General features: G+C 50.5%; 98 protein-coding genes and 2 tRNA genes (2 of these 100 running past the window's edge). 58 read left to right on the top strand and 42 right to left on the bottom strand.

Annotation, left to right across the window (positions count from 1 at the left end):
- The 3 genes from pflB to ycaO all read right to left on the bottom strand — a co-directional run.
- A protein-coding gene (gene pflB / locus EVX52_RS10000) for a formate C-acetyltransferase (protein WP_129952485.1) crosses the window boundary here: on the bottom strand, positions 1-231 show its beginning. 2,052 nt of this gene lie to the left of the window's left edge; 231 of the gene's 2,283 nt are visible here — the first part of the coding sequence; it begins with the start codon at positions 229-231; the stop codon falls past the left edge of the window.
- Positions 232-306: 75 nt separating this feature from the next.
- Entirely contained in the window at positions 307-1,164 is an 858-nt protein-coding gene (gene focA, locus EVX52_RS09995) for a formate transporter FocA (protein WP_129952486.1), read from the bottom strand.
- Positions 1,165-1,662: 498 nt separating this feature from the next.
- On the bottom strand, positions 1,663-3,426 hold the full coding sequence (gene ycaO / locus EVX52_RS09990; RefSeq protein ID WP_129991195.1) for a 30S ribosomal protein S12 methylthiotransferase accessory factor YcaO: 1,764 nt from the start codon (positions 3,424-3,426) through the stop codon (positions 1,663-1,665).
- Between the two features lie 497 nt (positions 3,427-3,923).
- Between ycaO and serC the strand changes: the two genes are divergently transcribed.
- The 14 genes from serC to EVX52_RS09920 all read left to right on the top strand — a co-directional run bounded on the left by serC (position 3,924) and on the right by EVX52_RS09920 (position 19,512).
- Positions 3,924-5,009 (top strand): 3-phosphoserine/phosphohydroxythreonine transaminase, encoded by a 1,086-nt coding sequence (gene serC / locus EVX52_RS09985; protein ID WP_129952488.1) that lies wholly within the window; start codon positions 3,924-3,926, stop codon positions 5,007-5,009.
- A gap of 104 nt (positions 5,010-5,113) precedes the next feature.
- On the top strand, positions 5,114-6,397 hold the full coding sequence (aroA, locus tag EVX52_RS09980) for a 3-phosphoshikimate 1-carboxyvinyltransferase (protein WP_129991273.1): 1,284 nt from the start codon (positions 5,114-5,116) through the stop codon (positions 6,395-6,397).
- A 197-nt stretch (positions 6,398-6,594) separates the two neighbouring features.
- Entirely contained in the window at positions 6,595-7,293 is a 699-nt protein-coding gene (cmk, locus tag EVX52_RS09975; protein WP_129952489.1) for a (d)CMP kinase, read from the top strand.
- Between the two features lie 156 nt (positions 7,294-7,449).
- Entirely contained in the window at positions 7,450-9,123 is a 1,674-nt protein-coding gene (gene rpsA, locus EVX52_RS09970; protein ID WP_095925166.1) for a 30S ribosomal protein S1, read from the top strand.
- A 60-nt stretch (positions 9,124-9,183) separates the two neighbouring features.
- Positions 9,184-9,468, top strand: a complete 285-nt coding sequence (ihfB, locus tag EVX52_RS09965; protein WP_013574835.1) for an integration host factor subunit beta — start codon at positions 9,184-9,186, stop codon at positions 9,466-9,468.
- A 239-nt stretch (positions 9,469-9,707) separates the two neighbouring features.
- The gene (locus tag EVX52_RS09960) at positions 9,708-11,987 is read left to right on the top strand and encodes a ComEC family protein (protein WP_269154563.1); all 2,280 of its coding nucleotides are present in this window, start codon (positions 9,708-9,710) and stop codon (positions 11,985-11,987) included.
- 38 nt (positions 11,988-12,025) lie between these two features.
- Complete coding sequence (msbA, locus tag EVX52_RS09955; RefSeq protein ID WP_129952491.1) at positions 12,026-13,774, top strand: lipid A ABC transporter ATP-binding protein/permease MsbA; 1,749 nt, start codon at positions 12,026-12,028, stop codon at positions 13,772-13,774.
- Entirely contained in the window at positions 13,771-14,760 is a 990-nt protein-coding gene (gene lpxK / locus EVX52_RS09950) for a tetraacyldisaccharide 4'-kinase (RefSeq protein ID WP_129991193.1), read from the top strand. Before msbA ends, lpxK begins: the two co-directional genes overlap by 4 nt.
- Positions 14,761-15,111: 351 nt before the next feature.
- Positions 15,112-15,321, top strand: a complete 210-nt coding sequence (locus EVX52_RS09945) for a cold shock domain-containing protein (protein WP_129952493.1) — start codon at positions 15,112-15,114, stop codon at positions 15,319-15,321.
- Between the two features lie 261 nt (positions 15,322-15,582).
- On the top strand, positions 15,583-15,795 hold the full coding sequence (locus EVX52_RS09940; RefSeq protein ID WP_095922608.1) for a cold-shock protein: 213 nt from the start codon (positions 15,583-15,585) through the stop codon (positions 15,793-15,795).
- Between the two features lie 95 nt (positions 15,796-15,890).
- A complete protein-coding gene (locus EVX52_RS09935; RefSeq protein WP_129952494.1) occupies positions 15,891-17,114 on the top strand; it encodes a winged helix-turn-helix domain-containing protein in 1,224 nt (407 codons plus the stop codon).
- Between the two features lie 378 nt (positions 17,115-17,492).
- Entirely contained in the window at positions 17,493-17,675 is a 183-nt protein-coding gene (locus tag EVX52_RS09930) for a Trm112 family protein (protein ID WP_013574842.1), read from the top strand.
- Positions 17,672-18,430 (top strand): 3-deoxy-manno-octulosonate cytidylyltransferase, encoded by a 759-nt coding sequence (gene kdsB, locus EVX52_RS09925; protein WP_129952495.1) that lies wholly within the window; start codon positions 17,672-17,674, stop codon positions 18,428-18,430. Before EVX52_RS09930 ends, kdsB begins: the two co-directional genes overlap by 4 nt.
- A gap of 188 nt (positions 18,431-18,618) precedes the next feature.
- Positions 18,619-19,512, top strand: coding sequence for a YcbJ family phosphotransferase (locus EVX52_RS09920; RefSeq protein WP_129952496.1), 894 nt, complete (start codon positions 18,619-18,621; stop codon positions 19,510-19,512).
- On the opposite strand, the gene elyC is transcribed toward EVX52_RS09920, so the two are convergent.
- Positions 19,505-20,293 (bottom strand): envelope biogenesis factor ElyC, encoded by a 789-nt coding sequence (gene elyC, locus EVX52_RS09915; RefSeq protein WP_129991192.1) that lies wholly within the window; start codon positions 20,291-20,293, stop codon positions 19,505-19,507. The genes EVX52_RS09920 and elyC overlap by 8 nt on opposite strands.
- A gap of 156 nt (positions 20,294-20,449) precedes the next feature.
- On the opposite strand from elyC, the gene cmoM reads away from it, so the two are divergent.
- The 7 genes from cmoM to EVX52_RS09880 all read left to right on the top strand — a co-directional run bounded on the left by cmoM (position 20,450) and on the right by EVX52_RS09880 (position 31,354).
- Positions 20,450-21,235 (top strand): tRNA uridine 5-oxyacetic acid(34) methyltransferase CmoM, encoded by a 786-nt coding sequence (gene cmoM, locus EVX52_RS09910; RefSeq protein ID WP_129952498.1) that lies wholly within the window; start codon positions 20,450-20,452, stop codon positions 21,233-21,235.
- Positions 21,232-22,554, top strand: a complete 1,323-nt coding sequence (gene mukF / locus EVX52_RS09905; protein ID WP_129952499.1) for a chromosome partition protein MukF — start codon at positions 21,232-21,234, stop codon at positions 22,552-22,554. Before cmoM ends, mukF begins: the two co-directional genes overlap by 4 nt.
- Positions 22,535-23,266 carry a chromosome partition protein MukE gene (gene mukE, locus EVX52_RS09900; RefSeq protein WP_129952500.1) on the top strand — a complete coding sequence of 244 codons (732 nt, stop codon included), beginning with the start codon at positions 22,535-22,537 and terminating at the stop codon, positions 23,264-23,266. Before mukF ends, mukE begins: the two co-directional genes overlap by 20 nt.
- Positions 23,263-27,711: a chromosome partition protein MukB gene (gene mukB, locus EVX52_RS09895; RefSeq protein ID WP_129991191.1), complete on the top strand. Its 4,449-nt coding sequence runs from the start codon at positions 23,263-23,265 to the stop codon at positions 27,709-27,711. The genes mukE and mukB overlap by 4 nt, the downstream gene beginning before the upstream one ends.
- A 362-nt stretch (positions 27,712-28,073) precedes the next feature.
- Complete coding sequence (gene ldtD / locus EVX52_RS09890; RefSeq protein ID WP_129991190.1) at positions 28,074-29,924, top strand: L,D-transpeptidase; 1,851 nt, start codon at positions 28,074-28,076, stop codon at positions 29,922-29,924.
- A gap of 179 nt (positions 29,925-30,103) precedes the next feature.
- Positions 30,104-30,655 (top strand): YcbK family protein, encoded by a 552-nt coding sequence (locus EVX52_RS09885; protein WP_129952503.1) that lies wholly within the window; start codon positions 30,104-30,106, stop codon positions 30,653-30,655.
- Positions 30,656-30,706: 51 nt separating this feature from the next.
- Positions 30,707-31,354, top strand: a complete 648-nt coding sequence (locus EVX52_RS09880; protein ID WP_129952504.1) for an MBL fold metallo-hydrolase — start codon at positions 30,707-30,709, stop codon at positions 31,352-31,354.
- 84 nt (positions 31,355-31,438) lie between these two features.
- On the opposite strand, the gene EVX52_RS09875 is transcribed toward EVX52_RS09880, so the two are convergent.
- From EVX52_RS09875 to pncB, 4 genes are all read right to left on the bottom strand, one after another.
- A complete protein-coding gene (locus EVX52_RS09875) occupies positions 31,439-32,629 on the bottom strand; it encodes an amino acid aminotransferase (RefSeq protein ID WP_129952505.1) in 1,191 nt (396 codons plus the stop codon).
- A 244-nt stretch (positions 32,630-32,873) separates the two neighbouring features.
- The gene (ompC, locus tag EVX52_RS09870) at positions 32,874-34,022 is read right to left on the bottom strand and encodes a porin OmpC (RefSeq protein ID WP_269154561.1); all 1,149 of its coding nucleotides are present in this window, start codon (positions 34,020-34,022) and stop codon (positions 32,874-32,876) included.
- A 300-nt stretch (positions 34,023-34,322) separates the two neighbouring features.
- Positions 34,323-35,723: an asparagine--tRNA ligase gene (gene asnS / locus EVX52_RS09865; protein WP_129952506.1), complete on the bottom strand. Its 1,401-nt coding sequence runs from the start codon at positions 35,721-35,723 to the stop codon at positions 34,323-34,325.
- Positions 35,724-35,980: 257 nt separating this feature from the next.
- Positions 35,981-37,186, bottom strand: coding sequence for a nicotinate phosphoribosyltransferase (gene pncB, locus EVX52_RS09860; RefSeq protein WP_129991189.1), 1,206 nt, complete (start codon positions 37,184-37,186; stop codon positions 35,981-35,983).
- 696 nt (positions 37,187-37,882) lie between these two features.
- On the opposite strand from pncB, the gene pepN reads away from it, so the two are divergent.
- Positions 37,883-40,498, top strand: coding sequence for an aminopeptidase N (gene pepN / locus EVX52_RS09855; RefSeq protein WP_129991188.1), 2,616 nt, complete (start codon positions 37,883-37,885; stop codon positions 40,496-40,498).
- 99 nt (positions 40,499-40,597) lie between these two features.
- On the opposite strand, the gene ssuB is transcribed toward pepN, so the two are convergent.
- Genes ssuB through ssuE form a run of 5 tightly spaced genes read right to left on the bottom strand, consistent with a single transcriptional unit; the run spans position 40,598 to position 44,968 of the window.
- Positions 40,598-41,380: an aliphatic sulfonates ABC transporter ATP-binding protein gene (gene ssuB, locus EVX52_RS09850; protein WP_129952509.1), complete on the bottom strand. Its 783-nt coding sequence runs from the start codon at positions 41,378-41,380 to the stop codon at positions 40,598-40,600.
- Entirely contained in the window at positions 41,377-42,168 is a 792-nt protein-coding gene (ssuC, locus tag EVX52_RS09845) for an aliphatic sulfonate ABC transporter permease SsuC (RefSeq protein ID WP_129952510.1), read from the bottom strand. Before ssuC ends, ssuB begins: the two co-directional genes overlap by 4 nt.
- 11 nt (positions 42,169-42,179) lie before the next feature.
- The gene (gene ssuD, locus EVX52_RS09840; protein WP_129991187.1) at positions 42,180-43,334 is read right to left on the bottom strand and encodes an FMNH2-dependent alkanesulfonate monooxygenase; all 1,155 of its coding nucleotides are present in this window, start codon (positions 43,332-43,334) and stop codon (positions 42,180-42,182) included.
- Between the two features lie 59 nt (positions 43,335-43,393).
- Complete coding sequence (locus EVX52_RS09835; RefSeq protein ID WP_129952512.1) at positions 43,394-44,368, bottom strand: sulfonate ABC transporter substrate-binding protein; 975 nt, start codon at positions 44,366-44,368, stop codon at positions 43,394-43,396.
- An 18-nt stretch (positions 44,369-44,386) separates the two neighbouring features.
- A complete protein-coding gene (ssuE, locus tag EVX52_RS09830; protein WP_129952513.1) occupies positions 44,387-44,968 on the bottom strand; it encodes an NADPH-dependent FMN reductase in 582 nt (193 codons plus the stop codon).
- Between the two features lie 315 nt (positions 44,969-45,283).
- Between ssuE and pyrD the strand changes: the two genes are divergently transcribed.
- Together pyrD and EVX52_RS09820 are read left to right on the top strand one after the other, a co-directional pair.
- Positions 45,284-46,294, top strand: coding sequence for a quinone-dependent dihydroorotate dehydrogenase (gene pyrD / locus EVX52_RS09825; protein WP_129952514.1), 1,011 nt, complete (start codon positions 45,284-45,286; stop codon positions 46,292-46,294).
- A 184-nt stretch (positions 46,295-46,478) separates the two neighbouring features.
- Positions 46,479-47,024 carry a cell division protein ZapC gene (locus EVX52_RS09820; protein ID WP_129952515.1) on the top strand — a complete coding sequence of 182 codons (546 nt, stop codon included), beginning with the start codon at positions 46,479-46,481 and terminating at the stop codon, positions 47,022-47,024.
- A 139-nt stretch (positions 47,025-47,163) separates the two neighbouring features.
- Here the strand turns inward: EVX52_RS09820 and EVX52_RS09815 are convergent, their stop codons facing one another.
- Positions 47,164-48,267: a YcbX family protein gene (locus EVX52_RS09815; RefSeq protein WP_129991186.1), complete on the bottom strand. Its 1,104-nt coding sequence runs from the start codon at positions 48,265-48,267 to the stop codon at positions 47,164-47,166.
- A gap of 110 nt (positions 48,268-48,377) precedes the next feature.
- Here EVX52_RS09815 and rlmKL point away from each other — a divergent pair, with 110 nt between their 5' ends.
- The 6 genes from rlmKL to rmf all read left to right on the top strand — a co-directional run bounded on the left by rlmKL (position 48,378) and on the right by rmf (position 56,409).
- Entirely contained in the window at positions 48,378-50,498 is a 2,121-nt protein-coding gene (rlmKL, locus tag EVX52_RS09810; protein ID WP_129952517.1) for a bifunctional 23S rRNA (guanine(2069)-N(7))-methyltransferase RlmK/23S rRNA (guanine(2445)-N(2))-methyltransferase RlmL, read from the top strand.
- Between the two features lie 5 nt (positions 50,499-50,503).
- A complete protein-coding gene (locus tag EVX52_RS09805; protein WP_129991185.1) occupies positions 50,504-52,408 on the top strand; it encodes an ABC transporter ATP-binding protein in 1,905 nt (634 codons plus the stop codon).
- 81 nt (positions 52,409-52,489) lie between these two features.
- A complete protein-coding gene (pqiA, locus tag EVX52_RS09800) occupies positions 52,490-53,761 on the top strand; it encodes a membrane integrity-associated transporter subunit PqiA (RefSeq protein WP_129991184.1) in 1,272 nt (423 codons plus the stop codon).
- Positions 53,748-55,400, top strand: a complete 1,653-nt coding sequence (pqiB, locus tag EVX52_RS09795; protein WP_129952520.1) for an intermembrane transport protein PqiB — start codon at positions 53,748-53,750, stop codon at positions 55,398-55,400. The genes pqiA and pqiB overlap by 14 nt, the downstream gene beginning before the upstream one ends.
- On the top strand, positions 55,400-55,966 hold the full coding sequence (gene pqiC / locus EVX52_RS09790; protein WP_129991183.1) for a membrane integrity-associated transporter subunit PqiC: 567 nt from the start codon (positions 55,400-55,402) through the stop codon (positions 55,964-55,966). Before pqiB ends, pqiC begins: the two co-directional genes overlap by 1 nt.
- Before the next feature lie 275 nt (positions 55,967-56,241).
- Positions 56,242-56,409 (top strand): ribosome modulation factor, encoded by a 168-nt coding sequence (gene rmf / locus EVX52_RS09780; protein ID WP_013574871.1) that lies wholly within the window; start codon positions 56,242-56,244, stop codon positions 56,407-56,409.
- A gap of 149 nt (positions 56,410-56,558) precedes the next feature.
- Here rmf and fabA read toward each other — a convergent pair whose 3' ends face one another.
- Positions 56,559-57,077, bottom strand: a complete 519-nt coding sequence (fabA, locus tag EVX52_RS09775; RefSeq protein ID WP_013574872.1) for a bifunctional 3-hydroxydecanoyl-ACP dehydratase/trans-2-decenoyl-ACP isomerase — start codon at positions 57,075-57,077, stop codon at positions 56,559-56,561.
- Positions 57,078-57,145: 68 nt separating this feature from the next.
- A complete protein-coding gene (locus EVX52_RS09770; RefSeq protein ID WP_129952522.1) occupies positions 57,146-58,912 on the bottom strand; it encodes a Lon protease family protein in 1,767 nt (588 codons plus the stop codon).
- A 210-nt stretch (positions 58,913-59,122) separates the two neighbouring features.
- On the opposite strand from EVX52_RS09770, the gene matP reads away from it, so the two are divergent.
- Positions 59,123-59,584 (top strand): macrodomain Ter protein MatP, encoded by a 462-nt coding sequence (gene matP, locus EVX52_RS09765; RefSeq protein WP_129952523.1) that lies wholly within the window; start codon positions 59,123-59,125, stop codon positions 59,582-59,584.
- Between the two features lie 107 nt (positions 59,585-59,691).
- On the opposite strand, the gene ompA is transcribed toward matP, so the two are convergent.
- Positions 59,692-60,768 (bottom strand): porin OmpA, encoded by a 1,077-nt coding sequence (gene ompA / locus EVX52_RS09760; protein ID WP_129952524.1) that lies wholly within the window; start codon positions 60,766-60,768, stop codon positions 59,692-59,694.
- Between the two features lie 357 nt (positions 60,769-61,125).
- A complete protein-coding gene (gene sulA / locus EVX52_RS09755; RefSeq protein ID WP_129952525.1) occupies positions 61,126-61,632 on the bottom strand; it encodes an SOS-induced cell division inhibitor SulA in 507 nt (168 codons plus the stop codon).
- A gap of 307 nt (positions 61,633-61,939) precedes the next feature.
- Here sulA and EVX52_RS09750 point away from each other — a divergent pair, with 307 nt between their 5' ends.
- Positions 61,940-62,482, top strand: coding sequence for a TfoX/Sxy family protein (locus EVX52_RS09750; RefSeq protein WP_238485887.1), 543 nt, complete (start codon positions 61,940-61,942; stop codon positions 62,480-62,482).
- Positions 62,483-62,503: 21 nt separating this feature from the next.
- Here the strand turns inward: EVX52_RS09750 and yccS are convergent, their stop codons facing one another.
- Complete coding sequence (gene yccS, locus EVX52_RS09745; protein WP_129952527.1) at positions 62,504-64,645, bottom strand: YccS family putative transporter; 2,142 nt, start codon at positions 64,643-64,645, stop codon at positions 62,504-62,506.
- A gap of 44 nt (positions 64,646-64,689) precedes the next feature.
- A complete protein-coding gene (locus EVX52_RS09740; protein ID WP_129991182.1) occupies positions 64,690-65,151 on the bottom strand; it encodes a YccF domain-containing protein in 462 nt (153 codons plus the stop codon).
- A 177-nt stretch (positions 65,152-65,328) separates the two neighbouring features.
- Here EVX52_RS09740 and helD point away from each other — a divergent pair, with 177 nt between their 5' ends.
- Complete coding sequence (gene helD, locus EVX52_RS09735) at positions 65,329-67,383, top strand: DNA helicase IV (RefSeq protein ID WP_129952529.1); 2,055 nt, start codon at positions 65,329-65,331, stop codon at positions 67,381-67,383.
- Positions 67,384-67,447: 64 nt separating this feature from the next.
- Here the strand turns inward: helD and EVX52_RS09730 are convergent, their stop codons facing one another.
- Entirely contained in the window at positions 67,448-67,909 is a 462-nt protein-coding gene (locus EVX52_RS09730) for a methylglyoxal synthase (RefSeq protein WP_129952530.1), read from the bottom strand.
- 119 nt (positions 67,910-68,028) lie between these two features.
- A complete protein-coding gene (locus EVX52_RS09725; protein ID WP_129952531.1) occupies positions 68,029-68,688 on the bottom strand; it encodes a DUF2057 family protein in 660 nt (219 codons plus the stop codon).
- 189 nt (positions 68,689-68,877) lie between these two features.
- On the opposite strand from EVX52_RS09725, the gene EVX52_RS09720 reads away from it, so the two are divergent.
- Complete coding sequence (locus EVX52_RS09720; RefSeq protein ID WP_129991181.1) at positions 68,878-69,291, top strand: CoA-binding protein; 414 nt, start codon at positions 68,878-68,880, stop codon at positions 69,289-69,291.
- 82 nt (positions 69,292-69,373) lie between these two features.
- Here the strand turns inward: EVX52_RS09720 and hspQ are convergent, their stop codons facing one another.
- Positions 69,374-69,691 carry a heat shock protein HspQ gene (gene hspQ, locus EVX52_RS09715; protein ID WP_129952533.1) on the bottom strand — a complete coding sequence of 106 codons (318 nt, stop codon included), beginning with the start codon at positions 69,689-69,691 and terminating at the stop codon, positions 69,374-69,376.
- Positions 69,692-69,817: 126 nt separating this feature from the next.
- On the bottom strand, positions 69,818-71,011 hold the full coding sequence (gene rlmI, locus EVX52_RS09710) for a 23S rRNA (cytosine(1962)-C(5))-methyltransferase RlmI (protein WP_129952534.1): 1,194 nt from the start codon (positions 71,009-71,011) through the stop codon (positions 69,818-69,820).
- Positions 71,012-71,109: 98 nt separating this feature from the next.
- On the opposite strand from rlmI, the gene yccX reads away from it, so the two are divergent.
- Complete coding sequence (gene yccX, locus EVX52_RS09705; protein ID WP_013574886.1) at positions 71,110-71,388, top strand: acylphosphatase; 279 nt, start codon at positions 71,110-71,112, stop codon at positions 71,386-71,388.
- 6 nt (positions 71,389-71,394) lie between these two features.
- Here yccX and tusE read toward each other — a convergent pair whose 3' ends face one another.
- The gene (gene tusE, locus EVX52_RS09700) at positions 71,395-71,724 is read right to left on the bottom strand and encodes a sulfurtransferase TusE (protein WP_129952536.1); all 330 of its coding nucleotides are present in this window, start codon (positions 71,722-71,724) and stop codon (positions 71,395-71,397) included.
- 105 nt (positions 71,725-71,829) lie between these two features.
- The gene (yccA, locus tag EVX52_RS09695; RefSeq protein ID WP_129991272.1) at positions 71,830-72,492 is read right to left on the bottom strand and encodes an FtsH protease modulator YccA; all 663 of its coding nucleotides are present in this window, start codon (positions 72,490-72,492) and stop codon (positions 71,830-71,832) included.
- 269 nt (positions 72,493-72,761) lie between these two features.
- Here yccA and EVX52_RS09690 point away from each other — a divergent pair.
- Together EVX52_RS09690 and EVX52_RS09685 are read left to right on the top strand one after the other, a co-directional pair.
- Positions 72,762-72,849 (top strand) — tRNA-Ser (locus tag EVX52_RS09690).
- A 195-nt stretch (positions 72,850-73,044) separates the two neighbouring features.
- A tRNA-Ser gene (locus tag EVX52_RS09685) sits at positions 73,045-73,132 on the top strand.
- Positions 73,133-73,215: 83 nt separating this feature from the next.
- On the opposite strand, the gene EVX52_RS09680 is transcribed toward EVX52_RS09685, so the two are convergent.
- The gene (locus tag EVX52_RS09680) at positions 73,216-74,133 is read right to left on the bottom strand and encodes an AraC family transcriptional regulator (RefSeq protein ID WP_129991180.1); all 918 of its coding nucleotides are present in this window, start codon (positions 74,131-74,133) and stop codon (positions 73,216-73,218) included.
- Positions 74,134-74,269: 136 nt separating this feature from the next.
- Here EVX52_RS09680 and EVX52_RS09675 point away from each other — a divergent pair, with 136 nt between their 5' ends.
- The 5 genes from EVX52_RS09675 to EVX52_RS09655 all read left to right on the top strand — a co-directional run bounded on the left by EVX52_RS09675 (position 74,270) and on the right by EVX52_RS09655 (position 81,207).
- Positions 74,270-75,166, top strand: a complete 897-nt coding sequence (locus EVX52_RS09675; protein WP_129991179.1) for an SDR family oxidoreductase — start codon at positions 74,270-74,272, stop codon at positions 75,164-75,166.
- Between the two features lie 197 nt (positions 75,167-75,363).
- Entirely contained in the window at positions 75,364-76,452 is a 1,089-nt protein-coding gene (locus tag EVX52_RS09670) for an ABC transporter substrate-binding protein (RefSeq protein WP_129952539.1), read from the top strand.
- 87 nt (positions 76,453-76,539) lie between these two features.
- Positions 76,540-78,309 carry an iron ABC transporter permease gene (locus EVX52_RS09665; protein ID WP_129952540.1) on the top strand — a complete coding sequence of 590 codons (1,770 nt, stop codon included), beginning with the start codon at positions 76,540-76,542 and terminating at the stop codon, positions 78,307-78,309.
- Positions 78,302-79,369: an ABC transporter ATP-binding protein gene (locus tag EVX52_RS09660; RefSeq protein ID WP_129952541.1), complete on the top strand. Its 1,068-nt coding sequence runs from the start codon at positions 78,302-78,304 to the stop codon at positions 79,367-79,369. Before EVX52_RS09665 ends, EVX52_RS09660 begins: the two co-directional genes overlap by 8 nt.
- 212 nt (positions 79,370-79,581) lie before the next feature.
- Positions 79,582-81,207 carry a methyl-accepting chemotaxis protein gene (locus EVX52_RS09655; RefSeq protein WP_129991178.1) on the top strand — a complete coding sequence of 542 codons (1,626 nt, stop codon included), beginning with the start codon at positions 79,582-79,584 and terminating at the stop codon, positions 81,205-81,207.
- A 7-nt stretch (positions 81,208-81,214) separates the two neighbouring features.
- On the opposite strand, the gene EVX52_RS09650 is transcribed toward EVX52_RS09655, so the two are convergent.
- Positions 81,215-81,814, bottom strand: coding sequence for a cupin (locus EVX52_RS09650; protein WP_129952543.1), 600 nt, complete (start codon positions 81,812-81,814; stop codon positions 81,215-81,217).
- Positions 81,815-82,055: 241 nt separating this feature from the next.
- Here EVX52_RS09650 and osmE point away from each other — a divergent pair, with 241 nt between their 5' ends.
- Positions 82,056-82,388, top strand: coding sequence for an osmotically-inducible lipoprotein OsmE (gene osmE / locus EVX52_RS09645; protein ID WP_129952544.1), 333 nt, complete (start codon positions 82,056-82,058; stop codon positions 82,386-82,388).
- Positions 82,389-82,442: 54 nt separating this feature from the next.
- On the opposite strand, the gene EVX52_RS09640 is transcribed toward osmE, so the two are convergent.
- On the bottom strand, positions 82,443-82,901 hold the full coding sequence (locus EVX52_RS09640; RefSeq protein ID WP_129991177.1) for a hypothetical protein: 459 nt from the start codon (positions 82,899-82,901) through the stop codon (positions 82,443-82,445).
- 270 nt (positions 82,902-83,171) lie between these two features.
- Between EVX52_RS09640 and EVX52_RS09635 the strand changes: the two genes are divergently transcribed.
- The gene (locus EVX52_RS09635; RefSeq protein ID WP_129952546.1) at positions 83,172-83,843 is read left to right on the top strand and encodes a PTS transporter subunit EIIC; all 672 of its coding nucleotides are present in this window, start codon (positions 83,172-83,174) and stop codon (positions 83,841-83,843) included.
- 15 nt (positions 83,844-83,858) lie between these two features.
- Positions 83,859-84,350 carry a hypothetical protein gene (locus tag EVX52_RS09630; RefSeq protein WP_129991176.1) on the top strand — a complete coding sequence of 164 codons (492 nt, stop codon included), beginning with the start codon at positions 83,859-83,861 and terminating at the stop codon, positions 84,348-84,350.
- 68 nt (positions 84,351-84,418) lie between these two features.
- Here the strand turns inward: EVX52_RS09630 and EVX52_RS09625 are convergent, their stop codons facing one another.
- Positions 84,419-86,146 carry a potassium/proton antiporter gene (locus EVX52_RS09625; protein WP_129952548.1) on the bottom strand — a complete coding sequence of 576 codons (1,728 nt, stop codon included), beginning with the start codon at positions 86,144-86,146 and terminating at the stop codon, positions 84,419-84,421.
- A 193-nt stretch (positions 86,147-86,339) separates the two neighbouring features.
- Between EVX52_RS09625 and EVX52_RS09620 the strand changes: the two genes are divergently transcribed.
- Positions 86,340-86,534: a hypothetical protein gene (locus tag EVX52_RS09620; protein ID WP_165383713.1), complete on the top strand. Its 195-nt coding sequence runs from the start codon at positions 86,340-86,342 to the stop codon at positions 86,532-86,534.
- Between the two features lie 62 nt (positions 86,535-86,596).
- Here EVX52_RS09620 and EVX52_RS09615 read toward each other — a convergent pair whose 3' ends face one another.
- The 3 genes from EVX52_RS09615 to puuD are packed head-to-tail and all read right to left on the bottom strand — an operon-like array spanning position 86,597 to position 89,326.
- Entirely contained in the window at positions 86,597-87,910 is a 1,314-nt protein-coding gene (locus tag EVX52_RS09615; protein WP_129952550.1) for an FAD-binding oxidoreductase, read from the bottom strand.
- 50 nt (positions 87,911-87,960) lie between these two features.
- Entirely contained in the window at positions 87,961-88,518 is a 558-nt protein-coding gene (gene puuR, locus EVX52_RS09610) for an HTH-type transcriptional regulator PuuR (RefSeq protein WP_129952551.1), read from the bottom strand.
- A gap of 4 nt (positions 88,519-88,522) precedes the next feature.
- Positions 88,523-89,326 (bottom strand): gamma-glutamyl-gamma-aminobutyrate hydrolase, encoded by an 804-nt coding sequence (puuD, locus tag EVX52_RS09605; RefSeq protein WP_129952552.1) that lies wholly within the window; start codon positions 89,324-89,326, stop codon positions 88,523-88,525.
- Between the two features lie 359 nt (positions 89,327-89,685).
- Here puuD and EVX52_RS09600 point away from each other — a divergent pair, with 359 nt between their 5' ends.
- Both EVX52_RS09600 and EVX52_RS09590 read left to right on the top strand, forming a co-directional pair.
- Positions 89,686-91,110 (top strand): glutamine synthetase family protein, encoded by a 1,425-nt coding sequence (locus EVX52_RS09600; RefSeq protein WP_129952787.1) that lies wholly within the window; start codon positions 89,686-89,688, stop codon positions 91,108-91,110.
- Between the two features lie 516 nt (positions 91,111-91,626).
- A complete protein-coding gene (locus EVX52_RS09590) occupies positions 91,627-93,003 on the top strand; it encodes an APC family permease (protein WP_129952554.1) in 1,377 nt (458 codons plus the stop codon).
- A 668-nt stretch (positions 93,004-93,671) separates the two neighbouring features.
- On the opposite strand, the gene sbcB is transcribed toward EVX52_RS09590, so the two are convergent.
- From sbcB to EVX52_RS09570, 4 genes are all read right to left on the bottom strand, one after another.
- Positions 93,672-95,099, bottom strand: coding sequence for an exodeoxyribonuclease I (sbcB, locus tag EVX52_RS09585; protein WP_129991175.1), 1,428 nt, complete (start codon positions 95,097-95,099; stop codon positions 93,672-93,674).
- 499 nt (positions 95,100-95,598) lie between these two features.
- Positions 95,599-97,629 (bottom strand): hypothetical protein, encoded by a 2,031-nt coding sequence (locus EVX52_RS09580; protein WP_129991174.1) that lies wholly within the window; start codon positions 97,627-97,629, stop codon positions 95,599-95,601.
- Positions 97,610-98,602 carry a glycosyltransferase family 2 protein gene (locus EVX52_RS09575; RefSeq protein ID WP_129952557.1) on the bottom strand — a complete coding sequence of 331 codons (993 nt, stop codon included), beginning with the start codon at positions 98,600-98,602 and terminating at the stop codon, positions 97,610-97,612. The genes EVX52_RS09580 and EVX52_RS09575 overlap by 20 nt, the downstream gene beginning before the upstream one ends.
- Positions 98,599-98,883 (bottom strand): GtrA family protein, encoded by a 285-nt coding sequence (locus EVX52_RS09570; protein ID WP_235174251.1) that lies wholly within the window; start codon positions 98,881-98,883, stop codon positions 98,599-98,601. Before EVX52_RS09570 ends, EVX52_RS09575 begins: the two co-directional genes overlap by 4 nt.
- Positions 98,884-99,621: 738 nt before the next feature.
- Here EVX52_RS09570 and EVX52_RS09565 point away from each other — a divergent pair.
- Both EVX52_RS09565 and EVX52_RS09560 read left to right on the top strand, forming a co-directional pair.
- Positions 99,622-100,719, top strand: a complete 1,098-nt coding sequence (locus EVX52_RS09565; protein WP_129952558.1) for an FUSC family protein — start codon at positions 99,622-99,624, stop codon at positions 100,717-100,719.
- Between the two features lie 167 nt (positions 100,720-100,886).
- Entirely contained in the window at positions 100,887-101,219 is a 333-nt protein-coding gene (locus EVX52_RS09560) for a DUF496 family protein (RefSeq protein WP_013574907.1), read from the top strand.
- Positions 101,220-101,275: 56 nt separating this feature from the next.
- Here EVX52_RS09560 and EVX52_RS09555 read toward each other — a convergent pair whose 3' ends face one another.
- A complete protein-coding gene (locus EVX52_RS09555) occupies positions 101,276-102,235 on the bottom strand; it encodes a D-2-hydroxyacid dehydrogenase family protein (RefSeq protein ID WP_129952559.1) in 960 nt (319 codons plus the stop codon).
- A 93-nt stretch (positions 102,236-102,328) separates the two neighbouring features.
- Positions 102,329-103,432 carry an ABC transporter ATP-binding protein gene (locus tag EVX52_RS09550; RefSeq protein WP_129952560.1) on the bottom strand — a complete coding sequence of 368 codons (1,104 nt, stop codon included), beginning with the start codon at positions 103,430-103,432 and terminating at the stop codon, positions 102,329-102,331.
- Positions 103,433-103,708: 276 nt separating this feature from the next.
- Between EVX52_RS09550 and EVX52_RS09545 the strand changes: the two genes are divergently transcribed.
- From EVX52_RS09545 to EVX52_RS09520, 6 genes are all read left to right on the top strand, one after another.
- A complete protein-coding gene (locus EVX52_RS09545; protein WP_129991173.1) occupies positions 103,709-104,935 on the top strand; it encodes an extracellular solute-binding protein in 1,227 nt (408 codons plus the stop codon).
- An 85-nt stretch (positions 104,936-105,020) separates the two neighbouring features.
- Positions 105,021-106,322: a carbohydrate ABC transporter permease gene (locus tag EVX52_RS09540; RefSeq protein WP_165385176.1), complete on the top strand. Its 1,302-nt coding sequence runs from the start codon at positions 105,021-105,023 to the stop codon at positions 106,320-106,322.
- 14 nt (positions 106,323-106,336) lie between these two features.
- Entirely contained in the window at positions 106,337-107,188 is an 852-nt protein-coding gene (locus EVX52_RS09535; RefSeq protein WP_129952562.1) for a sugar ABC transporter permease, read from the top strand.
- A 64-nt stretch (positions 107,189-107,252) separates the two neighbouring features.
- A complete protein-coding gene (locus tag EVX52_RS09530) occupies positions 107,253-108,404 on the top strand; it encodes an arabinogalactan endo-beta-1,4-galactanase (protein WP_240783459.1) in 1,152 nt (383 codons plus the stop codon).
- 65 nt (positions 108,405-108,469) lie between these two features.
- Positions 108,470-110,539 carry a beta-galactosidase gene (locus EVX52_RS09525; RefSeq protein ID WP_129991170.1) on the top strand — a complete coding sequence of 690 codons (2,070 nt, stop codon included), beginning with the start codon at positions 108,470-108,472 and terminating at the stop codon, positions 110,537-110,539.
- Between the two features lie 80 nt (positions 110,540-110,619).
- Positions 110,620-110,937, top strand: coding sequence for a glucose PTS transporter subunit EIIB (locus EVX52_RS09520; protein WP_129952565.1), 318 nt, complete (start codon positions 110,620-110,622; stop codon positions 110,935-110,937).
- Between the two features lie 316 nt (positions 110,938-111,253).
- Here the strand turns inward: EVX52_RS09520 and EVX52_RS09515 are convergent, their stop codons facing one another.
- Positions 111,254-112,510 (bottom strand): maltoporin, encoded by a 1,257-nt coding sequence (locus tag EVX52_RS09515; RefSeq protein ID WP_129991169.1) that lies wholly within the window; start codon positions 112,508-112,510, stop codon positions 111,254-111,256.
- A gap of 277 nt (positions 112,511-112,787) precedes the next feature.
- Between EVX52_RS09515 and EVX52_RS09510 the strand changes: the two genes are divergently transcribed.
- Positions 112,788-113,858, top strand: coding sequence for a LacI family DNA-binding transcriptional regulator (locus EVX52_RS09510; protein WP_129952567.1), 1,071 nt, complete (start codon positions 112,788-112,790; stop codon positions 113,856-113,858).
- 74 nt (positions 113,859-113,932) lie between these two features.
- Positions 113,933-114,409, top strand: coding sequence for a DUF805 domain-containing protein (locus tag EVX52_RS09505; protein WP_129952568.1), 477 nt, complete (start codon positions 113,933-113,935; stop codon positions 114,407-114,409).
- 27 nt (positions 114,410-114,436) lie between these two features.
- Here the strand turns inward: EVX52_RS09505 and EVX52_RS09500 are convergent, their stop codons facing one another.
- Positions 114,437-114,985, bottom strand: a complete 549-nt coding sequence (locus tag EVX52_RS09500; RefSeq protein WP_129952569.1) for an alpha/beta hydrolase — start codon at positions 114,983-114,985, stop codon at positions 114,437-114,439.
- Positions 114,982-115,343, bottom strand: partial view of a triphosphoribosyl-dephospho-CoA synthase CitG gene (gene citG, locus EVX52_RS09495; protein WP_129991168.1) — the final stretch only. The gene runs 478 nt beyond the window's last position; 362 of the gene's 840 nt are visible here — the last part of the coding sequence; its start codon lies beyond the right edge, outside the window; it ends in the stop codon at positions 114,982-114,984. Before citG ends, EVX52_RS09500 begins: the two co-directional genes overlap by 4 nt.

The following is a 115,343-nucleotide window of genomic DNA, read 5'->3' as shown; positions in this document are numbered from 1 at the left end:
GTCGGTATCGAAATCTACTGGAGCTTTAGTGCGGTTCTCCAGTTTGATGCCATCCATTACTTTATCCCACAGGGTGGTTGTCGCTTGGGTAGCGCCAGCCAGGAAGGACTCATCACCTTCATACGGTGTGTAGTTCTTCTGAATGAAGTCACGGACGTTTACGCCATTCTGCCATTCACCAGCACTAAAACCCTGCCATGCGTTGGTCAATTTTTCATTGAGCTTGGACATTTTGCACCTACCTTCTAATTTGGATTTTTTTAAAAATCACGTGTAAAACTGTCGTAACAAGACTGCCACATTGGTTCAGTGGTGTTTCTCATCGCGAAGATATATGACCCAGTACGTTAACCCTACCAGCAAACCCCCTCCGAGGATGTTACCGATAGTCACAGGGATGAGGTTGTCGATGATAAAGTTAGTGATATTCAGTTCTGCAAATTGTGCCGGTGTGGTCCCGACAGCCTGCCAGAATTCTGGTGTCGCAAAATTTTTCACTACAATGCCTAAAGGGATCATGAACATGTTAGCAATGCTATGTTCAAAACCGCTGGCGACGAACATGCCGACCGGTAAAATCATTGCGAACATTTTATCCATCAGACTGCGGCCGGAGTAACTCATCCATACCGCCAGGCAAACCATCAGGTTAGCAAGGATCCCCAGACATACGGCTTCGATAAATGTGTGATGCATTTTATGATCAGCAGTTTGCAGAACGTTCAGTCCCCACAAACCGTTATCAACCATGTATTCGCCGGAGAACCAAATCAGCGCGACAAAGAATAAACAGCCGACCAGGTTACCCACATAGACGTTGACCCAGTTACGCGCCAATTGCCCCCAGGTGATACGACCGCTGGCTTTCGCTATGACGATAAGTACAGTGGACGTGAACAGGTCCGCGCCGCATACGACCACCAGCATCAAACCCAGAGAGAAGCAGATGCCCCCGACCAGTTTTGCAAGACCATAAGGAACGGTACCGGTGCCAGTTGTGGCGGTGATATAAAAAGCAAAGGCTATAGAAATAAAGACGCCAGCAGTAATGGCTAAAAAGAATGTTTTTAACGGCTGTTTGGTGGCTTTATAAACGCCAGCATCTTCAGCAACTTTCGCTGTAGCGGCGGGTAAAATGAGATCGAAGGGGTTGTCAGCTTTCACATTAACTCTCTTATTCAGGGCTATGCACTGCGCAACGAGATACTAGCAAAGCAGTATAACGTAAAAATTGATGTGGATCATACGAGGGGGTTTTTGGTGGTTTGTAATGAACGACTAAAGGGGTGGTTTAAGAGGTAACCTTTTGAAAAATAATCGGTAAAAAGATTTTAATTTTTGCAAATAAAGTTGATGCGGCCAGAATTTATTTTCAACTTTGAGTTAATATAATGAATTCAGTGTTAATAAATATCATTATTTTTATTTTATAAATTTTACTTTCCTTTAACTTATAAAAATAAGTGTCCTATTTTTACCGTGAAAAAGACAGGCGGGTATTATTTTGCGCAGAATTACACGTCATTTTAGTGGCCGAGTCAAACTTTTGTGCATAAATAGAACAGCAAAAGTTTAGGGTTTTTAGTGAACGGATACTGGCTCTATAAATAAAAAACCGGCAGTAAATCCTGCCGGTTTTAAAGGATTCATCGTGTCAGTGGATCAGGCTTTCGACCAGTGGCGACGTTTGGCGACTTGCAGCTTTTCATATGCGCCAAGCAGCGCCTGATGGGCAGATAATGCTTTCAACTCAGGGTCGACAGCAAACAAACTGTGGAAACGGACTTCTCCACTGATAGCCGCTGAAGCATCCTCAACCGCTTTCTGACCATACATTTTCACGAAAGCGTTATAGTACTGAGCCGGCTCGCGTTCTGCTTCCAGAGAGAGTTGCAGCAGGGTTTGCAGGCAGCGGTAATAATTGTTGCGCTCATCGCTGTAAACAGAAGAGTTGAACTCATGCGACCATTCAGCCCACGTCAGCGCCTGATCCAAATCACCACCGGCCAGTGCCAACATAGATTTCAGCTCACCGACACGTAAGGTGTACCAGCCGTTGTCTTTGCCGCTGGCGATACCCAGCAGCTCACGAACACGGGTAAAATCATCCAGACCTTCATCATCAAGCTGTGTGATCATCTCAAGATAGGTTTCTTTTGGCAGATCACTGTCTGGTAACGCCAGCAGTTGATCACGCAGATGCGCACCCATGCTGTTATTTGCCAGCAGTAAATCTTCAGCAGGATAAATGTCAGACATGCCCGGAACGATAATACGGCAGGCATAAACATCCAGATGCTCGTAATCGGCGATATACACTTCAGCATCTTCTTTATCGAAGATAGCCATGAGGGTCGCAAATTCTTCTTCAGTGGTACCGCTGAAGCTCCAGTCAGCAAACGGATAGTCGGCGTCCTGCTTGAACATATCCCACGAAATCAGACCGCTTGAATCGATGAAATGGGTTTCAAGGTTGGCATGTTCGGCAACTTCTTCATCGTCGAAAGTCGGTGCGGTGAAGACATCCAGATCTTTCAGGCTGCGGCCCTGCAGCAGCTCAGTCACCGTACGTTCCAGTGCTACGCCAAAATCAGGGTGTGCGCCAAAGGAGGCGAAACAGGTGCCGTTAGCCGGATTGAACAGAACCACACAAATGACCGGATAATTGCCGCCCAGCGAGGCGTCATAAGAAAGGATAGGGAAACCTTCTTCTTCCAGTTTTGCGATGGCTTCAACCACACCAGGATAGCGCGCCAGAACCTCCGAAGGGATTTCAGGCAGACTAATTGATTCAGCAATAATACGGTTTTTCACATAACGCTCGAAGACTTCTGACAGCCCCTGTACCCGAGCTTCATTGGCAGTGTTGCCTGCTGACATGCCGTTGGAAACGTAGAGATTACCGATGATATTCATTGGAATATAAACAGTTTGCAGATCCGACTGACGGGTAAACGGCAGGGCACAAATACCACGATCAGGATTGCCGGATTGCAGGTCGATCAGATCACTGGCCACCAGTTCTTTATCGGCATCATAAAATGCATGCAGGCGCTCATCCAGAATACCCACCGGCAGGCTGTCGTCTTCCGGAAGCGGGAACCACTTCTCGTTCGGATAATGAACGAAATCACCCTTAGCGATTTCTTTGCCCAGATAGAAATCCGCGAAGAAATAGTTAGTCGACAGACGCTCAAAGTATTCACCCAAAGCAGAAGCCAGTGCGGCTTTCTTGCTGGCACCTTTACCGTTGGTGAAGCACAGCGGGCAGTCGCGATCGCGAATGTGCACTGACCAGACGTGGGGAACCGGATTCAGCCACGAAGCTTCTTCGATATTAAAGCCAAGATCGGTGAGTTTTTGTTGGAAGCGGGAAATGGAGTCTTCCAGCGCCGCGTCTTTACCAGGAATAAAAGTTTGGGTCATTGAGTTCACTTTTGAGCGTGCTAAAAACGCGCAATGATACGGGGTTTTGCGCATGAGCTCCATGTATTCGTGTTAAGAATGTAATCGCGTTGTAACGCGCTTAGCTTATCGGCGAATCTGGTAACCACTGGCGGATCTCTGCTTCAGACAGCATGAAGATGTCGGACCGGGGAGGTCGGCAGGTATAATGGTTAGAGGACGCTTATGCTCACGATGCCTGTCATCGATGTAGCCTGATTAAATCCTTCAAAGTCGGGTAAAAGCTGCTTATTCAAGGTGCCAGAATATCACCTGGGTGAGGGCGCTGAGCACGGTGCGGGTGTGAACAGATAATCCTGTAAAATCAGCTTTCCAGGGAGGAATGAACCTTGTGACCAACTTCTCATCGCTGTTTATCAGTTCATGATCAATAACCGTTGCAGACTGCTTGTCCCGGATGATAAAACCGTTAAATTAATGATTACTATGTGGCTGTCTCAGAGAAGTGGTGAGGGGAAATGACTCAGGTTTATAATTTTAGTGCAGGTCCGGCAATGATCCCGGCTGAAGTGTTGCGTCGTGCAGAACAGGAACTTTGTAACTGGCACGGACTGGGTACCTCGGTGATGGAAATCAGTCACCGCAGCAAAGAATTTATCCAGGTGGCTGAAGAATCCGAAAAGGATATCCGTGACCTGCTGAATATTCCCTCGAACTATAAAGTGCTGTTCTGTCATGGTGGCGCACGTGCGCAATTTGCCGCAGTACCTATGAACCTTTTGGGCGATAAATCCTCCGCTGACTATATCGACGGTGGTTACTGGGCACACAGCGCAGTCAAAGAAGCGCAAAAATATTGCACGCCTAACGTGATTGACGTTAACGCCACGATCGATGGCAAACGTGGTATTTTGCCAATGAGCGAATGGAAACTGAGTGCAGATTCTGCCTACGTTCATTACTGTCCGAATGAAACCATTGATGGTATCGCTATCGATGAAATGCCTGATTTTGGTGACAAAATCGTGGTAGCCGATTATTCATCCTGCATCCTCTCCCGCCCGATTGATGTCAGCCGCTTTGGGGTAATTTATGCCGGTGCGCAGAAAAATATCGGTCCTGCGGGGCTGACCCTGGTTATCGTCCGCGAAGATCTGTTGGGTAAAGCGCGCACAGAATTGCCTTCTATCCTCGATTATACCGTTCTGGCTGAGAACGATTCTATGTTCAATACTCCGCCAACGTTCGCGTGGTATTTGTCAGGCATGGTGTTCAAATGGTTGAAAGAACAGGGTGGCCTGCGTGAGATGGAAAAACGCAACCGCGCAAAAGCCGAACTGTTGTATGGCGCCATTGACCATACCGGTTTCTATCGCAACCCTGTCGCCGATGCGAACCGTTCGTGGATGAACGTTCCTTTCCAGATGGCGGACGCCTCTCTGGATAAACTGTTCCTTGATCAGGCACAGGAAGCGGGTCTGCATGCATTAAAAGGCCATCGTGTGGCTGGTGGTATGCGCGCATCTATTTATAATGCGATGCCTGTTGAAGGCGTAAAAGCACTGACCGACTTTATGGCTGAATTCGAAAAACGTCACGGTTAAGTGTGCTGGCTTCCGGGCCCGCAGAATGCTTGAGTAAGAAGCCTTAAAAATGACCCCGGCTCAATGTCCGGGGTCATTTTATGAAAAAAAGAATTGGAGAAAGCGTGGAATCCCTGACATTACAACCTGTTGCGCTGATTAACGGCAGCATCAATTTACCGGGCTCAAAAAGTGTTTCTAATCGCGCACTTTTGCTGGCTGCTTTTGCACAGGGCACTACCCGCCTGACTAACCTGCTCGACAGCGACGATGTGCGCCATATGCTGACAGCACTGACTCAGTTGGGCGTCACGCATCATTTATCTGCGTCCAGGACAGAGTGTGAAATCGAAGGTCTGGGCACGGCTTTTTCCAATGCTAAAGGTCTGGAGCTGTTTCTGGGGAATGCCGGTACCGCTATGCGTCCGCTGGCTGCGGCGTTGTGCCTGGGTGAGCAGGATGTGGTGCTGACCGGTGAGCCGCGCATGAAAGAGCGTCCGATCGGGCATCTGGTCGATGCGCTTCGTCAGGGCGGTGCACAGATTGATTACCTTGAGCAGGAAAACTATCCGCCTCTTCGCCTGCGCGGTGGCTTTAGTGGTGGTGACGTCAGTGTCGACGGCAGCGTTTCAAGCCAGTTCCTGACGGCGCTGTTGATGACAGCCCCGCTGGCAGGTAACGACACTACCATTCAGATTAAAGGTGAACTGGTTTCCAAACCTTATATCGATATCACGCTGAACCTGATGAAAACCTTTGGTATTGACGTCGAAAATCACGGGTACCAGAAATTCAGCATCAAAGGTCGTCAGCAGTATGTGTCTCCGGGGTCCTATCTGGTCGAAGGCGATGCGTCTTCTGCGTCCTATTTTCTGGCCGCTGCGGCGATTAAGGGCGGTACGGTTCGCGTGACCGGAATCGGCAAAAACAGTATGCAGGGCGATATTCGTTTTGCAGATGTACTGGAAAAAATGGGTGCGACTATCCACTGGGCTGAGGATTATATCGAATGTACCCGCGGTGAACTTAAAGGCATTGATATGGATATGAACCATATTCCGGATGCAGCAATGACCATTGCTACTGCGGCGTTGTTTGCCGAAGGTCCGACGACGCTACGTAATATTTATAACTGGCGTGTTAAAGAGACTGATCGACTGACGGCGATGGCGACTGAGTTGCGTAAGGTCGGAGCAACAGTGGAAGAGGGCGAAGATTACATTCGCATTGATCCGCCTCATTCGCTGAGGTCTGCCGACATTGGCACCTATAATGATCACCGGATGGCGATGTGTTTTTCTCTGGTGGCCTTATCCGATACGCCGGTGACCATTCTTGATCCGAAGTGTACCGCGAAAACGTTCCCTGACTATTTTGAACGTCTGGCAGCCATCAGCACACTGGCATAACTTTTCACGAGGTTGCCCTTGTATAAACGGACATCCAGGATGTCCGTTTTTTTATTTTTCAGGCTCAGAACCGTCCGCTTTTTAGGCAACTGAAAAATGTGGGGTAACAGTTGCAGCAAAGGCAGCGTATAATGCCGCTCCTGAATTAGTCCTGTGAGACTAATGAAGCGGGTATCCCCCACCGAAAGGAGACAAAAATGACGGCTTTAGCCCCGGTAATCACCGTTGATGGGCCAAGTGGTGCAGGCAAAGGTACGTTGTGTAAAGCGCTTGCCGAGGCCTTTAACTGGCATCTGCTGGATTCCGGCGCGATTTACCGCGTTTTGGCGCTGGCAGCTTTGCATCATCAGGTTGATATTGTCTCAGAAGAGGCGTTAGTTCCGCTTGCCGCACATCTCGACGTTCGTTTTGTGGCTCAGGACGGGCAATTGCACGTTATTTTAGAAGGTGAGGATGTTACCAATGAAATCCGCACCGAAACGGTAGGCAATACTGCGTCTCAGGCGGCGGCGTTCCCCCGTGTTCGTGAGGCATTATTGCGCAGGCAGCGCGCATTTCGCGATGCGCCGGGTCTGATTGCTGATGGCCGCGATATGGGTACGGTGGTTTTCCCTGATGCACCGGTGAAGATATTTCTGGATGCCAGTTCGGAAGAACGTGCAAACAGAAGAATGCTACAGTTGCAGGAAAAAGGCTTTAGTGTTAACTTTGAACGGCTTTTAGCCGAGATCAAAGAACGCGATGACCGTGATCGTAACAGGCCTATCGCGCCTTTAGTGGCTGCTTCCGATGCACTGTTGCTGGATTCAACCAGTATGTCTATCGACGAAGTCATCGAAAAAGCACTGGCTTATGCCACAGAAATTCTAGGATTACCGCAAAAACAAACCCGGTAATCTGGCCTTAATCTGGTGCTGAAGAATATTCAGTGCCGGTTTTGGCTATAGTTTTTTTTAACCTCGCCGCAAGGATCTGTAGCGGGGCATTTGAAACAACCCCATCCAGCAGGACGCCAGATGGACGTTAAACTTAAGAACCTAAAGATTATCAACATGACTGAATCTTTTGCTCAACTCTTTGAAGAATCCTTAAAAACAATCGAAACCCGTCCTGGTTCCATCGTTCGTGGTGTTGTTGTGTCTATCGACAAAGATATCGTACTGGTTGACGCCGGTCTGAAATCTGAGTCTGCAATCCCGGCAGAACAATTCAAAAACGCACAGGGCGAACTGGAAATCCAGGTTGGCGACGAAGTTGATGTTGCGCTGGACGCTGTTGAAGACGGCTTCGGTGAAACTCTGCTGTCCCGTGAAAAAGCTAAACGTCATGAAGCTTGGATCACGCTGGAAAAAGCTTACGAAGAATCTGCAACTGTTACCGGTGTTATCAACGGTAAAGTTAAAGGCGGTTTCACTGTTGAGCTGAACGGTATCCGTGCGTTCCTGCCAGGTTCACTGGTAGACGTTCGTCCTGTTCGCGACACGCTGCATCTCGAAGGCAAAGATCTTGAGTTCAAAGTCATCAAACTGGACCAGAAACGCAACAACGTTGTTGTTTCCCGTCGTGCAGTAATTGAGTCTGAGAACAGCGCAGAGCGCGATCAACTGCTGGAAAACCTGCAGGAAGGCATGGAAGTTAAAGGTATCGTTAAGAACCTCACTGACTACGGTGCATTCGTTGATCTGGGCGGCGTTGATGGCCTGCTGCACATCACTGACATGGCTTGGAAACGTGTTAAACACCCAAGCGAAATTGTTAATGTTGGCGATGAAATCACTGTTAAAGTTCTTAAATTTGACCGTGAGCGTACCCGTGTATCACTGGGTCTGAAACAACTGGGCGAAGATCCTTGGGTCGCTATCGCTAAACGTTACCCAGAAGGTACTAAACTGACGGGTCGCGTGACTAACCTGACTGATTACGGCTGCTTCGTAGAAATCGAAGAAGGCGTTGAAGGTCTGGTTCACGTTTCTGAAATGGACTGGACTAACAAAAATATCCACCCATCTAAAGTGGTTAACGTGGGCGATGTTGTTGAAGTTATGGTTCTGGATATCGACGAAGAACGTCGTCGTATCTCCCTGGGCCTGAAACAATGCAAAAACAACCCATGGCAGCAATTCGCAGAGACCCACAACAAGAACGACCGTGTTGAAGGTAAAATCAAGTCAATCACTGACTTCGGTATCTTCATTGGTCTGGATGGCGGCATCGACGGCCTGGTTCACCTGTCTGACATCTCCTGGAACGTTGCAGGCGAAGAAGCAGTACGTGAATACAAAAAAGGCGACGAAATCGCAGCTGTGGTTCTTCAAGTTGATGCAGAACGTGAACGTATCTCCCTGGGCGTGAAGCAACTGGCTGAAGATCCATTCAATAACTACCTGTCTGTTAACAAGAAAGGTACTATTGTTACTGGTAAAGTCACAGCAGTTGACGCCAAAGGTGCTACAGTTGAATTAGCTGGCGGCGTAGAAGGTTACCTGCGCGCTTCAGAAGCTTCTCGCGACCGTATTGAAGACGCAACTCTGGTTCTGAGCGTTGGTGATGAAGTTGAAGCTAAATTCACCGGTGTTGATCGTAAGAACCGCGTAGTAAGCCTGTCCGTTCGTGCTAAGGACGAAGCAGACGAGAAAGATGCAATCGCTGTTGTTAACAACAAACCAGACGAAAGCAACTTCTCTAACGCTATGGCTGAAGCGTTCAAAGCGGCAAAAGGCGAGTAATGACGGGGGGCGGCTCAGTCGCCCCGAAACGGTAGTTTAGCTGCAAAGCTTGGAGGTAATATGACCAAGTCTGAACTTATTGAAAGACTTGCTGGCCAGCACTCTCATATCCCGGCGAAAGCTGTTGAGGATGCAGTGAAAGAGATGCTTGAGCATATGGCTGCAACCTTGGCTGATGGTGAACGCATCGAAATCCGTGGGTTTGGCAGTTTTTCTCTTCACTACCGTGCTCCGCGTGTTGGGCGCAACCCTAAAACTGGCGATAAAGTAGAGCTGGACGGCAAGTATGTTCCTCACTTTAAACCAGGTAAAGAGTTGCGCGACCGCGCGAATATTTACGGCTAAGGCTTGCGCCTGGACGTAAATGTCTGCCTATAGCGAACGTAAAACGGTACCTTTCCAGGTGCCGTTTTTTTTGCCTTACGACTAATGAATTGATCTCTCTTTCAATTCTGATCACAAAATATTTGCGTAACGTCTCCCAGCGTTTCGGTCTCCTGCTTGTCTCTTCTTCGCGTGAAAACCATACTCCGGCACGAAAATATGTCTGAACAACGTGAAGGAAGTAAAACATCAAAATCTCACTGGACGAGGCTGCTTTAGCGGTTATTGCCGGCATGATGCCGCTGCTCATTTTTTCTGAACTCCCCAGCGTTATTCAACGGGTTATGCTGTGTCTTTGTGCATTCTGTTGTTTCAGACTACATCACAGAATATTCAGCCTGATAGCGATCGGTCTGCTGAGTCTCAGTTGGGCTTCATTTCAGGGCGATATTCAACTTCATCAGATTTCAGCGCTTCAGGGCACAAAACGGCATGTTATCGCAGCGGTAGAAAGTATTAATCTCGGGAACACCAGCACGTCCTCTGTACTCTTCAAGATTGAAAAAGTTGAAGGTAAAATCCTCTTTCCACCGATCATGTTCCGCACTAACTGGGATGAGGGAGGGCAAGAACTTTTTGCGGGTCAGCGCTGGGATATGACCGTCAGCTTGCGTCCCGTCCATAGCATGCTCAATGAAGGCGGATTTGATGCCCAGCGCTGGGCGCTGGCTCAGCATGCGCCATTGACAGCAACGGTCCGCCACAGTCAGCCAGTTGACGCGAAAAGTTCGCTTCGTCAGCAGTTTATTCAGCGGGTGCAGCAGAAGATGCCGCTGATGGAAAATACGCCTGTGCTGATCGCACTGGCCTTTGGCGAAAAAGGATTAATAGAGAGGGCAGATAAGCTGCTGTTGCAACAGACGGGCATCGCCCATCTGGTGGCGATATCAGGTTTACATATCTCCGTGGCGGCATTATTCGGATGGTGGCTGGCACGTGGCATACAGTTTTTGATGCCGGTAAAGATGATTGACTATCGCTTTCCGTTATTGGTGAGCGTCGCTTTTCTGCTGACCTACACCTGGCTTTCCGGAGGCAACGCACCTGCAGTTCGTGCAGCGTTAGCGGTATCGATGTGGATCCTGCTGCGTCTGTTCCGTGTCCGCTGTCATCCGTGGCAGATATGGCTTTGGGTGGTTGCCATGCTTTTGCTGGCCGATCCTATGAATTTATTATCTGACAGTTTCTGGTTGTCATGCTTTGCCGTGGGGGCACTGGTTTTCTGGTTTCAGTGGGCACCTTTGCCGGCAATGTTTCAGCAGGCATGGTATTGGGCATTTTGCCGTTGGGGACATTTGCAGGTGGGGATGACGCTTCTACTCTGGCCCCTGCAGGTCTGGATTTTCCATGGCATGAACCTCTTTTCGTTTCCCGCCAATATGTGGGCCGTGCCGGTTGTTTCGCTGTTCACCGTCCCGCTGGTATTACTGGCCTTGTTGATGAGCGCCGTGCCCTATACATTAGGAGGTTACGTCCAGGCTGTGCTCTGGCAACTGGCTGACGTTACCCTGAGGCTGGCCCTGTGGGGGGTTAAAGCATTACCTGACGGCTGGACCCCATTGAGTGAATCCTTTCTGGTCGTGAGCCTGATGGGATGGCTGGTGCTATTGTGCTGGCGGATTTGCCCGTTGAGATATTGTTTTTCACTTTTGCTGTCTCTTTTCGCGATTTCTTTCGTCTGGATGAACAGAAATCCACCAGAGCGCTGGCGGATTGATATGCTTGATGTCGGGCACGGCTTGTCTGTTCTTATCAGCAAAAATGGCAAAGGTGTTCTTTATGATACCGGCAACAGGTGGGAAGGCGGATCAGCCGCTGAACAAAATATTATTCCGTTTTTAAACTGGAAGAATATCCAGCTGGAACAGATAATTATCAGTCATGATGACAAAGATCACCGGGGTGGGTTAACCGTATTGCAAAACCGATACCCTGCTGCCAGCGTACGTGAAAGTACCCTTTCTGATCAGCATCATCTGAAATGTATCGCGGGCGAGCAATGGCGGTGGCAGGGGTTGGATTTTGAAGTGTTGTGGCCAGAGAAAATGTCCGGCGATGCCCGGAATAACGACAGCTGTGTTATCCGCATTGATGATGGTTCATTCAGTTTGCTGCTGACCGGCGATATTGAAGCTGAAACGGAAAAAGCGCTGGTCAGGAAGTTGCGAAACACATTACGAGCCACAGCACTTCAGGTCCCTCATCATGGCAGCAATACTTCATCGATACCCCCTTTTCTACGGGCAGTCAAGCCGGTTATCGTACTGGCATCAGCCTCCCGTTTTAATAAATGGCATCTGCCGGCACATAAAGTTGTTAGCAGATACAACAAAGCGCGTTATGACTGGCATTCAACATCTGTATCGGGTCAACTCAGCCTCTTCATTTTTGATGATTATTGGACAATTAAAGGCTTACGCGAGCAATTAATCCCCCGTTGGTACCACCGCCAGTTTGGAGTATCTGCAGATAATGAGTAGAATAGACCGCTATTTCTTTCGATGCTGGTTGATATTGCATGATGAACGATAAAGATCTCTCCACATGGCAGACATTCCGTCGTCTGTGGCCGATGATCACACCTTTTAAAGCCGGGCTGATCGCTGCGGCTATTGCGCTGGTCGCAAACGCCGCCAGTGATACTTTCATGCTGTCTTTGCTGAAGCCGCTACTTGATGACGGTTTTGGTAAAGCTGACCGCTCCATACTACTTTGGATGCCCCTGGTCGTTATCGGTCTGATGATTGTACGCGGTATCAGTGGCTATATTTCGAGTTACTGCATTTCATGGGTTTCGGGCAAAGTCGTGATGCATATGCGTCGCCGTCTGTTTGGTCACATGATGAGAATGCCTGTGGCATTCTTTGACCAGCAATCCACGGGTACCTTACTTTCCCGTATTACTTATGATTCCGAGCAGGTCGCGTCTTCGTCTTCCAGTGCGCTGGTGACTGTTGTACGAGAGGGGGCGTCAATCATTGGTCTGTTTGTGATGATGTTCTATTACAGCTGGCAGCTTTCTGTAATCCTGTTAGTGATTGCGCCGATTGTTTCTGTTGTTATCCGCGTGGTGTCTAAACGATTCCGTAATATCAGTAAGACAATGCAAAACACCATGGGGCAGGTGACGACCAGTGCAGAACAGATGCTGAAAGGGCATAAAGAAGTATTGATCTTCGGTGGTCAGAAAGTTGAAACCGCGCGTTTTGATAAAGTGAGTAACCGTATGCGCCAGCAAGGTATGCGCATGGTTTCCGCCTCTTCAATTTCAGACCCGATTATTCAGTTGATTGCTTCTCTGGCACTGGCATTTGTGTTGTATGCGGCAAGCTTCCCGTCGGTGATGGAAACGCTTAGTGCGGGTACTATCACCGTTGTGTTCTCTTCTATGATTGCCCTGATGCGCCCCTTGAAGTCACTGACTAACGTGAACTCCCAGTTCCAGCGCGGTATGGCAGCTTGTCAGACGCTGTTCTCCATTCTGGATATGGAACAGGAAAAAGATGAGGGCAAACTGGAAGTCAAACGCGTAAAAGGTGATGTCGAGTTTAAAAACGTGACCTTCACTTATCCGGGACGTGATATTCCTGCTTTGCGTAATATTTCCTTCAGCCTGCCGGAAGGCAAAACCGTTGCACTGGTTGGTCGCTCGGGTTCAGGAAAATCGACAATCGCGAATTTGCTGACCCGTTTCTATGACATTCAGGAAGGTGAAATCCTGATGGATGGTCATGATCTTCGGGAATATACGCTGTCGTCATTACGTGATCAGGTGGCCCTCGTTTCTCAGAACGTCCATCTGTTTAATGACACCATTGCCAATAATATCGCTTACGCCCGTACGGATATGTACTCCCGCGAAGAAATCGAAAAAGCGGCGACAATGGCTTACGCAATGGACTTTATCAGCAAAATGGATAAAGGGCTGGATACGGTCATTGGTGAAAATGGCGTTCTGCTCTCTGGTGGTCAGCGTCAGCGTATTGCTATTGCTCGTGCTTTATTGCGTGACTCACCGGTTTTGATACTTGATGAAGCGACATCGGCCCTTGATACCGAATCTGAGCGTGCTATTCAGGCTGCGCTGGATGAGCTGCAGAAAAACCGCACATCACTGGTGATCGCACACCGTTTATCTACTATCGAAAAGGCCGATGAGATTCTGGTAATCGAAGATGGTTGCGTGGTGGAACGTGGTTCTCATGCGAGCCTGCTTGAAGAGCGTGGTGTTTACTCACAACTCTACCGGATGCAATTTGGGCAATGATTGATCGTATCTGGTCAGGCAAATCACCGCTATATCTTGTACTCCTGCCTCTGGCATGGCTTTACGGTCTGATCGCGAATCTGATCCGTTATAGCTATAAAGCCGGGCTGAAAAAAAGCTGGCGGGCCCCGGTGCCCGTTGTGGTGGTCGGTAACCTGACCGCCGGAGGAAACGGTAAAACACCGGTGGTTATCTGGCTGGTTGAAACATTGCAACAGCATGGTTTTCGTGTTGGCGTTGTTTCTCGCGGTTACGGTGGGAAAGCGGAACGCTATCCGCTTCTCCTGAACGAGAGTACGTCAACTGCGCAAGCGGGTGACGAGCCTGTCCTGATCTTTCAAAGAACAGGGGCACCGGTTGCGGTGTCTCCTGTTCGCTCTGATGCCGTGAAGGCATTGCTTGCGGAGCATGAGCTTGACATCGTGATTACCGACGACGGGCTGCAGCATTATGCACTGCAGCGTGATATCGAAATTGTCGTCGTCGACGGTGTCCGCCGTTTTGGTAATGGTCACTGGTTACCTGCAGGCCCGATGCGTGAACGCGAATCGCGTCTGCGTTCAGTCGATGCAGTGATTACAAATGGTGGTACCGCACAGGCTGGTGAACTGGCCATGATCCTTGAGCCAGGTAAGGCGGTAAATTTGGCTACGGGAGAGCAGCGTGATGCCGGTAGCTTAAAAAATGTAGTTGCTATGGCAGGGATTGGACATCCGCCTCGTTTTTTTGCCACGCTTAGACAGCTAGGGGTTGTCCTGCAAAAGGAAATCGCTTTTTCTGATCATCGGACTTATTCCGCCACACTCCTTTCTGCCGTAATACAACCTGGCCAGACTCTCCTTATGACTGAAAAAGATGCGGTGAAATGCCGGGCTTTTGCGCAACCTGACTGGTGGTATTTGCCGGTTGAAGCAAAGATTACAGGGAGGAAAGCCGAGAAATTACTGCAAAAAATATCAGATCTGATTTTAGAAAAAAGGCCTTAAGTGCGCTGAATGACCTTAAAGCTGCACCTTGTATAAAAAAATTAAGCTGATTAAAATCCCCGTCCCCTCTGATTTTAAAGGCTTATATTTTATTATGGCGTTAGAGTTCAGAATAATTACACATCGGGGGTTGCTATTGCTCTGAACTTATGAGTAAATGCATGCAGCCTGTGTTGCAGCGCTATTTATGTATGAGTGTAGAGTAAAGCAGTTCCTCCCAGACGTTATCTGTTTCCCCATGATTCCGCTTCCAAGACGAACCTTCTAAGTCCTCCCCATAAGTAATTGTCTGAACTATTGGCTCACATTGCCGAATGGCAGGATTTTATATTTTGTAAAAAGGTTTTAAATATGTCTAAGAAAAATGGTCAGGTTAAGTGGTTCAATGAAAGCAAAGGTTTTGGTTTTATTGAGCAAGCTGATGGCGGTAAGGATGTATTCGTACATTTCTCCGCAATCGCAACCGAGGGTTTCAAGACGTTGGCAGAAGGCCAGCGTGTAGAATACACCATTCAGGATAGCCCGCGCGGTCCTGCTGCTGCTAACGTTATTGCGCTCTGAAAAGAGACGAGCGTAATGATATGAAACAACGTTAATCGTTCATCATATTAGCAGCGCAAAACCCGCCGGATGGCGGGTTTTTCATACCTGAAAAGGTCAATGCGACGTGTATATGATGTCGCGAAAGTTATAAAAATAATCGTTAAAACAAATTCGCTCATTAGAGGTTTTTTATAAAAAAATAACTTAGCAATGGGCAAACGCATCCGAACAATAATAAAAAAGTGTGTTCATGGATGCCCAAAAGAAAGGATAGAAATTATGATGTTAAAAATGGGTTTAGTTAAATGGTACAACCAGGCTAAAGGCTACGGTTTTATTTGTCCGCTCGATGGTTCTTCTGAAATTTATGTTCAGCGTACTTCCATCGCAAATACGGGTAATAAATCTCTGAGTGCCGGTCAGAAGGTTGAGTTCACCACTTACCGCAGCGTAGCACACGGCCCTTCCGCGGCTGATGTTATTGCATTCTGAGTCCGGTTTTGTTGTTCACCGTTGAGTTGAATTTTACGCTCCGGTAAAAATATGCTATCGGTATCCGCAGTTAAATTGCTGCCACGGATACCGATATGTCTCACCCGGTTATATCTCTTGCTTCAGCCCGCGCCCTGCATTTATCTGCGCAAAATCTTCTTGAGCCTGTCACCCGAAAGCCTGTTGCAGCGGATGTCGTGGACACGATCCGTGATATGGGCTTACTGCAAATCGATACCATAAGTGTCGTTGCGCGTAGTCCTTATCTTGTGCTGTTTAGCCGCTTAGGTAATTACGATCCTCAGTGGCTGGAACAGGCACTCTCAGCAGGAAAAATATTCGAATATTGGGCACATGAGGCTTGTTTTATTCCCAGCGAAGATTACGGACTCCTGCGCCACCGGATGCTGAATCCTCAGGGAATGGGGTGGAAATTTTCGCAAGCCTGGTTTGATGAACATCAGACGGATATTGCGGCGCTGTTGAGCCATATTGCCGACAAGGGGCCTGTACGTTCGGCAGACTTCAGTGCAGACAAGAAGTCTGCCAGTGGCTGGTGGGACTGGAAGCCGCATAAAAAGCATCTGGAAACGTTGTTTACCACCGGGAAACTGATGGTGTCAGAGCGGCGTAATTTTCATCGGGTTTACGACCTTGCTGAACGGGTGATGCCAGGCTGGGACGATGCGAGCCAAACGCTTGAACAGGCCGTGGCGGAACAACAGATGCTGCGGCGTTCGGCGCAATATCTCGGCATCTTCAAACCTGAATGGCTGGCGGACTACTACCGCCTCAGGCGCGTGAATACCAAGGCTGTGATTGCACAATTGCTGGCAGATGAGGAGATTACACCGATCGAAGTGACCGGGCTCGAAGGTACTTATTATGTTCATCGCAAACAGTTTCCCCTCCTGCAACAAGCCGTCAAATCACGGATCGGTTCAACCGTCACCACTCTCCTTTCACCGTTTGATCCGGTGGTATGGGATCGTAAACGTGTGTCGACGTTATTTAATTTCGAATACCGGATCGAATGTTATACCCCACAAGCAAAACGCCAGTATGGATATTTCACACTTCCCTTATTGCAGCGCGGTGAGCTGATTGGCAGGGTGGATGCAAAAATGCATCGCAAAGAAAAAATACTGGAAGTGAAAAGCCTGCATCTTGAGCCGGATGTCACGATGGCTTCACGAAGGGCAAAAGATATACACGGAGCAATCAGCCGTTTTGCACAGTGGCAGGGAGCTGAAAAAGTCAAAATCGTGAATGTACCTGAAACGCTAACGGCGCTTTGGGGAAAAGACTGGCAGATTTGAGGTTATAAAATGAAACGGCTGCATCAGGCAGCCGTTATTTCACGATGATTGCAGGTGACATTCAGCTTAGTGGCTGAAGTTAGCGAACATAGCGATGATTTTGTTAATGGTTTTCATTTTTAGAGCTCATGTTTAGGGTTGATAGTGTGACTTGCATCACAGAAAAAATTCTACTCCCACAAATTGGGCAACGCAATCCTCCCACGAAGATATTTTTTTACAAAAACGTAACTTTTTGAGGCCGTATTTGAGGATCAGTGAGAATTAACGTGCGGTGCGGCGTTATGCTATTCTCTTGAACCGCTATGTTGTGTTTCCAATGCTTTTTTGCGTTGCACCTTGCTGAAAATGCGGTGTATTCGCCTCCGGGAGGAATTTATGGACCACCGTTTGCTTGAAATCGTTGCGTGCCCCGTCTGTAACGGGAAGCTTTACTTTAATAAAGAGTCGCAGGAATTAGTGTGTAAGGCAGACAGCCTGGCTTATCCAGTGCGTGAGGGGATTCCCGTATTATTAGAAAACGAGGCCCGACCGCTTTCTGTTGATGAGACACACCCATGAGTTTTGTTGCCATCATCCCGGCCCGCTTCGGGTCAAGCCGTTTACCGGGTAAGCCGTTGGCCGATATCAACGGTAAACCTATGGTTGTGCATGTGATGGAGCGTGCGCTGGAGTCCGGGGCTAAACGTGTAATTGTTGCGACAGATCATCCTGACGTTGTGGCGGCGGTTGAAGCTGCTGGCGGTGAAGTTTGCCTTACACGAGCTGACCATCAGTCAGGCACCGAACGTCTGGCTGAAGTGATCGAGGTATGTCACTTTGCTGATGATGAAATCATCGTCAATGTGCAGGGTGATGAGCCGCTGATCCCGCCTGTTATTATCCGTCAGGTGGCGGATAATCTGGCAAACAGTGAAGCAGGAATGGCGACACTGGCTGTGCCGATTGAAACAGCGGAAGAAGCGTTTAACCCGAATGCGGTAAAAGTGGTTCGGGATGCCAAAGGCTATGCCATGTATTTTTCCCGTGCTGCCATTCCGTGGGAACGTGAACGTTTTGCCGTGTCGAAAGAAACAGTCGGTGATGTCTTCCTCCGTCATATCGGTATTTATGCTTACCGTGCCGGTTTCATTCGCCAGTATGTGAAATGGGAACCGACTAAACTGGAGCACATTGAATTACTCGAACAACTCCGGGTACTGTGGTACGGTGAAAAAATCCACGTTGATGTAGCGAAGGCCATTCCTTCTGTGGGTGTTGATACCGCTGAGGATCTGGAACGTGTGCGCGTGATTTTGGGCCATAAAAATTCCTGATCCGACAAGGTATAAGTGCTCATAAAAGCGGAATGTTCCGGCATTCCGTTTTCTCATCTCTTTTCGTTTTGCGTACTGCCTTCCTGTTTCTGTCCTGACTATCCGGTTTTTATTTGATCTGACACGGGGTAATCCTTTCCTGAAGCTTTCATCATAAACGTTAATTTATTTGTCACTGCGAACACGTTATGGAACAGCTAAAAGCCGAATTGAGTATTGTGCTGGGCGAGCGTTTATCCCGTCTTGAATGTGTCAGTGAGCAGCCTTATGCGCATCTTTTCTCTCTCTATGATGAGCAGGGTTATGCGATGCCATTGATGGCGAAGAGTTTTGTCTGTCAGGGAATCGCCGGGCAGGAGGCTTATAAATTATCCATGCTGGCACGGGAAGGCGTGGTACGGGTGCCGGCGGTTTATGGCATGGTCACCACGCATCAGAAACCGTATCAGGAAATCTTGCTCATTGAGCGTCTGCGCGGCGTATCGGCGGAAGCACCAACACGTACTCCTGAGCGCTGGCAAATACTGCAGGAGCAAATTGTCGAGGCGATGCTGGCGTGGCACCGGATTGACAGTCACGGTTGTGTCGGTTCGGTAGACAGCACTCAGGAAAATCGCTGGGAAAATTGGTACCCGCAGAGGATCGAAGTATTGTGGGCAACGTTATCCCATTTACAGGCCCCTGAACTCACCCCTGAAGATCGTACGCTGCTTTTCCGTTCCCGTGCCTGTATCCCTGCGTTGTTTGAAGGATTTGACGATACACCGGTATTGGTTCACGGTAATCTTTCGCTACGCAGCATGCTCAAAGATCCGCGCAGCGATCAGTTACTGGCGATGATTAATCCCGGCACCGTGTTATGGGCGCCGCGCGAGTTTGATCTCTTCAGACTGTGGGAAAAAGGAATGAGCGAGCAACTGCTGTTTGGTTATCTCCACAAAGCACCCGTTTCGGAAACGTTCCTTGCCCGTCGCTGGTTGTATCTGGTGTGGGAATCTGTCGCACATCTGATCCATACCGGCAAGCTCGATCGCCGTCAGTTCGATTATGCACGACAACAACTGTTGCCGTGGCTTAACTGAGCGGCTTCGCAGCGGGTGCCGGCAGTGTCATCCATTGCCATATGCGCCCCAGCGTTTCATACCATGCCCGCTCACTGTGAGACAAGAACAGTGCCTGTGGTAATGCTTTTTCCCACGGATTGAGCGGGGAATCTATCGCAAGTTGATTTGCCGGCGCCGGAATAGGATTCAGTCCCAGTTGCCGGAAAAAAATAATCGCCCGCGGCAGATGATTAGCCGATGTCACCAGCACAAAGGGCTGCTCTCCCAGCATTTCTTTCACCTGTAAAGCTTCCTGATGTGTATCCCGTGGCCTGTCGAGTAAAATAATATCGCTCTGCGGCACACCTAAACTCTCCGCCACTTTTCCGGCAACCGCAGCGCTGCTCACCGGATTGGTCATGGCCCGCGCACCGGTGAAGATCATTTTCGAACCGGGGTTTGCCCGGTAAATGCGGATCCCTTCGGTCACGCGAGGAAGACTGTTACTGATGAGATTAGAACTCGGTGCCCACGCCGGATTATAGGTATAACCCCCACCCAGTACGACGACATATTTTACCGGCGCATGGCCGTCAGCCTGATAAGTCGGGTAGACCGATTCAATGGGGCGGAGCAGGTTATCCGCCACAGGTTGCAGGCTGAGCAGCAACAGAAGCAGCCAACTCAGTGAAAAAAACACTTTTCCGGTTTTTTGCCACCGGGTTATCCACAGCAATACCAGTGCTATCGCCATGAGAAGCAGAATAAATGGCAGAGGTAATAGCAGGCCTCCCAGCGTCTTTTTTAGGGTAAATAACATCAGAAACCGATCCTTTTGGGTGAAAAAACGACATCCGGGCGTGAATCCGCGTCAGGATGATTTATTCTATGCCAGCCTGTGCCAAAATAGCACTTCACCCGGCATTGCCGCACAGCCATCATTCACCAAATTGTTTTCAGAAGCAGGGTTCATTTCATGCAGGATCGTAATTTCGACGATATGGCCGAGAAATTCTCGCGCAATATCTACGGCACAACAAAGGGACGTATCCGTCAGGCTGTGCTGGGTCAGGATTTGCATGATTTATTACAGACTTTGCCTCAGCGGCCATTGCGTATCCTTGATGCGGGCGGCGGGGAAGGACAAATGGCCTGCGAACTGGCAGCTTTAGGACATAAGGTCTTGTTGTGTGATCTTTCCGGTGAGATGATCCGGCGCGCTGAGGCTGCTGCGCTGGAAAAAGGTGTGAGCAACAACATGCAATTTGTACAATGTCCGGCTCAGAATATCGCCGAACATTTGGAACAACCGGTTGATCTGATATTGTTCCATGCGGTCATCGAATGGCTGGCAGAGCCACAGCAGGCAATGGCTGCGCTGGTAGATTGCCTGGCACCGGGCGGGGCATTATCGCTGATGTTTTACAATATCCACGGTCTGGTCATGCGGCATATGATCCTCGGCAATTTCGGTCATGTTGAAGCCGGTGTGCCAAAAATCAAAAAAAGCTCCCTGCTACCCGATCATCCACTGGAACCGGCTCAGGTTTATCAGTGGCTGGAAGAACTTGGAATGCAGATCAGCGGCAAGACCGGTGTTAGAGTATTCCATGATTATTTGCGAAACAGACAACAACATAAACAGGATTTTGACGAGCTTCTGGCGCTGGAGCAGCGTTATTGCCGCCAGGAACCTTTTGTTAGTTTGGGACGTTACATCCACGTGATGGCGCACAAACCCATTCTGAAGGACGAATTATGAGCGAATTTTCCCAGACTGTACCCGAACTGGTCGCCTGGGCACGAAAAAATGATTTCTCAATTTCGCTGCCAACGGAGCGGCTGGCTTTTCTTCTGGCGATTGCCACATTAAACAGCGAGCGCCTTGATGGGGAAATGAGTGAAGGTGAACTGGTCGATGCATTTCGTCACGTCAGCAAGGGATTTGAGCAGACAAACGAAACCATCACCGTACGTGCCAATAATGCCATCAATGACATGGTGCGTCAGCGTTTGCTCAACCGTTTCGTCAGTGAACTGGCTGACGGTAACGCTATCTATCGCCTGACGCCTTTGGCGATCGGCATTTCAGATTATTACATCCGCCAGCGTGAATTCTCTACGTTGCGGTTGTCTATGCAATTGTCGATTGTGGCGCAGGAACTCAAGCGTGCGGCGGATGCAGCCGAAGAGGGTGGCGATGATTTCCACTGGCATCGCAATGTTTACGCGCCACTGAAATACTCCGTTGCTGAAATTTTTGACAGCATCGATATGACGCAAAGGGTCATGGACGAACAGCAGCAGGGCGTGAAAGATGACATTGCCGCGTTGCTGAATAAAGACTGGCGCGCGGCAATTTCCAGTTGTGAAATCCTCCTGTCAGAAACCTCGGGCACGCTGCGTGAATTGCAGGATACGTTAGAAGCCGCCGGTAACCTGTTGCAGGCGCATCTTATGCGTATTCAGGATGCCACGATGGTCGAACTCGATTTGAGCTTTGTCGACAAACTGGTTTTCGACTTGCAGAACAAACTCGACCGTATTACCAGCTGGGGTCAGCAGGCAATTGACCTGTGGATTGGCTATGACCGCCATGTGCATAAATTTATCCGTACCGCCATCGATATGGATAAAAACCGGGTGTTTGCGCAACGTCTGCGCCAGTCGGTGCAGAACTACTTTGATCAGCCGTGGACGCTGACGTTCGCCAATGCCGATCGTCTGCTGGATATGCGTGATGAAGAACTGGCCCTGCGTAGCGAAGAAGTGACCGGCGAACTTCCGCCAGATCTTGAGTTTGAAGAGTTTAACGAAATCCGCGAACAACTTGCGGCATTGATTGAACAGGCCTTACAGGTTTATCAGCAACAAAAAACGCCGCTCAATCTGGGCATGGTAATGCGCGAATACCTTAAACAGTATCCGCGTGCCCGACATTTTGATGTCGCGCGAATTGTGGTCGACCAGGCCGTGCGCCTTGGTGTGGCTGAAGCAGATTTTTCAGGATTGCATGCTGAATGGCAGGCAATCAATGATTACGGAGCCAAGGTGCAGGCCCATGTCATCGACAAATATTGAACACATAATGCCAGCTAAGCTGGCGCAGGCACTGGCAAACTCAGTGTTTCCTGCTCTCGACAGTCAGCTGCGTTCTGGCCGTCATATTGGCATTGATGAACTGGATAACCATGCTTTTCTGATGGATTATCAGGAAGAAATGGAACTCTTTTACAGCCGCTACAATGTGGAATTAATCCGGGCACCGGAAGGTTTTTTCTATCTGCGTCCGCGCTCGACCACGCTTATCCCGCGTTCAGTGTTATCTGAACTGGATATGATGGTGGGGAAAATTCTCTGCTATTTGTATCTGAGCCCGGAACGTCTGGCGCATGAGGGAATTTTTACTCAGCAGGAACTGTACGACGAATTACTGAGCCTGGCGGATGAAAGTAAATTACTCAAATACGTCAATCAGCGCTCAACCGGCTCAGATTTGGATCGCCAGAAGTTGCAGGACAAAGTTCGCACGTCGCTCAATCGCCTACGCCGTTTGGGTATGGTGTATTTCATGGGTGTTGACAGCAGCAAGTTCCGTATCACCGAAGCGGTATTCCGTTTTGGTGCGGATGTCCGCAGCGGCGATGACGCGCGCGAAGCACAGTTGCGGATGATCCGCGACGGTGAAGCGATGCCTGTCGACAGCGCGCTGTCACTGAATGACGAAAGTGAGGACGGCGAACCGCTGGCAGGGCAGCAAGGGCATGAGAGCGCAGAGGATGAACAGGAATGATTGAACGCGGTAAATTTCGCTCACTGACGCTGGTTAACTGGAACGGGTTCTTCGCCCGTACGTTTGACCTTGATTCACTGGTCACCACGCTTTCCGGCGGCAACGGGGCGGGTAAATCCACCACAATGGCGGCTTTCGTCACCGCCCTGATCCCCGATCTGACGTTACTGCATTTCCGTAACACAACGGAAGCGGGCGCCACCTCCGGTTCACGTGATAAAGGTCTGCACGGTAAATTACGTGCGGGTGTCTGTTACTCGGTTCTGGATGTGGTGAACTCGCGTCACCAGCGCATTGTTGTGGGGGTTCGCCTGCAGCAGGTCGCCGGCCGTGACCGTAAAGTCGATATCAAACCTTTCACCATTCAGGGTTTGCCGATTGCGGTGAATCCGACAGAAATGCTGACCGAGACGGTCGGCGAACGTCAGGCCCGCGTGCTGCCTTTGCAGGAGCTGAAAGATCGCGTTGAGGCAATGGAAGGCGTACAGTTCAAGCAGTTCAACTCCATTACTGATTATCATGCCCTGATGTTTGATCTGGGTGTGATTCCGCGTCGTTTACGTTCAGCATCCGACCGCAGTAAATTTTATCGTCTGATTGAAGCCTCACTTTACGGCGGTATTTCCAGTGCCATCACTCGTTCCCTGCGCGACTATTTGTTGCCTGAAAACAGTGGTGTGCGTAAAGCTTTCCAGGATATGGAAGCGGCGCTGCGTGAAAACCGCATGACGCTGGAAGCGATCCGCGTGACGCAATCTGACCGCGATCTGTTTAAGCATCTGATTTCTGAAGCAACGTCTTACGTAGCCGCAGACTATATGCGTCATGCCAATGAGCGCCGCATTCATCTCGATGGTGCGCTTGTGCTGCGTAATGATTTGTTTAGCAGCCGCAAGCAGTTATCCGGCGAACAATATCGTCATGTCGAAATGGCGCGTGAGCTGGCCGAGCAAAGTGGTTCGCAAAGCGATTTGGAAACCGATTATCAGGCCGCCAGCGATCATCTGAGTCTGGTTCAGACGGCGATGCGTCAGCAGGAAAAAATCGAGCGTTATGAAAGTGACCTCGAAGAGCTGACGTATCGTCTGGAAGAGCAGAACGAAGTGGTGGCCGAAGCCAGCGAGCAGCACGCCGAATATGAAGCACGCGCTGAGGCCGCTGAACAGGAAGTGGATGAGCTGAAAAGCCAGCTTGCCGATTACCAGCAGGCGCTGGATGTTCAGCAGACCCGTGCGATCCAGTATCAGCAGGCGTTACAGGCCATTGAACGTGCGCGCGACTTGTGTCAGATCCCCGATCTGAGCATTCAGAACAGCGAAACATGGCTGGAAACGTTCCAGGGCAAAGAACAGGAAGCCACTGAAATCCTGTTGATGCTGGAACAGAAGATGAGTGTTGCTTCTGCCGCCCATAATCAGTTTGAAACAGCTTATCAGTTGGTGGTGAAAATCACCGGTGAAGTGAGCCGCAGTGAAGCCTGGCAGACGGCACGTGAATTACTGCGTGACTGGTCTTCCCGGCAGCATCAGGCTGAGCGTGTCGAACCGCTGCGCATGCGGTTGTCCGAACTTGAAGGCCGCCTGCGTGAGCAGCAGGATGCTGAGCGTCAGCTGCAGGAATTCTGCAAACGTACGGGGCAGGATGTGCACCCTGAAGATCTGGACGAAATGCAGCGTGAGCTGGAGGTTCAGATTGAAGAATTACAGGGTGTGGTGTCGCAGGCAGGTGAACGTCGCATGGAAATGCGCCAGGAGCTTGAACGTGTTCAGTCGCGCATTCGTGAACTGACCGCCCGTGCCCCCGTCTGGCTGGCCGCGCAGGAAGCACTCAGTCAGTTAAGCGAGCAAAGTAAGGAACCGCTGGAAAGCAGTCAGCAGGTGACCGAATACATGCAGCAACTTCTGGAAACGGAACGCGAAACGACAGTTGAGCGTGACGAAGTGGCTGCCCGCAAACGTCGCATTGAAGGGCAAATTACCCGCCTCAGCCAGCCGAGTGGTGCGGAAGATTCCCGCATGATCGCGCTGGCAGAACGTTTCGGTGGCGTATTGTTGTCGGAAATTTACGACGATGTCACCATCGACGATGCGCCTTACTTCTCCGCATTGTATGGTCCGTCCCGTCACGCAATTGTGGTACCTGATTTATCTCTGATCCGCGACCAACTTGACGGTCTGGATGATTGCCCGGAAGATCTCTATCTCATCGAAGGGGATCCGCAGTCATTTGATGACAACGTGTTCGAAGTGGAAGAAATGCAGGGTGCGGTACTGGTTAAAACGGGTGATCGTCAGTGGCGTTATTCTCACTTCCCGCAAGTGCCGTTGTTTGGCCGTGCGGCGCGTGAGAACCGTCTGGAAACCCTGCATAAAGAACGCGAAAGCCTGTCAGAACGTTATGCGACATTGTCGTTTGATGTGCAGAAAATTCAGCGCGCACATCAGGCGTTCAGCCGCTTTATCGGCAGCCATTTAGCCGTGGCGTTCGATGCCGATCCTGAAGCTGAAATCCGTACCCTGAGCGGGCGCCGCGGTGAGCTGGAACGCGCCATTAATGCGCATGAAGGCCAAAATCAGCAACAGCGCCAGCAATATGAGCAGGCGAAAGATGCTATCGGCATGCTCAATAAACTGCAGCCGCGTGTCGGTTTGCTATGCGATGAGACGCTGATTGATCGGGTCGAAGAAATTCGTGAAGAGATGGAAGAGGCGCAGGATTGCGCCCGCTTCATTCAGCAGCACGGTGTTTCACTGAGCAAGCTGGAACCGCTGGTATCGGTGCTGCAAAGCGACCCGGAACAGCATGAGCAACTGAAAGAAGATTACGCCCAGGCGCAGCATGTACAGCGACTGGCGAAGCAGCAGGCATTTGCCCTGACCGAAGTGGTTCAGCGCCGTGCTCACTTCAGTTATACCGACTCTGCCGGTATGCTCAATGAAAACAGCGACCTGAATGATAAACTGCGTCAGCGTCTGGAACATGCGGAAGCAGAACGTACACGCGCCCGTGAACAAATGCGTCAGCATCAGACGCAACTGACGCAGTACAGTCAGGTTCTGGCCTCGCTGAAAAGTTCGTTCGATGCCAAACGCGATATGCTCAAGGAACTGAGTCAGGAATTACAGGATATCGGCGTTCAGGCGGATGCCAATGCGGAAGCACGCGCCAAAACCCGCCGTGACGAACTGCATACTGCGCTCAGTACTAACCGTGCGCGCTGTAATCAGCTTGAAAAGCAAATCACCTTCTGCGAAGCAGAAATGGATAACCTGCAGAAGAAACTGCGCAAACTTGAGCGTGATTATCATCAGAGCCGCGAACAGGTTGTGACCTCAAAAGCGGGCTGGTGTGCGGTGATGCGTTTGGTGAAAGACAATGGTGTTGAACGTCGTCTGCACCGCCGTGAGCTGGCTTATATGGATGGCGACGAACTGCGTTCCATGTCAGATAAATCCCTGGGTGCGCTGCGTCTGGCGGTGTCTGATAACGAACATCTGCGCGATGTGCTGCGTCTGTCCGAAGATCCGAAACGCCCTGAGCGCAAAATCCAGTTCTATATCGCCGTCTATCAGCATCTGCGCGAACGTATCCGCCAGGATATTATTCGTACCGATGATCCGGTTGAAGCGATTGAACAGATGGAAATCGAGCTGGGACGTCTGACTGAAGAGCTGACAGCCCGTGAGCAACAACTGGCGATCAGTTCCCGCAGCGTGGCAAATATCATCCGCAAAACCATTCAGCGCGAACAAAATCGTATTCGTCAGCTTAACCAGGGGCTGCAGGCAGTGGCGTTTGGTCAGGTGAAAAGCGTCCGTCTGAATGTGAACGTGCGTGAAGCGCATGCGGGACTGCTGGATGTGCTTTCTGAACAGCAGGAACAGCATCAGGACTTGTTCAGCAGTAACCGTCTGACTTTCTCGGAGGCGCTGGCGAAACTCTATCAGCGTCTGAACCCGCAAATTGATATGGGTCAGCGTACACCGCAAACTATTGGCGAAGAACTTCTGGATTACCGCAACTATCTCGAAATGGAAGTGGAAGTAAACCGGGGTTCGGATGGCTGGCTGCGCGCAGAAAGCGGGGCGCTGTCAACAGGTGAAGCGATCGGTACCGGTATGTCGATTCTGGTAATGGTTGTTCAGAGCTGGGAAGATGAGTCGAGCCGTATGCGAGGAAAGGATATTTCGCCTTGTCGTCTGCTGTTCCTCGATGAAGCCGCGCGTCTGGATGCGAAATCTATTGCCACACTGTTTGAGCTTTGCGACCGTCTGGAAATGCAACTGATTATCGCAGCACCGGAAAACATCAGCCCGGAAAAAGGGACGACGTATAAACTGGTGCGTAAAGTCTTTGGCAATAATGAGCATGTACACGTCGTTGGTTTGCGTGGATTTGCCGCTGAACAGCCTGCTCTGGTCAATACGGAAGCTGACGTTTCCTGATTATTTTCAGATAAAACAGCTGATTGATTTTAAAAGCCCCGGCCCATGATCGCCGGGGCTTTTTATTAGAATTACCCCCATTTCACTTATATTTGTTTAAAAAACAGTGATGCTCTAAATACCGCGCAAGGCAAAGCTAAAGTGTTGTGTAATTTATAGGCGAATGCTTAAAAACAACTCATAAACACGTAACGGAAGGCTTTATTTAAACTGACAGCTGACTTAGAGTCTTTACGTGACATGCGGGCTCTATTTCATTGAGTTCCTACGCAAAAAAAGAATTCTCTTTATATACTTAATCCAAGAGCTGCAGGCTCAGTTTTGGGGATGAAATTGGGCACCTTATCGGGAGGCAAGGGAAGATGTTAATGAATCAAAGGTCTCTCAGGTTTTTAGTCGCCAGCTGCTTGCTGGCGGGCGGTCTGTCGCCGTGGTTGGCTGCATGGGCTACCGTGCCCACACTGCCATTAGGAAAAACGACACTGTCAAGTGTGCAGAGCATGAGTCAGTTGCAGGCAGAATTATTGCCCAGAGGCATCCGGCCATTGTATCTGTCTTCTCTGTCTTCGCTTTATGCTGCAAATCATATGCAGCCCATGTGGAACGATCGCCAAACCGTTCAGATATTCCAGCAGCAGCTGGCCGAACTGGCCATATCTGGTATCCAGCCTCAGTTTACGCAATGGGTGAAATGGCTGACGGATCCGCAAGTCACTGGCATGGCCCGTGACGTCGTGTTATCAGATGCGATGCTGGGTTATTTACAGTTTACGAGCAGCGTGGAAGCCAACGGGGATAAGTGGTTATACAGTTCCACGCCTTACAAAATGACGACGCCATCACTGACGGTGATTAATCAATGGCAGCTGGCTGTGCGTCAGGGCAATACGTCACACTATTTGTCGACTCTCGCGCCACAGCATCCTTATTACACCAAGATGCATGATGCGTTGAAGACCATGCTGGCGGATAATCGCCCCTGGCCGGTCATGACAGGATCAGCCAGTTTGCGGCCGGATCAGATCAGTGACGATGTCCCGGCTTTGCGGGAGATCCTGACCCGCACCGGTATGATGGTCGCATCGCCTGAAGAGAACAGGGTGCCTAAACCGACAGATGAAACCATCGCTCCGGACACGCCGGGAAGCGCGGCAAATGACGATCTGTCTGTTGATGAAACCGCCGATAAGGCCCAGCAATCGACGCCAGCCGTCAGCCCTTCTGCAACATCAGTACAAGATGTTCTGCCAACGGTTCAGTCGACAGAAGCGCCAGCAACTCACCCGCCGGTTGCTGTTGCTCACAATCAGTACACGCCGGATTTAGTGGAGGCCGTTAAACGTTTTCAAAAATGGCAGGGACTGGAAGCTGACGGTATTATTGGCGGACGTACCCGTCAGTGGCTGAATGCCTCTCCGCAATTGCGTGCGACCTTACTGGCGCTGAATATTCAGCGCCTGCGCATTCTCCCTGGCAATGTGAACACCGGCATCATGGTGAATATTCCAAACTATCAGCTCACCTATTATCTCAATGGTAATGAAGTGTTGTCGTCACGGGTGATTGTCGGGCGTCCAAGTCGTAAAACGCCATTAATGAGCAGTGCGCTGAATAATGTGGTAGTCAATCCGCCATGGAATGTGCCTACTACGTTAATACGTGAAGATATCGTGCCTAAAGCCATGAATAATCCCGGTTACTTCCAGCAACATGGCTATCAGGTGCTGTCCGGCTGGAGTAATGATGCGGAAGTGATTGATCCTGCAATGATTGACTGGGCAATGGTATCACCTAACCATTTCCCATATCGCATCCGTCAGGCACCAGGCGTGAGCAATTCCCTCGGTCGGTATAAATTTAATATGCCGAGTTCTGATGCTATTTATCTGCATGACACGCCAAATCATAATCTGTTCAGCAAAGATATTCGTGCGCTGAGTTCAGGTTGTGTGAGGGTGAATAAGGCGTCTGAATTAGCCAATATGTTATTGCAGGATGCGGGCTGGAATGACACGCGGATCTCTTCAACATTGCAGGGGGGGAATACCACGTATGTAGCGATACGCCATCACATACCGGTAAAACTGTTTTATCTGACGGCGTGGGTCGCAGATGACGGTAAACCTCAGTTCAGAACAGATATTTACAATTATGATTCAACGGTGAGATCCGGCGCACAAATCCTGCCTCAGGCAGAAATTTTGCTTCAATAAATGCAGTAAATCTAATCTGATAAGGGTCAGAGTATTTGGCCATCGGACGAGCGTGAGCCACTGGCACGCTCGTTTTGCTTATATGGGTCCCCTTGACTCGCAGAAAATTGGCAGTTAAGGTTCAAAACGGCTCAGATCAGAGCTTTTTTTTGACTCTCTTACCGGATAGTAAACTGTTCATGAATGAAATCGACACACATCGCCGTAAATGGCTGGCATTAGGCAGTGCCGCTATGGGGATTGCATTACTTCCAGGTCGTGCATTCGCCACTCTTTCCACACCTCGTCCGCGTATTTTAGTGGTTAACAATATAAATACCGGCGAAACCCTCAAAACCGAGTTTTTTGATGGAAAGCGTTACAACAAGGATGAGTTGGCCCGGTTGAATCATCTGTTCAGAGACTATCGTGCGGAAAAGGTAAAATCGATCGATCCCGCGTTGTTCGATCATCTCTATCGTTTGCAGGTGATGCTCGGCGGAACCAATAAACCGGTCCAGCTGATTTCGGGTTACCGCTCACTGGCGACAAACAACAGCATGCGTGAGCCAGGAAGCGGGGTAGCGAAGCACAGTTATCACACCCTCGGGCAGGCAATGGATTTCCACATCCAGGGCATCGAACTGAGCAATATCCGCAAAGCCGCATTAAAAATGCGGATGGGTGGTGTAGGATATTATCCACGAAGTAACTTTGTGCACATCGATACCGGCCCTGCGCGGACCTGGTGATGTGTGTTATTAATGGCCTGCCGGAATGTGCAGGCCATTTTGTGGAGCTCTATGAAAATCCATTTAATTACCGTCACGGCGTTCAGCCAAAACTGTTCACTGATTTGGTGTGTTAAAACCAATCAGGCTGCTATTGTCGATCCGGGCGGTGAAGCCGCAAGGATCATCCAGGAAGTTTCTGCCAAAGGTGTATTGGTTACGCAAATTTTGCTGACTCACGGTCATCTTGATCACGTAGGAGCAGCGGCAGAGCTTGCTGCTCACTATCAGGTACCGGTTATCGGTCCTCAGAAAGAAGATCAATTCTTGCTTGATGCGCTGCCCACCCAAAGCCAGATGTTTGGCCTCGACCATTGTGATCCGTTGACGCCAGATACCTGGCTGGAAGAAGGGGATTCAGTGAATGTCGGCGAGGAAATCTTATCCGTACTCCATTGCCCGGGCCATACGCCGGGGCATATTGTCTTCATCAATGATAAAGCGCGAATTGCCGTTTCCGGTGATGTGATATTTAAAGGTGGCGTAGGCCGCAGTGATTTCCCGCGTGGTGACCATCAGGCGCTTATTCATTCCATCAAAACGAAATTATTGCCGCTCGGCGATGACATGGTATTTATTCCCGGCCATGGCCCGATGTCGGATTTTGGTTATGAGCGTAGAACCAATCCGTTCCTGCAGGATGAAATGCCGGTCTGGTGATGACGTTTGCTGTTTATCAGCAAAAACAAAAAGCCCGTCAGTCCACCTGACGGGCTTTTTTAATTGAGCAACACCACTTATCTTTTAGAGTACCGCGACGATGGCTTCACACAGCGGTGCCATGTTTTCGAGTGTAATGCCAGCAACGTTAATACGGCCAGAGTTGACTGCATACACGCCGAACTCATCGCGTAACCGCAATACCTGCTCTTTGGTCAGGCCGCTGAAAGAGAACATCCCGTTCTGATTGATAATAAAGCTGAAATCTTGCTGAGCGCCTTTTTCCTGCAAGGTACTGACGAACAGCTGACGCATACGATGAATACGCAGACGCATATCGCTCAGCTCCTGCTCCCACAGTGTGCGCAAAGCTTCGTTACCCAAAATCGTGGCTACCACCGCAGCACCGTGTGACGGTGGGTTGGAGTAGTTAGCACGGATAACCGATTTCATTTGACTGAAGGCGCGATCGGCGGTTTCTTCATCGGCCGCAACTAATGTACAAGCACCCACGCGTTCATTGTATAACCCGAAGTTTTTCGAATAAGAGCTGGCGACCAGTAATTCCTTGTGTGTTTCCACGAACAGACGCAGACCGGCCGCATCCTCTTCCAGACCTTTTGCAAAGCCCTGATAAGCGAAATCGAACAACGGTAACCAGCCGTTGCTCACAGACAATTCTGCCAGTTGTGCCCATTGTTCCTGAGTAGGATCGATACCGGTTGGGTTGTGGCAGCAACCGTGGAACAGTACCACGTCGCCTGCTTTAGCTTCGCTCAGACTTTTCAGCATGCCATCGAAATCAAGGCTGTGATTGACGGCATCATAGTAGTGGTATTCCATGACTTCCAGACCTGAAGCAGAGAACACGCCTTTATGGTTCGGCCAGCTTGGATTGCTTACCCACACGCGCCTGGCGCTGGTTTGCGTAGCGATGAAATCTGCTGCGATACGCAGAGCGCCAGTGCCGCCCGGAGTCTGTGCGGTACGTGCCCGTTTATCAGCAATAATCGCGCTGTCCTGGCCAAACAGCAGTTCCTGTGTGCAATGTGCAAAATCAGGCAACCCGTCAATACTCAGATAGGTTTTAGTAGATTCATTTTCCAACAGAAATTGTTCGGCTTTCTTCACGCTGGCCAGAACCGGCGTTTTACCTGTTTCGTCTTTATAAACACCAATCCCCAGATTTATTTTATCTGAGCGATCGTCAGCGCGGAAAAGATCGGTAAGACCCAGAATAGGATCAGCAGGTGCTGCAGTGATTTTTTCAAACATGTCGGAAAATTCCATAGCCTGATATGACGAAAGAGGGCTTCAGGGTAACGCCAGCGCCCCCGTTTGCCAACCGTTTGCGGCAAAAAGAAAGCAGAGTTGTGAGAAGGCGTGGGAGATTAAAATAATTTATGGGCGAGGGTGGAAAAACGATATTTTCAAACATACACAAATGCAAAAGGCAGAGCCGAAGCTCTGCCTTGATATCCACTTCGATGAGCCCGCAGGGGCTCATCGTTAAGCGATATTAGAACTGGTATTGCAGACCAACACCCACAACATCATCGGTAGAAACACCAGCGGTACGGGTATAGCTGTTGTCGTCCAACAGGTTGATTTTGTAGTCAACATAGGTAGACATGTTTTTGTTGAAGTAGTAGTAAGTACCAACTTCTACGTATTTAACCAAGTCAGCATCACCGCCTGCAAAGCCAGTACCCAACGCATTAAGATCTTTACCTTTGGACTGCAGGTAAGCAATGGAAGGACGCAGGCCGAAATCAAACTGGTATTGCGCTACAACTTCAAAGTTTTGAGTTTTGTTAGCAACTTGGTTGAAGTCTCCGCCATAGATGGTGGTGTTCTCGGATTCACCGTAGAATGCTGCCAGGTACAGGTTGTTAGCGTCATATTTCGCGCCCAATGCATATGCGGAAGCTTTGTCACCGTTACCATCAAGTTTCTGAGAGTTAGTACGGTTAGATGAGAAGTAAGCACCACTTACGCTAACGCCAGAGTTGCCGATAGCATAAGCTACCGAAGAACCCCAACCGTCACCATTCTGGTCTTTAGTTGCACTTCCTGGAACACCCAAGTCGGTACCATCAGCAGCAAAGTCATGGCCATCACGATCGTTTTGGTTTTTGCCCTGGTACTGTACTGCGAAGCTCAGGCCGTCAACCAGACCGAAGAAGTTGCTGTTACGGTAAGTTGCCATGCCATTACCACGACCAATCATGAAGTTGTCGTTGTTCTGGTACATAGTGTCATCGCCATAGATTGGCAATTGGTCGGTGTAGGACATTACGTCGTAGATTACGCCGTAGTTACGACCGTAGTCGAAAGAACCTGCATCACCGAATTTCAGACCTGCGAAGCCCAGACGCGTTTTGTTACCTTCGTCGCCAGCGCTTTCTGCGTGGTTAGCCTGAACGTTGTATTCCCACTGGCCGTAACCGGTCAGTTGGTCAGTAATTTGAGTTTCGCCTTTGAAGCCGAAACGGACATAGGTCTGGTCGCCATCGTCGCCAGCATTGTCAGAGAAGGTGTGACGGGCGTCAACTTTACCGTACAGATCCAGTTTGTTGCCGTCTTTGTTATAGATCTCAGCTGCATTAGCTGCACCAGCAACTAACAGAGCAGGGATTACCACTGCAAGAATATTGCGCTTCATCATTATTATTACCCTCATTGGTTTTATTTGGACACCTGCCACTGCCTTAAATAATTCTTTACGGAACTATTCGCGAAAGTTTGGTGTCTCCTGTGTCTGAACGCACTATTCCATCCGTGGTGAGCTTAATCCATAGCGAAAATGCTACTAAATTACTAAATATGTTTCAGTTGGAAAAAATGTATTTCAAAATGTGTATTTTACGGAACTTTGTGACAGGGATCTATCTTTGAAAATGACTAAGGCCAGCAAAGCTGGCCTTAGTTTTGTAACTATTCTGTTAATTAAAAATATTTTAATTAATTAGAAGGTTGCATTACGTGGGGTACGCGGGAACGGGATCACGTCACGCACGTTTTGAACACCGGTCACATAGGCGACTAAACGTTCAAACCCGAGGCCGAAACCTGAATGCGGAACAGTACCGTAGCGACGAAGATCGCGATACCACCAGTAATCTTCTTTATTCAGTCCCATTTCAGCCATACGGGCGTCCAGAACATCCAGACGTTCTTCACGCTGAGAGCCACCAATAATCTCGCCGATGCCCGGAGCCAGAACATCCATTGCTGCGACGGTTTTACCATCTTCATTCATACGCATATAAAAAGCTTTAATATCTTTCGGATAGTTTTTAACCACTACCGGCGCTTTGAAATGCTGTTCTGCAAGATAACGTTCATGCTCAGAAGAAAGATCGACGCCCCATGAAACCGGGTTTTCGAATTTCTGACCACAATTCATTAATATTTCTACTGCGTCGGTATAGTCCACCTGGGCGAAATCGGATGTTACAAATCGCTCCAGGCGCGCAACAGCATCTTTGTCTACACGGTCAGCGAAAAAGGCCATATCATCTGCACGTTCGTCTAAAACGGCTTTGAAAACATATTTAAGCATATTTTCGGCCAGTGCTGCGATGTCATCCAACGTGGCAAATGCGACTTCCGGTTCTACCATCCAGAATTCCGCAAGGTGACGGCTGGTGTTAGAGTTTTCTGCACGGAAAGTCGGACCGAAGGTATAAACTTTTGACAGCGCACAGGCATAAGTTTCGCCGTTCAGCTGGCCGGACACCGTCAGGAATGCTTCTTTGCCGAAGAAATCTTCGCTGAAGTCAATTTCGCCTTTGTCGGTACGCGGCAGGTTTTGCAAGTCCAGGGTGGATACGCGGAACATCTCACCTGCACCTTCGGTATCGGAGGCCGTGATCAGCGGTGTGGATACCCAGAAATAACCGTTTTCATGATAGAAACGGTGAATGGCCTGGGAGAGGGTGTTGCGCACACGGGCAACAGCACCGATCAGGTTGGTGCGCGGGCGAAGGTGAGCCACTTCACGCAGGTATTCGATGCTGTGGCGTTTTGCCGCCATCGGATATGTATCAGGGTCATCCACCCAGCCAACAACTTTGACGGCAGTTGCCTGCAGCTCAAAACTCTGGCCTTCGCCAGGTGAGGCGACAACAGTACCGGTCACTTCTACTGAACAACCCGTCGTCAGACGTAATACATCTTCCTGATAATTGGGCAGAGAATTATTGATGACGGCCTGTAAAGGATTAAAGCAGGAGCCGTCATAAACGGCGACGAATGAGATACCAGCTTTAGAATCTCTCCGGGTACGTACCCAACCGCGTACGGTGACTTCACTGTCAACCGCAGCACGGCCTTGCAGTACGTCGACTACAGGCACAACGCTCATAGATTTCTCTCTTTCTTTATATATGTTGGCTAAGAAATATTGGACACCCTGTAAATAGGGATTTTGCTATGTTACTTAGGCTTTCTCAGGACACAAGCAGAAATCGTCGTCAGCGGCCAAGAATTGTGGCGCAAATGCAGGGAACGGGGGCAAATATTGAGAGGGTGAATAAAAGCCGAGCAGAATTAGATCGCAACTATATAAAGGAAAGAAATCCGAATAAAGCGCCGGATGCATTTCCGGCACTTTAGGGAGAGTCAGGAAGCTTTTTTCACCAGCGGCAGATCGAAAGCTTTACGCAGGGCCTGAACAAAAGCTTTATCCTGACACATTGTTTTGCCCGGGCTGTCCGAAAGTTTCGCGACAGGTTTGCCATTGCACTGCACCAGCTTAATGACAATATTCAGCGGCTTCACGTCCGGAATATTACATGTCAGGCGCGTACCAATTCCGAATATCAGATTCACCCGTTGATGGAAATGGCGATACAGATGTAACGCTTTGTCCAGATCAAGATTGTCGGAGAACACCAGCGTTTTGGTCATCGGGTCGATATCCAGAGACTGATAATGCGCTATCGCTTTTTCGCCCCATTCAAACGGATCCCCGGAATCATGGCGCAGCCCCTGGTAGGCATGAGCGAATTTGCTGCCGAAATCACGCAGGAAAGCATCCATCGTTATGCAGTCGGTGAGGGCAACTCCCAGTTGATCCGGATATTCATCCAGCCAGGCCTGCAACGCCGCACGCTGGCTGTTAGCCAGCACCGGGCTGATTTGCTGATGCGCCTGGAACCATTCATGGGCTTGTGTGCCGACCGGTGTCAGCTGCAATTTATGTGCTAAATCGTAGTTACTGGTGCCGACCAGATAAGGGAATTCATTTTTCAGCGTGCTGACGATGGCTTCCTGAACGTCACCGGAAAAACGTCGACGCGTGCCAAAATCCATCAGACGGAACGCGCGGAGATCAATATCGGCAGCCTGTTGTTTAAAACTGGCGAGGTTTTTACGCAACTGATCCACCGCCATTTGCGCCGTTACGTGTGGTGAGCGCTGGCGATGGACGACCTCACTGATGACCGCGAGCAGCGGCACTTCCCACATGATCACTTCACGCCACGGGCCCTCGATGCGCACATGTAAATGTCCGTTGCGATCGGAAACCATGACATGTTCAGGATTGTAGCGGAAGATTTTCAGCCAGTTCAGGTAATCCTGCGTGAAGAAAGGCAGCCCTGAAAGGTAGGTGAACTCGTCGTCCGTCAGCGCCAGCTGACTCATCATCTGAATTTGCTGGCGGATCTCGCTGGCGTATTCGCCCAGCAGTTCATCACCACGACAACGGAACTCGGCCACGACGCTGATATTGTGGTAGCGATGGTAGACTGCTTGCTGCATATGAAGCTTGTAGGCATCGGTATCTAACAGCGAAGTCAAAATCGGGGAGGCGTATGAAGTCATAGCGCGTTTACAGCATCCTCGTCAGAAACTGAGTGTTTGAACACAAACAACCGTTCCGTAAAAAAAACGTTCGGGATAAAACAGCAAAGTCTGTGAAGTATACCGTATTATCCCGTCAAAGAACCCTCATCACATCATAATTGTCAGGGACTGGTCGAGGCTTAAATGTGCTTAACCATAGGTAATATGGGCAATCTGGTGATTCCCCGGCTTAAAAAAAGCACAAATTGATTACAGAAATTTAATCAACCTGACATTAAGAAAGAAAAAACCGGGGCGATTAAACCCCGTTTTTCTTATGAGTTTTTTGCTACGTTTGTTCACGATAGTAAACGGCCGGAGGTTTTCCGGATAGGTATCGCGGGTTTTAGACCAGAAAATACCGGGGATCAGCATGACGATCGGCATGCTGAATATAATGAAGCTATACGAAAAATGTGCATGACAGTTGTGTCTCTGCGGGATGTGCCAAAACCACAGTTTTAGAGAAATTTCTGTGTTTTGGTTGAAAGGTGCGCATACGCACTCACAAACTGGCAACAATCTGGGATTTCCCGATGCCTGTGTTAGAGTTTAAAGATAAAAAAGTATGAAGGTCGTCCGGTGCGCTGTGCAGCCATTTGCTGGCTGACAGAACCTGCTTCATCAACTTATATCGTCATCACTCTTAACAACAGAAACGTCAAAAGGTTTTTTATGACTCAACTGCCACAAGCCAAATTCCGCCACGATTATCGTGCACCGGACTATACCATCACGGACATTGACCTTAATTTCGAGCTTGATGCACAGAAGACCCTTGTGACCGCCATCAGTCAGATTAAACGACAGGGCGCAGAAGGGGCTCCGCTGGTGCTCAACGGCGAAGATCTGACGCTTGTCAGCCTGAAAATTAACGGTCAGGACTGGCCGAAATATCAGCTCAAAGAAGGCGCGCTGGAAATCACCGGCCTGCCGGAAGCCTTTGAACTGGCGATTGTTAACGAAATTCATCCGGCGAAAAACACCGCACTCGAAGGATTATATCTTTCCGGCGAAGCACTTTGTACGCAATGTGAAGCCGAAGGTTTCCGCCACATTACTTATTATCTGGATCGCCCGGATGTTCTCGCGCGTTTTACCACCCGCATTGTGGCGGATAAAGCCCGTTATCCGTATCTGTTGTCCAACGGCAACCGTATTGAACAGGGGGAGCTGGAAGGCGGTAAACACTGGATCAAATGGCAGGATCCGTTCCCGAAACCTTGTTACCTGTTCGCGCTGGTAGCCGGTGATTTTGATGTTTTGCGCGATTCCTTCAAAACCCGCTCCGGCCGCGATGTGGCACTGGAACTGTTTGTCGATCGCGGTAATCTGGATCGTGCGGACTGGGCCATGGAATCCCTCAAGCAATCCATGAAATGGGACGAAACCCGTTTCAATCTCGAATACGATCTCGACATCTTTATGATTGTCGCCGTTGATTTCTTCAACATGGGCGCGATGGAAAACAAAGGACTGAACGTCTTTAACTCCAAATACGTGCTGGCGAAAGCGGAAACCGCGACCGACAAAGATTACCTCGGTATCGAAGCAGTGATCGGCCACGAATATTTCCATAACTGGACCGGCAACCGCGTCACCTGCCGCGACTGGTTCCAGCTGAGCCTGAAAGAAGGCCTGACCGTATTCCGTGATCAGGAATTCAGTTCCGACCTGGGATCGCGCTCGGTTAACCGTATTGACAACGTCCGCGTAATGCGTGGCGCACAATTCTCCGAAGATGCCAGCCCGATGGCTCACCCGATTCGTCCGGAAAAAGTTATCGAAATGAACAACTTCTACACCCTGACGGTGTATGAGAAAGGTTCAGAAGTTATCCGTATGCTTCACACCCTGCTGGGCGAAGAGAAATTCCAGGCCGGGATGCAGCTGTATTTTGAGCGTCATGATGGCAGCGCGGCAACCTGTGACGATTTTGTGCAGGCGATGGAAGATGCCTCAAACGTTGATCTTTCTCTGTTCCGCCGCTGGTACAGCCAGTCCGGTACACCCGTACTGACCGTGCGTGACGATTATGACGTGGAAAAACAGCAGTACACCCTGACAGTCAGCCAGAAAACCCCGGCAACGCCTGATCAGAGTGAAAAACTGCCTCTGCATATTCCGCTGGATATTGAATTGTATGACCCGCAGGGCAATGTCATTGCGCTCAAGCAAAACGGTCAGACGGTCAGTAACGTGCTGAATGTCACTGAAGCGGAGCAAACGTTCATCTTTGACGACGTGGCATACCCGCCGGTGCCTTCTTTACTGCGTGAATTCTCTGCGCCGGTGAAGCTTGATTACAAATGGGGCGATCATCAGCTGACTTTCCTGATGAAATATGCGCGTAACGATTTTGCGCGATGGGACGCTGCACAAAGCCTGCTGGCAACCTACATCAAATTGAACGTGGCGCGTCACCAGCAGAAGCAGCCATTGTCTCTGCCGCTGCATGTCGCGGATGCGTTCCGTGCGGTATTGCTGGATGAGAATATCGATCCGGCGCTGGCGGCGCAGATCCTGACCCTGCCGTCTGAAAATGAAATCGCTGAACTGTTCGACATTATCGATCCGCAAGCGATCAGCGCCGTTCACGATGCCATCACCCGTTGTCTGGCCACCGAAATGGCGGATGAATTCCTGGCGGTTTACAACGCTAACCGTCTGCCTGCGTACCGCGTGGTGCATGAAGATATCGGTAAGCGTTCGCTGCGCAATACCTGTCTGCATTATCTGGCCTTTGCCGATGTGGCACTGGCTGACCAACTGATTAAAACTCAGTTTGAGCAGGCTGATAACATGACAGATTCGCTGGCGGCGATGTCTGCGGCAGTTTCCGCACAGTTGCCTTGCCGTGAATCACTGATGGCGGCTTACGATGAGCGCTGGCATCACGACGGTCTGGTCATGGATAAATGGTTTATCCAGCAGGCGACCAGCCCGGCAGCCGATGTACTGGAGAAAGTCCGTTCACTGCTTAACCACCGTTCATTCAGCATGGGCAATCCGAACCGGGTTCGTTCATTAATCGGTGCGTTTGCCTCGGCGAATCCTCGTGCATTTCACGCCACAGACGGCAGTGGCTATCAGTTCCTGACTGAAATGCTCACCGATCTTAATACCCGTAACCCGCAGGTGGCGGCGCGTATGATTGAGCCGTTGATCCGTCTGAAGCGTTACGATCAGCACCGTCAGGCGCTGATGCGTCAGGCACTTGAACAACTGAAAGGGCTGGAAAATCTGTCCGGTGATTTATTCGAAAAAATCACCAAAGCGCTAGAGGCGTAATTGCCTGTTATGGCAAGCCTGTCAGAATAAACAGCAGCAAAGCAAAAGGGCGATGGAAACATCGCCCTTTTTTCGTTTTAGATCCACTGAAAGCTGAAATCAGTTCTGCGCGCGTTTCGCTTCCTGAGCCATATTTTGCGCAGTCTGTGGCGTCAGTACGCGTTCCAGCACTTCGGCCTCCAGTTCTGCCAGTCGTGCAGAACCTTTACGGCGCGGACGCGGTAAATCAACCGTTAAATCCATGCCAATCTGCCCCTGATCGATAAGGATCACGCGGTCAGCAACGGTCACGGCTTCGCTGACATCGTGCGTCACCAGCAGCACGGTGAAATCATGTTGCTGCCATAAGCGTTCAATCAGGCTTTGCATTTCGATGCGCGTTAGCGCATCCAGTGCACCCAGCGGTTCATCCAGCAATAACAGCCGGGGACGATGGATAAGTGCACGTGCCAGTGCCACACGTTGTTTCTGTCCGCCGGATAATGCTGACGGCCAGTCGTTGGCGCGATCTGCCAGCCCGACTTCTTCCAGCGCAGCCTGTGCGGCTTCACGCCACGGGCCTTTCAGGCCTAATCCTACGTTATCAATCACCTTCTTCCAGGGCAGCAGGCGGTCATCCTGAAACATCAGACGCGTATCTTCTCGCACCTGACTCAGCGGTGCGCTGGCACTGAGCAGTTCGCCTTGCGTGGTTTTCTCCAGTCCGGCCAGCAACCGCAACAGGGTGCTTTTGCCACAGCCGCTGCGCCCGACGACGGCGACAAACTGGCCGGGTGGTATGCGCAGATTGATATCGTTCAGCACGGCGCGGTTGCCGTATTTTTTTGTGATGCCGGACAGTGTCACCGGCGTGCCTTGCGGGATACGAGCGGGGGCATTCATGCGGCATCTCCTTGTTTCTTCTGATAAGCAGGGTGCCAGCGCAGCCAGACACTTTCCAGCAGGCGGGCAAGGACATCGGCCAGTTTGCCAAGAATGGCGTAAAGCACGATGGCGACAACCACGACGTCAGTTTGTAAAAACTCGCGGGCATTCATCGCCAGATAACCAATCCCGGAGTTCGCGGAAATGGTTTCAGCCACAATCAGCGTCAGCCACATAAACCCCAGCGCAAATCGTACGCCAACCATAATTGACGGTAACGCGCCCGGTAATACCACCTGAATAAACAATGGGAAACCGGAAAGCCCGTAGCTGCGCGACATCTCAAGCAGACCACGGTCAATATTGCGGATGCCGTGGTAGGTATTGAGATAAATCGGGAACAGCGTCCCCAGCGCCACCAGGAAAATCTTCGCGGACTCGTCAATGCCGAACCACAGGATCACCAACGGGATCAGCGCCAGATGTGGAATGTTTCGCAGCATTTGCAAAGAGCTGTCGAGCAGGCGCTCACCCCAGCGGGAAAGCCCGGTAATAAAGCCGAGCAGCAACCCGAGGCTGCCACCGATGGCGAAACCAGTCAGTGCGCGAAAGGTACTGATTTTCAGGTTCTGCCAAAGGTCACCGCTTTTGGCCAGCGTCCAGAAAGCTTCCACCACTGCGCTCGGTGCGGGCAGAATGCGGTTGGATAACCAGCCTGCTTCGACAGCCAGCTGCCAGCCACCGATCAAAACCACCGGCACCACCCACGGCGCTGCACGGTTCAGCCAGCGTTGTGTCGTTGTCATTTCTGCTCTCCTCAGTGCTGGCTGGCAGTGCGCTTGGTCGCAAAGTCATGAGCAACCAGTTCGCCACGCGGCAAGATGGCTTTCTTCACGGTACTGTCGTCTTCAGGTTTTGCCAGATCCAGATGCGGGAAAAGCAATTCACTGACGCGATACGCTTCTTCCAGATGCGGATAACCGGAGAAAATAAAGGTATCGATACCCAGATCTGCATATTCCTGCATACGTGCTGCGACTGTCGGCCCATCACCTACCAGCGCCGTTCCTGCTCCGGTACGGACCAGACCGATGCCGGCCCAGAGATTCGGGCTGATTTCCAGTTTGTTGCGGTCGCCGCCGTGCAATGCTGCCATCCGGTGCTGGCCGACGGAATCGGTTTTAGCGAAAGCTGCCTGGGCGCGTTGAATAGTTTCGTCATCCACGTTGGCGATCAGTTTGTCGGCAGCACGCCAGGCTTCTTCGGTAGTTTCACGTACAATTACGTGCAGTCGAATGCCGAAACGCACGGTGCGGCCTTTTGCAGCCGCTTTGGTGCGGACCTGCTCAATTTTTTCTTTCACCAGCGCCGGAGGCTCGCCCCAGGTCAGATACAGTTCAACCTGCTCGGCAGCCAGATCCTGCGCTTCGTCAGAAGAGCCGCCGAAATACAGTGGCGGACGAGGGTATTGGACCGGTGGATGCATCAGACTCGCGCCCTTTACCTGAATGTGTTTACCTTCGTAATCGACGGTTTCGCCTTCCAGAACACGACGCCAGATACGGGTAAATTCCGCTGACGCTTCATAACGTTCCTTATGGTTGAGGTGTAAACCTTCTGCGGCCAGTTCAGCCGGATCACCACCCGTCACCAGATTAAACAGGGCACGCCCCCCTGAAAGCCGGTCGAGCGTCGCGGCCTGACGGGCTGCCAGGGTAGGGGAAATAATGCCCGGGCGCAGTGCGACCAGAAATTTCAGCCGCTGCGTGACGGAGATCAGCGAGGCGGCTACCAGCCATGAATCTTCGCATGAACGGCCGGTCGGTAGCAGCACACCGCCGAAACCTAAGCGATCAGCCGCTTGCGCGATCTGTTGAAGATAACCGTGGTCGACGACGCGGGCTCCTTCTTCAGTGCCTAAATAGCGGCCATCGCCATGGGTAGGTAAAAACCAGAATACGTTCAGACTCATCTTTATGTTCCTCTCAAAGTTTGCGATTCGTTACCGCTCAGCGGCGGCTAAATAGCTATTCAGTTAGCTTGTACGGCCGGTTTCCAGATGCGATCTTTAATCTCAACCGGCTTAGGTAAAATGTGGTTCTGATAGAACAAATCGGCGGTTTGTTGCTGGCGTTTCTCTGTTTCGTTGCTGACCGGCGTGATAGGCATATCCGGCAGATGATCCAAATAGGACGCCACTACCTTTTCCGGCAGTCCCATTGACAGGGAAAGCAGTTTGATACTTTGCTCACGGTCGGTTTTGGTCAGCGCATTCGCCTGCGTCAACACCTCCAGAACCTGGCTGATAAACTGAGGATTGGCTTCGGTATATTTTTTCGGTGCCAGATAGAAGGAGCCGGTCTGATGCAGTGTCGAGCCGTCGGTCAGAACACGGACATCACCCTCAACAAGGGCAGCCGAATAGTACGGATCCCAGATGGCCCAGGCATCCACGTCATGTTGCTGGAAGGCGGCGCGCGCATCAGCAGGCGTCAGATACACCGGCTGGATATCGCTGAATTTCAGGCCTGCCTGTTGCAGGGCGCGCAGCAAAAGGTTGTGAGAGCTGGAACCTTTCTGGAAAGCGACTTTATGGCCTTTAAGATCTGCCACGGTTTTGATCGGGCTGTTGCTGTCGACCAGAATGACTTCCGCTTTCGGTTTCGGCGGTTCAGAGCCGATATACAGCAAATCCGCGCCCGCGGCCTGCGCGAACAACGGCGGCAAATCACCGGTACCGCCCAGATCAATACTCCCGACGTTCAGGGCTTCAAGGATTTGGGGGCCGGCAGGAAATTCTACCCAGCTGATTTTGGTGTCCGGGAAACGTTTTTCCAGCAACTGATGAGATTTCGCCAGCACCAGTCCGACAGATCCTTTCTGGTAGGCAATACGCAATTGCGCCGGATCCTTTTCCTGAGCCGTGGCGGTACCGCTGAGCAAAAGGCTGGCCAGCAGGCTGATCACAACAGGGAAGCGGCGTAATAAAGAGACAGAAGCAGGCATGATTAAGTCCTTTTTAACTCAGACACGCAGGGCTTGCGCAGAAAGTGATGCAACAGAGGGTTGCTGCGGACGCCGGCGGCTCAGCGCCAGATAGAAATTTTCCAGAGATTCAATCAGACGCTCTTCCAGTGCGGGGGCCAGCGTGGCGGGGAATGTCTGATAGTCAGTAATCAGGCTGTCATCGGCGAAAACGCCCTGCAAAACTTCCTGTGCTTTCAGAGAGGCAAGAACCGGTTTCAATGCGTAATCGACGGCCAGCATATGGCCGATGGATCCGGCGGTGGCCAGCGGCAGCACTACCTTATGATCAAGTGCGCGTTCAGGCAGTAAATCGAGCAGAGTTTTCAGTGCTCCGGAAAAAGAAGCTTTATATACCGGTGTGGCGACGATCAGGCCATCTGCTTGTGCCAGTTCCGCATTCAACTGCTTCAGCTGCGGGCTGCCAAAATTAGCGAACAGCAGATCGTCAGCTGAGAAATCCTGAATATTATAGGTGAAGACTTCAACACCACGACTCGCCAGCCACTGGTGGCTGAGCGCCAGCAGCGAAGAGGAGCGGGAGGGTTGTCGCGGGCTACCTGCCAGGGTGACTACACGCATTTGCTTATTCCTTATAACAATCTGTTATAGAACTATCATTTTTATTAACGAAGTGAGGTAAACCTAGCAGGCAGAGGCGGCGGAGCGGAAATCTCAATTTTGGCTATAGAAAGTTTTAAATCAGATAAAGTGCGTGTTAAGTGCGCTGCGCAGCGATGGCGGGAAAGAGAAGAAAAGTGAAGTAAAGGTAACTAAAAAGTAATCGTTTGCTTAACGGAGCAATTATTTAGCCAATATGCCGGTTATCATTTCCAATTGTCCGGCGCTTAGTCAATAATACCGCCCCGTCTAGCCACCGGGAATCCAGGAGTCTCCATGTATTATCCTCTTGTCAGGAAAGCACTGTTTCAGCTCGATCCAGAGCGAGCCCACGAGTTAACCTTTCGTCAGCTGAGCCGTATTTCCGGCACCCCCTTTGAATTTTTAATCCGCCAGTCAGTGCCGGCCAGGCCCGTGACCTGCATGGGATTATCCTTTAAGAACCCTCTGGGGCTGGCTGCTGGCCTGGATAAAGACGGCGAATGTATTGACGCGCTCGGGGCAATGGGCTTTGGATTTATTGAAGTCGGTACCGTGACTCCGCGTGCGCAGGCCGGAAATGATAAGCCACGTTTATTCCGTATTGTTGAAGCTGAAGGCCTGATTAATCGCATGGGTTTCAATAATCATGGCGTGGATAATCTGGTGAATAACGTCAAAAAATCACACTTTGGCGGCGTCCTGGGGATTAATATTGGCAAGAATAAAGATACACCGGTCGAGCAGGGTAAAGAGGATTATCTGACCTGTATGGAAAAGGTATATCCGTACGCAGGTTATATTGCGGTGAATATTTCATCACCTAACACCCCCGGATTACGCTCACTGCAATACGGTGAAGCGCTGGATGATTTGCTGGCAGCGATTAAGAATAAACAGCTTGAGCTACAGCAACGCCACCAAAAATATGTGCCTGTTGCCGTAAAGATCGCGCCGGATCTTTCTGAGGAAGAACTGATCCAAATAGCTGACAGTTTAGTCCGTCATAATATGGATGGCGTCATTGCGACGAATACCACACTCGATCGTAAACTCATTCAGGGGCTGAATCATTGCGACCAGGTCGGTGGCCTGAGCGGGCGCCCGGTACAACTTCGCAGTACAGAAATCATCCGCATGCTCTCTAATGAATTACAAGGACGCCTGCCTGTTATTGGTGTTGGCGGTATTGATTCATTAACTGCGGCGCGTGAAAAAATGGCGGCAGGCGCTTCCTTAATTCAAATCTATTCCGGCTTTATCTTTAAAGGCCCGGGCCTGATCAAAGATATTGTTACCCATCTCTAATATTTTTTATCCTGAAGACGAGTCAGGGGTTTATTTATTAACCCGGCTCGTCTATATTTTGTCCACTGACCGTAATTCAGGCTCAGGATTTGTCTGATATCGTTTCAGTACTGAAAAATCTATTCTTACAGATTAGGCGGTAATGAACCCAGACAGAAGGCACGAGGGCAAACAGGATGACGAAATGAAGATTAAACCCGATGATAATTGGCGTTGGTATTTTGATACGCAACATGACCGGCTTATGCTGGATCTCGCCAATGGTATGATTTTCCGTTCCCGTTTCCCCGCTAAAATGCTAACCCCTGATGCCTTTGGAAATATGTCATTTTGTGTCGATGATGCGGCGCTCTATTTTGATTTTGAAGAACAGTGCAAACATATTCGTCTCGCGGCTGAACAACGTGCTGAATTAGTGTTGAATGCTTTAGTCGCTTACCGTTTTTTAAAACCGCTGATGCCAAAGAGCTGGCATTTTAGTCAGCAGATGCGTCCTTTCCAGCCCGCTAACGGTCAGCTTGCTCAGGTGCAGGTGATGGAAAGCGGTGAACAGGCCACGTTGCTGGTAGTGGAATCGGGTGATAATGCCAGTCTGTGCCTGCTGGCGCAGGAGCGACTGACGGTGGCAGGGCGTGGCATGGTGCTGGGTGACGCAATCAAAGTGATGCATGACCGGTTAATGCCAGCGGCATTCCGGGTCGACAGTGATGTCTACGATCAGGCAGTATAAATTACCCTTCATATTTCAAGTTGCAGATGCGTTGGCTGCGCACAGTCACCCGAATCACTTACCTGTGTAAGCTCATCGGGATTCCTTCTCTTGCCGTTTTCCTGTCACCCGACCTGTTTTGGGTAATTGCGGAATATTTTTAGCCGAGCACGATATCCGAGGCCGGAATACAGCTGCACGACAATATCGTTCCGTCTTTTCCCACCGCACTCTCTTTCAGCGGCGAGACTTTCCCTGCTTTCAACGTCATTCTGCATGCGCCACAAATTCCGGCACGACAGGAATAGGGGATACGTAATCCTTGTAATTCCAGCTGTTCGAGCAAAATCTGCTGATTATTGCCGGTAAACTGCGTTCCCTGATAATCAATACTGATGTTCTGCGCGGTGGTTTTTGGTGCTTGCACATTTTCAATAACGTCGCCTGCGCTATACGGACGTAGCGGCTTGGTTGCCAGCACCTGAACACTGTCGCCTGTGCGTATCACGCCACCGTTGCGGGCGATCATGTTTTGACCAAAATCCACATCGCCGTCGCTGGCTGTACGGTAGCCCTGCAGGGTTCTCAGGGGTTCGCCACGCGGATGTTTGCGACCTTTTTCGATGCTGACAGTGGTCAGGATACAACGGCTGCATGGTTTCACCAGATCAAAAACAACGTCCCCGATGCGTATCGTCTGCCAGGTGTCTTCGGCATAGGCTGGCGCGTCGCTGACCACGATGTTTGGGCGGAACTGTTCAATCCTGACCCCGCCCGGGCAGCGGTGCTGTAAATCCTGCATCGAGGCTTCATTGATGAGCAAATACGGGAATCCGTCAGCGAACGACAGCGGCACTTCCGGATGTTTTTTCACCCGGCGTGTGGGGTCTTCGCCAACCCAGCGCAACTGTACGTCATGATTTAAATAACCCGTTAACCAGCGATTTACAGGTTCCGGCGCGATGAGTGAGGTAAACTGATTGCCCCAGACTTCTGTCGGCGAACTAACGCCTGCGAAATCTCGAAATTTGACGGTGATACTTTCGCCTTCCGGGGCTGAAATCATCAGACCATCGGGTAATAAAACCGGCGTGAACAGGACCAGATTCGGATACTGGCGGGCTGTAATGAACATGCCTTGCGGATCGGTAATCATGAACTGGCGATCAAACGCCAGACCGGTTGCCGTAACCAGCGAGTGTGAAACCTGCAGGCCACGCATTGATTTGACCGGATGAACAAATAAACGTGAAAGAATGGGCACTGAAGACTGCCTCTCAGCATGTAAAGTCTTATGAACAACCAGAGACTTTATGACAAGAGGCGGGGATTAGCTATAATGCGCAACAATTTTATTTTTGGTGATATGTCGATATGAACTCTTTGTTTGCCAGCACGGCGCGTGGACTGGAAGAACTGTTAAAAAGCGAACTGGAAACGCTGGGTGCGCAAGCCTGCAAAGTTGTGCAGGGAGGGGTGCATTTTGAAGGTGACGATCGCCTGCTATACCGCAGCTTACTTTGGAGCCGTCTGGCTTCGCGCATCCTGTTACCGCTGAACGAATTTAAGGTTCACAGCGATCTGGATCTGTATCTCGGCGTGATGGCGATTGACTGGCCGTCCGTCTTTGGCGTGGAAAAAACCTTCGCCGTGCATTTCAGCGGTCTGAATGACGAAATCCGTAACAGCCAGTACGGCGCATTGAAAGTGAAAGACGCCATCGTCGACAGCTTTACCCGCAAAATGGATGAACGGCCGAATGTGGCGAAACAGCAACCGGATATCCGCGTAAACGTCTTCCTGCAACGTGATACTGCCAGCGTCGCACTGGATCTCAGCGGCGAAGGCCTGCATCAGCGTGGCTACCGTGACCTGACCGGCCAGGCACCGCTGAAAGAAAACCTGGCGGCGGCTATTGTTATGCGTTCCGGCTGGCAGGCAGGTACGCCGATGGTCGATCCGATGTGCGGTTCCGGTACGTTACTGATCGAAGCGGCAATGATCGCTGCCGATCGCGCGCCGGGTTTGCATCGCCAGCACTGGGGGTTTACCGGCTGGAACAAATTTGACGCAGAATTGTGGCGCGAACTGACGGCGGAAGCGCAGGTGCGTACCCGCCGTGCCGTGCAGGAAACGACATCCCGTTTCTTCGGTTCTGATATCGACCGTCGTGTAATCGAAATGGCGCGTGCCAACGCCCGCCGTGCCGGTGTTGCCGAGCTGATTAGCTTCGAGGCGGCAGAAGTCGGGAAACTGGTGAATCCGCTGCCGGAAGGCCCGGCAGGTACCGTAATCAGTAATCCGCCATACGGCGAGCGTCTGGAAAGCGAACCTGCCTTGATTGCGCTGCATAATATGCTTGGCCGCATTATGAAGACTCAGTTCGGTGGCTGGCAGCTGTCGCTGTTCAGTGCGTCACCGGAATTGCTGAGCTGTCTGCAACTGCGTGCTGAACGCCAGTTCAAAGCTAAAAATGGCCCGCTGGAATGTGTGCAGAAAAACTATCAGCTGGCAGAAAATCCGACGGGTGCGGCCGGTACGCAAATGGCGGAAGATTACGCTAACCGCCTGCGTAAAAACGTCAAAAAACTGGAAAAATGGGCCAAACAGCAGGGGATTGAATGTTATCGCCTGTATGACGCCGATTTGCCAGATTACAACGTCGCGGTTGACCGTTACGGCAGCAAAGTTGTGGTGCAGGAGTACGCGCCACCAAAAACCGTCGACGCGCAAAAAGCCCGTCAGCGCTTGTTCGACGTGATAAACGCCACCCTTTCTGTGCTGGATATTTCATCCAGCCAGCTGATCCTGAAAACCCGTGAGCGCCAGAAAGGCACCAGTCAGTATGAAAAACTCGCGCAAAAGGGCGAGTTCCTGCTGGTCGAAGAATTCAACGCTAAACTGTGGGTTAACCTCACGGATTACCTCGATACGGGTTTATTCCTTGATCACCGCATCGCACGTAAAATGTTGGGTGAAATGAGCAAAGGTAAAGATTTCCTTAACCTGTTTGCTTATACCGGCACCGCGAGTGTTCATGCCGGTTTGGGCGGCGCGCGCAGCACAACCACGGTAGATATGTCCCGCACTTATCTGGAATGGGCAGAAAAGAATCTGCGCGCTAACGGTCTGACTGGCCGTCAGCATCGCCTGATCCAGGCGGATTGCCTCTCTTATCTGGGCATGTGTGACGAACAGTTCGATGTGATCTTTATCGATCCACCGACCTTCTCTAACTCGAAACGTATGGCCGATAGTTTTGACGTACAGCGTGATCATCTGGCTCTGATGAAAGATCTGAAACGCATTTTACGTCGCAACGGCACTATTATGTTCTCCAACAACAAGCGCGGTTTCCAGATGGATCTCGAAGGACTGAGTAAACTGGGGCTGAGCGCGAAAGAAATCACCAGCCAAACCCTGTCACAGGATTTTGCCCGTAATCGTCAAATTCATAACTGCTGGCTGCTCTCCCATGCCGGCGAGGAAAAATAAAGTTTATGTCGTTAATTAGTATGTCAGGTGCCTGGCTGTCATTCAGTGACTCGCCGCTGTTGGATAACACCGAATTACACATCGAGCCGAATGAGCGTGTCTGTCTGGTCGGCCGTAACGGCGCCGGTAAATCGACGCTGATGAAAATTCTGAACCGCGAAGTACCGCTTGATGACGGGCGTATCGTGTACGAGCAGGATTTGATTGTGGCGCGTCTGCAACAAGATCCGCCACGCAATGTAGAAGGCACCGTGTTTGATTTCGTCTCAGAAGGCGTATTCGAGCAGGCTGAACATCTGAAGGCGTATCACGCCATTTCGCATCTGGTCGAAACCGACCCGAGCGAAAAGAATATGAATAAACTGGCCCAGGTCATGGAGATCCTTGATCACCAGGGTCTGTGGCAACTGGACAGCCGTATCAACGAAGTGCTGTTGAAACTGGGTCTGGATGCGGATACTGAGCTGAAATCGCTCTCCGGCGGCTGGCTGCGTAAAGCAGCGCTTGGCCGTGCGCTGGTCAGTGCGCCGCATATTTTGTTGCTCGACGAACCCACGAACCACCTGGATATCGAAAGCATTGCGTGGCTGGAAGATTTCCTGAAAGAATTCCAGGGCAGCATTATCTTCATTTCCCATGACCGTTCCTTTATCCGCAATATGGCCACGCGCATTGTCGATCTCGATCGTGGCAAACTGGTGTCTTATCCGGGCAATTATGAAGCCTATCTGCTGGCCAAAGAAGAAGCGTTACGCGTTGAAGAGCTACAGAATGCTGAGTTTGATAAAAAACTGGCGCAGGAAGAAGTGTGGATCCGTCAGGGGATCAAAGCCCGTCGTACCCGCAACGAAGGCCGTGTCCGTGCATTGAAAGCCCTGCGCCGTGAGCGTTCAGAACGCCGCGAAGTGATGGGCACAGCGAAAATGCAGGTGGTCGAAGCCGCAAGTTCCGGCAAGATTGTCTTTGAAATGGAAGACGTTTATTACAGTGTCGCTGGCAAACAACTGGTGAGCAACTTCTCTGCGCAGGTCATGCGCGGTGATAAAATTGCGCTGATTGGCCCGAACGGCTGTGGTAAAACCACATTGCTGAAACTGATGTTAAGTAAGATTCAGGCAGACAGCGGCCGTGTTCACTGTGGCACGAAACTGGAAGTGGCGTATTTCGATCAGCATCGTGCTGAACTTGATCCTGAACGGACCGTGATGGATAACCTGGCTGAAGGTAAGCAGGAAGTGATGGTGAATGGCCGTGCACGCCACGTGCTGGGCTACTTGCAGGACTTCCTGTTCCACCCGAAACGCGCCATGACACCGGTGAAAGCGCTGTCAGGCGGTGAACGTAACCGTCTGCTGCTGGCAAAATTATTCCTGCGCCCAAGTAACCTGTTGATCCTCGATGAACCGACCAACGACCTGGATGTGGAAACCCTCGAGCTCCTGGAAGAGATGATCGACAGCTATCAGGGCACGGTCATGCTGGTGAGCCATGACCGTGAATTCGTGGATAACTCGGCAACAGAATGCTGGATTTATGAAGGCGACGGCGTGATCAACAGCTATGTGGGCGGTTACCATGATGCGCAGCATCAGCGCCGTCACCAGAAGCCAATCCGTCAGGCGGTTGCTACGGAAAATAAACCCGCGGCACAACCTAAGGCAGAACAGGCCAAACGTGTTGCGAATAAGCTCAGCTATAATCAGCAACGTGAACTGGAGCAGTTGCCGTCGCAAATCAGCACGCTGGAAGAAAAAATCAGTGCTTTGCAACAGCAAATGAGCGATGCGAATTTCTTCACCCTTCCTCATGAAGAAACTCAGCAGGTACTTACCGCTTTTGCTGCCGCAGAACTTGAGTTAGAGCAGGCGTTTGAACGTTGGGAAGCGCTGGAAGCACAGAAGAACGCTTAATACTGCATCATGATGGGTAGCCGGACAAAGGGAAGACCGGCTGCCGATATTCGTTGTCTTTTCGCTGTTGAGGAGCTGATAGTGTGTTCTGACGCCCATGCCCATGGCCCGCACATTTTATGCCCCCAATGCGACATGCTGGTGGCAATACCTGGCCTGAACATCGGGCAAAAAGCGGTGTGTCCCCGTTGCCACACTACGCTGACATCCCGCTGGAATGAGCCCCGCAGACGTCCGGTCGGTTACGCCATCAGTGCATTATTCATGCTTTTGCTGGCCAACCTCTTTCCTTTCGTCAATATGAATGTCGCCGGGCTGAGCAGTGAAGTCACTCTGGTGCAAATCCCCCAGGTTCTGGTTTCAGAAGACTACGCCAGTATGGCTTCGTTATTCATGATCGTGGTGCAACTGCTCCCGGCGATCTGCATGCTGTCAATTATCGTGCTTTGTCAGGGCATTAATATTCCGGTTCATTGGAAAGTCAGTATTGCCCGTACATTGTTCCGGCTGAAAAGCTGGTGCATGGTGGAAATTTTCCTTGCCGGCGTGCTGGTCAGTTTTGTGAAACTCATGGCTTATGGCGACGTCGGCGTGGGCACCAGCTTTTATCCTTACGTCCTGTTTTGCCTTCTGCAATTACGTGCCTTTCAGTGCACCGATCGCCTGTGGATGTGGCAGCATATCGAACCAGCCCCGGCGGTCATTCAGCCAGTGCGCGTTGGCGAAAGCGGGCTGCGTCAGGGGCTGCGATCCTGTCATTGTTGTATGGCGATTTTACCGGTTGATCAGAAAGAATGTAATCGCTGTAAAACCCGTGGATATGCACGGCGTAAAAACAGTCTGCAGTGGACAATGGCACTGCTGGTGACCTCTGTTTTGCTCTATATTCCGGCAAATCTGCTGCCTATCATGATCACTCAGGTACTGGGTAATCCGATGCCGTCTACGATTATGGCCGGTGTGGTGCTCTTATGGAGTGATGGTTCCTATCCCGTGGCGCTGGTGATTTTGATCGCCAGTATTATGGTGCCCACGCTCAAAATGATCGCTATTGCCTGGCTATGCTGGGATGCGAACAGTAATAAAGAGATCGACAGGGAACGATTGCATGTCATTTACGAGGTGGTGGAGTTCGTTGGCCGCTGGTCAATGATCGACGTGTTTGTTATTGCGGTACTGGCGGCGCTGGTGAGAATGGGGCAACTGATGAGTATTTATCCCGATATTGGCGCGCTGCTTTTCGCCAGTGTAGTTATTCTCACCATGTTTGCCGCAACGACATTTGACCCAAGGCTCATTTGGGATCGTGCTGGAATGAAGTCTACAAAGGAGCCACAAGATGGCAGGAAATAACATGGCAGAGCACGACGGAACTGCCAAGGTAGAAAAAATTAAACGCTGGTCGCCGGTGTGGATCGTACCGATCGTCACTGCGCTGATTGGTGCGTGGATCCTGTTTTATCATTACAGCCATCAGGGCCCGGAAGTCACACTGATCACCACCACCGCTGAAGGCATCGAAGGTGGCAAAACTACCATCAAAAGCCGTAACGTTGATGTCGGTAAAGTAGAATCGGTAACGCTGAGCGATGATTTACAACAAGTCATCATTAAAGCGCGGCTGAATACCGGTATGGAAAAAATGCTGCGTGAAGACTCTGTCTTCTGGGTAGTGAAACCGCAGATAGGGCGCGAAGGCATTTCCGGACTGGGCACGTTATTATCCGGCGCTTATATCCAGTTGCAGCCAGGTAACAAAGGTGGAGAAAAAACAGAATATAAACTGGATGATTCACCGCCGCTGGCTTCGCCGGATGCGAAAGGGATCCGCGTGATCCTGGAAAGCGAACGTTCAGGCCAACTGAATCCCGGTGACCCGGTGCTGTTCCGGGGGTTCCAGGTTGGTACAGTGGAAACCAGCCATTTTGATCCGAAAGCACGTAACATTAAATACCAGCTTTTCATCCGTGCGCCTTACGACACACTGGTGACTGACAATGTCCGTTTCTGGAAAGACAGCGGCGTAAACTTTGACATGTCTGCCGCCGGCATGCGTGTCGAAATGGGCTCCCTGACGACCTTATTCAGCGGCGGCGTCAGCTTTGATATTCCAAATGGCTGGACGCAGGGCAATGAAGCCAAAGATGGCGACAATTATAAGCTCTTCGATGATCAAAAAAGCATTCAGGAATCACTGTATACCCGTCACATGGATTACGTGATGTTCTTCTCGGATTCTGTTCGTGGTCTGCAACCCGGTGCACCGGTTGAATTCCGCGGTATTCGTCTGGGAACGGTGGCCGAAGTGCCTTATCCGATGAATGTTCTTAACCAGCAGATGTCGGATGATTACCGTATTCCGGTGCTGATCCGCATTGAGCCAGATCGCTTTGCTCAACTGTTGGGCAGTAATTTCAATATTGAAGATCATATCCGTGACGGTATTGCGCATGGCCTGCGTGGCTCAATGAAATCCGCCAACCTGTTAACGGGGGCGATGTATATCGATCTGGATTTCTATCCGAATGAGAAACCGTGGAAAGGGCCGCTGGAAATCGCCGGGAATAAATTATTGCCGACCGTGAGCGGAGGCTTTGCGCAGATTCAGCAGAAGCTGATGACCACGCTCGATAAGATCAATAATCTGCCAATCGAACCGATGATGCGTGAAGCGACAAGTACGCTGGCGGAAAGTCAGAGAACAATGAAGGCAACGCAAAAAACGATTGAATCTCTGAACGCGATTGTCAGCAGTAAAGAAATGAAAAATCTGCCACAGGATATGCAGCAGACACTTATCCAGCTGAACCGCAGCCTGAAAGGCTTCCAGCCAGGTTCACCGGCGTACGGCAATCTGGTCGGTGATATGCAGAGCCTGGATAAAACTCTGCGTGAGCTGCAACCGGTATTGAAAACGCTGAACCAGAAAAGTAATGCACTGATTTTCGCCGCCCCAGGGCAAGATGATCCTCAGCCGAAGAAGGCCAAATAATGATGAAATGGATACCTGTCGTCTTAGCATTATTCCTGACTGCCTGTAGCAGCAGTGATCAGAAAACTTACTACCAGTTGCCCGTGCTAAGCAGCACTGCGACAACCGGCAGCGCGATGTCAACGGGCGCCGTACAACGGCACCTGTGGGTTGAGCGGGTGAGTGTTGCTGATTATCTTGCAGGTTCCGGGCTGGTGTATCAGACCAATGATGTGCAGTACACACTGACCCAGAATAATCTCTGGGCCAGTCCGCTGGATCAACAGCTTCACCAGGCGCTGGTTACCTATTTACGCCGTGACTTGCCGGGCTCGCTGGTTTCCTCACAGGCGGCCAATACCGATGATCAGGATGTACTGAATGTTAATGTGACCGGTTTCCATGGTCGTTACGATGGCATTGTCGTGGTCAGCGGCAGCTGGAGCCTGACACGAGACGGCCAGGTCATTCAGCGTGATTTCGCCCTGAATCTCAGGCAAACCGAAGATGGGTATGATGCACTAGTCAGAACGCTGGCAGCGGGGTGGCAGCAAGAAGCGGGCCAGATCGCCGCGCAAATAAGATGACGTTTTTTTAAACTTAATATTTTTTAAGCTAAACGTAAAAAATCCCGGTTTCTGATTTAACAGAGGCCGGGATTTTTTTATGGCGATCAGCCAGATGGGAAACCGACCGGCACGATTAGCTCGCGCGCAATCCAATAATATAGCTCACCAATGTGACATTGGCGTGAATTTTGCGCATTGACCTCCCTACATAATGCAGCTATTTGTTAGATGTGGACGCAGAAGCGGACCACTGTTTTCTTTCCACCTGACCTGAATAATGAGGGATACAAGGCATGAAGAGACAAAAACGCGATCGCCTGGAACGGGCACAATCACGTGGATATCAAGCAGGTATTGGCGGGCGCTCAAAAGAGATTTGTCCGTACCAATCGTTAGATGCCCGATCACATTGGCTCGGGGGTTGGCGACAAGCCATGGAGGACAGGGCTGTTACCGCTTAAGCGGCTCCCCCTGTCAGAATAAGGAATAACCTCCGCTGCGCGCGGAGGTTTTTGTTTCTGCGAAAAATAAAGGTTTTTCATCTTTGCGACAGACGTAAAAAAGGCGAGCCCTGAGGCTCACCCTTTCTTCAGACGTTGTATCGGACTTTTTAGAAAGCCGCAGCGTCTTTGAACAAACCCACTTTGAGGTCAGTTGCGGTATAAATCACAACGCCGTCAACCAGCACTTCACCATCAGCGACGCCCATGATCAGTTTACGGTTGATAACACGTTTGAAATTGAGGCGGTAGGTGACCAGTTTTGCCGTTGGCAGAACCTGACCCGTGAATTTAACTTCACCCACACCCAATGCGCGGCCTTTGCCTTCACCACCGAGCCAGCCCAGATAGAATCCGACCAACTGCCACATGGCGTCCAGACCCAGACAACCCGGCATTACCGGGTCGCCGATAAAGTGACAACCAAAGAACCACAGATCAGGGTTGATATCTAATTCAGCTTCAACATAGCCTTTGCCATGGGTGCCGCCGTCTTCTTGCATCTTTACGATACGATCCATCATCAGCATATTGCCTGATGGTAATGGAGGGCCGCCAGCACCGAACAGTTCACTGCGGCCAGAAGCTACGAGGTCTTCTTTCGTATAGGAATCGCGTTTATCTACCATGTTCTCTGTAAGCCTTATTTTGATGAAGGGCGAAGTTTAGCGAACAGCTGTAAGCTGAACAACTCCGATCAGCTGCGGTTGAACCAGTTCAACCAGCGAAGAGGCCACGGATAACGCGGGCTGCCTTGCGATGTTACCAGCGCAATACGCTGCTGAATTAATCCCAGCAGACTCGGACGCTCTTCTTCAGCTTCTTCTTCGTTTGTGTAAATCAATCCGGTCAGGATAGGCAGCGCTTCGGCTGCGTTATCAACTGCCCATAAGTGAAACTGGCCTTCGCGAACGGCGTCCAGAACCTGCGGATGCAGACAAAGGTTGCGCACGTTGCTGGTTGGCAGAATGACCCCTTGCTTGCCGGTCAAACCGCGACGCTGACAAACTTCGAAGAAACCTTCGATCTTCTCGTTTACGCCACCAATAGGTTGCACATTCCCAAACTGATCGACTGAGCCCGTGACCGCAATTTGCTGGCTGATCGGCTGCATCGACAACGCACTGATGAGTGCGCACAGTTCAGCAAGGGAAGCGCTGTCGCCGTCCACTTCTCCGTAGGATTGTTCAAAGACAATTGATGCGGAGAAGGGCAGAGGCTGGTCGAGTTCTAACTCGGAAATCAGAAAGGCCTGCATAATCATCATGCCTTTAGCATGCAAATTACCGCCTAACTCGGCTTTACGTTCAACGTCGGTAAATTCACCGTCGCCGGTGTGTACGACACAACTAATTCGGGAAGGTTCACCCAGCGCACGTGGATGCCCCGGATATTCCAGCACTGACAGACCGTTAATCTGTCCGACAACTTCACCTTCTGTTTCAATGCGAATTTGTCCAAGCTCGATTTCATCCTGCATACGTTCCTGCAGATAACTCTCACGCCATGCACGGGCATTGGACGCCGCTTCAAGAGACTTGACGCTCAGCAACTCATCTTCATTATAGAGTGCCGCTTCGCTCAGCTGCGCATTCAGCCATACCGGATCGAGGGTCAGACTGCCCTGATCGGTGCTGTGGCGAATAGCCATCTTCAGAAATTCGGGCCATGCATCGGCGGCCAGACGTGGGATCTCAAGCTCATCAGCCAGTGTATTGATATAACCACACCAGGTTTCCATATCGCTTTCTTCTGTCAGCGGCAGGTCGGCTTCGAATTCACCATAAATAGCAGAATCCACCAACTCAGGCTCCATCTCACTGAGATCGCCAAGCGACAAACGGTCACCAACCAGAATCAGGCGGATATCCAACGGCATCGGAGGAACTGTAACAGGCAAAGGTGTGGTCTCATCCGGTGAGACCCAATGATATTGACCTTCGGTGATCATCTGTTTCAGACGTAACCACATCAGAGGTTGTGCAATGAGGGTACGGATGGAAAGCACCAGCACACCGCCATTGACCTGATGTACTAATCCCGGCTCAAGCTGGATCTGGTCTTTATAAATACGTACGCACCCGAACAGCTGTTCAGGCTCGATCCATTCACGATACAGGCAGGTCGATTTCGCTGCGAATGCATCTTCAGCAGATTTCGCTGCCAGCAGCGTGACCTTATTGCCTTCAATATGATAACGGTTACCCGTGACTTCAGCCGTTTCAGGCATTAAGTCGCTGACTACCTGCGCAATACGTGACAAGTATTCGCGATTTTCCTGCGCCTTGAGCGTCATAAAACGCGGGCGTGAGCGGGGGTGACAAAACAGGGTTAAACCATTTTCCAGCCGAGGCTGAGTTCCTGCGAAATCTACAGGGGCTAACTGGGCAGCCGTTGCAAAGATTGCCTCGTAAGGCGCGGAGTCGGGCAGTAAAAGCTGCCAGTCAAGTCGGTTATTGGTCAATGTGTTAGCTGTTTTCTATAAAAAGGGAAAGTGCGATTATACAAGAATAAATCCGGCTGCATACAATGAGAGTCGTAGCGGAATTGGTCTTAGTGCACATTGCTGTACGGGTGGGCAAAAAACAATCAAAATAAGCGTCTTTATTTGGGGTGAAAATTGAATTAAAGCTGTTATGCTTAGTAAAGTTACGTGGTCACCGAAGAGTTCACGATGAAATATCAGCAACTGGAAAATCTCGAAAGCGGTTGGAAATGGAAGTACCTGGTGAAAAAACACCGCGAAGGTGAGCGGATCACCCGCCATTTGGAAAACAGCGCTGCCCAGGAATCCGTGAATCAACTTCTCAGCCTGGAAAACGAGCCGGTCAAAGTATCCGACTGGATTGTGAATAATATGCACCCGGCTTTGGAAAACCGTCTTAAGCAAACTATCCGTGCCCGCCGTAAGCGGCATTTCAATGCCGAGCATCAGCACACGCGTAAAAAATCCATCGATTTAGAATTTCTCGTCTGGCAGCGTTTAGCGGGACTGGCGCAACGCCGTGGTGCAACACTTTCTGACACTATCATTCAGCTTCTTGAAGATGCTGAGCGTAAAGAGAAATATGCGAATCAGATGTCTTCACTGAAAGAAGATTTAGAACAAATCCTTGGCAAGAAAGATTTCGGATAAATTTGGTTTCGTGCCTCAGTGAGTCATCTGTTTTGCCTGACTGAAGACATAAAAAAACCCCGCCAAAGCGGGGTTTTCAGTATCTGTAGTAAAGCTAAAGAGTGTTATTAAGCCTGTGGCTGAGTAACAGTATCTTTGTAGCCTTTAACTTCGATTTCTACACGACGGTCTGGTGCCAGGCAGTCGATCAGAGCAGCACGGCCTTTAACGGTGTCACAGGTAGAACCAGTAACCGGGTTAGATTTACCCTGGCCTTGTGCAGAGATCTTGTTAGCAGGGATACCTTTAGATACCAGGTAATCTACTACGCTCTGAGCACGTTGCTCAGACAGTTTCTGGTTGTATTGTTCTGAACCGATACGGTCGGTGTAACCCAGAACGATAACAGAACCGTCTTTAGGATCGATGGAGCTCAACTGGCTGTACAGCTGATCCAGAGCCTGTTGGCCTTCTGGTTTCAGAGTCGCTTTGTTGAAGTTGAAGAGAACGTCAGATTTCAGAGTGAATTTCTTAGTCTCTACAACTGGAGCCGGAGCTGGTGCTGGAGCAACAACTGGAGCAGCTGCTTCATCTTGACCGAAACGGTAAGAAACACCAACAGACAGCATTGCGTTATCAGGACGTGCACCAACGGTAGCCGCGTCACCAATGTTGTTAACCCACTGGTAATCCAGACGGGTAGCCCAGTTTTTGGTTACTGCGTATTCAAGGCCCACGGCTGCCAATGGAGAAACACCTGTGTCATGATCACTTACGCGACCATTAGCACCGTTGTTGAAGTTACCATTAGCGTCTGCACGCCAAACCATACCACCCAGACGGGTGTACAGGTCCAGATCGTCAGTCAGCGGGTAGCTCAGTTTAGCAGCCAGCTGAACGCCTTGTGCTTTGAACGCGCCGTTATTTACGCTGCCTTTGTAAGGCATACGGCCAAGCCAGTCATATCCCATTTCAAAGCCCAGGTATTGGTTTGCTTGGTAACCCAAGAACGCACCTGCACCCAGTTGGCTATCGTGGGTAGGGCCGTTGCCGATACCGTTGTAAGCATTTGCGAAACCAGTGTCATGGTATTGGGACCAGCCCAATTTACCACCGGTATACCAGGTGTTATCTTTAGGGGCGGCTTGCGCTACGGTAGCGAAACCTGCCAGTGCCACTGCTAATGCGATAGCTGTCTTTTTCATTTTGCGCCTCGTTATCATCCAAATAGGCAATTGAGCTTTAAGCTTTTTAAGCCCTTGGTTAAAATCCTTACGCCAAGATTATTGCTTCATTTCAGAACTTGCCACTTTACGTTGGCATTATCGAGCAACCTTGGCGTTGTAAAGTCTACAACGTGGCGCGAAACTTACAAGCTTGATGTGTTAACACCGTGGAAAAAAAGGGAAAAACGGACATATTTCTTAACGGCTTTGGCAATTTACTGACAAATTCTGGCAATTATCTGCATTCTGGAAGCCCGTTTTTACTGGCTTGCCGCCATTATTCAGCACAAATCACTAAGTTCCGCATTATTTTCATAGGAAGATTCCTATTTTGAACTAATGGTATACGGAAGAGTGAATTTTTACTGTCGAATGATGTCCACAAGGTGAATTCTGCTCATTTGTGGGTTTCATTATGAAGCCATAAGCCCCTCCCTGACGGGCTGCAATTTGCAACCTTTCCCTCTCAGCATCATTCAAATCCGGAAGCCATCCCAACACGACACTGTAGTTTCCCGTCTGCAATGCTTTCTCCATCGCATCTACCGTCGACATTGCCGTAATTTGATTGACTTGCACCATTTTATCCACCGGCAGGCCAGACTGCGTTAACCAATGGCGGCTCAGTTTTTGCTGAGGTGTGAGCCATAACAACCAGCGGGACTGCATACCTAAGTGTTGCAGTAAGGGCAGCAGTAACTGTGCAAAAGCTGGTTGGCTCGCACTATAGACGAACTCAGTGATCAGACCATTATTCAGAGATGCAGACGTATTTACCTGTGACGGAGTGACGGGCAAAGCAAGCTGACTAAAATGATGATTTGTACGGTGTTGAGTTCGCATAAGGATGTATCCCAGTGAGTTACTGTATGCATGTACAGTACTCTGGCGGTGAGCAAAGATCAACCCAATTTTTCCAAGATATCTCGCAAATTTTGAAGGCAACGGGCTGTAACGACATTTTATGTTTGTTGCGGTACATAAGATTGCGTATTTTGCTTTTAGCTGTTTTGGTAACTCAAAATGGAAGCAAGGAATTAACGTGAAAAGGATAACGCAATGATAAACAAATCAAAAAAAAAAAGTGATTGAGTGTCTGGAAATTTTTGCCCCATTGGGCAATATTCGTTCCCGCACCCAGTTTGGAGGGATGAGCTTGTCCGCTGACCGCGTCATGTTCGCCCTTGTCTCTGATGGTGAACTCTATCTGCGAGCGACCGGCGAAACTGAAGTGCATTTTTGCCGCAAGAAGATGGAGAGGCTGATCTACCGCAAGCGGGGCATGGATGTGCAGCTGCGTTATTTCAAAGTGAATGCCCGGCAATGGAGTGACCCTCAGGCGCTATGCGAGCTGGGCAGATTATCGTTGCAAGGCATGCTGCGGGATATCGAGTTGAAAAAAAACAGCGAAGCCGCCCGCCTGAAAGATTTACCCAATCTCTCGCTGGCGCTGGAAAGGATGCTCTGGCAAGTCGGCATTGAAAACTCGGGGGATTTGCGGTTACAGGGGGCCTGCCATACCTATCTCAAACTGTGTGCCATTAAAAAAAAGAATCTCGGGATTAACTTACTGATGGCATTGGAAGGGGCAATTTTGGGCTTTCATGAAGCCGCCTTGCCGATGGCATCCAGGGAGTTATTAACTCACTGGTTTAACCATCACCAAGAGCAGCTATCAAGGGCGATTCACTAAATTTGCTTACGTTGTCTGCAGCTAGAGCTGATTCTGTACCGGCAGGATTTTAGTATTAAGACTGGTGAGTTCAGGCAAATGAGCCACCAGTAATCCAATTTGCTGAAGCACGAGTTGCTCTTTACTGTCGATATCAGTGGTTCGTAACTGAATACGTGCAGTCAGTTGTCCGAGCGCATTTTGAATGCGTTCTGCTTCAGAAGGCAGATGATGCAAGGCCCCGTCAACACAGCATACTGCATCATCCAGCAACCTCAGGGTTTCCGCATCATTGAGTTTCTCGCGATGGGCCCCTAGCGCTGAAATGTAACTTAGCATCGTATGATTAAGACATAACAGGCGAAACGCCGCTTCGAGGGTCGCCGGATCGTTATTCCTCTCAGAACTCATATTCGAGACAACAGATGCCAGTTCGGCATCGCAATTATGCGCATCACGACGAGCCAGACGGTAGTCGAGACTGTTGTCTTTCCCCTGATGGTATTGCACCAGAATGGCATCAAGGTAACGGCAGTTAGCATCGAACGTTTTGCTGACCACCTTATCCAGTTGTCTGAATTTCCAGTCGGGCCATATAAAGGTCACTGCCGCCCAGGCGATACCGCAACCAATCAATGTATCGATAATTCGCGGGATAGCGATTTCAAATCCTTCGCCCAGCAAATTAAAGCATAACAACACCAAAAGGGTGATGAACATCGTGGCCTGCGCGTACTGCACTGTGCGGAACGCAAAGAACAATAATCCGCTGATGACGATCAGAATCATTTGCCCGTCAACGGAGGGAACGAAATAGAGGATAGGGATCCCGAGTGCAATGCCGGCCAGCGTGCCGATTATTCTCAGCGCTAATCTCCGGCGGGTCGCACTGTAGTTTGGCTGACAGACAAAAAGGCTGGTGAGCAAAATCCAATAGCCGTGATTTAAGCCGCTGACCTGAATGAAAACATATCCCACAAAGAGCACCACAGACATACGGATTGCATGGCGGAATAACACTGACTGCGGTGTGAAATGGCGGGAAATGCGTAGCCAGATATCGTCAAGGCCCGTCAGACGGTCTTCCGCAAACGGGCTTTTACCGGTCTGGTTTTCAGGCAGAGACTGCTCCGATTCGATATTTGCCAGTTGCGCGTCAATTGCATGCAGATTACGTAAAAGATGGCGCAGCGCCTGCAACGTCTCACGGTGTTCGTTGTGAGACTCCAGACGTTTGAGTGCTTCTTCCAGCCGTGAAAACGCCCGTTCAAACTGGCTGTTATGGGTATATTGCTGGCGATAAAGAATACATTGCGACAGTTGTAAACAGGCCCGTGCCTGCATGCTCATCAGGCGCTGAAAGCGGAACAGAATATCACTGTGGTGGAATTGTTCACTGAGCTTGAGGTATTGCACGTGAGACGAACTGGCACGCTCATGAATATCCTGAACCACGAAATAATAATGTAATGTCCGGCGCGTTCCTTTCTGCCCGCGATCACCCTTCAGCCGGGTCTGTAGCGTATTTTTCGTTTGATTTAGTGTGGAGACCAGCTGACCGTTGGCCATAGCCAGCTCAACAAGTTGCTGGTTGTTATCTTCCTGATCGGGATCAAACAGAGTGGCTTTGGCTTCAAGATAAGCCGCCAGTTGCGTGAAACAACGCGAAATCTGATCCTGTAACGGGCGGATGGGGAAAATAATATGGCCAGCCAGCGTCAGCAGGTTATACCAGATGGCACCTGCAAGCAGGATCAGCGGTTGCTGATACCAAATATGATACATGCTGGTACCGAGCATCGTATAAATGGCGATCAGTAACGCGCCGAAGGCAATGGTGGCATACCGCTGACCCAGTGCGCCCAGCAGGATGAATCCACAGGTTGAAATCATCAACCCTGGTGCAAAAAGCCATGGATAAGGGAAAAGTAATTCTATTGATGCTGAGGCAATGAAAAAACAGATAAGGGTAATCAGCAAATTGCGCAGACGGCCGGCGAGACGATCATCAAGGTCGGCAAGAGCCGCTGCAACCACGCCGAGTGTCAGGGGAATTGTCAGCGTGATCTGACCCAACCACCACGGCAATGCTGCAGCGCCAGTCAACGCAATGAAAATCCTGATGTGATAAAGAACATTGCTGTTATAGGCATAACGCCGTAAACCCGGTGCAATAGAAAGCACGAAAAAACCCCACCTTAAAATTCAAAAATGATGAAACATCACAATCAGCGGATGCGTCCGTTTTCTCTCAGACGGCTTGAATTCGCTTCACGAACCTGTTTTGCCAGTTCGACGGAAACGACCCGGCGTCCTACCGGCCAGAGTGCAATGGCAGCGATTTTAAAGTTTGCAATGCCCACCGGAATACCAATTATGCTGATACATTGCGCAATACCGACAACGATATGCGACACGCATAACCACCAGCCGAAAAATATAAACCAGAAGATATTCAACAGGGTACCCCCGCCGGACAGCAACACGTTACGTTTTTCCGGATACAGTTCATCGACATGCACGGCTTCATTGCCAAAGGGCAGCAATGAAAGACGGGTGATTTCCCAGCAAGATCGGGTCAGTGGCAGGGTAAAAATCAGCACAATACTGACCAGCGTAGCAAGCAGCCATGAAAGCGTGGTGAAAAAACCACCTAAAAAAAAGTTAAGAATATTGAGCACAGTACGCATGGCAACTCTTCCTGCAGAAATTAAAAAACTGATAAATTTCATGTTCACTTAATGTAAACACACCTCTTATTCTACTCTGTTTTGCAGTATGGATCGCCTGCGCTTATCAAAGGTAAACTCTTAAATGCGCTTGCATGTAAGATATCAGGAATTAAAGAGAGAACACGGTGTGATGATATGGAATTGAAATCGACCTCATTCGGGAAACATCTGGCACAGCATCCTTATAACCGGGTGCGACTGCTTAATGCAGGCGTGGAAGTCAGCGGCGATAAGCATCATTACCTGATCCCTTTTAACCAGCTTATCCGCATCCGTTGCAAACGCGGCATCGTCTGGGGAGAGCTCGAATTTGAATTACCGGAGCAGAAAGTGGTCCGGTTACACGGCACTGAATGGCAGGAAACACAGCGGTTTTATCATTACCTTCTCAATATATGGCAAACCTGGAGCCTTGAGATGAGCGAGGTCAGCGCCGGGGTATTGCACGAGCAGGTTAAAAAAATTACGCAGATTGAACAGCAAGACAAATGGTTCAAACGTGTTGACCTGGCTGATGTGCAAAAAGACATTGCTGAAGCATTTTCTGCCATTCCGGTGCCTGTTGAACGTCTTACTGAATTTGATAACTGTCGGGAAGACTATCAGATCTGTCTGCGCTGGCTTGAGCAGGGTAAACGCAGTGTCGACCAGCGTAATCTGGCATGGACGGACAGAGTGATTGCTGATAACCGTGACTTTTTTGATACCGTTGAAGTGTCGCCGCTCAATGACAGCCAGTGCCGCGCAGTGGTGAACGGTGAAGATGCGGTGCTGGTACTGGCCGGGGCGGGCAGTGGTAAAACGTCGGTGCTGGTAGCGCGTGCTGGCTGGTTGTTGCGCCGTCAGGAAGCGCAGCCTGAACAAATTTTATTGTTGGCTTTCGGTCGTCAGGCGGCGGATGAAATGAACGGGCGTATTAAAGAGCGTCTGCATACTGAAGGCATCAAGGCGAAGACGTTCCATGCGCTTGCTTTGCAGATTATCCAGGAAGGAAGTAAGAAAACGCCCAAAATCAGTAAACTTGAAACCGACCCGAAAGCCCGGCGTAGCTTACTGATTAAGACATGGCAACAGCAGTGCGCAGAGAAAAAAGTGCAGGCCAGCGGCTGGCGGCAATGGATGACCGATGAACTGCAGTGGACGGTTCCTGACGGTGATTACTGGAAAAATAAATCTCTGGCGGAGCGTCTCGCAAGTCGCCTTGAGCGCTGGCTGAGCCTGATGCGTATGCACGGTGGCAGTCAGGCTGAAATGATCGAAAGCGCACCAGAGGAAGTCAAAGACCTGTTCACCAGGCGCATTCGCCTGATGGCGCCGCTGATGAAAGCCTGGAAAACCGCGCTGAAAGAAGAGGGCGCAGTGGATTTTTCGGGGCTTATCCATCAGGCGGTCAATATTCTGGATAAAGGGCGTTTTGTCAGTCCGTGGAAGCATATTCTGGTTGATGAATTCCAGGACATATCTCCTCAACGTGCTCTGCTGCTCTCTGCCTTGCGTAAACTTAACAAGCGTACCAGTTTGTTTGCCGTGGGGGACGACTGGCAGGCGATTTACCGTTTCAGCGGTGCTGAACTGACGCTGACCACGGCGTTTGCGGACAATTTTGGTGAAGGAGCGCAATGTGCGCTGGACACCACTTACCGGTTCAATGATCGCATCGGTGAAATCGCCAATAAGTTTGTGCAGCAAAACCCTAATCAGCTGAAGAAGCCGCTGAACAGTCTGACCAAAGGCAACAAGAAGAATGTCGTGATCCTGCCTGAGGATCAGATGGAGAAATTGCTGGATAAACTCAGCGGTTATGTCACCGCCGATGAACAGATTCTGGTGCTGGCGCGTTATCATCATCTTCGCCCGCAAATTCTGGAGAAAGCCGCGACCCGCTGGCCAAAGCTTAATCTTGATTTTATGACGATTCACGCCAGTAAAGGACAACAGGCTGAATACGTCATTATCGTCGGATTGCACGAAGGCAATGACGGTTTCCCAGCGCCCGCACGAGAATCTTTACTGGAAGAGGTATTATTGCCTGAACCTGAAAATTTCCCGGATGCAGAGGAGCGGCGTTTATTGTATGTGGCGATGACGCGTGCTAAGCATCAGGTCTGGTTACTGCAGGATAAAGAACGTCCTTCTGTTTTTGTCGAACAGCTCGAAGATATCGGCGTGCCGGTCCAGCGAAAACCGTAATTCATATACAGAAAAACCCGGCCATTGCCGGGTTTTTTAACGAAAAAATCAGCCACCTGAAGCGTTATTCTTTCAGGCGTGACCACAGATAACGCTGATAATCTGGAATAGTGATATCGACTTCAGACCGGAACAGCGGGGACTGGATCAGGAAGTCAGCCGTGGACAGATTGGTTGCCACCGGAATATTCCACACGGTCGCCAGGCGCAGCAGGGCTTTCACATCCGGATCATGCGGAACAGCATTGAGTGGATCCCAGAGGAAAATCAGCATATCAATTTTGCCTTCGGCAATCAGCGCACCTACTTGTTGATCGCCGCCCATCGGGCCGCTCAGCATGCTTTTGACATCAATCCCCGTATTACGCTGAACCAGATTGCCGGTCGTGCCGGTGGCATAGAGAATATGCTGCGAAAGTTCCGCAACGTTTTTATCAACCCATTTCAGCAGGGTGCTTTTGCAGTGGTCATGCGCCACCAGAGCAATATGTTTTTGTTTTGCAATCGTGCGGGTAGTGTATTCCATCTAATTCCCTTCAACGCGAAAGTAAAAGTGGATCACAGAATACTGAAACTCCGTTTTACTGCATAGCTCAGGCGGGATAATTCGGCGTGAAGAAGAGGGAATGCGTGATGCAGATTACGTTATGACGCCCGTTCCTGATTATCCGGTAGTCTTAACCAGAATAACAACCGCTCAAAGCCTGCATTCGCGGCCAGACGTGTCCACAACGGATGAAGATAAACGAGAGAAATTTGAGACGTTGCGTCGGTGGATAACGCCGTTTTTTTCTCTGTAATACCTTTGGCGAATGAGGGAACTGCTGCACGTGCGCCCGACAAATTGTAGGTTATCATCAATTTTTCAGCGTCTGCGGAATGTCCGGGATTAAACCTATTGAGGATGTCACGTTGCGTGGGTATCTGACGGCCTTGTTCATCAACGAGCTGATAATTCATCTGCTGGCTAAATTGTGCCGTTTCACTGTCGTTGCTCAGTTTTGGCAACACGAAAGAAACGGAACGATTACGTTTAGCATTGAAAGTGACGATAAGCGCAGGCGAATGGTAGGTTACCGGCACCTGTTGAGCGACGGAACTGACATTTTTGCTGACCTGAAACAGAATCTGATGCTGACCGCCATCCAGTTCCAGGCTGTCCGCGCCTTTAAGGATTGCGCCTGACATCTGTTTGCCATCAATCACCAGAACATCGACATCAGGGGATAATTTAAGGGAGGTCGCCGAAGCTGACACCATCAGGCTGAGACTCGCTAATGCGACCAGCGCATGACAGATTTTCATTCTTCTCTCCTCAGACACAACGTTGTTCACTCTCTATTATTCAGGAATGACGATTGTGTGTCAAAGTTTTACAAAATGTTTTAATTTCCCTCTGAGATGATCTTGCTCGCGTTTCTTTTTCTCGCCGGGGCTGTCGGAATGGTCAGGCTGCGTTACACTTAATGCAGACAGGCCAAAGGAGATAAACCCATGCAAGACAACGATATTCGCAAGATTCTTGAAGAAGTGAAAACCATCGCGCTCGTGGGTGCCAGTGATAATCCCGGACGTCCAAGCTACGGCGTCATGGCATATTTGCTTTCTCAGGGCTTTGAGGTGATCCCGGTCAGCCCGAAACTGGCAGGGCAGGCGCTGCTGGGTCAGAAAGCTTATGGTTCGCTGGCAGAAATCCCTCATCCGGTAGATATGGTGGATGTGTTCCGTAATGCTGATGCTGCTTATGGCGTCGCGCAGGAAGCGATCGCGATTAAAGCGAAAGTGTTGTGGTTGCAGCTGGGCGTCATTAATGAACAGGCCGCTGTGCTGGCAAAAGAAGCCGGGCTGAAAGTGGTCATGGATCGTTGTCCTAAAATTGAGCTCCAGCGTCTGGGCATGGAAAAGTGACCTTCTGTGGATCCTGCCTGTAAAAAAACCGGCTACTGGCGCCGGTTTTTATTTTTCATTTCGTCAGGAGAAGGCCAACGTTTTAGTTACGCAGACGCGGGGCCTGTAACTGGTGGCGGATTGACGCCGCCAGCTCATCCAGCGAGGCTTGTTCCGGATGGGAGCGGGCTATTTCATGATCGATCTGAATTTCAGCCAGATAGGTATGAACCGGCTGGCCTTCTTCATCTTCCATGACAACATGGTACCAGGGAGCGGTACGCATTGATTCATTAGCAGCAACCTCATCAACCTCAGGCTTATCGAGCGAATATTCGGCATCAACATCAATGACCACGCCCAGATAACCTAACAGCCTGTGCCGGACCTGTTGTCCGATACCGTATTTACTGGCAATCATAGTGACCTCCCAAAATAATTCATTAATCCCTATATGGAGATAAAACGGGCTATTTCAAGTTTTGACCACGTAATCTGCTTAAAATTCGCTGGCATGCCGTCACAACAGCACACCGCGCTTATTTTGTCAGTTTATTACCAGACAGGCGAACCCTTTCAGATATAGCCCTTCAGGGTAAGCGCCAGTAACCGGATGGTCGGCTGCCTGACGGAACTGCTCGACGAACTGGATCTCACGACCAGCGTCCAGCGCAGCATCAGCCAGAATTTTCTGGAATAAATCTGTTGGCAATAAACCTGAACAGGAGAAACTCAGCAGAATACCGCCCGGACGCAGCAGTTGCAGCGCCAGCATATTAATATCTTTGTAACCGCGACAGGCGCTGGCCAGCTGGTTTTTGTTCTCAACGAATTTTGGCGGATCCATCACGATCATGTCGAACTGCTGGCCTTCGGTGCGGTATTTGCGCAGCAACTGGAAGACATCTTCGCGCACGAACTCTGCTTTCGACAGATCCAGTTTGTTCAGTTCAACGTTCTGACGGGCCACATCGAGCGCCGCCTGAGAGGTATCCACGTTGGTGACTTTGGTACAGCCGCCCATCAGCGCAGACACCGCAAAAGCGCCGGTGTAAGAGAAGCAGTTCAGAACGTTACGACCGGCGGCATAATTGCGTGCGGCAAGACGGCTGTCACGCTGGTCAAGATAGAAGCCTGTTTTGTGGCCTTCTTTAATATCCACCAGCAGGCTCATACCGTGCTCCTGAATCGGCAGCAGGGCAGGAGGCTCTTCGCCCAATACATGTCCCTGAGCCAGTTCCAGACCTTCTTTTTTACGCACGGCGACGTCGGAACGATCCCAGATAGCGCATTGCGGATAGCAATGTTGCAGTGCAGCAATCAGCGGGGCACGCTGATATTCTGCACCGGCTGACAGCAATTGCAGCACAAGAAAGTTCTGGAAACGGTCGATAGTGATGCCGGGCAGGCCATCGGATTCGCCGGCAATCAGGCGGTATCCGTCCAGTCCGTCACGTTGTGCAATATAATCGCGCCAGCGCTGTGCCTGCTGTAAACGGTGGATGAAGAACTCAATATCAATGTCTTCATCTTGTTTGAATGTCCAGACGCGCGCACGGATCTGCGAGGACGGCGAATAGGCGCCACGCGCCAGCCATTTTCCCTGACTGTCTACAATATCTATAGTCTCGCCGGAATGGGCTTTACCTTCGATGCGCGAAACAGCGCCGGAAAACACCCACGGGTGGCGACGAAGAAGTGATTTTTCACGGCCTTTGGCCAGCATTAAACGTGCAGTCATAAAATTAGGTTCTGTCAGTTCGGAGACAAAAAAGAGCGACATTGTCCGGTCATGCAGGTCAAATTGCAACGAACCATACCGCTAACGGAGAGAATATTATGGCAACAGTCAGTATAGCCGCCTATGTATACGGCATGGTGCAGGGCGTCGGTTTTCGTTTTGCGACTCAACACCAGGCCACGGGTTTAGGTCTTACCGGTTACGCAAAAAATCTTGAGGATGGCAGCGTCGAAGTGGTGGCATGCGGGGAACAGGAGAAAGTGGATCAGCTTTTAGCCTGGCTGAAGCAGGGCGGACCGAAACATGCACGCGTTGATCGCGTGCTTAGCGAGCCGACCGCGCCTGGCAATTACAGCGATTTTAAAATCAAATACTGAAATTTTTCACAGGCACTTCACCGGTTTTGGCAGGCCCGCAATTTTCGTGGCCTGTTTGGCCGGACCTTTAGGGAACAGCCGGAACAGATAGCGGCTGTTGCCTTTTTCTTCGCCGTATTTTTGCGCCATTGCTTTTACCAGCATGCGCACGGCAGGAGACGTGTTGAATTCGAGGTAAAATTCGCGCACAAACCGCACCACTTCCCAGTGAGCATCAGTCAGAACTATCCCCTCTTCTTCCGCCAGCAGTGGCGCCATACCTTCCTGCCACTCATGACTGTTTTTCAGGTAACCCTGAGCGTCGGTTTCAATAACCTGACCTTCAAACTCCAGCATATAACCTCAGCCTGTAAAAATGCGGCGGCCAGTTTAACAAAAACACCGGTCAGACAAAATAAAAAGCCCCGCACTCGGCGGGGCTTCCCTTCACAACAGGCATTATCAGTTACGCGATGACATGCCCAGAATGCTTAACAGGCTGACAAATATGTTGTACAGCGAGACATACAGGCTGACGGTCGCACGAATATAGTTGGTTTCGCCACCCTGAATAATATTGCTGGTTTCCCATAAAATTGCCCCTGCGGAGAACAAAATAAACAGGCAGCTGATCGCCAGCGACAGCGCCGGAATTTGCAGGAACAGGTTAGCGATTACCGCCACCAGCAGCACCACAAAACCCGCCATCATCATACCGGACAGGAACGACATGTCTTTGCGCGTGGTCAGCACGTAGGCTGAACAGCAGAAGAACACCAGGGCAGTGCCGCCCAGGGCCAGCATAATAATGTCACCGGCACCGGCTGAAAGCAGCGAGCTCAGTAACGGCCCCAGCGTGTAACCCATAAAGCCGGTCAGTGCGAAGGCAGACAAAATCCCCGCAGGACTGTTAGCCGTGCGGTAGGTCAGGAACATCAGGCCATAGAAGCCAACGATGGTCAGCAGAAAACCGGGAGACGGCAATCTCAGAACCGTACTTGCCGTCGCAGTGATTGCTGAAACGCCGAGGGTCAGTGCTAACAGGAAATAAGTATTACGCAGCACCCGGTGCGTACTTAGCAACGAGCCAGCGCGTGATGACGAAGAGGCAACGATACGATCCATACGGTCCATAATAGAATTCTCACTCTTAACAAAAAGTTGGAGTCGGTGAAAATACAAACAGGTTGCAGTGTAAGGAGTTGCGGTGTGTCATTAAAGACGTTTTACCCTTCTTTACCTGTTCAGCGCGGGCAGGGTGCGGCATCCGGACGTCAAAGTCACCGAAACGATGCTTAAATCGCCGTTTGCGAACTGAATGCCTGTTTTTCAGGCAATCGGACAGCATCAGGCTTTACAAGCGGATCGGCACTGTTTATAGTTCGCTTCGTTGCGGAGGGGTGGCCGAGCGGCTGAAGGCACCGGTCTTGAAAACCGGCGATGGGAAACCATTCGAGAGTTCGAATCTCTCCTCCTCCGCCATAAACAACACAAGAAAGCTGCTAAGTCATTAGCGGCTTTTTTTGTGTCTGTCATTTATGCACGACTTTGTGCATATGATTTAAATGCTCATAAAATCAACAAACTAGACTGAAAATAATGTTTGCATCTTTTTTCCGGTCTTGTATACTACGCCCCGTACTGAACGACTGAAGTCGTAAAGTACTTGTTGTTTACGGAGGGGTGGCCGAGCGGCTGAAGGCACCGGTCTTGAAAACCGGCGATGGGAAACCATTCGAGAGTTCGAATCTCTCCTCCTCCGCCATAAACAACACGATAAAGCTGCTAAGCCATTAGCGGCTTTTTTTGTGCCTGAAATTCATGCCTTTTCAACATTTCTGTTTTCAGTCAGCCCGTTTCCCGCTGGCTGTACTGCCGGGGTGAGCATCCCAGCGTACGCTTAAACGCGGTGCTGAAGGCGCTTTCAGATTCGTAACCGAGCGACAGCGCCACAGCGGACACCGGTTCTTTACTGTTCGCCAGCCGGTCTCCGGCCAGTAACATCCGCCAGCGCGTAAGGTATTCCAGCGGCGCGCTGCCTACGGCCAGTTTAAATTTCTGTGAGAACACCGAACGCGACATACCTGCACGTTCCGCCAGCGTCTGCACCGTCCAGCGCTGCGCCGGGTTTTCATGCATGGCATTCAGCGCCCTGGATAACTTCTTATCGGCCAGGGCGGCAAACCAGCCGCTGCCTTCACCTTCCGCTGCATTATCCACGTACATCCGTAACGCCTGCACCAGCATCATATGTGCCATATGCTGAGCGATAAGCAACCCGCCCGGCCGCGGGTCACGCAATTCCTGCATCATCCGTTCAACCGCCCAGCGCAAACTTTCTTTATCGGATTCTTTCGAGATATGCACTACCGGCGGTAACATCGCCAGCAACGTGGTGGCGTCAGGGCCACTGACCGCAAACCGGCTGCCGGTGAGGAAGAAATCGTGGCCGCCGTTGCAGGAAACGGTCCCGCCATCCTGTGACTGTTGGAAAATATGCCCGGCATCGACCGGCTGAATGTTCAGATCGCTGGCCAGCCGGAACGGGCGGCCGCTGGGTAAGACAAAGCAGTCACCGGCTCTGAGATGCACCGCACCGGGCACCGAATCGACTGCCAGCCAGCACTCGCCGGTAATGATCGCGTTACATTTAATCGACTGATAATGCTCGGGGAATTGCACCGACCAGGCCCCTCCGGCTTCAAAACCTTTGGACATATAACTGCGTGGCTTCAGCAGCGCTAACACATCAGAAAGAGGATCCACCAACCACTCCGGACGATTGCAAAGATAATGCGGACATTAGCGCATAGATCGTCTTTTCTCCAGCGCCTATATTTTGTCACGTAAAACATGCTTATTTTCAGCCACAACTGAATGGCCAATAACAGGGGAATTCGAAATGCGTGTATTCGTGACAGGTGCAACAGGTTTTGTCGGTTCTGCGGTGGTGCAGGAATTGCTGCGCGCCGGTCATCAGGTGCTGGGACTGGCCCGCTCGGATGCGGCGGCACAGGCGCTGACCGACGTGGGGGCGGGTGTGCATCGCGGCAGTATTGAAGATCCGGAAAGTCTTACATCCGGCGCGGAGCAGGCCGATGGCGTGATCCATATGGCGTTTATCCATGATTTCTCCAGGTTTGAGGAGAACTGCGAAAAAGACCGGCAGGCGATTGGCGTCTTAGGTGCTGCGCTGAAGGGAACAAATAAACCGTTGATCGTCACCTCCGGCACCGCGACCGCGCGGGTGAACACAGGACGTCTGGTGACTGAAAACGATTTAGCGGATCCACACGGGCAAAATTTCCGTGTGGCGTCCGATCTTGCTGTCGCTAAGCTGGCTGAGCAGGGCGTGCGGGTGTCTCTGGTTCGTCTCCCGCCGTCGGTGCATGGCGAGGGTGATCATGGCTTTGTACCGCTGATTATTGCGATGGCGAGGGAAAAGGGGGAATCGGCGTATCCCGGTGATGGCGAAAACTGCTGGCCTGCGGTTCACCGTTTTGATGCTGCACGGGTATTTGTACTGGCGCTGGAGAAAGGTGCACAGAATGCCATTTATCACGCCAGCGCAGAAGAAGGCGTGCCATTTCGTGAGATCGCCACAATGATTGGCAAACATCTGAATCTGCCGGTAGTCAGTAAAAATGCGCAAGAGGCCGCTGCACATTTTGGCTGGTTTACCCACTTTGCCTCGCTTAACAATCCGACTTCCAGTCAGATCACCCGCGATGTTCTGGGCTGGAAGCCTGAACAGCAGGATTTACTCACGGATATCGATACCGCCGGATATTTTAAATAAACGTCGTTTAGAGACAGCTAAAACAGGTCATTCAGGTGGCCTGTTTTGCGTTTTAGCTGTGGTTTTTATGGTGTTAATTACCTAAAAAACGCCCCGACTCACAAATCGGGAAGATAAAAAAATTACCCCATTGCCTGTCAGATGTTATGCGCTATGTTGATTTTTAGTTTCCCAAATGTAACTAGAGGTTAACAATAATGACCAACAAATTACGATTCTCTCTGATTGCTGCGGCTGTGATGATGTCTTCCTCTGCAATGTCTGCATTACCTCAGGGCTACCCGGCCGACTATCAGAAAATCGTCGATGCGGCGACCAAAGAAGGCAAAGTGGTGGTTTATTCCACCACAGATACCAAAGCGGCCGGTCCGCTGATTCAGGGTTTCGAGGCGACATATCCGGGTATCAAAGTTGAATATAACGACATGAACAGTACCGAACTGTACAACCGTTACATCAGCGAACAGGCAGCGGGCGGCACCAGCGGCGACGTGGTGTGGAGCTCTTCAATGGACACCGCATTGAAACTGGCGACCGACTACGCGCAGGAGTATAAATCCCCCGAACAGGGCCAGCTGCCAAAATGGGCGGTGTGGAAAGACAAAGCCTACGGCACGACATATGAGCCTGTGGTATTTATCTATAACAAACGTCTGATCCCGGCCGGTGATGTTCCCGATTCCCATGCGGCACTGGCAAAACTCATCGCCAGCCAGACCGAAAAATTCAACAAAAAAGTGACTACTTACGACATTGAGAAATCCGGCCTCGGTTTTATGTTGTCCGTGCAGGATTTCAAAGCTGATCCGAATTATTTCAAAACGCTGGCTGATGTGGCCAAAGGCGGCTTAGCGGTGCAGTCCTCTACCGGCACCATGATGGAACGCGTCTCTTCCGGCGAAAACCTCATCGGCTTTAATATTTTGGGTTCCTACGCCGAAGCCCGTGCTAAAACCGACCCGTCATTGGGGATTTCCTATCCGAAGGATTACACCCTGGTACTTTCCCGCGTTTCCTTCATCAGTCAGGAATCGAAAAACAGCAACGCGGCCAAACTGTGGCTGGATTATGTGCTGTCTGAGAAAGGGCAAAGCATTCTGGCTAATCAGGCTGATATCCCGTCCATCCGTAACGATATCGAAGGCAAAAACGATATTGACGGTATGACCAAAATGCTGGGCAATGCGCTCAAGCCTATCCCGGTGGATGAGACTCTGCTGGAATATTTGCAACAGAAAAAACGCCTCGATTACATCAAACAATGGCGTACCGCTGCTGCCAAGTAGTGACATATCGAAGCGCGGCCTTTTCCGTCGCGCTTCCTTTTCCCTGCCTGATTTCGCTCTCCTTGTTTCTAACCGAAGGGAAGTAACATGAATGCATTGCGCAGAAAGTGGCAAAGCCTGCCGCGCGGCATTGTGGTGTTGATAACGGCGCTGGTTATCTACATTCCGTTGTCGTTTATCGTGATACAGAGTTTCCTCTCCGCGCCGTTCTTTTCACCGTCAAAAGAATGGAGCCTCGAATCCTTTGGATTCATATTTACCGATCCGGACTTTTACAAGGCGCTGAAAAGTGGCTTTATTCTGGCTTTCGGGCTGGTCGTTATCGCAATCCCGCTCGGCGGTATTCTGGCGTTCCTGATGGTGCGTACGGATTTACCGGGCCGACGCGTGATTGAGCCGCTGATCCTGGTGCCGATTTTTGTGTCACCGATGGTATTAGGCTTCGGTTACGTGGTGGCCGCCGGACCGGTCGGGTTTTTCTCGCTGTGGGCCCAGTCGGTGCTCGGGTTTGTGCCATGGAATATCTACGACATGTCGAGCATCGTGGTGATTGCCGGACTGACGCACGTTCCGCACGCCTATCTGTACATCTCCTCGGCACTGCGCAGCGTCGGGTCGGATGTTGAGGAAGCGGCGCGAACCGCAGGTGCCTCGCCGCTACAGGTGATGACCGCTGTCAGCCTGCCGATGGTTCGTCCGTCGATCCTTTACGCCACCGTTTTGCTGTTCTTCCTCGGGCTGGAAGTTTTTGGCCTGATGCTGGTGCTGGGCGATCCGGAAGGCAACATGGTGCTGGCAACCTATCTTTATCAGCTGACTAATAAACTTGGTACGCCGTCTTATCATCTGATGGCCGCCGTGGCGGTGGTGCTGATATGTATCACTATTCCGCTGGTGATGTTACAGCGCCGTCTGATGCGTACCGCGAACCGGTTCGTCACGGTGAAAGGTAAAGCCTCGCAGGCGCGTGCCCTGCCGCTCGGCAAATGGCGCTGGGTGGCCGGTGCCGTGGTGGCGTTCTGGCTGACCGTAACCATCGGCGTTCCGCTGATAGGTGTAATACTGCGGGCGTTTATCTCCAACTGGGGCGTCGGGGTTTCCCTCTGGGATGAACTGTCGCTCAATACGTTCCGTACGATCTGGGAACAGCCGAACCTGCTGCGCGCCATCGTCAACTCGATGGCCATCGGCGTCATCGGCGGCGCGCTGGCAGTAGCCTGTTATTTGTTTATCGGTATTGCAATGCACCGTAAACCGGACGGCATCACCCGTTTCCTCGATTACAGCGTGCTGGTGCCGCGTGCGGTGCCGGGGCTGCTGGCCGGTCTGGCATTCTTATGGGTGTTTCTGTTCCTGCCGATGTGGCTGGATAACGCGCTCAAATCCGGCTGGCTTTCCGGCATGCCGTGGTCGCAATGGTTGCGCGATAACCTGGTGGTCTGGCTGCGATCGTTGCGCAGTACCATTTTCAGCGTCTGGCTGGCCTATACCGTGGTGTGGATGGCGTACGGGCTGCGGTTGATTTCCTCAACACTGTTGCAGGTCGGGCCGGAGCTGGAAGAGGCCGCGCGCAGTACCGGTGCAACCCGCGGGCAGATCACCCGCCATGTCACCATTCCGCTGTCACGTTATGGCCTGATTGGTTCCTGGCTGTTGATGTTCCTGATTTTCGAACGCGAATATTCCACCGGGGTGTATCTGCTTTCGCCGGGTACGGAAACCATCGGCTCGATGCTGGTTTCTCTGTGGGCGGCGGGGGCTATTGATATCGTTGCCGCGCTTTCCTTTATTAACATCCTGCTGGTGGTATTAGGTCTGGGTATTGCCCTTCGTTTCGGAGTGAAATTACATGATTGAATTATCGGTCGACAACCTGCACTTAACTTATGGTGACAATCCGGTGCTGAAGGGCGTTTCCATGGAGCTCAAACGCGGTGAAGTGGTATCGTTGCTCGGGCCTTCAGGCAGTGGCAAAACGACATTACTGCGTGCAGTCGCCGGGCTGGAAAAGCCGGTGAAAGGCACCATCGTCATTGGCAAAAACAAAGTGTACGACGGCACACCGCGCAGCGAAATTCCGGCCGAAGAGCGCAACCTCGGGTTAGTGTTTCAGTCGTACGCACTGTGGCCTCACAAAACCGTGTTTGAGAACGTGGCCTATCCGCTGAAATTACGTAAGGTTTCGGCGGATGAAATCACCCGGCGCGTACAGGATGTGTTGAATCAGCTGGGTCTCGGGCATCTGGGCAAGCGTCATCCGCATCAGCTTTCCGGCGGTCAACAACAACGCGTGGCAATTGGCCGGGCGCTGGTCTACAACCCGCCGGTGATTTTGCTTGATGAGCCGTTGTCGAACCTCGATGCCAAACTGCGTGAGGAGGCGCGGGTATTCCTGCGCGAACTGATCATTAAACTCGGGCTGTCGGCACTGATGGTGACGCATGATCAGAACGAAGCGATGGCGATTTCAGACCGCATTCTTTTGCTCAATAACGGCAAAATAGAGCAGCAGGGTACGCCGCAGGAAATGTACGGTTCGCCAAAAACGCTGTTTACCGCCGAATTTATGGGCAGCAACAATCGCCTGCACGGCAAAATCACCGAAGTGCGTGAGGGTAAAGCGCGTATCGAAGGCAGCGACTGGGTGTTGTGGGGGCTGGCGGGTGAGGGAGTGCAGGCAGGGCAGGAGGGGACAGCGGTGATCCGTGTTGAACGCGTGGTGCTGGCAGACGGGCCGGGCGAGAATCAGCTGGAGCTCCCCCTTCTGACCAGCATGTATCTGGGTGACCGCTGGGAATATCTGTTCCGCACATCTGGCGATGATTTTGTGATCCGTGCTTACGGTACAGATGTGCGCGATCCGCAGCATTGTCATTTGAAGTTACCCGAGCAATATGTCTGGATTTTCCCGAAATAATATCCGTCATATGCCAGGCGGCAGGTGCGCTGGCGGCGTTCTGGGACCCGAAACACAGACTTATGTACGTTCATCGGGATCTCCTGACCCGTCGCCTTCCTGCCGCTTTAATTATGTAGGTTACTATGCGAAGTCAGGTCAGTTCATTGAAATATTATTGTCATTTTCCGCGCGTAAAATCCTGCTTCTTCTCTAAATAATGCAGAATAATCATGATTTTAACGTCTCGTTTACTTACTGGTAAAATGCGATTCAACAAGTTGTTTCGATTCGATTTCATCAAACGCCCCCGGGGAATTCTTTTCGGGGTCATTTGCGTTATCACGCTGTTTTCTGCTTTACAAATCTTCTCCACCGTAGTGCTCACCAAAATCCTGCGGGATGCACGTAACAACGTTATTGCCACCGAAAGTCTGCGTCAGCAGCAAGGCGTAATGGATAAAGCCCGAATGGAATTGCTGATGGCCAGTGACAAGCTGAACCGCGCCGGCATTTATTACATGCAGGATAAAGAAACCGGCTCGGTCGGCAGCTGGAACAGCCTGCTGGAAGAGTCGCTGGGTTCGCTTGCCGCGTCACAAAAAGCGTTTGCACAATTCGAAAGCATGACGAAAAACGCCGATACGGCCGCCACCGGGCTGAAAGCCAGCTATCAGATGTTCTACGATGGCTTACGGGAACAGGCTGATGGTCTGCAAAAAAATAGCAATATCGACGTATTCTTTGAAGTGCCTGTCCAGGCCTTTCAGGATGATTTCAGTCAGAAATATTATGCGTATCTGGCAGTTAATGAGCACATTGCGGTGTCACTGAGTGACCGTTTACTCAACGCGCTGACGCAGGCGAAAACGCTGTTTATGGCGGCACTGGTCATTCTGGCAGTAATTGCGGTGCTGGTCTGGCGCGGAGTCTCGGCGTGGATTATCCGTCCGCTGCAACGGATGATTGGTCATATCAGCGTTCTGGCAGCCGGGGATTTATCGCGGGATGTCCCGGCTGACCCGGCGCGGGTGACTGAAATGTGCGAACTGGGCGTCAGCCTGCGAAATATGCAGCGTGGTTTGCAAAAACTGGTCAGTGAAGTGCGCGATGCCTCGTCGCATATCATGCTCAATATCAATCAGATGGCGAAAGGTAACGAAGAGCTGTCGTCGCAGGCTGCCATTCAGAACGAAGAGCTCAGAGCTGCCACTGAACATATCTCCCATCTCAATGAACGTGTGAAAGAAAACGCCATCCATGTGCAGCAGGCCCGTCAGCGTGCTGAGCAGGCAAGAGGCGTGGCGATGCGCGGCGGTGAAGTGATGGGGCAGGTGGATACAGCGATGAACGAAATTGTCAGCCAGTCTTCAGACATGAGCAATATTGTGTCGATTATCGACAGTGTGGCGTTTCAGACTAACATTCTGGCGCTGAATGCGGCCATTGAAGCGGCGCATGCCGGGCAGCACGGGCGCGGATTTGCCGTGGTGGCGAAAGAAATCGGTGTGCTGGCGCAGAAGAGCAGCCATTCGACGCGCGGTATCCATCAGCTGATTGACGATTCCGTGCAGCAAATCGGCCGGGGTTCTGCATCGGTCACAGTGCTGAGCCAGAATCTGGAAGAGATCATTAATATCTTCAATAGCCTCAGCACATTAGTGAATGAGATTTCAGACGCGACGCAATCTCAGGGGCAAAATGTTCATGAGGTCTCGGAGCGTATCACCGTGCTTAACCAGGTGACGCTGCAAAACGGCAAACTGGCGGATCATGCAGCAGCAACTTCCCTGCAGTTACTTGAACAATCGCAGCGGCTGGAAAAAGCCGTGGCACGTTTCGTCCTGACTGCTGCGTGATGTGCGGTCATTTCTGATGCCAGACCAGCATGCTGCCTTCGCTGTGTCCGGTTACCGGATCTGTCGCGGGCAGCGGGACGGCGTTCACCGCTTTGGTGCGCGCCGCCAGTTGCGGCAGTTCGTCGTGGCATAAATCGGCTTTGATACCCGGCGGATACGCGCCGACCAGCATAAAGTTTTCATCGGCGGAAATTTGTTTATGGCCGATACCTGCAGGGAGCAATAACACATCACCGACATTCACCTCAATAATATTACCGTGCTCACCGCCCAGTTGCAGTTTTGCCGTACCGGCATAAACACCCAATACTTCAGGTGTATTGGAATGAAAATGCGTAAAGGTATACACGGGATAACGCCACTGGGGCGGCCAGCCGTTGGCACGGAAGAGGTGTTCAAGATATTCGGCATTATCGGGGATATCAGGCGGAATGACGCGGTGATAAATCAGCACCGGTAACCTGTTATTCGGCACACCGCCGTCGGGTTTGTCGAGCAGCAGAGTATCCATGGCAACCTCCCGGGGAGTCGCGAAACCCGTTTGGGCTATCGGCATCAGGGCAATAACACCCAGCAAAGTAACGAACCTGCGTCGATCCAAATGCATCAGGAATGGCTCCTTGTCGCGCATTCAATGGCTTATCTGTTTCATGTATAGATCAAAAAGCCCTGAATATCCTCTTTTGTACTGAGAAAAAATGTCCATCCGGCTGCGCCAAAACAGCCATTTGCCGTTATCAGAAAAAACTTAAAACAGGGTGTAATCAACAAACAGAAGTCATATCCGCTGGCGAAATCCCTTACGTCTTCTATGATTAACAAGACAAAAATACTCAGGAGGAGAAGTTATGAACAAGAAAATGTTACTGGTGGTTGCTACAGCAGTTTCGGTACTGGCAGGGTGTCAGACTTATGACCGTGCAGCGAGTTATGTGAAAGAGCCGGTCGTCAGCGACGTGAAAGTCGGGATGACCAAATCTCAGGTCCGTGCTATTGCAGGGCCACCGTCAACGGAAGCGACGCTGATTCATGCGAAAGGGACATGTCAGACTTATGCGGTCGCGCCGCGTGATGGTAAAGCCCAGACTTATTTCGTCAGCTTTAACGACACCGGTCATGTGATGAACAAAGGCTATCAGTCTTGTTCTGACTACGACAAAGACCCGCAGGCTGGTCAGTAACACAACCTCTGTGCCGCCCCGTGCGGCACAGACTCCCGTCGTGCAAAAGTCGCGTTAAAAGCCCGTCACCATAAATTCCCCAAATTCTTCTTTTAGTTTAGCCTCCGCACCCGTTGAGGGTGAACCGCCGCTGGCCAGTACTGAAAAATATTGCCGGACCTCCTGGAGCAGTGGCATCTCAGAGGCTTGTCCGGGAGATTTTAGTCCAATAAGTTGTGCCAGGCTTGAGGGATTTTGTAACGTGTGGTTCAGTTCTTTTACATTGGCAAATGTATGGGTTGCCCCCTGCTGGAATGAAACTGAAAGGCTATCGTTTGCGTTCTTCACACTCAGCGCCTGGAAAACCAGCTTCAGATACTTACGCGTAGCCCGCAACAAGGGATTCTGGTTCATCAGTTGTTCAACCTGGCGGATGTTACTGAAGTCAATGGTTGGAGCATCGTTGAAGAGTAAGTCATAAGCTTGATGAACATAGGTGTTCGGATTACTTATGGCACTGATGAATTCATTCATTGTCTGCGGTGCCTCACGGCTTTTGCTGGCACCGTTTACGAAGCGTTGTAGAGAATCAGAAAGTTGTTCGGTTTGCAGTGTTCTCACCACAAAGGCTTTGATGTCATTATCTTTTGAGATAACGTCCGCATTCTTTTCCTGCTCATTGTGCCCCTCCGCCGTATTTCATGCCTGAGCCACACATTACTCCCGCGAAGGGTTTACCAGAGTTATTCAACCGGGTATTAATCTGTTCTTTTGAAAGGGCGAACGTCTAACCCGGAACTCAACATGGGCGTATTGTCGGGTATTCTTACCGGGGTTCTGGCGGGAGTCTTATATAATCGCTATCAGAATATCCGTTTACCCGAATATCTGGCTTTCTTTGGCGGCAAACGGTTTATCCCGATTGCGACAGGGCTGAGCTGCCTGCTGCTGGGTATGGTGCTGGCGTGGGCGTGGGCACCGGTTCAACACGGCGTAAACACTCTGGGAAACTGGCTGGTTGCGTCGGGGCCGGTGGGGCCATTTGTTTACGGCGTCCTGAATGTGATTTTCCGTGTAGTTGGCTTGCACCATATTGTTAATTCGCTGGTCTGGTTTGTGTTTGGCACCTTTACTCCTGAGCAGGGTGCGGCGGTCACGGGTGATATTCATCGTTTCAATCTTGCGACGCCGGGCAGGGGGGAAGAGAATGAATCTGCCAGTCCCTTCATTAACTCCTCACGGCTTGCCGCTGCCTATCTCGATGCTTTGGGCGGAAAGAAAAATCTGATACGGGTTGATGCCTGCATAACCCGCTTGCGCCTTGAAATTGTCGACAGGGATATGATTCAGGAGCCAGCGTTAAAAAAACTGGGAGCGATGGGAGTGATAAAACGTGGAGATTCAGGCCTGCAGGTCATCATCGGTACGCAGGCGGAAATTATTGCCAGTGAAATTCGTGAATTATTAAATCAATAAGGACATCTCTCTCTCATGACAAAGAAACGATTACTGGATTGTTGTGCTTCGGATGTCGTTAACATGGACCGCGAGACGCTTCTCTATGCTATCCATGCCAGCGAAGGTCGCGTGTTAGTCAGTGAAACGATCGCCATCACTCAGCCTTTACTGAACAATGTCAGCAATGCGGAGCTCGCCGCGTCACAGGGTGCAGATGTTGTTCTGATCCCTGCTCCGGGGACTGTTCCGGGGATGAGTCAGGAAAAAGTCACGTCGCTGATTGCCTGTGCACATGCGCACGGGGCGCTGGCGATGACAACCATCGGGACATCCCAGGAAGGCGCTGATGTCAGTACGGTGCGGCAAATTGCGCTGATGAGCAAAATGGCCGGGGCTGATTTGCATCACATTGGCGATACAGGTTATATGGGGATCGCACTGCCCGAGAATATCATGGCTTACAGTATTGCGATCCGCGGTGTACGCCATACGTATACCCGCATGGCGAGATCGATTAACCGCTAATTTGAACAAATCCCGGTGTGAGACCGGGATTTGTATTATCTGGCGGAAACTTTCGATAAAACTACTTTTCAGGCCTTCTGCGTCACAATTCTGACACCGACTTTACTTACCCGGTTCCCCTCCATTTCCGCAATTGTCCACGTCAGCCCGTCCCATTCGATATGGTCACCGATAACCGGTTCGCCACCGAGCAGATTGATCACGAAATGCCCCAGGGTTTGCGACTGATCGACCGTCTCTTCCAGATTCAGACCATACAGCTGGGAAATCGCATCCAGCGGCGCATCAGCCTGCAAAATGAAATCACCAAAGAAACGGTCATCAAGCACCACTTTATTGCTGTCACTGAACAACTTGCCGAGCTCCGGTAAGTCTTTTTCCTGGCCGATCACACAAAGAATATCGCCTTCCTTCAGACGCGTACTGCCGGTCGGATGCAGCATTTCTTTGCCACGGAACAGCGCCGCAATGCGTGTCGCCTGGGGCATTTGCAGATCACGCAGTGCGGCACCGACGCACCATTTGTCGGAACCGAGCTGATAGACAAATTGTTCCCAGTCGTTATAAACATCGATATCCAGCCCGACGCGTGAAATCGGCGTTGGTTGCGGCGGCACCAGCACTTTGGCTTTTTTGGCCGCAAAGCCTAAGGATGTGCCCTGAAGCAGCAAGGAAACCAGCACGATAAAGAAGGCGACATTAAAATACAGTGTGGCGTTAGGCAGTCCGGCCATCATCGGGAACACTGCCAGAATGATCGGCACTGCGCCACGCAGCCCGACCCAGGAAATAAAGAAGCGCTCACGCAAGGTAAAGTTTTTGAACGGGATCAGACTGACAAACACCGACAGCGGGCGTGCCAGCAGAATCATCCACAATGACAGTGCCAGCGCTGCGACAGCAATGGGCAACAGATCGCTTGGCGTCAGCAACAAACCCAGCACCAGGAACATACCAATCTGGCTGAGCCAGGCCAGCCCGTCAAAGGTTTGTAAAATACCGTGACGGTTGCGGATGGGCATATTGCCGAGCATCAGGCCGCACAGATACACCGCCAGAATGCCGCTGCCTTCCAGTGACATGGTTGCCGCGTACACCAGCAAACCCCCGCTGAATGCCAGCAGCGGATACAGCCCGGTCGCCAGCGTAATCTTATTAATCAGCTTGTGCAGCAGCCAGCCGCCGCCCACACCAAACACGATGCCGAGGCCAAACTGGCGCACCACATCAACAACAAACATCAGGCTAAGGCCCTGTTCACCTTTAGATATCATGTCTATCAGGGTGATGGTCAGAAATACCGCCATCGGGTCGTTGCTGCCGGATTCAATTTCCAGCGTGGCGCTGACACGTTCGTTCAGACCTTTACCCCCGATCAGCGAGAAGACGGCTGCCGCATCGGTTGAACCGATAATTGCGCCAATCAGTAAACCCTGCATCAGGTTGATATTGAACAACCATGCGGCGGCCAGCCCGGTCAACCCGGCGGTAATCAGGACACCGATTGTCGCCAGAGACAGGGCAGGCCACAGGGCAACACGAAAGGAAGAGGCCCGCGTACGCATCCCGCCGTCCAGCAAAATTACCGCCAGCGCCAGGTTACTGATCAGATAGGCGGCGGGGTAATTATCGAAGGCAATACCGCCAATTCCGTCGACGCCCGCCAGCATGCCGATCGCCAGGAAAATGACCAAAATAGGGATGCCAAGCTTAGAAGAGAACGAACTGAGCAAAATGCTCGCTGCGACTAACAGGGCGCCAATAAAGAAAAGAGTATTAATCGTGCTGGCGTCCAAGAGCGTTCTCCTTGTAAGGCATGAATGGAGCGGGGTGTGCGGTATCGTCATCAGTGACAATGCCTTTAATTTATCAGGAAAATGATCGCGTTGCTGAGGTCATTTAGGATTTTTATTAGTTGCACTTAAAAATAAAAAACTATGCTTAAAGAGGAGTGAGGTTTATATGCAGTGCATACAAAAGGAAACCACAATGAGTGAATTTACCGGTGTACACCGCGAGGTGATGAAAGATGGCGCGATAAAACATGTTCTTATCCGCGATGCGCAAGGCAATGAACAGTCAGTTGCAGCAAAAGATTATATTTCGCAAGGGATCGAGCCAGATCTGAATGAGTTGCCCGAAGTTGAGACTGACAGTGAATTCCCGGTCGCGGGCAAAGCCTGAGGAACAGAGCTCCCCGCTGCGAAACAGCGGGGTTTTTTCAGGATTTCAACAGGATAAAAGGATCAGACGCCTAAGCGATCGCGCAGAGAATAATAGGCTGCGCCCAGCATGGTAAACGGGACCTGAAAATTGCGGCCGCCGAAGAAAGGCATGTGCGGCAAACGCGCAAACGCATCGAAGCGTTCAGCATCGCCACGCAACATTTCGGTGATGAGCTTTCCGGCCAGATGCGTTAGCGTAACGCCATGCCCGCTGTCACCCTGCATGTAATAAATGTTATTTTCCAGCCGGCCAAACTGCGGCAGGCGTGATAACGTCAGCAGGAAATTGCCGCCCCAGCGATAATCGATCTTCACGCCCTTAAGCTGCGGGAAAGTACGGTTGAGTTTGGGCAGGATCACTGAATCGATATTGGGCGGATTTTTGCCGCCGTATGTCACGCCGCCACCATACAGCATTCGCTTATCAGCGGTAAGGCGGAAATAATCGAGCAGATAATTACAGTCTTCTACGCAATAATTGTTGGGCAACAATGACAGCGCCATGTCATCGGACAAGGGTTCGGTTGCGATGATCTGCGAGCCACACGGCATGCTCAGACGTGTGAGGCGGGGCGCCAGTTGCTGACTGAGATAGGCATTACCTGCCAAAATCACATATTTGGCTTTCACCTGACCTCGGGCTGTGTGCACTAATGCCGGTTCCCCGTGATCAATGCGCGTGACAGCGGAGCCCTCATATATACGTCCGCCATGACGGCGCACCGCTTCGGCTTCACCCAACACCAGATTCAGCGGATGAAGATGACCGCCATTTTTATCCAGCAGCCCGCCCACGTAGCGATCGGTGGCGATTTCGCGACGCACGGCGGTTTCATCCAGCAGTGTCAGGTGAGTGTGGCCGTAACGGTTCCATAACTTTTGCTGTTCGCGCAGCTTCGACAACTGACGGGTACTCAGCGCGGCAAAAATACAGCCGGGGCGATAATCGCAGTCGATGGCATACTGGTCGATACGCTGGCGAATAATGTTCGCGCCTTCAAACATCATACTGCCGAGCATATCCGCGGTCTGACGTCCGTAGCGGTCTTCGATCACATCAATATCGCGGCTATAAGAATTGACTACCTGGCCGCCATTGCGCCCGCTGGCCCCCCAGCCCACGCGCGCGGCTTCAAGCACCACCACGTCGTAACCGGCCTCACACAAATATAAAGCAGACGAAATGCCGGTATAGCCTGCACCGACAATACAAACATCGCACTCAATATTGTCTGTCAGTTCCGGCCACGGCGCGTGTTTGTTGACGGAACTGGCGTAGTAGCTGTCGGTATGTGGCACCCCGGCCACGCGGGGACTTCCTGTTTGGGCACTCATGATGACATCCTTCCTGAGGTTCCCGTTGCCACGTACTGAGCCGGTGACAACTAGAAGGTATTAGGCGTATGTGCGCTGACAATCCTGCAAATCCGCGACGAAATATTACTGAAACTGTGAGGGTCAGCCGTGTTAATGGCATAACTTTGTCCCGCACGCAGCGGGTAACGTTGACCATTGACGGTTAAGATGATTTCTCCTTCTAACAGGGTGCCGACTTCCTCGCCCTGATGTTTGATTTTGTCGCCCGTGGTGCTGCCGGGCTGATAGGTCTCCAGCAGCATGGCGACACTGTGGTTTAGCGTGCCGTTGTGCACCATTCGCATGGAGACGCCACGACTGCCGATTTCGATTAAATCCGCCGCATTAATCACGATTTGCGGCGCGTTACTTTTATGCTCTTCGGCGAAAAACTCCGAAAGTGACAGCCCGTAAACCCGCAATAACTTCTGCAACGTACTCACGGCGGGGCTGACTTTATCCTGTTCGATGGTGCTGATGGCGCTGTGTGTCAGGCCAGACAACTCGGCGGCTTTGCGTTGTGACATCCCGAGTTGCTGGCGAATTTCAGAAAGCCGGCGACCAGGCGCCAGACTGACTTCGCTCATCCGTTTATTCCTCTCGTACGCTCCGGGCCTGATGGCCCTTGCGACAGGCAGCGATAAAAGCGTTAAACAGCTGACGCGACACCGGGTCAGTCAGACTGTGCCATTCCGGATGCCATTGCACACCAAGGGCAAACGGATGATTGCGGACACTCACGGCTTCCACCAGATTGTCCGGTGCGCGCGCTTCCACGGTCAGTGCTTCACCCAGACGGTTAGCCCCCTGACCATGGAGAGAATTCACCTGAAATTGCTGATAATCGGGTAGTAATTCTGAAAGTAAGCCCCCCGGTTCGATATGCACCGGATGCACGAGATCATACTGATTGTCATGTGGCAGGCTGGTATCTTCGCGGTGATCCATATAGCCCGGCACCTCCTGTACTTTGCGGTGCAGACTGCCGCCGGTGGCCACCACCAGCTCCTGCAAACCGCGGCAGGCGGCAAAGAGCGGGATCTTCTTATCCAGCGTTGCGCGTATGAGTTGTAAACTCAGGCGGTCGCGGCCGGGATCGGCCAGCTCCTCGACACCTTCTTCACCGTACTGATGAGGTTCAATATTGCTGGGGCTGCCGGTGAGGAAGATGCCGTCCAGACCGCGCAGAATCTGATCTATCGCGCCTTCGCGAGCCGCCAGTTCATGCGGCAAACAAACCGGAAGGGCATCGGCGTTGAAAATAGCGTCCAGATACTTTTCATGGACAGTGAGGGCAGGGTTTTCATCAACCGTGTTTTCGCACATGACTACCCCAATGACCGGTCTGTAGCGCGTCTCTTTTCCCGCAGATGCCGTGGAAAATATATTGCCCATAATACCGCCTCGTTGAGTAGATGAATTGACTGACAGCACGCGCCTCCCCGCACGTCTCTGTTCAGAATATTGACCTTTCATTGACCAATTTAGCAGCGCTCTGCTCGCTTTTCAAACGGATATGTTACGGGAATGTAGATGTTGCAAAAAATTAATGTTGAGGCTAGGGTTAATAATATGGCTGTTATTTTGAGCAAAAAAAGCGTTTTTTTGAGCATAACTGAGAGGATCCCGACTCCATCAGAGCACAGCGTTGAACACAGTGATGACCCGGTAAAGATAGCCGGCTGGCACCATGGTGGGGCCTGATATGCCGGAAACCAGCAAATGGCGGAAAACCTATGCAAGCGACTGAACTGATGAAAGAAATCAAGAAAGAGATTAGCGGGACTGAACCCCTCGCTAAGCACGTTGAAGAGCGAAGTAGCGCGTTCCAGGATGAAGTGTCTGAATACCTGGAGCGTCATCCACAAACTCTTCACGTCGACGTCCTGCTCACCGATCTCAATGGCTCCTTCCGCGGCAAACGCATTCCCGTCTCAGCACTTCGAAAACTCGAAAAAGGTTGTTACTTCCCGGCATCGGTCTTCGCCATGGACATTCTCGGTAATGTCGTGGAAGAAGCCGGATTAGGCCAGGAACTGGGCGAACCCGACCATGTCTGTGTGCCGGTTCCCGGTACCTTAACGCCCTCCGCCTCCGATCCTGAACATACCGGTCAGCTGCTTCTGACCATGCTTGACGAAGATGGCACTCCCTTTAACGTTGAACCACGCAATGTGCTTAATCATATCTGGCAAACATTGCGCCAGCGGGGTCTGTTTCCGGTGGTAGCGGTAGAGCTGGAGTTCTATCTGCTCGACAGGCAGCGCGATGCCGAAGGCTATATTCAGCCACCTTGTACGCCGGGGACGCAGGAACGCAGTATGCATACTCAGGTTTACTCCGTAGATAATCTTGATCACTTTGCCGATGTGCTCAGTGACATTGATCGCCTGGCTCACATTCAGGGTTTACCGGCGGACGGGGCGGTAGCAGAGTCCTCACCGGGACAATTCGAAATCAATTTGCACCACAGCGAAAATATTCTGCGCGCCTGTGATCACGCCCTGATGCTCAAACGTCTGGTGCGTCTGGTGGCAGAGAATCATGATATGGACGCCACTTTTATGGCGAAACCCTACGACGAATACGCGGGCAGCGGGATGCATATCCATCTCAGCGTGCTCGATGACAACGGTAAAAACCTGTTTGCCGGTGACGGTGGCGACGATTCTGAACTGATGAAACGCTCCCTTGCCGGAATGATTGCGCTGATGCCTGCATCCATGGCATTACTGGCGCCGAACGTGAATGCTTTCCGCCGCTTCCAGCCGGGCATGTATGTGCCGACCCAGGCCTCATGGGGACACAATAACCGTACCGTTGCACTTCGTGTGCCTTGCAGCGGAACAGCAGACCACCGTGTGGAATACCGCGTCGCGGGTGCTGATGCTAACCCGTATTTAGTGGTTGCCACGGTGCTGGCAGGCATGCTGTATGGACTGGATAATGATTTGCCATTACCTGAACCGGTTACCGGTAACGGTCTGGAACAGGAGGGTATTCCGCTGCCTATCCGCCAGAGCGATGCATTGTATGATTTTGATGAACAACCGGCGCTGAAAAAGATCCTCGGGGAGCGTTTCTCGCAGGTCTATCACACCTGTAAATCCGATGAACTTCTGCAATTTGAGAGAAGAGTAACGGAAACGGAAATCGACTGGATGCTGAAAAATGCCTGATTCCGGGGCGTGCCTGGCACTGTGTAAAAGGTTAAACCTTAAGTGTTGCCACGCCCATACAGGGGGGATCTGTGCGTGAATGTTTTGAACGCGAAAAGAATTTGTAACGCAACGCCTGTGAATGTTGTCATTTATGCGTGATTTGTGCAAAATACGCCGCACTGCAGATAACCGACGCTTAAAGGCGCCGGTTATTTTTTTTGTATATGCAGTACCCAACTAATTCAACAGAGGCCGGACCCAGATCCGGATAGATAACAAGGTTCGTGTGCGATCCCAAATTAAAACCGGTCGCCACTATGAGGAAATGTAACATGGGGCAATACTTCAAACCTGTACCGGTACCCGCCGGTGCTACTTTCAGCTGCGGCCACATTCGCACAGCCTTCATCTCTGCGTTCAGCGAGGTGAAGATCACTCCCCCGTTTACTGGTAATAACTCCCGAAGTTTTCCCTGTACGTTGCTTTCAGAGGCGTTTAAGCGCCCGGTGTTTGCAATCCAGGGAGGGCTGAACCATGTCTGCTAATGCTACTGCCGCTCCGGCCACTCAGCGTGTACAACTGCGTAAAACCCTGACATTGGTTCAGGTTGTGATGATGGGCCTCGCCTATCTGCAGCCGATGACCATTTTTGATACCTTCGGTATCGTTTCCGGCCTGACCGATGGCCACGTTGCGACGGCGTATATCTTCGCGTTGATTGCCGTCCTGTTTACCGCCGTCAGTTACGGCAAGCTGGTGCAGCGATTCCCGTCTGCCGGTTCTGCTTACACTTACGCGCAAAAAGCTATCAGCCCGCACGTCGGCTTCATGGTCGGCTGGTCATCTTTGCTGGACTATCTGTTCATGCCGATGATCAACATTCTGCTGGCGAAAATCTACCTGGAAGCCATCTTCCCGGGCGTGCCGTCGTGGATCTTTGTCGTAGCCCTGGTCGGCATGATGACCGCGTTCAACCTGCGTGGCATCAAAATCGTCGCAAACCTCAACAGCATCATTGTTGTCGTGCAGGTGGCGATCATGGTGGTCTTCCTGGGCCTGTTAGTTCGTGGCGTCTACATGGGCGAGGGCATGGGCACACTGGCAACGACTAAGCCATTCTTCAGTGAGAATGCGCACGTGGTGCCAATGATTACCGGAGCGACTATCCTGTGCTTCTCGTTCCTGGGCTTTGACGGCATCAGTTCGTTGTCTGAAGAAACCCCGAACGCGGGCAAAGTGATCCCGAAAGCGATTTTCCTGACCGCGCTGATCGGGGGCATCATCTTCGTGGTGGTGTCTTACTTCCTGCAACTGTACTTCCCGGACATCTCGCGCTTTAAAGATCCGGACGCGTCTCAGCCTGAAATCATGCTGTATGTGGCAGGCAAGTTCTTCCAGTCCGTCATTCTGTGTTTCAGCTGTGTAACCGTTCTGGCATCCGGCATGGCTGCCCACGCCGGGGTTTCCCGACTGTTATATGTGATGGGTCGCGATGGTGTATTCCCGGAAAAACTGTTCGGTTATGTGCATCCGAAATGGCGCACCCCGACATTCAACGTCTTGCTGGTTGGCGTTGTGGCGATGTCTGCGGTGACCTTTGATCTGGTTACGGCGACGGCGCTGATCAACTTCGGCGCGCTGGTGGCGTTCACCTTCGTGAACCTGTCTGTGATTTCACAATTCTACATTCGTGAAAAACGTAACCGTACATTCAAAGATCACGTCAATTACCTGATCCTGCCGGTGATTGGTGCACTGACCGTCGGTGCGCTGTGGCTGAATCTGGAATCGAGCTCGATGACACTGGGCTTAGTCTGGGGAGCGATTGGTCTGGGGTATCTGGCGTTTATCACCAAAGCGTTTCGCAAGCAGCCGCCGCAGATGAGCGGGGAAATAGCACCGGAAGCGTGATTTTTGCCCTTTGAAAAGGGCAGGATACTTTCTTTGCAGATGGCGGCTCTAATTTGCAGAGGTCGTTGCAATTGCGACTTTTCAAATCTGATCGAGAATATTTCGGTTTCTCTCGAACGGTGATTATTTAACGTTTCGCGCCGAAACCGAACAAAGGGGGAAGTGCTTTCCCCCTTTGCATTCCCCCCGCTTTTTTCAACACGCGCTACCGCAGGCACGACGGACATATTTCCCGGCAATAGTGAGTGGCGTAAAATGTCATCGCTTCGCGATTCCCTCATTTCAGGTGTCGAGCCTTGGGTCTCGAACCGTTCATTCGGTGCCATTTTGAGCACGCCAATCCACATTTCTGGAGGATGAATTCAGTCCGCCATTGAATTTAAGATCGTGCGGGCGGTTCAGAAATCTTGCTGAACGGAGCGGCTTCGAGACCTTTGGCTCGAAGACCGAGAGAAGGTACCGCGCAGCGGCAAGATTTCCAGCCTGTCGCAATAGCACCTGAAACATTGTAACCAGCGAAGCGCGCAGTAAAAAAAGCGAGGAGAGTCGAGAGAGGAAAAGCACTTTCCTCTCTCGTCGGTTTCGGCACAAAAAGCCGCATGACAACTGATTTTGAGAAACCGAAATTTTCACTATTCCAGAAGGGGTCGTTGGGGAATCCCCAAAAATTAACCCACCAGTTTCTTCCCATATTCAAACAGCGCCTTGAGAAGCGCTATCTTCTCAGCATCCCCCTCATGCAAGTTATAGAGCGATTCAAGCTCTAAAATGTACGCCTGCACACGTTCGTCCGTCAGTTTCTCCTGCCGGTGCAACATCCAGCGCTTTTGCTCGGCATCGGTAAGCGTGGCGGGGTAGTTGCGTGCACGGAAACGGAACAACAGGGGCTCAATGCGCTCATCGTTAAAAGTCAGATCCAGCGCGGGAAGTTTCTCCGGACGGGTTTCCAGAATGATGCGCATGGCCGCGCGATCGGCATCGCTGAAGAAACCGTCATAAAGGCGGGCGTCCACGTCATCGGCCGGGGTAAAGGGTTCAGCTTCAGCAAACATCGCGACCACTTTCTCGCGCACCTGCGGATTTTGACGTAGCAATTGCAGATTTTCCAGGCAGCGCTGACGGTCGATCCCCAGGCGTTCGGCATTTTCCGGCAACAATGTCTTGGCCGGAGCCAGCACCGGACATTTATTGATATGCACCAGTTTGATCGGCAGCGGAGATTGTCCGGCCTGCAAAGTATCGCGGCGGCTGTACAGGCGCTCACGCATTTCATCAGGACTGAGATCTAACAACGTGGACATATCACCGGCGAGGTCACACATGATCACCGCATTCTTATTCTCAGGATGCCACGCCAGTGGTGCTACCCATGCGGTATTACCCCGTGCAGCGCCGAACATACCGGAAACATGCACCAGCGGCGCCATCGCAGGGATGTCGATCAGGGTATTGAGTTTATGTTTGCTGCGGTGTTCAAGCAGAAAACTGAACAGACGCGGCTGCGCCTGCTTCACCAGTTTCGCCATGGCGATAGTCGCGTAAACGTCGGCCATCGCATCATGGGCATTTTCATGTTCGATGCCATTGGCTTTGGTCAGATGTTCAAGACGGAAACTCGGGAAGCCATCATCATTTTCCGGCCAGTTGATGCCTTCCGGACGCAGCGCATAACAGGCGCGCATTACATCCAGTAAATCCCAGCGGGAATTGCCGTTTTGCCAGCTGTAGGCATACGGGTCGTAAAAGTTACGATAAAGGATATTCCGGCTGACTTCATCGTCAAAACGGATATTGTTATAACCAACAATGCAGGTGCCCGGCACGCTGAATGCCTGGTGAATTTGCGCGGTAAACTCGGCTTCAATCACACCGCGCTCCAGGGCAATTTGTGGCGTGATGCCGGTAATCATCACTGCTTCAGGTTCAGGCAGATAATCATCAGAAGGGCGGCAATAAATCACCAACGGTTCTTCGATGATATTGAAATCTTCGTCAGTTCTTACCCCGGCAAACTGCGCCGGACGATCCAGCGCCGGGTTTTTACCAAAGGTTTCATAATCGTGGAAGTAGAACGTTTTTTGCGGCTTATCTGACATAATTTTATTGTGCCTAAATTCGTATGTATTTTACTGTCCAAACCAGTGCGTCAACCAGGCGTATCGCCACCCAGTATTCTATCAGATAGAGTCTGCTGAGTCCGGTTTGCCAACAATGCTCGGAGAAAAATGGTTTGTCTGTTTACATAACATTATCATGGCTCCCGGTGACAAATGAACTCTGTGAATTTTAAAGTATTGAATGGTAAGTAAACAAATTTTTAACATGGTAATAAGCTTGTGATCCGTTTTTTCCACAGGGAAAATCTGTCTCAAAATATTTGCTTAGTAAGGATTCGGCCATAAATGGTGAAATTATTCTGGATAGTAACAGCATATATAGTAAGGCGAGCACATTATCCCGTTCAGAATTATATTTACAGGCGGCAGGATTATGATTGCTCATAAATATAGAGGGGAGGGGAATGCGGAAAATTTTAACATCAGCGTGATTTTCGTTGAAAAAAGCCTTTGCTGTTTTAGCAAAGGCTCAGTATGTTTATTTTTTAACGATCATAATAGAGTCACATGAAGGGTTACCATGTTTATCTATCGTTAGGGTCGTAAGCATGTTATTAAATTTCCTTACATCAAGAGATGAAGAGCCGTTGTTCTCGATATGGCTTGATATATGTCTTCCAGACATGTCGGAAATGGTGACATCCACACCATCAGCTGTTGAACACGTATTCCGGACTGATGAAATGAGGAGTTCATTAATGCCATTTAACGTCCAGGTTATTGTGGTCGGACGGTTTTCACCTGGATGTCCATAGAGAGTTCCATCATCTTCAATGTCTAATTTGCCCCACACATCACCTAAAGAAATCGATCCCGTTGAATAAGGAATGAACAGACTGGTGTCGTAAATCCCTTTCCATTGCGGGTAGCTGATATAATATTTTGAGATGAAATCCATCATTTCATTATAGGTAAACGGCCTCGTTCTTTCATAAACATAGGCGGTAGCCCCCTTTTCGAGCGGATAGCCATTTCCAACCCTTTTAAAAGCTTTTCCTATCCCCTCATTATTTAGCAACTCTTTTGCAGGAATTGTAATAACTTGCTGGCCTGATGGCGTTAAATGTGTTTGTACGGGATCAACAACGATGATGAACCTGGACATCAGTGCAGGAATGTTCAGCCCGTCTCTGAGATCAACCTGGGACATTCCAGTCAAATACTTACTCAATTTCAGATTTGAAAGTGTGTCGAGCATATTATCGTTAAGAACACCACTGGATGATAAAACAGTCAGTTTTTCAGTATCATGTAGCATGCTCTGAATATCAGAAGATAACCTGACATAGTTGCCATAATTATCAACACGCATTGGTGTGTATTTAGTGGGCAAATATTTTGAGAAGTCATTGATGTTTGTATTAAATAAGGACTGCTTATTAATGATAAGACAGATGATTATTGTTAATGAGACAAGAATGGCTTTAGGGACGGTAGAATTCAGTTTGAAAAGGAACCATTTTATTGAAATGGCTGAAGCGATAAGTACCCATAATGCAAAAGGCAGGCAGTGATGCAAACCCGGTGATTGAGTTTTTGTAAAGATGAAAAAACTAAAAACCAAATTGAATAAAGAAAAAATGACTAAATATTTCTCTTTCGTTTTCTTAGTAAAAATTGATACGACTACTGATATTATAAAAAATGGAAATATGTACAATCCAATATCATGCAAAACGTTATAAAGAGATGATGCGACACTGGACTGATAAGCAGAATAGATAAACGAGTAATCAGTTGTTGCCACTCTGACAAGCAAGTTCCATTGCAATGCTATCGATAATAATATTGATACAATTCCAGATATAAAAAAGAAGGTGCAAATCCTAAAGATTTTTTTAAAACTATGCCCTTCTACTTTATAAATAAAATAATTCAGCACAGGTAAAGAGAGATACATTGAAATGACAGTATAGGCATACCATCTTCTGAGTAAAAATGGCGACCATAAAATAGCACCAAGGATGATCGCTCTTTTGATATTCAGTTTACCAGACAGATCTGTTTTACATGTATAGATAATCGCTGATATAACAAAGATAAGACCGCAAATATCAGGATAACCTCTGAGCGTAGGAGCCCAAAAAGCCACAAAAGTTGCAGGCAGGACCAGAGAAATAATTGCCCAGCAGACAGACTGCTTCTCAGAAAATTGTTTTAATAAGACTGAAAACAGAAGTGATACGGGGAGCAAATAAACAATGGACAGCGATAATATATAGGTGAGCCTACCCTCTCCACCAAAAGCGTAAAAGAGGGAGGTTAAAGCCACGGGGAGGAGATTATAATCATCATTTTTTATCGACGAAGCAAGTCTCGACAGTGTCCCAACAGGATCAATAGAAAAGCCCAAACTGAATTGTTGCCACAATCTCCAGTACCCATTGGAATCCCAATAATATATATTATGTTCTTTCCCTACATAATGCATTGTAAGGTAAGTCACAAATAAAAGTACCACTGTAAAAAATATAGTACCCCTGAATTTTTTACTTAAATTCATTGTCATCACCACGCTTTTCCTCAACAAAAAAACGAGGCCTCCCTTTAGTTTCGATGTAAATCTTTCCAACATACTCACCAATCACACCCAGGCAGAGCAGTTGCACACCCCCCAGGAAAATGATTGAAATCATTACTGAGGTCCAGCCCTCAACAGTGCTACCTGTGATTTTTTCAAAAATCGCATAAGCTGCTGTTATTATTGAAATAAGACAGGTAATAAAGCCCAGTGCAGATATCATCCTGAGTGGGGTTATAGTCAGCGATGTAATGCCTTCTACAGCTAATGAAAGCATCTTCTTTAATGGATATTTCGATTCTCCGGCTACCCGGTCATCTCTCGAATAATAAACCCTTGCTGAATTAAATCCTAATAATGGAACAATTCCGCGAATATACATATTCTGTTCTTTAAACGTAAGCAAACAATCGACAGCCTTTCGACTCATCAGTCTGTAATCAGCGTGATTAGAAACCTGATTTACTCCCATCTTTTCCATCAGTGAGTAGAACAGATTGGCACTTATTCTCTTGAATGCACTGTCGGTGGAGCGATCATCCCTCACACCATAGACAATATCATTACCTTCTTGATATTTTTCAACCATCGTTTCTATGCACCGAACATCATCCTGAAGATCGGCGTCTATACTTACCACAACATCTGCAGTTGTATTCGCTAAGCCTGCTATCAGTGCATTCTGATGGCCTCGGTTTTTAGAAAGTTTAATCCCAGAGACAAAAGTGTTTTTCTGGCACGCTTCTTTAATCTGATCCCATGTGTCGTCTTTGCTACCGTCATCAACAAAAATTATCTTGCTGCCTGCGCCGATTTTTTGCGTTGAAATTAAATTGCATAATACCTCGCCTAATACTTTTAGGCAGTGTGGGAATGCTTCTTTTTCATTATAGCATGGAACCACAATTTCCATTCTAGGAGGGGTATTATCGCATTCCTGCGGTATATCAAAATCGTTCATTTCATCACCCAAAATCTATTAAGTAGGAAGCCTGTTATGGTATAAAAAATCATCCCTATGATTTGCGAGAAAAAAGTGTAATCCGGGAAGAAGAATAATATGCATTTAATTGGAACAAGGTTAACAAGATAAGCAATTCCGCAAGTCACCAGAAATTTTATCAATCTGCTGAAGCTTGGGGTCGAATTAAATGTAAAGAGCGTATTTAGGATAAAACTGAATATTATACCAACTACGTAGCCAATAGCATTGGCCAAATAAATGTTCACATTGGCATACATCAAGGAAAATATAACGATACCTGTTAACCCTGTATTGAAAAGCCCAACAACCATATATTTAGCGAGTAATTTATTTGTGGACACTCTAACCTGCTTAAAACACGTACCGTAAGTTGATAGGTAATGGTAGTTAAAAATGTTAACTTAACAAGCGTTAACATAATTAATGTGATTATGTTATGGCTACCTAGGTGTGTCAGACTGGATTTTACTCAACACTACAGCAACCTGTCGCCAAGAGACCTCTCAATGTCCTCATACTTCACAGGCAAACCGAGGCTTCCGGCATTGCTGTATCTGTACTCTTATCCGTGTCGCTCAATTACAGTATTTGGTGAAAATTACGTCAACAAATTGATAGTGCTGCAATACATATATTTTCAACGAGATATAACGATCTATGGAATTTACTCTGTCACTCAAAAATATTGACTTGTTATTGTTAATAAATTTTCTTAATTTTGCGACCAGACTTAGAAGATAAGCACAAACCCCGTCTGATAAGCAGTAAATGCACCGAAGGATATTGTCACTGAGAAGAGAGTATTTTCCTTCCGAAGCTTCCTTTAACCCCATTCCAAAATACTGGCACAATCCAGGGCCGGTTGTTAAATAAATCCCGGAGGTCCGCTTTTCCGTCTCACCGTACCCAATCCCTGATAAAACCAGGGTGATCCCCTCTGGTAACTCGGCTAAACTAGCGCCTTCTTTGTATTTATGCCTTACGGCAGGCTCAACGTGCGTCTCGACAAGAAAATTTCTCAGCTGGATAACATCATTTACCGTAATTACAGAGTTACTCACGCCCTGCGTATTGCGGTGGCGTTTATTCTGACATTCCTGATTGTCCGGCTGACAAAAATCCCTGAAGGCACCTGGCCGCTGATCACAATGGTGGTGGTGATGGGGCCGATTTCCTTTTGGGGGAATGTGGTTCAGCGGGTGCTGGAGCGCATCACCGGCACCGTATTCGGTTCACTCTCAGGGTTGATAGCCTTATGGCTTGAACTCTATTCCTTTCCGCTGATGTTGATGTGGTGCGGGATTGTGATGTTCGTCAGCGGTTATCTGACTCTCGGCAAGCGTCCGTATATGGCGCTGCTGATTGGGATTACGCTGGCGGTCGTGTGTGGCGCGGGACCTGGCGATATGAATACTGCACTGTGGCGTTCCGGTGATGTGATTTTCGGCTCCCTGCTGGCACTGCTTTTCGCCAGTATTTACCCCCAGCGCGCGTTTATTCACTGGCGCATGCAGATGGCCGATTACCTGATGTCGCTGAATAAACTTTACAGCGCCTGGCTGTCGCCGAACATGCTTGAACGCCCGCAGTTGCACGGTAAAATGAAAACCACGATGGGGCAGATGGTCAAAATGCGTTCTCTGTTTGCTCCCGCCAGTAAGGAATCGCATATTCCGCGTGAAGTGTTTGACGCTATCCAGACTCTGAGCCGTAATCTGTTGTGTACTCTTGAACTGCTGGCCGATGCCTACTGGAGTTCGCGCGAAAGCCATTTCCTGATGCTCAATGCCCGCACGCTGCGCAGCGCGCAACGGCTGATGCTCGATACGCTGGAAAAACTCAGTCTGATGCTGATGAACGGTACCAAAGGTGATGAACTGACGATCAATCATCAGCTGAATGAATCTGCAGAAGAACTGAAAGCGCTGATGGCGGAAATGAATGCCGCACACCATCTGGAAGCGCAGGTGTACGGCTATGTGTGGCTGAGTTCGCAGGTCGCGGAACAACTGCGGGCGATGGGAGACCTGATCACCATGACGATGCAAAAAGAAGACGCTCAAATAAGCAGCGTTAAAACGCCAAAAGCATGAAGGGATTTTTGTCTGCGGTCTAAAACGGGTAAGATGGTCTTATTGGACGATTATCTGAGCGCACCGCCCGATCTTTGCTAGTCTTCCTGCTAACTGCCGGTAAGGCAGACCAAGCGGTTGCGACAAGTCAGTCACTGAATCTGTGTAACTTAATCGAAGGTGTTAAAATGGACAATATCAACAAGCCGAGTTTCCAGGACGTTCTGGAGTTTGTGCGCATTTTCCGTCGTAAAAACAAATTACAACGTGAAATTGCTGACAACGAAAAGAAAATCCGTGACAACCAGAAACGCGTTCTGCTGCTCGATAACCTGAGTGATTACATCAAACCAGGCATGAGCATCGACGAAATTCAGGCGATCATTGCCAGCATGCGCGGCGACTATGAAGATCGCGTTGATGACTACATCATCCGCAATGCAGACCTGTCGAAAGAACGTCGTGAAATGTCCAAGAAACTGAAAGCAATGGGCGAAATCAAAGCCAACGAAACCAAGTAATTTCGTCGCCGCTGAAAGCAAAAACCGGGTGGATACCCGGTTTTTTTACGTTTGCACTAATCCAGCACACGCAGCGGCTTACCCGCCAGAAATGACCGGATATTCTCGACCGCTTCGGTGAAGTACACCTGATAATTACTGTCGGCGACATAACCCAGATGGGGTGTCGCCAGCACGTTCGGTTGCGTTCTGAAAGGATGATCGGCCGGCAATGGCTCGGCATCAAAGACATCAAGTCCGGCACCGGCTAACTGACTGTTTTGCAGCGCACTGAGCAGGGCGGGTTGATCGACAATGGCGGCGCGCGACGTATTGATCAGCAGGGCAGAGGGTTTCATCTGTGCCAGTTCTTTCGCACCCAGTAAGCCGCGTGTGCGCTCGCCGAGCACCAGATGAATGGAAACCACGTCGCTGGTTTGCAGTAACGCTTCTTTTGATGTGCAGAATTTTACGCCATGTGCTGCGGCGTGTTCTGCAGTCAGATTATGACTCCACGCGCACACCTCCATGCCAAAGGCCTGCGCGATATGGGCCACCTTCTGGCCAATTTTCCCCAGCCCCAGCAGACCAAGCTGTTTACCGCTCAGGCCGACGCCCAGCGTGCTTTGCCACGGGCCGTTGTGGCGTAGCGCATTATTTTCCGTGACCAGATGCCGTGCCAGCCCGAGGATCAGGGCCCACGTCAGCTCAACCGGCGCGGCCTGTCCGCTGCCGGTGCCACAGACCGTCACGCCATGTTTTTTCGCAGCGACAAGATCAACCGACGCATTACGCATGCCGGAAGTGATCAGCAGTTTCAGATTGGGCAGGCGGGCAAACAGTGCAGCGGTGAATGGCGTACGTTCGCGCATAATCACCACAATGTCGGCATCTTTCAGCGTTTCAGCGAGGGCATTTTCGTCGGCAATATGTTCTGTCAGCGCACGGCATTCCACCTGTGGTGCAAGTGACTGCCAGTCAGCCAGCGACAGGGAAACATTCTGGTAATCATCAAGAATCCGGCAGTGAAGTGGCATGGAAATCTCTCATATGAAAATCATGATAAAGAGATATAACACTGAAACAGCCGGGAGGTGAAGTCTCCCGGCAACGCGGCCTGAAAAGATTAATTAATGCAGATGAGAAAGGCTGGGCGCGCTGATGCGCAGGCCGTCTTCGCTGAACACCATACAACGTTTGGCATCAAACCAGGTGGTCAGGCTCTGATAAGGGTTGAAAGCCATGTCGCCCGGCAGCAGCATTTTAAAGCCATCAATGCCATAACACTGACCAAACAGATACGTGCTGTTGCCCAGCCGCTCTACCACTTCGCAGTTAAATTCCAGCACGTTTTCGGTTTCCTGCGACAGCAAATGTTCAGGGCGGATCCCAAGCGTGACTTTATCACCCGCCGACAGTTCAGAGGTGCTCAGTGCCAGTGTCAGGGTCTTCTCCGGCGTCAGGCGTACTTCGAGCTGTTCCGGCTGCCAGCGGATCACTTCAGCAGGCAGGAAATTCATTTTGGGTGATCCGATAAACCCCGCGACAAACTGATTCACCGGATTGTAGTAAAGATCCATCGGTGCGCCCATTTGCTCGACTTTGCCGTAATTCATCACCACGATTTTATCGGCCAGTGTCATGGCTTCAGTCTGATCGTGTGTCACATACACCATGGTGGTTTTCAGTTCCTGGTGCAGCTTGGAAATGTGTAACCGCATATCCACACGCAGCTCTGCATCAAGGTTAGACAGGGGCTCATCGAACATAAATACCTGCGGATTACGCACAATCGCACGCCCGATGGCGGTTCGCTGGCGCTGTCCGCCGGAAAGCTGTTTCGGTTTTCTGTCCAGCAGATGAGAAAGCTGCAACGTTTTGGCGACCATCTCCACCTGATGACGAATTTCTTCTTTCGGCACGCCGTTGACTTTCAGCCCGTAACCCATGTTTTCTGCAATGGTCATGTGCGGATACAGCGCGTAAGACTGAAACACCATCGCCACACCACGCCGGGAAGGATCGACGTCATTCACCCGCTGCTCGCCGATGTAAACGTCTCCTTCCGTAATCTCTTCCAGCCCGGCAATCATGCGCAGCAGGGTGGACTTACCGCATCCTGATGGCCCGACGAAAACGGTGAATTCGCCGTCTTCAATATCAATATTGATGCCATGTAATGTCACTGTTTTATCAAAACGCTTGACCACATTTTTAAGTCTGATGCTGGACATGTGAGACCTCATAAAGAATTCATACCGCTGATGTTTCGGACTATAACCACCTTGTGTAAGCGTTTGCACAAGCGGGTTCGAATTTTGGAGAGAAGATCACACAATGCGCATCTTTTTGTAGTGATTTATAGCTTGTAAGTTTAACGTATAACATAGTTTTTAAGGCGACATTAATCAGTATTGAATCAGCTTTTATGGGGTTTGGTACAAAGATTTTAGATTGAGTGTCGTTATAAACCCTACAAAAATGTTATACCTTCACATCCAGGAGCAACAATGAAAATTACACACCTTACTGCCTTGGTACTGATGTCGTTAAGTCTGAGCAGCCAGGCCGTCCGGGCAGCCGAGGGGCAACTGCTTATCTGGGAGGATATTAAGAAATCTTCCGGTATTTCCGACGCGGTGAAAGATTTTGAAAAAGAGAACAATGTCAAAGTCGTTGTGCAGGAAACGCCTTATGCACAACAAACGGAGAAATTACGTCTGGATGGTCCGGCAGGCATCGGCCCTGACGTCGTCGTGATCCCTAATGATCAGCTGGGCACGGCCGTGGTACAGGGGTTACTGGCACCGCTGAATCTCGACAAAACGTTTCTTGCCAGCTTCACACCGCCGGCGTTAAACGCCTTCCAGCTTAAAGGACAAACCTACGGTGTGCCGAAAGCAGTCGAAACGCTGGTGCTGATTTACAACAAAGATTTACTGCCGCAGGCACCGGCGACCCTCGACGAATATTACACCTTCTCCAAAGCCGAAAGGGCGAAAGGCAAATACGGCCTGTTAGCCAAGTTTGACGAAGTGTATTACGCCTATGGCGCGATGGCTTCCATGGGGGGCTACATTTTCGGTAAAGATGCGAAGGGTGAAATCAACGTTGAAGATATCGGCCTGAACAAACCGGGCAGCATTGAAGCCATTACTTATCTGAAGAAATTCTATGCCGACGGGTTATTCCCGGCAGGGATTGTCGGTGATAACGGGCTGAACGCTATCGACTCGCTGTTTACTGAGAAGAAAGCGGCTGCGGTGATCACCGGTCCGTGGGCCTTCCAGCCATATGAAGCGGCGGGTATTCACTATGGTGTTAAAGCGTTACCGCTGCTGCCAAACGGCAAACCGATGAGTTCATTCCTCGGCGTGAAAGGTTATGCGGTTTCAACTTACAGCAAGCAAAAACCGCTGGCGGAGAAATTCATCACCTTCATCAACCAGCCGAAGTACGCCAAAGTGCGCTACGAAGTGACCAAGGAAATCCCTGCTCTGACGGCGCTGGTTAACGATCCGATGATTAAAAACGATGAAAAAGCCAACGCGGTGGCAGAGCAGTCTACCCGCGCGACGGCCATGCCGGGTGTACCGGAAATGCAGGAAGTCTGGGGTCCGGCGAATAACGGTATTCAGCTGGGTGTGACCGGCAAACAACCGGTTGATGCCGCGCTCAACGATGCGGTGAAAAATATTCAGATGCAAATCGAAGCGGCGAAAGCCAGCAACGAGTAACCGGTAACGCTTGCTGAAACCCCGTATGTCTGACAGGAGGGAGTGATTTCACTCCCTCACCAGTGAAAGGAACATCTTTGTGTCTATGCGTCTTCATGAGGAAAACCCGGCGCCATTTTCCCCCAGCCACCATGCACCGGTGGCGCTGGCTGTGGCGCTGATCCCCGGTTTTGGGCAGTTTTATAACCGGCAATGGGCCAAGGGAATACTGTTTTTTATCATTCTTATTTGTTTCGCCGGCGTGTTCTATGATTTCCTGCGTCAGGGATTATGGGGTTTATATACGCTGGGTGAAGAAGTACCGCGTGATAATTCGATATTTCTGCTCGCCAAAGGCATTATCAGCCTGCTGATTGGCGCATTCGGTGCGGCTTTTTATTACTGGAGCCTGCGCGATGCATGGGCAAACGGTAAACGCCGTGACCAGGGCATGGAATTACCCAGCGTGCGTAAGCAATATCATTTGCTGCTGCGTGAAGGTTTTCCCTATCTAATGATCACACCGGGTTTTATTTTACTGGTGTTTGTGGTGGTTTTTCCGATTATATTCGGCTTCTCAATCGCGTTTACTAATTACAATTTATATCACACGCCACCGGCGAAATTAGTCGACTGGGTGGGGTTCAAAAACTTTATTAATATTTTCACGCTCAATATCTGGCGCTCCACATTGCTGGATGTATTGCAATGGACGGTGGTCTGGACGGTGCTGGCGACCACGCTGCAATGTACGGTGGGTGTCATGCTGGCGATTCTGGTGAATCAGAAAGATTTGCGCTTCAAGGCACTGATCCGCACCGTGCTGATATTGCCGTGGGCGGTGCCGGGTTTCGTTACCATTCTGGTATTTGCGGGTATGTTCAATGATTCATTTGGCGTCATTAACAACGGCATTCTGGCGGCCTTAGGTATTGAGCCTAAAGCCTGGCTGACCGATCCGTTCTGGACCAAAACAGCGCTGATCATGATGCAGACCTGGTTGGGCTTCCCGTTTGTGTTTGCCATGACTACCGGCGTATTGCAGGCTATCCCGAACGATTTATATGAAGCCGCGACGATGGATGGTGCCAGTACCTGGAAGAAACTCAAAACCATTACGTTGCCGCTGGTCTTATATTCCATTGCGCCAATTATTATTACGCAATACACCTTCAATTTTAATAATTTCAATATCATCTATCTGTTTAATAACGGTGGCCCGGCGGTGGCCGGTTCGAATGCGGGCGGAACGGATATTCTGGTGTCGTGGATATATAAACTCACCATGTCATCTTCGCAATATGCTATTGCGGCGACCATTACAATTCTGCTGTCGATATTTGTAGTCGGTATTGCGTTGTGGCAATTCCGGTCAACGAATTCATTTAAACAAGATGATATGGCGTAACCGGGAGAAGGAATATGAGTAAACACACCAGTATTAAAAGAAACCGGTTTATCCGCCTTGCGCTGAGTTATTTACTGTTGCTGATGGTGGGGGTAATTATTATTTATCCGCTTATCTGGACAGTCGGTGCGTCACTCAATGCCGGTAACAGCCTGCTCAGTACGTCGATTATTCCGGAGAATGTCTCGTTCCAGCATTACAAAGACTTATTTAACGGTGAAGTGAATTATGTCGGCTGGTACTGGAACTCGATGAAAATCAGTTTCCTGACCATGATCCTGACCCTGATTTGCGTGAGTTTTACCGCTTATTCCTTCTCGCGCTTTCGTTTTAAAGGCCGGAAAGACGGGCTGATGCTGTTCCTTTTATTGCAGATGATCCCGCAGTTTTCGGCGCTGATCGCCATTTTCGTGCTGGCGCAATTACTGGGGCTTATCAACAGCCATCTGGCGCTGGTACTGATTTACGTCGGCGGCATGATCCCAATGAACACCTATCTGATGAAAGGCTATCTCGATGCCATTCCGAAAGATCTGGATGAATCAGCGCGGATGGACGGCGCCGGTAATTTCCGCATTTTCATCGAAATCATCATGCCGCTGTCGAAGCCGATCCTGGCGGTGATAGCGCTGTTTTCCTTCACCGGCCCGCTGGGGGATTTCATTCTTTCGAGCACCATTTTGCGTACACCGGATAAGTACACCTTGCCGATTGGCCTGTACAACCTGGTGGCGCAAAAAATGGGGGCTAATTACACCATGTACGCCGCAGGGGCGGTACTGATCGCCGTACCGGTCGCCATTTTCTATCTCGCCTTACAAAAATACTTCGTTTCCGGCCTGACGGCTGGCAGTACAAAAGGATAATCCGATGTCTTTATTTTCTAAGAAGATTTTCAATAAAAGCGCAATGGCCTGCGTACTGCTGGCCATGTCGTTCTCCGGTGTGGCACAGGATGTGGTGATCAAAAAAGTCGCTAACGTGCCCGCAGATTTCATCAGGGGTGCCGATATCTCGACGCTGATAGATGTGGAGAAACACGGCGGCAAGTTCTTTGACCAGAACCACAAACAGACCGATGCGATGGTGATCCTCAGGCAGAACGGTTTTAACTACGTCCGTTTACGCTTATGGGTGGATCCGAAAGATGCACAGGGCCATCCGTACGGCGGCGGAAATAACGATCTGGCCACCACGCTGGAACTGGCGAAACGCGCTAAAGCCCTGGGTTTTAAAATCCTGCTTGATTTTCATTACAGCGATTTCTGGACCGATCCCGGCAAACAGTTCAAGCCAAAAAGCTGGGAGAAAATGGATTATCCGCAGTTGAAAACTGCCATTCATGATTATAGCCGTGACGTGATCGCCAAATTCCGCGCACAGGGCACCGTGCCGGATATGGTGCAGGTCGGTAACGAAATGAACGGCGGCATTTTGTGGCCGGAAGGCAAAAGCTGGGGCGCGGGCGGCGGCGAGTTTGACCGTCTGGCCGGGTTGCTGAATGCGGCGATTACCGGTGTCCGCGCGGACGAAAAAAATCCGTCAGATATCAAAATTATGTTGCATCTGGCTGAAGGCACCAAGAACGATACCTTCCGCTGGTGGTTCGATGAAATCAACCGTCGCAACGTGCCTTATGACGTGATTGGCCTGTCTTTTTATACTTACTGGAATGGCCCGATTTCAGCATTGCAGACCAATATGGATGACATCAGCAAACGCTACAACAAAGACGTGATCGTCGTGGAAGTGGCTTACGGCTATACCACCAAAAACTGTGATGCAGCTGAAAACAGTTTCACGGAAAAAGAAGCCAAAGACGGCGGCTATCCGGGCACGGTGCAGGGCCAGGCCGATTTCCTCAGCGATCTGATCAAAAGCCTGGTGGCCGTGCCGGATCATCGCGGCAAGGGCCTTTTCTACTGGGAACCGACCTGGATCGCTGTTGACGGCGCCGGCTGGGCGACACCTGCCGGTATGACCTACATCAATGATCACTGGAAAGAGGGCAACGCCCGCGAAAATCAGGCGTTGTTCAGCTGTGACGGCCAGGTTCTTCCTTCCATCAAAGTCTTCAATTAATCCCTTTTTCCCCGGCCGGATTGGCCGGGGTGTGAATATTTCTTAAAGTTCCTAAGGACCCAAGCATGACGAAATTTCCTCCTCTGAGCAGTAAGATTTCCGGCCTGTTACATGGCGCGGATTACAATCCGGAACAGTGGCTGGAGAGCCCCGATGTCCTGATTCGTGATGTCGAAATGATGAAAGAGGCGTGCTGTAATGTCATGTCAGTCGGAATTTTCAGCTGGTCAGCGCTGGAACCCGAAGAAGGCCATTTCACGTTTGGCTGGATGGATCAGGTGCTGGATCGTTTGCACGAAAACGGCATTTCGGTATTTCTCGCCACCCCAAGCGGGGCGCGTCCTGCGTGGATGTCGCAAAAGTACCCGGAAGTCCTGCGTGTGGGGCGCGACCGTGTAAAAGCGCTGCATGGCGGACGTCATAATCACTGCATGAGTTCGCCGGTGTATGCCGAAAAAGTTCAGGTGATGAACAGCGCGCTGGCGAAGCGCTACGCACATCATCCGGCCGTCATCGGCTGGCATATTTCCAACGAATACGGTGGCGAGTGCCATTGTGATTTTTGCCAGACCCGTTTCCGCGACTGGCTGAAAGCCCGTTATGTCACACTGGATGCGCTGAATAAGGCCTGGTGGAGCACCTTCTGGAGCCACACTTATACCGACTGGGCGCAGATTGAATCACCATCACCACAGGGCGAAAGTGGCATTCATGGGCTGAATCTCGACTGGCGTCGTTTTAATACCGATCAGGTGACCCGTTTTTACAGTGAGGAAATCCGTCCGCTGAAAGCGGAGAACCCGGCGTTACCGGCGACCACCAATTTCATGGAATATTTCTACGATTACGATTACTGGAAACTGGCCAGTGTGCTGGATTTTATCTCGTGGGACAGTTATCCGATGTGGCACACCCGCAAAGACGATATTGGTCTGGCGGCGTATACCGCGATGTATCACGACCTGATGCGTACCCTGAAACAGGGCAAACCCTTTGTGCTGATGGAATCGACGCCGAGTTTCACCAACTGGCAGCCGGTTAGCAAACTGAAAAAGCCGGGGATGCACATTTTGTCCTCCCTGCAGGCAGTCGCGCACGGTTCGGATTCGGTGCAATATTTCCAGTGGCGTAAAAGCCGTGGTTCTTCGGAGAAATTCCACGGCGCGGTGGTTGATCACGTCGGGCATATTGATACCCGCGTCGGACGCGAAGTGTCTGAACTGGGCAGGATTTTATCCGCACTGGCGCCGGTGGCAGGCAGCCGCGTAGAAGCCAGAGTGGCGATTATCTTCGACTGGGAAAGCCGCTGGGCGATGGACGATTCCCTCGGGCCGCGTAATGAAGGGCTGGAGTATGAAAATACCGTCGCCGGACATTACCGCGCACTGTGGTCGCAGGGCATTGCGGTCGATGTGATCAACGCCGACTGCGATTTAACCGGTTACGACCTGGTGATTGCGCCGATGCTGTATATGGTGCGGGCAGGCGTCGGTGAGCGGATCACTGCGTTCGTGCAGGCCGGTGGCCGGTTTGTCGCAACTTACTGGAGTGGTATCGTTAACGAAACAGATTTGTGTTTCCTCAGCGGGTTCCCGGGGCCGTTGCGTCCGGTGCTGGGGATCTGGGCGGAAGAAATCGACAGCCTGACTGATGACCAGCACAACAGTGTCAGCGGTACCGAAGGCAACGCGCTGGGCTTAAACGGTCCGTACCGTGCCAGCAAATTGTGTGAAGTGATTCATCTTGAAGGCGCGGCAGCACTGGCAACGTATGGCGAGGATTTCTACGCGGGAACCCCGGCGGTGACCGTGAATCTGTTTGGCAAAGGCCAGGCCTATTACCTGGCTTCGCGCAACGATCAGCAATTCCATGCTGATTTTTATACCGCGCTGGCGAAAGAAATGCAGTTGCCGCGGGCGATAGAAACGGATTTACCGGAGGGTGTCACCGCAGCACGTCGCACAGACGGCGAAAATGAATTTATCTTCCTGCAAAACTACGCCGCAGACAGTCAGACGGTGACGTTGCCGGATGATTACCGCGACATGGTGCATGGCGGTGTATTACCCCGCAAACTGACGCTGCCGGCATTCGGTTGTCAGATCCTGTCGCGCCGTTTATCTGCCATTTCTTAAACTCTTATTTTTAACAACCACGTGCAATCAGGTTTTTCCGGTTGCACGTTTTTTTTCATTCCTGAAAGAGAGTGTTCATCATGGTAAATATTAAAGACTTTATGCATGTATTCTCTGCGAAGAATAAAAGCCCTGAAAATGAGATCCCGCCACCGACTGATGTGGCGTTATTAATTGATGCACTCGGCGGGCGCGATAATATTATTAACGTTGATGCCTGCATTACCCGTTTGCGGGTGACGGTAAAAGAACTCAGGCGGGTGAACTCCGGCGCTATCCAGCAGACCGGCGCGATTGGCGTGGTAATCATCGGTCAGGAAGTGCATGCCATATTTGGTAAGCAGTCCGACAGCCTGAAGAAATTAATGACTGAGAAGTTTGGTTTAAAAAGTAATTAATCTCTCTTACGTAAACGCACTAAAAATAAAGGCAGCCCGACACAAGGCTGCCTTTATTATTTCTGCTTTCTATAAATGATAATAATGATGCTGCTGTGCGGAGAAAAAACGTAACGATCCCCTACAAGAGAAATTAAGTTTCGTCTGTCGCTTTATTACAATGAGGATATTTTTTTAATAATTAACACCTGTTTTTTCAAATCCATTGGAGTTGCAGCAAGGCAGCAAGTGAGCGAGTCCCGATGAGCTGACTTATGTCAGTGATTCGGGTGAGCAAACGTAGCTAACGCAGTTGCAGCTTCAAGGAAGAAAAAAATCACCACCAGGCTTCGACCTGAACACCAAAGTTCCACGTATCCGCTTTGGTATGATCATCAAACGTATCGCCATGCTCCGAATCATTCAGATAAGACGCGAACACACGCAGTTCAGGACGTGACATAAACTCCGGCCCGGCTGCCAGCCCCATCGCCAGTGTATATTTTTGACCGCCTTGTTTGTAACTCGCCCCGGTCTTGTAATCATCTTTCTGGTAGAACGTACCGACTTCACCGATGGTGCGTACATAATCAGTCCACTGATATTGCGCACGTCCCACCAGAGAAACCAGTTCAGTCGTATCGGTGTAATCAGTGATGTTTTCTGCGTGGCCGTAGGTCAGCACATGGTTAAGGCTGAACTTACTGGTGATCGGGATAAGACCGGTGATGATGCCGCGATAACCGGTGGCATCATTGGTATAGTTCCACATATCGTACCAGCCGCCGCCCTGTGAAATCATGTTCTGCGCCAGACCTTTATTCGCGTACTGCAATACCAGTTTGTTATAGCCGCCCCACATGTCCTGGCTGATTTCACCGGTCAGCATCACGCCGTTATCCGCATCATACAGGCCGCCGTACTCTTTCTGGTCATGCGACAGATTTGGCATGGCGTAGTCGGCACCGATTTCCATCCACGCACCGCTCCAGGGTTTAATTCCGGCATAACGTACGTCGATGTAGTTGATGTTCACATCATTATTACCGTCCACGCGGTAATCTACGTCATTGGCATCGCCACGGATCCACGCCAGAGAAAGCGCGCCTTCACCCATTTTAAGATTTTCAATACCGGCACCGGCACCGGAAATGTTCCAGTATTTGGTATCGATGATGTGTAAATCGTGACGCTGGTAATAACGTTTACCGCCCCAGATCACGGCATCTTTATCCCAGGGGACCAGCCCTTTGATTTGCAGATTCAACTGGCGCAGGCCGAACTGTGCATCGTCATTTAAGGTGTTTTCATCATCATTAGAGCCGTCAGACACCATACTGACCATGGAGTCGACGTAAAAACTCACGTCATCTTTCTTGTAAACTTCGCTGCCCAGTTCAATTTCGCCGTAGGTGTCATCTTCGTTGCCCAGACGCCCGACTTTATTTTTCTGGAATTGTTCCAGACTGCCACCGCCAGAAACCCCCACGCCCGAACGCAGATATCCATGAAAATCAATATCATTTGCCACGGCAGGGGCCGCTGTGATGGCGAGGGAAACCGCCACAGCCAGAGTGCGTAAGTTGTGTTTCATTTTTTTTCCTTATGATTGTATGACGTTCACATTTACGGAATCTATAAGATACCCAGAAACAATAATGATCAATTTTACATATTGTGAAATGTGATATATGTCTACAAGTTATGGATTATTGATAAATCGTGAGTGATATAAATCACGAATATATTCAATGTTAACGTATAACTTATGCATTGCCGGTCACCCGGATTGAACTTTTAAATGAGATCCCGTACGTTGGCTCGATTATCATAGGATTGAGCAAAATCACGGGTTGCGGTCTGGGGAAAGAATGAAATCAAAAAGTTCGACATTAGAGGATGTTGCCCGCTATGCCGGTGTTTCGTATCAGACGGTTTCGCGGGTGTTAAACAAATCGGCCAATGTCTCAGATGCCACGCGTCTGAAAGTTGAACAGGCCATTGAAGTTTTGCGCTACGTGCCGAACCGGCTGGCACAGCAACTGGTGGGGAAGCAGAGTTTTACCATCGGACTTGTCACGACGTCACTGGCGCTACACGCGCCTTCGCAAATTGCCGCGTCAGTGAAGAAATATGCGCATCAGGCCGGGTATCAGGTACTGATTTCAATGATTGACGGAGACGTCAACCAGAGCATTCAGGACTCGATTAATGAACTGAAATCACAACGTGTTGAGCGTGTCATCATCAACATTCCGCTGGAAAGCGCCGAGGCGGGACGGATTTATGAAAATAACCGCGACATCCTGTGTCTTTTTCTTGACGTCGATCCCACCAGCCCGGTGTTTAATGTCTGCTTTAATCCGGCTGACGGTTCACGCGCCAGCGTGGAATATCTGCATGATTTAGGGCACCGCGAATTTGCCTTGCTGGCGGGACCGGAGGATTCTGTCTCTTCCCGTTTACGTCTGGAAAGCTGGCAGGAAACGCTGGCAGAGAAGGGCATCCAGCCGGTGACGGTTATTCACGGCGACTGGAGTGCAAAAAGCGGTTATTACAGCGCGTTGCAGATTTTGCGTGAAACTCCGCAATTCACCGCCATGCTGGTGGGAAATGACCAGATGGCGCTTGGCGTCATCAGTGCGCTTCATCAGCACAATGTGGCCATCCCGCAGCACGTGTCGATCATCGGATACGATGACACCTACGACAGCGCTTTCTTTCATCCGGCACTGACCACCGTCTCACTGGATCTCGATTTGCAGAGCAAAGAGGCGGTTGAACATTTGCTGGCCGAAAACCCTGAGACGATGTCATCGAAAATTCTGCCTGCGAAGCTGGTGGTGCGTAATTCCACCCGTGCGCCGGGGCAGCAGGAGAAAGATCTCAACCTGATAGCCGATCAGCTCAATATTCTGGCGCAGCAGTTGCGGGGGCAGTAAGAAAACGCTTTAATTCTTTACCTATTAAAAAACCCATTGAAATATCAGATGAACAGGCAAAAGGATGTGATGAAATGACGTTATGGCAGTGTTATTTGCAGGGCTGGAAAAAGTATGTAGATTTCCGTGGCTGCGCGACCCGCAAGGAGTTCTGGACATTTGCGCTGGGTAATTTGCTGATTATTATTTTGCTGACCATGGGCGTTTCATTCCTGTTCGCGCTGGCGGGGAATCCTTACAGCATTTTTTACGCCGGGGTTGCTTATACTTTGTTTGCCCTGGCGACGGCATTACCGCTTCTCGCGGTCGGGATCCGGCGTATGCACGACATCAACCGCTCCGGCTGGTGGTTTGGCGGTGTTTATCTGGCAGGTATTGTTTCGCGCCTGCTGAATACCATCCTGATGCAGTACGCCTCGCCGGAAACCTATGTGTGGATGAAAATCACGTTGGGTATTGTACTGGGCTGGATCCCGCTGCTGGTCATGATTTTCCTGTGCTGTCAGAAATCCAGGCCTGCGCCGCAAACACAATCCCGCATTGTTGAGTAATGCACTACTGAACACCCTGTCGCGCATTTAGTCCGATAAGTTTGCCGCCAGTTGCGCGGCAAATACCTCCAGTTTCGTCAGCCCCCACGGCCAGTCGCCGAACCCTGATTCCACATTGATATGTCCGGCCTCCCCGATATCTGCCAGTTCGCAGCGCCACGTCTGCGCCCAAAACTCTGCCCGGGTAAAGGTCAGCAACGGATCGGTATGGCTGGCGACCAGCAGCCCCGGTACGGCCAGCGGTACAGGAAGAATGTCATCATTGAGCCCGAACCGCATGGGCTCGGCAGGAGCGACCAGCATCACACCCGCCGTGAGTTGCGGATGACGGTTCGCCCACACCAGGCTTGCGAGCGCGCCAAAACTGTGGCCGATCAGCAGCAGCGGGGAAGGGGCCTTTTTCTGCTCACGGTCAATGGCAGTAATCCAGCCTTCAAGATCAACCTGCGCCCAGTTGCGCTGCTTTATGCGCAGCCAGTGGGGATATTGTTCATGCCAGCGGCTTTGCCAGTGCCCGGCTTCGCTGTCACGCAATCCGGGAACCAGCATGCGGGTTATTTCAGGCACCGGGCTCATTGTGGGAAAGCCATCAGCACGATGGCAATTGCCAGCAAATCCGCACTGCCTCCGGGGCTGAGATGACGGGCTATCAGGGCGTTGTCCATCTGCTGTAAATCCTCCGTCTGCCAGCCTGTGTTCAGTAACCGGCGGGCATAATCCTGTACGAAACGTAATCCGCTGAGGCCGCCGCGTGCCACCAGATTGGTGTCGGGGTTATAGGCCATCAGGCGCAGCAAAGCATTAAGGCTGCGGCGTTCAGAATGGCTTTCCTGATACCAGTATGGAAAAACGTGGCGACGCAAAGTGAGGAATCCGCTCTGTACCTCGCCCCGGGCACCGGTCATCCCGTGTGCCACAAACAGCCGTTCACCCG

The organism is Rahnella sp. CFA14(1/10) (assembly GCF_004195095.1).
Lineage (GTDB): Bacteria > Pseudomonadota > Gammaproteobacteria > Enterobacterales > Enterobacteriaceae > Rahnella > Rahnella perminowiae.
This window is presented reverse-complemented; position numbering and strand designations above follow the sequence as displayed.

What these genes read in the sequence shown, in the direction of transcription:
- ycaO (WP_129991195.1), bottom strand. Translation starts at nt 3,426, where the DNA reads ATGACCCAAACTTTTATTCCTGGTAAAGACGCGGCGCTGGAAGACTCC.
- serC (WP_129952488.1), top strand. Translation starts at nt 3,924, where the DNA reads ATGACTCAGGTTTATAATTTTAGTGCAGGTCCGGCAATGATCCCGGCT.
- cmk (WP_129952489.1), top strand. Translation starts at nt 6,595, where the DNA reads ATGACGGCTTTAGCCCCGGTAATCACCGTTGATGGGCCAAGTGGTGCA.
- rpsA (WP_095925166.1), top strand. Translation starts at nt 7,450, where the DNA reads ATGACTGAATCTTTTGCTCAACTCTTTGAAGAATCCTTAAAAACAATC.
- ihfB (WP_013574835.1), top strand. Translation starts at nt 9,184, where the DNA reads ATGACCAAGTCTGAACTTATTGAAAGACTTGCTGGCCAGCACTCTCAT.
- msbA (WP_129952491.1), top strand. Translation starts at nt 12,026, where the DNA reads ATGATGAACGATAAAGATCTCTCCACATGGCAGACATTCCGTCGTCTG.
- lpxK (WP_129991193.1), top strand. Translation starts at nt 13,771, where the DNA reads ATGATTGATCGTATCTGGTCAGGCAAATCACCGCTATATCTTGTACTC.
- EVX52_RS09945 (WP_129952493.1), top strand. Translation starts at nt 15,112, where the DNA reads ATGTCTAAGAAAAATGGTCAGGTTAAGTGGTTCAATGAAAGCAAAGGT.
- EVX52_RS09940 (WP_095922608.1), top strand. Translation starts at nt 15,583, where the DNA reads ATGATGTTAAAAATGGGTTTAGTTAAATGGTACAACCAGGCTAAAGGC.
- EVX52_RS09935 (WP_129952494.1), top strand. Translation starts at nt 15,891, where the DNA reads ATGTCTCACCCGGTTATATCTCTTGCTTCAGCCCGCGCCCTGCATTTA.
- EVX52_RS09930 (WP_013574842.1), top strand. Translation starts at nt 17,493, where the DNA reads ATGGACCACCGTTTGCTTGAAATCGTTGCGTGCCCCGTCTGTAACGGG.
- kdsB (WP_129952495.1), top strand. Translation starts at nt 17,672, where the DNA reads ATGAGTTTTGTTGCCATCATCCCGGCCCGCTTCGGGTCAAGCCGTTTA.
- EVX52_RS09920 (WP_129952496.1), top strand. Translation starts at nt 18,619, where the DNA reads ATGGAACAGCTAAAAGCCGAATTGAGTATTGTGCTGGGCGAGCGTTTA.
- elyC (WP_129991192.1), bottom strand. Translation starts at nt 20,293, where the DNA reads ATGTTATTTACCCTAAAAAAGACGCTGGGAGGCCTGCTATTACCTCTG.
- cmoM (WP_129952498.1), top strand. Translation starts at nt 20,450, where the DNA reads ATGCAGGATCGTAATTTCGACGATATGGCCGAGAAATTCTCGCGCAAT.
- mukF (WP_129952499.1), top strand. Translation starts at nt 21,232, where the DNA reads ATGAGCGAATTTTCCCAGACTGTACCCGAACTGGTCGCCTGGGCACGA.
- mukE (WP_129952500.1), top strand. Translation starts at nt 22,535, where the DNA reads ATGTCATCGACAAATATTGAACACATAATGCCAGCTAAGCTGGCGCAG.
- mukB (WP_129991191.1), top strand. Translation starts at nt 23,263, where the DNA reads ATGATTGAACGCGGTAAATTTCGCTCACTGACGCTGGTTAACTGGAAC.
- ldtD (WP_129991190.1), top strand. Translation starts at nt 28,074, where the DNA reads ATGTTAATGAATCAAAGGTCTCTCAGGTTTTTAGTCGCCAGCTGCTTG.
- EVX52_RS09885 (WP_129952503.1), top strand. Translation starts at nt 30,104, where the DNA reads ATGAATGAAATCGACACACATCGCCGTAAATGGCTGGCATTAGGCAGT.
- EVX52_RS09880 (WP_129952504.1), top strand. Translation starts at nt 30,707, where the DNA reads ATGAAAATCCATTTAATTACCGTCACGGCGTTCAGCCAAAACTGTTCA.
- EVX52_RS09875 (WP_129952505.1), bottom strand. Translation starts at nt 32,629, where the DNA reads ATGTTTGAAAAAATCACTGCAGCACCTGCTGATCCTATTCTGGGTCTT.
- ompC (WP_269154561.1), bottom strand. Translation starts at nt 34,022, where the DNA reads ATGATGAAGCGCAATATTCTTGCAGTGGTAATCCCTGCTCTGTTAGTT.
- asnS (WP_129952506.1), bottom strand. Translation starts at nt 35,723, where the DNA reads ATGAGCGTTGTGCCTGTAGTCGACGTACTGCAAGGCCGTGCTGCGGTT.
- pncB (WP_129991189.1), bottom strand. Translation starts at nt 37,186, where the DNA reads ATGACTTCATACGCCTCCCCGATTTTGACTTCGCTGTTAGATACCGAT.
- pepN (WP_129991188.1), top strand. Translation starts at nt 37,883, where the DNA reads ATGACTCAACTGCCACAAGCCAAATTCCGCCACGATTATCGTGCACCG.
- ssuB (WP_129952509.1), bottom strand. Translation starts at nt 41,380, where the DNA reads ATGAATGCCCCCGCTCGTATCCCGCAAGGCACGCCGGTGACACTGTCC.
- ssuC (WP_129952510.1), bottom strand. Translation starts at nt 42,168, where the DNA reads ATGACAACGACACAACGCTGGCTGAACCGTGCAGCGCCGTGGGTGGTG.
- ssuD (WP_129991187.1), bottom strand. Translation starts at nt 43,334, where the DNA reads ATGAGTCTGAACGTATTCTGGTTTTTACCTACCCATGGCGATGGCCGC.
- EVX52_RS09835 (WP_129952512.1), bottom strand. Translation starts at nt 44,368, where the DNA reads ATGCCTGCTTCTGTCTCTTTATTACGCCGCTTCCCTGTTGTGATCAGC.
- ssuE (WP_129952513.1), bottom strand. Translation starts at nt 44,968, where the DNA reads ATGCGTGTAGTCACCCTGGCAGGTAGCCCGCGACAACCCTCCCGCTCC.
- pyrD (WP_129952514.1), top strand. Translation starts at nt 45,284, where the DNA reads ATGTATTATCCTCTTGTCAGGAAAGCACTGTTTCAGCTCGATCCAGAG.
- EVX52_RS09820 (WP_129952515.1), top strand. Translation starts at nt 46,479, where the DNA reads ATGAAGATTAAACCCGATGATAATTGGCGTTGGTATTTTGATACGCAA.
- rlmKL (WP_129952517.1), top strand. Translation starts at nt 48,378, where the DNA reads ATGAACTCTTTGTTTGCCAGCACGGCGCGTGGACTGGAAGAACTGTTA.
- EVX52_RS09805 (WP_129991185.1), top strand. Translation starts at nt 50,504, where the DNA reads ATGTCGTTAATTAGTATGTCAGGTGCCTGGCTGTCATTCAGTGACTCG.
- pqiB (WP_129952520.1), top strand. Translation starts at nt 53,748, where the DNA reads ATGGCAGGAAATAACATGGCAGAGCACGACGGAACTGCCAAGGTAGAA.
- pqiC (WP_129991183.1), top strand. Translation starts at nt 55,400, where the DNA reads ATGATGAAATGGATACCTGTCGTCTTAGCATTATTCCTGACTGCCTGT.
- rmf (WP_013574871.1), top strand. Translation starts at nt 56,242, where the DNA reads ATGAAGAGACAAAAACGCGATCGCCTGGAACGGGCACAATCACGTGGA.
- fabA (WP_013574872.1), bottom strand. Translation starts at nt 57,077, where the DNA reads ATGGTAGATAAACGCGATTCCTATACGAAAGAAGACCTCGTAGCTTCT.
- matP (WP_129952523.1), top strand. Translation starts at nt 59,123, where the DNA reads ATGAAATATCAGCAACTGGAAAATCTCGAAAGCGGTTGGAAATGGAAG.
- ompA (WP_129952524.1), bottom strand. Translation starts at nt 60,768, where the DNA reads ATGAAAAAGACAGCTATCGCATTAGCAGTGGCACTGGCAGGTTTCGCT.
- sulA (WP_129952525.1), bottom strand. Translation starts at nt 61,632, where the DNA reads ATGCGAACTCAACACCGTACAAATCATCATTTTAGTCAGCTTGCTTTG.
- EVX52_RS09750 (WP_238485887.1), top strand. Translation starts at nt 61,940, where the DNA reads ATGAGCTTGTCCGCTGACCGCGTCATGTTCGCCCTTGTCTCTGATGGT.
- EVX52_RS09740 (WP_129991182.1), bottom strand. Translation starts at nt 65,151, where the DNA reads ATGCGTACTGTGCTCAATATTCTTAACTTTTTTTTAGGTGGTTTTTTC.
- helD (WP_129952529.1), top strand. Translation starts at nt 65,329, where the DNA reads ATGGAATTGAAATCGACCTCATTCGGGAAACATCTGGCACAGCATCCT.
- EVX52_RS09730 (WP_129952530.1), bottom strand. Translation starts at nt 67,909, where the DNA reads ATGGAATACACTACCCGCACGATTGCAAAACAAAAACATATTGCTCTG.
- EVX52_RS09725 (WP_129952531.1), bottom strand. Translation starts at nt 68,688, where the DNA reads ATGAAAATCTGTCATGCGCTGGTCGCATTAGCGAGTCTCAGCCTGATG.
- EVX52_RS09720 (WP_129991181.1), top strand. Translation starts at nt 68,878, where the DNA reads ATGCAAGACAACGATATTCGCAAGATTCTTGAAGAAGTGAAAACCATC.
- hspQ (WP_129952533.1), bottom strand. Translation starts at nt 69,691, where the DNA reads ATGATTGCCAGTAAATACGGTATCGGACAACAGGTCCGGCACAGGCTG.
- rlmI (WP_129952534.1), bottom strand. Translation starts at nt 71,011, where the DNA reads ATGACTGCACGTTTAATGCTGGCCAAAGGCCGTGAAAAATCACTTCTT.
- yccX (WP_013574886.1), top strand. Translation starts at nt 71,110, where the DNA reads ATGGCAACAGTCAGTATAGCCGCCTATGTATACGGCATGGTGCAGGGC.
- tusE (WP_129952536.1), bottom strand. Translation starts at nt 71,724, where the DNA reads ATGCTGGAGTTTGAAGGTCAGGTTATTGAAACCGACGCTCAGGGTTAC.
- yccA (WP_129991272.1), bottom strand. Translation starts at nt 72,492, where the DNA reads ATGGATCGTATCGTTGCCTCTTCGTCATCACGCGCTGGCTCGTTGCTA.
- EVX52_RS09675 (WP_129991179.1), top strand. Translation starts at nt 74,270, where the DNA reads ATGCGTGTATTCGTGACAGGTGCAACAGGTTTTGTCGGTTCTGCGGTG.
- EVX52_RS09670 (WP_129952539.1), top strand. Translation starts at nt 75,364, where the DNA reads ATGACCAACAAATTACGATTCTCTCTGATTGCTGCGGCTGTGATGATG.
- EVX52_RS09665 (WP_129952540.1), top strand. Translation starts at nt 76,540, where the DNA reads ATGAATGCATTGCGCAGAAAGTGGCAAAGCCTGCCGCGCGGCATTGTG.
- EVX52_RS09660 (WP_129952541.1), top strand. Translation starts at nt 78,302, where the DNA reads ATGATTGAATTATCGGTCGACAACCTGCACTTAACTTATGGTGACAAT.
- EVX52_RS09655 (WP_129991178.1), top strand. Translation starts at nt 79,582, where the DNA reads ATGATTTTAACGTCTCGTTTACTTACTGGTAAAATGCGATTCAACAAG.
- EVX52_RS09650 (WP_129952543.1), bottom strand. Translation starts at nt 81,814, where the DNA reads ATGCATTTGGATCGACGCAGGTTCGTTACTTTGCTGGGTGTTATTGCC.
- osmE (WP_129952544.1), top strand. Translation starts at nt 82,056, where the DNA reads ATGAACAAGAAAATGTTACTGGTGGTTGCTACAGCAGTTTCGGTACTG.
- EVX52_RS09640 (WP_129991177.1), bottom strand. Translation starts at nt 82,901, where the DNA reads ATGAATGAATTCATCAGTGCCATAAGTAATCCGAACACCTATGTTCAT.
- EVX52_RS09635 (WP_129952546.1), top strand. Translation starts at nt 83,172, where the DNA reads ATGGGCGTATTGTCGGGTATTCTTACCGGGGTTCTGGCGGGAGTCTTA.
- EVX52_RS09630 (WP_129991176.1), top strand. Translation starts at nt 83,859, where the DNA reads ATGACAAAGAAACGATTACTGGATTGTTGTGCTTCGGATGTCGTTAAC.
- EVX52_RS09620 (WP_165383713.1), top strand. Translation starts at nt 86,340, where the DNA reads ATGAGTGAATTTACCGGTGTACACCGCGAGGTGATGAAAGATGGCGCG.
- EVX52_RS09615 (WP_129952550.1), bottom strand. Translation starts at nt 87,910, where the DNA reads ATGAGTGCCCAAACAGGAAGTCCCCGCGTGGCCGGGGTGCCACATACC.
- puuR (WP_129952551.1), bottom strand. Translation starts at nt 88,518, where the DNA reads ATGAGCGAAGTCAGTCTGGCGCCTGGTCGCCGGCTTTCTGAAATTCGC.
- puuD (WP_129952552.1), bottom strand. Translation starts at nt 89,326, where the DNA reads ATGGGCAATATATTTTCCACGGCATCTGCGGGAAAAGAGACGCGCTAC.
- EVX52_RS09600 (WP_129952787.1), top strand. Translation starts at nt 89,686, where the DNA reads ATGAAAGAAATCAAGAAAGAGATTAGCGGGACTGAACCCCTCGCTAAG.
- EVX52_RS09590 (WP_129952554.1), top strand. Translation starts at nt 91,627, where the DNA reads ATGTCTGCTAATGCTACTGCCGCTCCGGCCACTCAGCGTGTACAACTG.
- sbcB (WP_129991175.1), bottom strand. Translation starts at nt 95,099, where the DNA reads ATGTCAGATAAGCCGCAAAAAACGTTCTACTTCCACGATTATGAAACC.
- EVX52_RS09580 (WP_129991174.1), bottom strand. Translation starts at nt 97,629, where the DNA reads ATGACAATGAATTTAAGTAAAAAATTCAGGGGTACTATATTTTTTACA.
- EVX52_RS09575 (WP_129952557.1), bottom strand. Translation starts at nt 98,602, where the DNA reads ATGAACGATTTTGATATACCGCAGGAATGCGATAATACCCCTCCTAGA.
- EVX52_RS09570 (WP_235174251.1), bottom strand. Translation starts at nt 98,883, where the DNA reads ATGTATGCCAATGTGAACATTTATTTGGCCAATGCTATTGGCTACGTA.
- EVX52_RS09560 (WP_013574907.1), top strand. Translation starts at nt 100,887, where the DNA reads ATGGACAATATCAACAAGCCGAGTTTCCAGGACGTTCTGGAGTTTGTG.
- EVX52_RS09555 (WP_129952559.1), bottom strand. Translation starts at nt 102,235, where the DNA reads ATGCCACTTCACTGCCGGATTCTTGATGATTACCAGAATGTTTCCCTG.
- EVX52_RS09550 (WP_129952560.1), bottom strand. Translation starts at nt 103,432, where the DNA reads ATGTCCAGCATCAGACTTAAAAATGTGGTCAAGCGTTTTGATAAAACA.
- EVX52_RS09545 (WP_129991173.1), top strand. Translation starts at nt 103,709, where the DNA reads ATGAAAATTACACACCTTACTGCCTTGGTACTGATGTCGTTAAGTCTG.
- EVX52_RS09540 (WP_165385176.1), top strand. Translation starts at nt 105,021, where the DNA reads ATGCGTCTTCATGAGGAAAACCCGGCGCCATTTTCCCCCAGCCACCAT.
- EVX52_RS09535 (WP_129952562.1), top strand. Translation starts at nt 106,337, where the DNA reads ATGAGTAAACACACCAGTATTAAAAGAAACCGGTTTATCCGCCTTGCG.
- EVX52_RS09530 (WP_240783459.1), top strand. Translation starts at nt 107,253, where the DNA reads ATGTCGTTCTCCGGTGTGGCACAGGATGTGGTGATCAAAAAAGTCGCT.
- EVX52_RS09525 (WP_129991170.1), top strand. Translation starts at nt 108,470, where the DNA reads ATGACGAAATTTCCTCCTCTGAGCAGTAAGATTTCCGGCCTGTTACAT.
- EVX52_RS09520 (WP_129952565.1), top strand. Translation starts at nt 110,620, where the DNA reads ATGGTAAATATTAAAGACTTTATGCATGTATTCTCTGCGAAGAATAAA.
- EVX52_RS09515 (WP_129991169.1), bottom strand. Translation starts at nt 112,510, where the DNA reads ATGAAACACAACTTACGCACTCTGGCTGTGGCGGTTTCCCTCGCCATC.
- EVX52_RS09510 (WP_129952567.1), top strand. Translation starts at nt 112,788, where the DNA reads ATGAAATCAAAAAGTTCGACATTAGAGGATGTTGCCCGCTATGCCGGT.
- EVX52_RS09505 (WP_129952568.1), top strand. Translation starts at nt 113,933, where the DNA reads ATGACGTTATGGCAGTGTTATTTGCAGGGCTGGAAAAAGTATGTAGAT.
- EVX52_RS09500 (WP_129952569.1), bottom strand. Translation starts at nt 114,985, where the DNA reads ATGAGCCCGGTGCCTGAAATAACCCGCATGCTGGTTCCCGGATTGCGT.